Origin of the sequence: Maridesulfovibrio zosterae DSM 11974, from assembly GCF_000425265.1 — a bacterium.
In the GTDB taxonomy this organism is placed as follows: Bacteria; Desulfobacterota; Desulfovibrionia; order Desulfovibrionales; family Desulfovibrionaceae; genus Maridesulfovibrio; species Maridesulfovibrio zosterae.
Genome location: NZ_AUDC01000001.1, coordinates 1 through 88,357 on the forward strand (window position 1 = coordinate 1; position 88,357 = coordinate 88,357).

Sequence of the window (88,357 nt, forward strand, 5' to 3'; positions counted from 1 at the left end):
AATCAAAACATCATAAAACACAAGATTGGTCTGTTAAATCTGGCTGAAGAGCTTGGTAATGTTTCGAGAGCTTGCAAGTTGATGGGCTTTTCTCGTGACACTTTTTATCGGTATCAGTCAGCCAAGGAAGAAGGCGGAGTCGAAGCTCTTTTTGATAAATCACGTCGTAAGCCAAACCTAAAAAATAGAGTTGATCAGGCTATCGAAGACGCAGTCTTTGTTTACGCAAATGACTTTCCTGCTCATGGACAAACAAGAGCCAGTAACGAGCTAAGAAAATTAGGTGTTTTTGTCTCGCCGTCCGGCATTAGATCTATTTGGCTGCGGCACGGTCTTCATAATTTCAAGCTCCGCCTGAAGGCTTTGGAAAAGATTTCAGCAGAGCAAGGAATTGTCCTTACCGAAGCGCAGGTTCAAGCTCTGGAACGGAAAAAGGATGACGACATTGCTTGCGGGGAAATCGAAACAGCCCATCCTGGCTATCTTGGCAGCCAAGATACCTTTTATGTCGGTACGATAAAGGGAGTTGGTCGGATCTACCAACAAACTTTTGTAGACACCTACTCCAAGTGGGCAGCAGCAAAGCTCTACACTACCAAAACACCTATCACTGCCGCTGACATGCTTAATGATAAGGTTGTTCCCTTTTTTGCTGAACAGGATATGGGTATTTTGCGTATTCTCACCGATAGAGGCACAGAGTATTGCGGCAATTTAGAAACACATGATTACCAGTTGTTTCTTGGTGTTTGTGGCATTGAGCACACAAAAACAAAAGTACGCCATCCACAAACAAACGGGATCTGCGAACGTTTCCACAAAACAATTCTTGATGAGTTTTACAAGGTCACGTTCAGACGTAAGATTTACTCTTCACTGGAAGATTTGCAAGAAGACCTCGATATCTGGATAGATGAATACAACACGCAACGTTCTCATCAAGGGAAAATGTGTTGCGGTCGAACACCATTAGCAACTATGATGGAGGCCAAACCACTTTGGGATGAGAAGGTCCAAAGTTTAGACTAAACTGACAATTGCAGCTCCATCAAAAAGGCTGGCTGTCAGATCAAGTATGAACCACTACAACTAAATTTACTTTTTATATAACACCCGGTCATACGAAAAATTGTTTGTCCATAGAATTTATGGTCAAAAATTTGGGGAAACCGTTTCGGGCGTTTATGTTCGGTGGGCATAGTCCTGCAAAAAAAGATGCTGACTTAGCTAATGCCTTCATTGATAGTATTAGAAGAATAAGAAAGTTAGCTTCGGTTGAACCAAAAGTTAGTGTAAATCTGGCAAATCACCCACATAAAAATAAGTTATTTGAAAAAAAAGAGATGGGTAAAGGGAGCGGGGCTATTAATTATTTCATAGATAGTAAGAATTTTTTTGATTTTTTAGATATGCAAGAGGGCATAGGGTTAAAAAAAATTGAAGAGTTACGTGCAAATGCCACCAAAACTGATTAGCAACGTTAAAACCGCAAGCATCAGAAGTTTGGAGGAATAATTGAGCTGCTGATCTACAGAATCTACGGAAAAATCAATCCACTGCATCCCTCCAAAAAACAAGATCCAGCAATACACCAAAATTAAAGGATAACCTAAAACATAAAAATAGCGATCCAGATTACCGAACATGACATACTTTTAATCTTCTCAATTGTAGTAGCCGGTTATCAGGTTCTGTTTTGAGAACATGCTCGCAACTTTTTCAGGGTTGTTGATGGATACAACAATTCATCTATATTATACATAGTTTCTAATCTCGCACCACAGATTCTATTCCTGTTGGGGCATCATGCGTACAAGAAAAGCCATACCCTTTACAGACATGCCGCAAAAATTATTTATCTTCCAGAAATCGAATATAGGCAGAGAAACGGTTTTATTTAGATCTATCTTGCAGAATAAATATATTTATCTTATTAGTTTTCTCATATGCAAGCTGATAATACCCCCATTTTATACGCACAAAGCAAATACACGAAAAGTGCTGTTTCCAGTCCGCAGCTTCGATTGCGAAAAGGAACAGGACAGACACGCTTAAATATCATCCTTCCACATTTTTTATCCAAATGGGCATTCGGCGGTGTGATCTCGGCCCTGCAAGTATCCAAATCCCTGACAGTACATTACGATTCCATCCGCTTTCTGTCTCTGAATCCTATGGCCTCACCTGAAGAAATGTTTGATTTTAAAGATTTTGTAGAGAACCCTTCGGAGAAAATTATCCAGTGGGATACGGTGTATGGATCGGAGCCATTGGAAACCACTCCGGATGATGTGTTTTTTTGCTCTTACTGGATGAGTACCATGGTTTGGGAGGAACATGCACGTCTGATGGAGCTGGACGGGAATTCTAAAACGCCTTTTTATTACTTCATTCAGGACTATGAACCAGGTTTTTATCCTTTTGGCTACCGCTTTGCTATGAGTCAGGCCTCTTATCGTCATCATGAATATATTTGGGCCTTGTTCAATTCCCACAGTCTGGCCCAGTGGTTTGATAGTCAGTCATATCCCTTTGCCCAGCGCCATGTCGTTGTTCCCTCACTGAACCAATATCTGCGGAAGCGGCTGGATACAATTGGCTGGCGGTTGGAGAATAAGAATTCCGAAAAAATACTCATCTTTTTTTATGGCCGTCCGGAACAGCCGAGGAACTGTTTTGGAGCTATTCTGGAAGGGCTCGATATCTTTTTCAATGAACTGACTCCTGATGAGCGTTCACAGTTCTACATCATCAGTGCCGGTCAGGAACATGAGGACATCATCCTTTCGTCCGGTGTGCTCATAAAAAGCATGGGAAAACTTTCCATGGACAAGTATGCGTCCTACCTCGAATTTTCTCATATAGGCATCTCATTCATGGTGTCCCCGCATCCATCCTATCCACCTTTGGAAATGGCTTCTTTCGGTCTTTATACCATCACCAATGACTTCGGTCCCAAGAATATTTCCGCAAGTCATCCTAACATCAAAGCCCTGCCCAGCCCGAGCCCTGCATTACTGGCTGCGGAACTCCACAAGGCCGCCCGCTGGGCATCCAAGCGCAAAAGTGCTGTTCAAAAAGCGGTCCTCCCGAGCTGTCTCAGTCCACTTGCATGGGAAGAGAATGTCCGTACATTGGATATCGCGCCGATCTATCCTGTCAAATAGCATCGGATATGCTAGCAAGAATTGGTAACGTTCATATGTGAATCTTTCTTGACATATTTTAGAGATGTGAATTATATATTTATACTCTAAATAACCAAAGAAGGTGTAGTAAATGCATGTTCCAAAATTTTATGAATTAATGACTCCTGTTCTAAGAGCAATTGAATCCTTAGGAGGCGAAGCTCAACTCGCTCAAGTTGCTGATGAAGTGATTAAAATTTTGTGTCCGTCAGAAAATACACACTGCTGCCTGATGAAACCTAAGGGTGATCATTCAACAACCATTAACTATTTGGTCCACCACGCATGCAAATATCTGTGCTGCTACGGAGTTGTTGAGAAAAAAGATGATCAATTCTTATGTCTTACCGACAAATATGAAACTGGAATGACGGTTGATTACTCTGATATTCTTCAAGAAGCACAAAGCCGATTGGTCAGCAAAGCCCTTGGTTAACCTGCCAAAATAGCGGATTATAAAAGTCTGTATTCCAACCGTTCAGTTTCTGCATCTTACTATATTAAATATTTAACCAGCCATACAATTCCAGCTACGATGGCGGTTAAAAACACTACTATTACAATATTCCCCACAATCTTTTTTCGTCCTTCACTTCGGTCAATGGGAGTGCCGCAGTTGCTGCATACTTTATCCTGTTTTTCGACTTGATGTTCACAGACAATACATTTTTCTTGCATGATTATTATCCTTTACGGGTATGTAATTACTTTGGTCGTGGATTTCAATTGAGCAGATACAACATAATTTTTTAAATATCACCAGTTATTAGTCCTACTATATCAGTATTTCCGGTCGCCAACAACACTGGCTTATCTATTCTGATAAATTTTAAAAGTAAGTTTGATGTCTCTGTAGACCATAGCATCCTGATCCGGGTAATTCTGTGTAAATAAAATAGTTTTCAGTCTGCTTTAAATTAACATATTTTATCTTTTATATTGGTGTGTTGGTTTTGTATTAACTGAATTGGCGAAGGTTATTCGGAGTAAGTTAATTTCCCGTTATTGACATTTTATACTCTTTTATACATAAGCACTCACTATTAGAAATTAAATTTGGGAGTTTTGTATGATTAAATCTATATCATCTGCTATTTCTGCAACAGCGGCATTTTTAGTCGTTGCGTCAATCGGTGGAATTGTATTTCTTGTCGTTTCAATGACCAATAGTTCCGTTATGGAAATTGAGAAGCGTAACATGACACAAATGGGCAATCAGCTTGCTGACAATGCTGATATGTATGCCCTAGATATTAAACACACTTTGCAGGCATTAGCATCTGATTCTGATTTTCAAAAAGCCCTGACTGATGACTCTAATCTTGATGTTGCACAAGATAAAATAAAAAAAATGATTGCTCCATTTCCCAGTTACAATGCTCTGTACTGTTTTGATAGCAAAGGTGTCATCAGGGTCGGTATTAAACAGGATGGAGCCTCATTGATAGGTCTGGATCTGGCAAAACGAAAATATGTGAAAGATATCTTTAAAGGGAAGGAAAGTGTTTTTTCTGATATTATTAAAAGTCGTTCTGGCGGTGAAACCATACTTGCCGTTGCAGTCCCAATAAAAGATGATTCGGGGAAGATTGTCGGGGGAATGGCTGCGGGAATTGACTGGGATATATTTTCTCATGAACTTCTATCTAAAGTTACTATCAATAAATCAGGCTATCCTCTTATTGTCGATGGTCGGGGACGCATAATTGCCCATAAACTTAGTAAGGAATTTATTCTGAAGGATTATTCCAGTCAGAGTTTTGTACGCGAAGCCAGCTCTAAGAAGAATGGTTTTGTTCATTATGAATGGGACGGAGCAGACAAAATGCTCTACTTCCAGCATGTAAAAGAAACCGGTTGGATTATATTCCTTACAGTAAATAAATCTGAGATTGAAAGCACTGCGACACAGTTGCGTAATGTTATTGTCGCTGTTGGTTTTGTTGTTGCCTTAATTTTTATCATTTCTCTTGTTCTAAGTGTCCGCAGTATGATTCTTAAACCGATTCAGAATATAAGACTATTTACCAGCCGGATTGCAGACGGTGATTTTTCAGCTGAGCTTAATGGAAAGTTTAAGTATGAAATAGAAGAATTAGCTGGTGATATCTCACAGACTGTGTCTGTACTTAAAAATAAGCTTGGATTTTCCAATGGAGTTTTGAAAGGGATCACATCTCCATTTGTTGTTGTTGACGTGGATGAGACGATTGTCATGTGCAACAAGGCTCTGGTTGATTTTGTCGGTGAAAAGACTTCGGTAGATTCTTTTATAGGTAAAAAATTAGGCGCACTTGTTTATAATGATCCTAGTAAAAAAACTCTAAGTGCTAAAGCAATGAGTGAAGGAGCACCTATTCTTAATGTCAGAGCTAATCTTGAAGATCGCAATGGAGTAATGAAAACGGGCTTTTTCTCTGCTTCTCCGCTATTTGATCTCGATAACAATCTGATCGGGGCTTTCAGCACGGTGAATGACATAACAGAAGTTTACCAGCAGCAGGAAGAAATTAAAGCTCAGGCTGAAAAAGTTGAAGTAGCTGCGAAACAGGCCAACGGGATTGCGACTCAAGTCTCCTCTGCGGCAGCTGAACTTTTTGCTCAGATAGAGGAATCAACCTCCGGCGCTAATACTCAGCGTAATCTGACATCAGAAGCTGCTGCGGCTATGGAGCAGATGAGTGCCTCTGTAGTTGAGGTTGCCCGCAGTGCTGAACATGCGGCTGAACTTGCCGATGAATCACGTGAACGGGCATTGAGTGGAAAAGATGTTGTTGCCAAAGTTATTTCCATGATGGATCAGGTTCGTGAAAAGACCAGTATTTTGAGTCAGGACATGACCTCACTCGGGAAGCATGCAGATGGAATTGGCTCTATCATGACAGTGATCAGTGATATTGCAGACCAGACCAATCTATTGGCCCTGAATGCTGCAATTGAAGCAGCCCGTGCCGGTGATGCCGGTCGCGGCTTTGCTGTTGTCGCAGATGAAGTTCGTAAATTAGCCGAAAAAACTGTGCATGCTACTAACGAGGTCGGCGGCTATATAAAATCAATTCAAGATGCCACCGGCAAAAGTGTGATAAATACAGAGCAGACAACTGAGGTAGTAGAGCAGGCTTCTGATTTTGCTGCCCAGTCCGGTGAGGCTTTGCAGGAAATTGTGTCTATGGTCAGGGAAACAACAGATCAGGTAAGATCTATTGCAACAGCATCTGAAGAGCAGTCTGCCGTGAGTGCACAGATTGCCCAGTCCGCTGAACAGGTTAACAGTATTGCTGTTGAAACAGCTTCAACTATGGAACAGTCTTCAAATGCTGTTGCCGATTTGTCTAGACTCGCTGATGAATTAGAAGAATTAATGTCATCGATGATACAGAAGTCGTAATTATTAAAGTTCGTTTAAAAAAAGGGTTAACCCGCATAGCGGGTTAACCCTTTTTTTTGCGTTTTATGAGGGTATTTTCATGCACTACCAAAGATTTTAAAGCTTATTTTCATATTTAGGAATAAATTTTGCTTAATTATGCGGCATATGTCATTTGATTAACACGGAGGATATTATGCAGGTAATTATACTCGCCGCGGGGAGGGGACAAAGATTAAGTCCAATTACAGACACAGTTCCTAAACCTTTGGTTGAGGTAAACGGTACTCCGCTTATTATAAATGCACTTGAAATTCTATCTGATCATCCTGTTGAAAGATTCATTATTGTCGAAGGTTATGAATCAAAGCAGCTTCGAGCTTCTCTTGGTGACAATTATAATGGAATAGAGATTATATATGTCACAAATGATGATTGGGATAAGACCAACAATATTCATTCTCTATGGCTGACCCGTGATTTATGGGACAGAGACACCGTTCTTTTAGAATGCGATATCTTTTTCGATGCCGGACTTATTAATTTTTTACTTACGGAGCCTTTTGAAAACTCTGTACTGGTAGACCGGTTTCAGCCTCATATGGATGGTACTACTGTCGAGCTTTCCGCGGATAAAAAAAATATCACCAGGCTTATTCCCGGTAAAGATCAAGATGCTAATTTTAACATCACTGATAAGTATAAAACCGTTAATATTTATACCTTTACCCATGAATTTTTACAAAATATTTTTAGACCAACCATTGATCTTTATGTAAAGATCAATGGGCAAAATGAGTATTATGAACTGGTTCTTGGAGTGATTGTTTTTATGGGGAATAAAGATCTGGTTGCGAAAGTATGCCATCCGCACCGCTGGTTTGAAATAGATGATTTTACCGATTTGCAGCGGGCTGAAGCTTATTTGAATGACGATTACTCATTGCTACAGAAAATCCGTAAGAAATATGGCGGTTACTGGCGTTATGATTTCATTGATTTTGAATATCTATACAATCCATATTTCCCTAATCAAAATTTATACAATGAGCTGCGTCTGAACCTGACAGATCTTTTAGGCAACTATCCTTCTGGGCAGATGGAGATCAATCACAGCCTTGCAAACTGGGCAAGAATTGATGAGTCTATGCTTGCTGTAGCCAACGGCGGATCAGAATTGATTGAATATTTGCGGCGCAGTTTTAAAAAAGTGACTTTACTATTGCCCTCATTTGACGAGTATGCACGCAATATTGACGCCGAACAGATTCACTATATTGAGCCGAATCCACAGACATTAGCACATACACCGAAGAATATCGTAAAAGAAACAAAAGCAAGCGGATCTAATGCTCTGGTTATTATCAACCCAAGTAACCCCGCAGGCACAAAATTTAATGCCTCAGAATTACACTATATATTTGGAGAATTGCGTTCTCTGGATATGATTATTTTAGATGAATCTTTTGCTGATTTCATAAGCACCGGCAGAGACATATCATTTTTAGATGAGCTGTCAGAATATCCTAATCTGATTATTTTAAGGAGTCTCAGTAAAGACTTAGGTGTTCCGGGGATAAGGCTGGGTTATATTGCTACTGCTGATACAAAAAGAATTAATGACGTTAGATCATCTTTGCCCATATGGCATATAAATTCTTTAGCTCAGTACTTTATTGATATTTTACCCAAATATCGGAATGATTATGCTGTTGCCCGTTCCAGGGTAATAGCTGCAAGAGATGAGATGTATGAACTTTTATGTGATATTCCTTCCATCAGAACTATCCCGTCTTTTGCTAATTACTTTTGCTGTGAACTGCCGGTGAATATTTCCTCTGAAGAAATTCAGGAACGTTTATTTATGGATTATAAATTGTTAGTAAAAGATCTTGGCAAAAAACAGGGCTTACCTAAAAACAGATACATAAGAGTCGCCGTGAAAACACCGGAAGAGAATAAATTGCTGGTCAACGCATTGGCAGAAACTTTGACAGCTGTATCAGTTAACTCGCGTGAGTATGGCCTAGAAGAATCACAATATTCATAAAACTATGTTTAATTATAGTGCTTGATTTCTAAACCGTAATTTTTTTAAGTTTATATAAAACCACACCCCTTATCTGAACAGGATTACTAATGACGGCAAAAGATAAAAATAAATGGCAGGAAGTATGGCTACGCAAGGGTGGCGAGAAAAGTTCTTATGATCTTGAGGGATTAATGAAAGCTGACGGTTTTGATACCAATACTGGCGCAATGACAGTAGAGGACTGGTTAAAAGCGTCTGCAGATATTCAGAAACATTTGCAGGTTTCACAGGGATCAAATTTACTTGAAATCGGGTGCGGGGCTGGAGCGATGCTCTGGACTATGCGTGAGTGCGGGGCCAATCTGTATGGAGTAGATTATTCTGACACCCTGATTCAAAAAGCTCGAAAAGCTATTCCTGAACTTTCAGCAGAAGTATGTGAAGCTGCCGACTTGATGTTTTCTGACAATATGTTTGAAGCAGTCTTTTCACATGGTGTTTTCTTTTATTTTGAAAACTATGACTATGCTGAACGGGCAATGAACGAAATTTTGAGGGTTCTGACCGGTAGTGGGAAAATTTTTATTCTTGATGTTCCTGATCTTGAAAAACGTGATGCCTGCGAAACTTTTCGTCGGGATGTTGTTTACGCCGGTGAAGATTATCCTACTGCTGAAGACAGTCCTTACAGACATCTTTATTATTCGAAGTCATGGTTTGAAGAGTTTGGAAAAAGAAATCGCATGAAGACTACGTTTTTTGATCAAAGTCTTCCCAGCTATCCCATGTCCCCATACAGGTTTAACGTTTTACTCGAATACTAAATACATTAGTCACAATTATGAGAGATATTAAGAAAAATATAATCTGGATTGTCATTGATACTTTACGGTCTGATATGCTGGCATCGTGTAAATCAAAAATGGCTGAGCCTAACGAGATAGACAAGGTGCTTGAACAGGGGATTTTGTTTACTGACGTTATGGCTACAGGCGGGGGGACCAGAATTTCTGCTCCATCATACTTTACATCCTTGCGCCCGGGGTTAACCGGAATGGCTCATATGGATATAGATACTTTGCGTAATCTTAATGATGATGCAATTTCAGTTACTGAGCATTTTAAAAAGCATGGATACCGGACTCTTCGCTGGGATGACAGCAGTCTTGATTCCTGCCAGCCTAAATCAGGGTTTGAAATTTTTGAATCAGGATATCCTACATTAGAGCACACCCCGTACAAGGATTACGACAATTCTTTGAGAGATGCTTTCCTTAAACGTTTGCGCATAGATGATCAGCCTTTTTTTGTTAATATTCACCTCGATTACATCCATGACTTCGGCGGATACGCAAGCAAAAACTGGTCAACAGAGCAATATCTTAACATTGTAGCCTTACAAGCCAAAGATTTTCAAAAATTATGGGATAAACTTAATCCAGGTTCAGATGATATTGTGGTCATCTCTTCCGATCATGGCTGTATTCTTGATCGTGACTATATTGAGTATGATAAAAACAAGCCATGGGATTTTTCAAATGCCAGAACTCAAGTTTTTGCATCTTTTATTGCAGACGGATTGACCCCATGTAAACGGCATAATTTGATTCGTAGTATAGATATAGCTCCGACTCTGCTTGATATGGCACTTGGAGAAGATATGCATGCGCAGGGGGTAAGTCTTACTTCTGTACTGCATGGCGGGCCAGAACTGGATTTAATTGGAATTGCCGAACGTAATGTGACGTTGGAAAAACAAAGCCTTACAGATTATACATGCCTCAGAAAAAAAAGTTGGGTGTATTTTATTAAGAACCATAAACCGTTTATGCTTTTCAACAGTGAAGATGGTGATCTGGCAGTTGATCGACTCGGCAAAGGTCTTGATGTTGAGAAAGAACTTCATCAGTATTATGAAGATGTTATAGTTAATGGTCCTCGAACTCCTACAGAATTATACCAACAAAACGGTTTATCCATTTCAGATGTACGAGGTGAGCCGGAGATCAGCATATTACTTCCGGTATTCAGCTGGTCTGATGATATTCGTTTATGTCTGGATTCATTACTTGATCAGATTCTGTTTACCGAATTAGTTTTACTGAATGCAGACTCCAGCGGTAAAGTTGCTGAAAAAATTACAGAACAATATAATGACAGGATGTACCTTCGCCATATTCAGGTCAAAGAGAAATCTTTAAATGAAATGTTGAATATCGGACTTGAAAAAGCGAAGGGGACATATTGTGTAACTGCCACCCCGTTATGCCAATATACTGAAAATTTTTGCTATTCCCTGCGTGACGAGTTTTTGAAAAATTCTGATGTAGTGCTTGCCTACGCAAATTCCAAGCGTTTAATAAGAGACAGTCGTAAAATAGAATATTTAGGAACAGATGAATGTTTCGATGAGATTCTATTTTCTCGGTTGGGGAGCGGATTTGAGCATAATTCAAACTCTGCGGAATTGTCTTTGCCTCATTTCAACGAGATCGGGGCGTGTGCTATGTTTAAAACCCAGACTATGCGCAACTCTCATGGATTTGCAGAGACTCTTGGTAGAACGTGGTATAAACTTAGCGAGAGTGGCAAAGTTAAGCATGTTCGCAAAGGGCTGACAATTTCAAAAGATCCATCAATTTTGAGACCGATTATGCCGGGACTGGAAAAACAATCAAGCATTAAGGTAAGTGTAATAGTTCCTGTTCTGGAATCCAAGGTATTACATAATTTGCCGAAAGTTATGTCTATGTTGTCAGCCCAGTGCGTTGAAAGTATGGAAGTTATTTTATTATATTCGGGAGAGAATACAGGCTTTTTAAACGCTATTGCCAAAGATTTTTCAAATCTTAAAATCAAAATCGTAAAACACTCCGGGCTACTCCATGAACTTTTAAATGCCGGTCTTTATGCATCACGGGGAGAATTTCTTTTCTGGCTGGACACTGCCGATAAACTTTTCCCAAAGTGTATTGGCCATATGATTGATTATATGGAGCAGAACAGGGACGCAAACGTTCTGCGTTGTGGCTTTCTCCTTGTTGAGCAGGGCAAGCCGGAGCAGGTTATCATTCCGTACAAATATAGCAGAGAGATGATGCAGGAAGTTTGTGATTTGCGTGGATTGCTTTATAAACGTAAACTTCATAACGAGATAGGTGTTTTTAAGTCTTCAACAGAAAATGAATTTGGATGGGATCTTTGTATTAGATTATCCTTGGTCAGTTCTTTTCAAATTATTGAAGAGCCGATGATTATAGCGTCAAGAAAACATCAATTTTTCATTAAGCCAGCCGTCAAATCATATAGTAGAATCATTCGCAGCATGATTAGTGCTATGGGTGGTGAACTGGATTTAGTAAGACTTTATGAAGAGGATTTTAGGAGACATTCTGCGGGTAAGGCCCGCTATATACTTGAAGAAGAGATGCTTATGATTTTAAAAGTTTTTAATGAGTCAGGAATAAGTATCAGAGGTCGCCTGAGAGTTCCCAAAATTTATTAATAAGTCAGAAATACATACCGTAGGTAGTCTCAGATAGTCAGATGTTTCTTTAGATCAGTATTTTTTTATTTGAAGTTCTCTTATTAATCAATGGTAATAATTCCATTTTCAAAGGAGTGCAGCCCAATATTATTATAGAATGCGGCAATGATTCTGAATATGTCATTACCCGGAAATTATCTGCTTGCCTGTCTTCTTAAGCGGGCATATAACCATTCTCCTGTTTATCCGGTATCAATTTCAAAATCTTAACTTCCGGTTGCTGATAGACCATGTTCAACACCTTACAACGATATACTGGATGGCTCATCCTTTCGACGCTGCTACTTTTTCTAGCCAGTAAACTTAACGCTTCTCTTGGTATCGCGGTTGCCGCAATGGCCTGGCTGGTAGTTATTATAGAATGGAGCAGACTTTCCGCAGGCTCTCGCAAACAGGCATGTTTTCTTCTTGGTACAGGGATAGCCGCCTTGCTGTTCTCAGCATGGCATGGAACTTTTCTTGGATGGGAAAAGGTCATGACCCAGAATTTGCAGTTACTGCCAATGTTTATAGCCGTATCCTTTTTGGCATTGACCACCCCTGCTGTTCAAGATGACAATCTGCCACGGGGAAAGCGGGCCATAATAACCACCTCAGTGGGAACTACGCTGATCGGTGCTGTCATTAATATTTCTATTCTTTTTGTTTTAGGGGATCGTCTTGAGCGTAACAATACTCTGAGCAAAGCACAGGCTATTCTGCTCGGGCGTTCATTCTGCGCAGCGGCATGGTGGTCACCGTTTTTTATTTCCGCCGGTGTTGCCCTGACTTACGCTCCGGATATGCAGTACAGCCGGACGCTTCTGCCGGGGATCATTCTTTGCGCATTTGCGCTTTGCTTCTCGATTGTAGAGGTTGCTTTTATTCGCAGAATCGAATTCACCGGTTATCCGGTGCGGGTGGAAAGCATGACCGTGCCTCTTCTACTTGCGACGGCGGTAATCACCGGTCATCATTTTTTTCCCGAAGTGGGCATGATTCTTCTGATCTGCCTTGTGGCCCCTCCAGCAGCTATTCTGCTGATGCGTAGCAGACCTAGACTGCCACATCTCCATGATTTTATCAGCAATAGAATCGTCTCTACGGTCAGCCAGTTCGTACTTTTTCTTACTGCCGGAGTGTTTTCCGTTGGCATTACCTCGCTTATTCATGTTTATCCGGAACTGTTCAATTTCACAGGGGCAACATTCTCCCACGGTCTTTTTGCTGTGGTTTCTGCTCTGTTGATCGGTATGGGGCTTATCGGTGTACACCCACTGGTTGGTATTTCCATCCTCAGCCCGCTGTTGCTGCCCCTGCATCCCGATAATTCACGGCTCGCATTTCTGTTTCTCACAAGCTGGGCTGTTTCGACCGGCAGCAGTCCGCTGTCCGGAGTGGGGCTGGTCCTGACCAGTCGATATAATGTGTCGCCACGGGCTATTTTGGCGAATAACTTCCACTATGTTATTACCATGTGGATTGTCGCAAACGTGGTTAATATACTTTATTTCAAGTAGTATTCAGATATAAATTGCGATTGTTCGGCTAATGCGATTTAAATCAGTTCGCAGTCATCTCATTACCTGCACAGTATAATTTTTAAAATTCATAAGTTACTGAATTATAGAATATTATAAACACGGAGTGCGGGATAGTGTGAAGCGTGGGGAGTGTAAATTAAAAAATGGAAGTTCGTGATAGACAACTTATAAGGAATATGGATTGTTAATTGTAATTATTAACTGCACGGTTGCGATCTCAAGAAAATAAAAAGGGACAGCAGGTATGAATCCTGCTGTCCCTCTATTTATGCTATTTAGCAGATTTCTGGGCAATTACATACCCAAAGCTGGTCCAGCGTCCGTTGTCTATTTCAAGGGTTTTCGGGTCGCCATCAGGGTCCTTTTTACAGAAAGGATCGTGTTTTGCGAATTCCGTCCACCAGGACCATGCATCTGGTGCATAGCCGCTTTCAAGAATGATGAATCCGGCGCGCTCAATGTCTGCTGTTGTGCTATTAATGTTTCTGAAACATTCCTTCCACGGAAAATCCTTTTGAGATACATACGGCTCAAGGTCTTCCGGCAAAGGTATATCATAGCACATTGGTTCGCCAAGCCCAAATACACCTTCAGGTTTGAGTACCCGGTGTATTTCTTTCAGGCAGTCTATATATCCTTCTTCGCCATTCATGCCGCGAACCATTTCGAGTGCGGTTGTAGAATAGACAAAATCAAAGGATTCGGATGCGAAGTTCGTATCCGGTACTCCTATCCGTTGCCCTAGTATCCGGTTCGACACTCCCCACAACTCCGCATTCCTGCGAAGATGTTCCACCATTGGATCTCCCTGCATACGGTCGTCCCAAGGATCTATTGCGTGGATATCTACATCATACTCTTTAGCAAGAAAACAGGTTTGAACACCTCTGTTGCAACCGACATCAAGCAGACGCGAACCGCGTCTAAGCTTCATTTTTTGAGCCATAAAATCGCTCAATCGCAACCCTCCGGGGCCGCTGCATTGCGTATATATATAGTCAAGGTCGGTGTACTTATTTGATTTTGAATAATTTATTTGCGTCATTGGATGACTCCTGCTGTTTGTTGTTCCTGGGTAGGGACTTTTGTCCTTTCAATGGTCAACAGGATGTACTCCGTCTGCCGCGCTACGAATCCATCAGCAGACGGATTACGCTACTATTCTCTTTCTCATGTATCCCTCGTAGTAAAGTTTCTTTCATGTTTTTCATCTATCAGCTGGGCCAATGTTGATAGGAAAATTTTTAGCGCATTTTGTTTTCAGCGTCAATTCCAGCCGCAGGCCTAAAAAAAGACCGGAACGCTTTCCGGTCTTTTCTGTATGAATAAGAATATTCCTGATCAGAATTATTTCTTTACCTTCAGGTAGGATTTCACTCCGCGTACTCCTTCCACAGCTTTTGCATGGGCAATGGACTTATCCAGCTGGGTCTGTGAGCCTACAAGTCCGAGCAGAATCACCTTGCACTGGACGACCTTGACTTCTACGTTGGTGGACCAGATGTCGCCGTCTCCGATGAGATCTTTTTTGACTGAGGCCAGAATCCCCAGATTATCAGTTGTTCCGCAGGTGGGATCTTCCTTTTTAGGTACAAGGTATGTGCTTACGCCCTTTACTCCTTCAACGTTTTGGGCAATGGACACAGCCTTAGTTATCTGGACAGAGTTATCATATTCACCCACAAGGTAGACATGGCTCATGAAAGTGTATGGTTCAATGGACAGCACTGAAACATCGTCGTCATCCAGATAGCGCTTCATGATTGTCGCGGAGATGGTGGCATCGGAGGTCTGCTGGCCCACACTGCGTTCATCCATGGCGCCCTTATAGATGGTGCTGCAGCCGGTAGTGGACATGACAGCCATTAATATGAGGATCAAATAGATGGCGATATGTTTGTTCATGAGCTCCTCCTTGGCCTTTGAGCCTTGGTTATTGTGTGTGGGCCTGATTTACATGGAGTACCAGTCTCATAAATATATGCCGAAATAGACGCTCTGGCAATGCGGGAGTTTTATATCGTTCTTTACATCGCACATTTTATGTAAAAATGATAAATTTTCTGCTTATATCCACTGGTCATTTGCTGCAGTGAGGTCACTGTCAGCTTCTCCGGTATTTATCACCCCGCGCGGCTCAATGATGAGTATCTGGCATTCTTCGGGTGCAAAAGGTTTATGTTCAACTCCTTTCTTAACAACAAACATTTCACCTTCTGCAATGTTTACCTTGCCATCACGGAATTCAATTTCCATTTCTCCTGAAATAACCATAAAAAGTTCATCTGTATCTTTATGGTCGTGCCATACAAAACTGCCTTTTACCTTAGCAAGTTTAAATTGGTAATCGTTCATTTCAGCAATTACTTTTGGGGACCAATGTTCTGTAAACTTAGAAAATTTATTTTTAAAGTTGATTGATTCGTATTTCATTATAGTATCTCCTTTTTTTGTATGTCTTTTGAATGTTGCATTAAAATATTTAAAACTATGAGTCTAACGCCAGTTTTGCACCAAGGGCGATCAGACAGCCGCCGATGATTTTTTCCAGCTTATGTTGGAATCTGGTAAACAATTTCATTGTGCGGGAGTCTGTTAGCACAAATACAATAAATGAAAACCATAATAAATGGGTCAATGAAATAAAAAATCCCACACCCACTTTGGCGCTTAAAGAGGTTGCAGGAGATATTACCTGCGTGAACAATGCGATGAAGAACAGCATGGTTTTCGGGTTGAGCGCATTACATAAAAATCCGTTACTAAATGCATTCCAAAAGTTGATTGAAATAGTTTCGTCATTGCTGTCTGCAGCAGCGGAATTTTCTTTCTGAGGCATGAATGCTGAGATACCCAGCCAGATTAAATAAGCTGCTCCGGCAAATTTAACAGCTTCAAGAATCCATGAGTATTCTGAAACAATGTAGCTGAGTCCAAGCAGGGTATACGTTATGTGTACCACAACGCCACTTGCAATGCCCAGAGCTGTGGCTAATCCCATTTTTCTCCCATATCGAAGTCCATTTCTGAGAATTACTGCAAAATCAGGTCCGGGACTTACGACAGCCAGCACTGTTATCATCCCAACTAAAAACGCATTTGACTCAAATAAATTCATATAAATTATCCTCCGTAGACATCAAGTATGGTATGATATAAAAGAATTTACGGGATAAAAAAAACGAAATTAAATCACATTAACTATGAAAAAAAATCACAGATAGTCATGAATAATCTTCCTCCATTAAAACCGCTCATCAGTTTCCGGGCAGCAGCCAGATATAGCAGCTTTACCAAAGCGGCACACGAGCTGAACCTGACTCATGGAGCAGTCAGCAGGGCTGTGAAACAACTTGAAGAATTCTTTGGATTTGATCTTTTTGAAAGACGCAATCGTAGACTTTTCCTTACTGAGAAAGGAAAACTTCTGGCAGAAGGCGTAGAAGAGGTGCTGGAAAAATTAAAAAATGTAAGCGAGGCAGTACGAATTCCAGAATCAAAGCGCAGACTGTCTGTATCTTGTGAACCATCTCTTGCCATGCGCTGGTTGATGCCGAAACTTGAGGATTTTCGTTTAAAACATCCGCAAATAGATATTCATTTGTCTACTGGAGGCGGCCCGATTGATCTGTCAGCAGAAGGGGTGCATCTTGCTATTCGGCGTTCTGATTTTACATGGCCGTCGTACTACCAGTGTACAACCATCGGTAAAGAGCGGATTGGTCCCGTATGCAGTCCCGGTTACTGGGAACAACATCAGCATACTCCGAAGCTCCTTCTCCATACCCGGACTCGTCCGGAAGCATGGACAGACTGGAAAATATTATCAGCTTCTCCGATTGAGACTGATTCAGAAAAATATTTTGATCATTTTTATTTCAGTCTGCAAGCGGCAATAACAGGATTTGGAATCGCAATAGGCCCTGAACCTTTGGTTTACGATGACATTAAACAGGGATTACTTATCGCACCTTACGGTTTTAAGAAGACTCAAAGTGATTACGTAATCCTTTCTCTGCACGATCCTGAAACAAACGCAGATATGAGAGTATTTGTTGACTGGATTATAGGCAAGCTTGCTCTTCCATCTATTTAATTGTGCAAATGGGGACTAGAAATTGGTCTTTCCAATTGGAATATATTTATGCACTATTGCTTCATAAGTCCCATCCTGCTTGATCTGCTTAAGAGCTTCGCTTATTTTTTCTAGATTTCCAAAATAATTTTTTCTGGAAAAGGCCAGATATGTGTCTGATTTAGAGTATATTATAGGCATACCTGTTTCTGGGCCACTGATAGGTTCTATTTTGTCCAGCAATCCATTATCCTTCAAGGATTTCATTACAGGGTAATAGTCTCCGAAAAAAATATCCAGACGTCCTGCAAGTAATTTTTTTATATTTAAATCAATGTCTTTTACCATTTCAACACATCTGAACTTATCAGATTCAATGGCATTTGTTACTTCTTTACCATAGTAGTAACCGCGGCCGATTCCAACATTAAGCATAGTTGCAGATGAAAAGTCCTTGTTAAGAAAAGTTGATGATCCTACCCGTCTGAATGCAACGACTTTTTCGGTTATAAGAACTACATCAGGATAGACCAGATATTCCGCTCTTTCTCTTGTAAGCCCTGCATTAAATATAGCGTCAGCTGTACCTTTTCTGGCCATACTTAAAGCTCTTTTCCATGGCACAATCTTTAATTTTACTCTAAATCCAGCACGTCTGGCGGCTTCTTTGACTATATCAACAAGAAAACCTTTGAGGATATCGTGCTCAAGGTATGCTTGCGGAGTATTATCAAGTGTTACAATAGTAAGCTCTCTTGCCTGCGTTATACAGGGGGATAGTAAAAGAAATATGGTAAGTACTAGGTATTTAAACATTTTTTCTCCATATAGTGATCCTGCGTAGCTTTGAAAAAAGATATAAATTGCAGATGGTTATTTTCAGATAGCTACCAACCGTTAATATAACCACAATCTGCAATTGATTCAAAGATTATTTAATCTCCTCAAGTTTTTATTATGCGTAGAGGCTTTGATGCAAGCATTGCTACAATTTTCATAAAATATCTGCTAAGAGGAATAGGTATAGGTTTTAACATTTAGCTAATACTAAGATTAAGGTCTGGAGGAAAATATGTTCAAAAAAATGGCTGTGGGCTTTTGGCTAATGATAGCAGTAACTTTTATATTTCCTCATACCGGCATAGCAAAAGATCTTATCCGCTTGATAAACCGCCATTCCTATCTAGATTCTCGGCATATTTATGAAAATAAAATCCTGACCATGGCGCTTGAGAAAACAAGAGATAACTTTGGAGATTTTGCAATTGAAACGACAATCTCTGATGCACAACGGGAACGCCTTTTTAAGGAATTGCTCAAAGGGAAGAAATTGAATCTCTATGTCGCACCAACTCAGGAGAAATGGGAGGAAGAATTAATACCGATACGTATTCCTGTATTGAAAGGAATTTTAGGTTACCGCCTTTTCCTTATCCGAAAACAGGATATAGAAAGATTTTCATCAATCAAATCAGTTGAAGAGTTGAAAAAATTAAGAGTGGGACTTAATAGGCACTGGAGTACGACCAAGGTTATGGAGGGGCTTGACTTTAATGTCGTAAGAGGAGGTGCTTACGCAGGGCTGTTTAAGATGCTTCTGTATGATCGGTTTGACTATTTCCCAAGAGGGGTAAGTGAGATCTTTGCTGAATATGAAAGCAGGAATCTGCTTATGCCTGATCTGGCAATTGAACCGGGTATTGCATTGTACTTACCACAGCCTGTATATTTTTTTGTTTCGCCCATGTATCCACGACTGGCGAAGAGGATTAAAAGTGGACTGGAAATAATGCTTAAAGATGGAAGTTTTGATAAATTATTCTGGGAATATAATTCATCAAATCTTGGCAAAGCTGATCTTAAAAATCGAATGATCATTGCCGTAGATAACCCTTTTCTGTCCCCGGAAACACCATTTGAACGAAAAGAATTATGGTTTAATCCGCTTAAAGCGCATGAAAATTAGCTGAATTATGTATTTTTGACAAAATAAATACTTACATAAATTGCTCCAAAGAAGAGGGTAGGTCAATGTTTGCTTCTACCCTCGGGTAGATAACTATCTTTAATATATTAAAGTTTAAAATTTCATTAGAGCCGGGACTTGCGCATTATCCATAAGCATTCCGGGTTTTAGTAACAACTCTATTCCTACCCATGTGTTTTGCTTCGTAAAGAGCTTTGTCTGCATTTTGTATAACATCGGCAAGATTTTTATTTTCTTCGCGTTCAACAACTCCAATAGATACTGTAAATGAAATGCTGCTATCAGGACCATCAATTTTTAATTGAGAAAGGGCTCTTCTGACTCTTTCGGCAGCCAGCCTTGCCTCTTCTAAATCTGTCTCAGGTAAAACAGCAGCAAACTCTTCACCTCCAATCCTTCCGAAAAGATCTGTCAGGCGGAGTATTTCTCGACATTTAGTAGAAAGAGATCTCAAGACATCATCCCCTACCGCATGTCCATATGTATCGTTTACAGCTTTAAAGTGATCAATATCAAGCATGATAAGCGATAGAGGTCTTTCATAACGTTTAGCATGCTCCATTTCCTCTTCGCCCCTTTCAAGGAAACGGTGAAGATTGTTAGCCCCTGTAAGCGCGTCTGTTGTGGCCAAATAGCTTAATTGGTCTTCCAGTTGTTTTCTTTGGGTAATGTCATCAATAATTATAAGTATTCCAGTGAATTTGTCTGACACATCCAGCATACGGGCAAAAAATACATCAAAATATTTATGTGCACCAAATAAGTCTGTATTTGTCTCTATCCTTTGAGTAGAAGAATTTCCCTGCAAAAAAGATGTTGCTTCTTTTTCTATCCAAGGCAGGTAATTCCTCAATGGTTTGTGAAGTACTCCGACTTTTTTGTCTAAAGTGCTATGTCCCTTTGAGTAGTACATTTCCCCGGATGTTTTACTCAATCCAAGTAACTGGGCCGCAGCAAGGTTTAAATTGTCAAGTAAACCTTTTCTGTCGATCAGAAATGCCGGTCTCGGGGTGCTTTCAAATAGAGTCAGATACTTGTTCTTTTCATTGGAAAGATGACGATTTGTCTCCTCAATTTTAGCAATATGCTCGGAGTCTTTTGTCGTTATCCATTCAGCACTCAAGGATATTTCAAAGCGGTCGAAACTTTTTAAAATAAAACGAATCCAAGGTTCCTTTAACTTTTCAGGACTTTTTTCGATAATCAAATCAATATATGTATCCCGGTAATATTTGAAAAGACCAAGGAACATAGAAATGTTGATACCTCGTGCCCGGTGTCTTCTGGCTTCAAGTCTTCCGAATTCAGTAACAGGATCATTTGTATAGTTTTCATCAGCATGAAGTTGAGGCTCTTGTATGCCATGCATATGAAGGTTCATACACAGAGCATCTGTCAGCCCCGATATGGATAAGCGCCATGCATCTAATAGTGTAGACGTATATTTAGTATAGTTATGACGCTTAGAATATGAAAGAATTTGTTCCATGAGCCATGTTTCATTATCTTTCAATAATTTTGAAAGTTGTTCCATCACCCCTCCCCGTTGCAGATAGAGACTTGACCCCAGTCTCTGACAAATATTTTTAATTTTATATATTTTTATGAATCAAGATTAACATATGGTATATTTTTTTTATAACCCTACGCGTCGTGATTACTCACAATGTAAATTTGTTGCAATAAGTTGTTTTGTATCTTTTGGGTACAGAATTAGATAAATTGGGCTAATTCAACATCAATAGAGCGAAGTTCATTCTCCTTTGTGTCAGGCGCTTTTTTTTAGCAAGGTCTTAGTTCATATAAAACTTTGCTAAAATGTGTTCGGTGGAAGATATCCATAAAATTAATATCCTGATTTCTGAAACGTCCCGCAGGGTTACTACTCTTCCAGATACAAGGCTATCTCACTTAAGCGTTGAGAGATATTCTTTCGTTTTTCATTAGATAGCATATTGATATCTATGGATAGATCAAATCCATGTTCATTGTAGCGGATCATGTTGCCAAAAGCGGAGCAGGAGTTTTCTTCTCCGCAGATTGAAGTGATGGCATAGGGCTGGATGCTTCTACGAATTCCCTTAACTTCTACAGGCTTTCGCTCTTCTACATTAACGATGTCCCTGACTAGATTGTATGTTTCTGAAGATATAAGTATTCCGCCCGGATCAGCCTGACCTTCGAGACGGGCTGCCAGATTAACTTCACCACCGATGATAGTATAATCCATTCGTGATTCAGAACCGAAGTTGCCAACATTGCAATATCCTGTGTTGATGCCCACTCTCATTTTGAATGGCTTATCGTATCCCGTTTCCTGCCATTCTTTTTCTAGTGCAACCATTCTTTTCTGCATTGCTACAGCCATACGTATACAAAGTTTTGCATCTTCTTTCACTCCCTTGGATTCAGGATCTCCAAAGAACATAAGCATAGCGTCACCAATAAATTTATCTATGGTGGCACCGTATTCAAAAGCGATAGCAGACATCTCTGTGAAGTAATGGTTAAGCAGGGCTGTAAGGTCTTCCGGCTGCATATCATCCGTCGTCTGGGTGAAGTTCTTGATGTCTGAGAAAAAGACAGTAAGTTTTTTGCGCTCTGTGGATAAAACTACATCTCTATTACCCGAGAAGATTGAGTCATATACTTGCGGCGACAAATATTTAGCCAGTTTTGTAGACAATCCTTCAAGCATTGTATTTTTTTCATCCAGACATTTTAAAGTCTCTGCCAGTTCTGACTGAGCCTTCCTTCTTTCAGTAATTTCACTGCCGAGTTTTCTATTCCAAAGCACGACAAGCCCTATAATCAAAAGACCGCCGCCGGTAATAGGTAATGCCCATGTCATTACCGTATACATATCCAGACCATGCTCGTATTTTAAGGCCAGCCATTTACCTTTGAATTCATCAGCCTGTTCATCTGACACAACACTCAATACTTTATTCAAAATTTCCAGTAGTTCGGGGGAGTCTTTGCGGACAGCCATAGCCAGAGGCATTATATAATCCGTTGCAGCAGCAACTTTTAAATTGGTTATTCCTTTTTGTTCAATAATATAACTTGTTGTAGCTAAATCATTTATAAGCCAATCCACCTTGCCGAGCGTAAGGGCTGCGACTGCATCAGGAACAGTCGGAAATAGAAGCAACTCCAGCTCAGGATGGTCCGAAGCTAAATATTCATGGGCAGCATAACCTTCGACAACAGCAATTCTGCCGCTGGTAATATCGCTTAATTGACTTATTAAGTGAGCGTCTTTTGGGGAGAAAATGACTATAGGAAATTCAATATATGGCTCGGTAAAAAGAAGATATTTTTCTCTTGAAGGAGTTTTTGTTATTGATGGCAGGATATCAAGACGACCTTCCATGGCATATTGGAGAACCTCATTCCAGCTCAGACCGGCAACCGGGGTCATCTCCACTTTCAGCTTGTCCTGAATAAAGTTAATATACTCCGAAGCAATCCCTTGCATTTTACCTTTCTTATCAATGAATTCAAAAGGGGCGCTTTGCGGATCTATTCCAAGTTTGATTTGCGGATGCGATTTCAGCCATGACCATTGTTCTTTTGTGAGTGAAAAAATTTTCTTCTGAAAACCTGAAGCATCAAGGTATGTAGAAAGAATAGCATTTTTTTCTTTCTTTGTTATAGCATCAAGACCTTTTTGAAGTATGTTTTTTAGTATTGGATTATCCTTATCAACGGCAAACCTAAGCTGACCGGGAAGGTCTGTACGCCAGAGGCTGACAAGCTTCAAATTTGGGAGTGTGTATTTTTTTATAAGATAGGACGCAACTACCTGATTGCCTATATATGCATCCGCTTTTCCTGTTGCCACAGCTTCCAAAGCATCTTGTGTGGTCTTAACTGGCAGCATTTTGATCTCGGGGTGGTCAGTTGGGAGATTTCGTGCAATAGCGTAACCTTTTTCTAAAGCTACCGTCTTTCCTTTCAGATCTTCAGGAGAGAAAATATCGTTATTTTCTGAGGTGGTGAATATGGCGGAGTAATATTCTATATATGGTTTAGTAAAAATAAAATCTTTGCGGCGCTTTGGAGTATCATTCAATCCCGGAGCAGCATCCAATTTGCCTGCTTTAAGGTTCTTCATATGAGCATCCCAGTTTGTATCGAAAACAGGATTTATCTCAATGCCGACCTTACCCGCAGCCATGCGAATGAAATCTGCTGCAATACCTGCATAGGAACCATCATCCTGTTTCATTTCAAATGGAGGCCAGTTTGGAGTTGAAGTCAGAGATATTGAAGCGTGTTTCTGAATGTATTTCTTTTCTTCATCAGTCAGTACAACTTCTGCCCCGGTTACATCTTTTTGGTAAAATCGGTCTTCGGGATTTTTTATCCAGTGTCTGTCAATTGATGAAAGCTTTTCGCGACTGATATTTCGAAAACCTTTATTGATAATATTAAGTAACTTAACTTTTCCTTTCAGTACTCCGGCGTGTACTGTGTTAGCTGTCGTTGAGCCTTTAATACGTGTGACTAATCCTTCGCATCCTAATCTTGTTAAGATCCTTGAAACAATGGTTATTTCGTCGAAAATAACATCGACTTTCCCGGCAATAAGCTCAGTGATTAAAGCTTCATGTCCGTCATATTCATTAATCGAAATATCATTAAATTTATTGCGCAGATAGGCAGCCTGATAGGTTCCGGAGACGACCCCTATCTTTTTGTGAGCCAATTTATCCATTAAATATGGGGGAGAATTAGTTCTTTGATATAATGCACTTTTGATTGAGTATAAGGTGTCTGAAAAATCCATCCAGGAAGAGCGCTCATCATTTTTAAATAAACCAGAGTGGACATCGGCCTTACCAGACTTGACCATATTTAACGTTTCACTCCAAGTACCTGCTACGAAATCAACATCTGTGCCGGTCTGAGCGCCCCACAGTTTCCACATTTCAACTAGAATTCCAGCTGGATCACCTGCAGGTGTAAGTAGAGATATCGGGGCATAGTTGCTGTCAATGGCAACAACTATTCTGTCTTTTGCCTGCACATCCTGAAAGCTAAGAAAAAGCGTTAGGAAACAAACAGGTATTATTACTCTATACTGATAAACGGTAAACATAGCTGCCTCGCATACTTATAAATATAAATTTAATCTTTTTTTTGAATATTTTGAAAGATATTAAGTGAAAGGTATATTATTTATCAATATTGGACTACGCTAAATTACATAACCTATTAGAGGAAAGATTAGTTTTGTATAAGCAAGGCTCGCAACCATAAAATCTACTAAACAAAATATTTGAACGTGTGGATCGACTATATAGAGGCGTCTGAGCTTTGTTGACAGTATTATTTACCGCATTCAGCATGACAATAAAAAATGGTTAACCCAATTTACGGGGTAACCATTTTTGTATTTACAGGGTAGCTTGTTTTTAACTGTTTATAAATAGTATCACCTACTTTTAATTTTAAACATTATTGTTTATGATAACTGCATTATTATAATTTCTTTTATATAAAAATGTAGTAAATATCACATTGATACTTTGATTGGGGAGGTGGAGGTCGGTTCTGATTTGTAACCACCACTAATGTTGGATCTTTCCAGTTAGCTCAATGAGGCACAGGGTAGATTTATGTATCCATAACATCAGGAATTAATTATCGAATATATTGGGGTTACTATTACGATTACTCAAGAAACATATACTCATAAATAGTGGAGATTTTATGAAATTTCTTGACCGCAGGACGATTAAATCAAAATTGATTGCTTCGTTTATTGCTATCGCTATCGCTCTGGTTTTTTTTGGTATTTTTATACTGATAGAAATGGATACATTGGGAAATCTTACGACAACATTGTATGAACACCCCCTCAGAGTTTCTAATGCAGCTCAGTCAGCACATAAAGGGGTTATCCGCATACAGGGATTGATGCAGGATATCATAGTTTCAAAGAATGTGTTTGAGTTTCAGGAGCAAATGGATCGTATCCAGCAGGAAGAGAAGGACGTACTGGATCAGCTTAACATAGTGCAAAACTATATACTCGGGGAGCGGGGAGAAGAGATTGAGGCTGAAGCCCGTCAAACTTTTTTTCAGTGGAAAAAACTAAGGCTTCAAATTTTATCTCTCATTCGTGATGGAAAACGGAAAGAGGGGGTACAGATATTTAAACTGGAGAATGCTGAACTCGTTAATACCATTGAACTCAATATGCGTGATTTAACAGCTTACGCCCGGAAAAAAGCAGATGGCTTCATGAATGAAGCTAATAAAGTTCAAAGAAATATTACTACAAATACAATTATTGTGCTTGGTCTGCTTGTATTGTTCTTTTATTTTGTAAGCTCAACATTAATTAAACATCTTATAGGGCGGATAAGTGACCTCCAATCAATGGTGTCCACCATAACTGAGACCGGAAATTTTAAAGAAATTTCAGTAATAGGTGATAACGAACTGACTAAACTGGCTGTCAGTTTCAATGACCTTATCAGATCACTGTCCCGTCAATTATGGCTTCGAGAGGGGCTGAATAAACTTAATGATGAACTGACTGTTGTTTCGTCGCTTGAGTTATTTGCAGAATCTATTTTAAAATTTCTCGCCACCCGTATGCAAGCTGGTACAGGGGCTTTCTTTCTTTATAATGATAAAGAAAAGAGCAGCTCAATGCTGGCTTCTTATTCCATGGCAGAAAGTAATAAGCTTACCAGAAAATTTGCTGACGGTGACGGGATTGTCGGGCAGGTCGCCAAGGAGCGCAGTCCTAGAATACTGACGGTTGTGACTCCTGATGAAGGGCTGATTGAGTCTGGAACCGTATCTGCCTCTCCCAACATCCTTTTTGCTTATCCATTAATTTTCGCAGACAAACTTCTGGGAGTTGTAGAGCTGACTTCATTTCATGAATTAGGAACTATCGAGCAGGCATTCATGAAGACTGCCAGTCATAATATAGCCACTGCACTCAATGCCATAATTCAGCGTAAAGAGATCGATGCTCTCTATGATGAAACTCGTGTACAGAATATAGAACTTACTAAAGCCGGTGAGATTGCCCGCAAAGCAAAGGAAGAGATCGAATTACGTAACAAAGAACTAAGCATTCGTTCGGAAGAGCTTAAGTTGCAGGCAAATCTTTTGAGTTTGCAGAAAAATGAATTGGAAGTGAAAAAGGTACAGGTCGAGGAATCCGATCGTCTTAAATCAGAATTTCTTTCTAATATGAGTCATGAGCTGCGTACTCCGCTAAACAGTATTCTGGCACTATCTCAACTGATGCAGATCAAGGGAACCGGCAGGGATGAAAAAAAAGAGGCCGAATACCTTAATGTTATTGAGAGGAATGGAAAGCATCTGCTCTCGCTGATTAATGATATCCTGGATCTTTCAAAGATTGAATCCGGACGTATGGAAGTTTACCTTTCCAGTTTTATACCGGCCGAGCTGCTGGAAGAGGTTTCCGCAACTATAAGGCCCATGGCAGAGGATAAATCTTTATCTTTCATAACCAGAGTAGATTGTTATCAGAGCATGCTTTCAGACAGGGATAAGATCAGGCAGATATTGTTGAATCTGTTGTCTAATTCCATAAAATTCACAGATGAAGGAACTATTGAAGTCGAGCTTGGTACTGAGGATGACCATCTGGTACTGCATGTGAAAGATACTGGAATAGGAATAGCCCCGGAAGATCAGGAAGATATTTTTGATGAATTTCGTCAGGTGGACGGATCGACATCCCGCAGACATGAAGGGACAGGACTTGGGCTTGCCATATGTAAAAAACTGGCCATAGCCCTTGAAGGTGATCTGGAAGTTGTTTCTGAACTTGGTCGTGGAAGTTCCTTTATCCTGCGTCTTCCTCTGCGGCTTAGCAATTATAAAGAGAAAAAGAGAACTCCGTTAGAAGTCAGCCATAAAAAAAATGAAAAGTCTATGAATACGGTTCTGGTTGTTGATGACGATCCAAAGTCGCGCGAAATAATCACGGATCATCTTATAAATGCCGGCTACGATGTTATCGAGGCAGATAACGGCAGGCAAGCTTTGGATTTAGCCGCCAGTAATTCTCTAGTGGGTATCACTCTGGATATTTTTATGCCCGGAATGGACGGCTGGGAAACATTGAATCTGCTCAAGAGTAATCCGTCTACAATGGATATTCCGGTTATAGTAGTATCAATAAGTGATGATACTACTACAGGATATGTTCTGGGAGCAACCAGCCACTTAACTAAACCTGTCGACAAACATCAGCTTCTTTTCGAGATAAATAAGCTCAAAAAGCAGGCTCCTATAAAAAAGGTTCTAATTGTTGATGATAATGAGAATGATCGCGCTATAATATCTAATATTCTGGAGGAATCGGGATACTCTACCATAGAAGCGGACAACGGATGGTCAGGAGTAGATAAGGCGGTAAACCTGCTTCCTGACGCCATGACTCTGGATTTACTGATGCCGGAAATGGACGGTTTTCAAGTACTGGAGGAAATAGACCGGCTTCCACAGCTTAATTATCTGCCCGTGATAATAGTTACTGCCAAGGATCTCAGCTCTGAGGAACACAAGAAGCTTTTGGATAGGAGCAGATCTATCGTCCAGAAAGGTGACCTTGATGTCAAAACACTGCTGCAAAAGTTAGAGAACGGGTTGGATAACATCCGGTTGCAAATACCTGAACCGTCCAAACAAAACGAGTGCAAGGCACATGTTCTGGTCATCGAAGATAATGATATTGCAACCATGCAGATAGCGGGGCTTCTACAGGAACTTGGATTACGCATGAGTCATGCCGCAAGTGCTGAAAAGGCAGAGCAATTAGTAGAGCTGACAAAACCTGATCTTATCCTGATTGATTTAATGATCTCAAGTTTCAGTGTTTTTGATTTATTTGAAACTATCAGTTCCAAATCTGAAACTGCAAATACTCCTGTTATAGTTCTCACCGGCAGAGATTTAACCGATAAAGATCTTGATATTCTTAAAAAACAGAACGTCAGGCAGTTTAACCGTAAAGAACCTCTGGACAGGGAATTATTTAAAGAACTTATCCTTACATCAGTTCAGGGTATCATGCAGCCTGATTGCGTGAATTTGCCGGAACATGATTTCTGGGAAGTGGAATTGCCGGACGCTGGATCTAATGACCCGTTCGGGAAAGGAAATACCATTGTTGTGGTGGAGGATAATAAGGACAATATAGTTACCCTGAAGGCTATTCTGGATGATTTTCAAGGAGAGCTTCATGTTGCATACGACGGTGAAAGCGGCTTGAAAAAAATTCGCGAAATCATGCCTGATATTGTGCTCATGGATATTCAGTTGCCGGGCATTAACGGATTGGAAGCTACTGCTGCCATCAAGAGCTCTGATGATCTGAAACACATACCTGTTATCGCTGTTACAGCCAGAGCAATGAAAGGTGATAAAGAAAAGATTATGTCCGCAGGGTGTGACGGACTGCTGACCAAACCTTATGATGTGGAAATCTTGCGTGCAATGCTTTTTAAATGGTTAATGCAAAAGTCTTGAGGTGATGTGCATGAGGAAATCAATCCTTATAATTGATGATCAGAAGGAAAACTTATTTATTCTGGAAGAGCTGCTCAATGAGTTTCTTCCCGATATTCAGGTCATCAGTGCATTGGGGGCTCAAGAAGGCATGCAGAAAATCGGCTTGGATGTAGGAGTCGTAATTTCTGATGTTCAGATGCCGAGTAAAAATGGAATTGAGCTGTGCAGAAGCATCAAGGCCAATCCTGATTATAAGGATATCTCTATTCTGCTGATTACAGCACATCAGTCTACTCCTTCCATGCGCGTACAGGGGCTGAAAGCAGGTGCGCTGGATTTCATATCCCGTCCTATCGATACTGATGAGCTGATTGCCAAAGTAAACGTAGCATTTAAGGTACACCACAAAGAGCAAGGACTGCGTCATGAGCGGGACGAATTGTCCACCAAAGTTGAAGCTACCAGCCAAAGACTTATGGCTGTGGACCGACAATATAAAACTATTTTTGACAGTGCTAATGACGCAATTTTAATCCTTGATACAGACGGTGATATTCTTGAGGCAAATCCTGAGGCGCATCGTATTCTCGGATATAATCCGAAGTCTTTAGTCGGCAGATCTCTTAAAGATATTTTGGACGAACATGACACAGTGCAGATTTTGAGTAGCATTGCCCGCACTCGTGAAGTGAAGGTTTCATCCGAGTTTATTGCCTTTGACAAAATTCATATTCCAATTGAAATTCATTGCAGTCTGGTAGATCTAAGTGAAAACAAAGTCATTCTGGTCATAGCACGTGATATAACTAAACAAAAACAGGCCGAGCAAGTCATTAAAGAAAGCGAGAAGCACTTCCGCCTTCTCTACACTGATGCTCCTATCGCATATCAATCTTTGAATGGTTTCGGTGAATTTCTTGATGTAAACCGGCGTTTCACGGAGACGACCGGCTATACGGTTAAAGATATTCTAGGCAAACCTTTTGCGAGTATTTTACATCCAGCCTGTCGGAATTATTTTACAAACCAGTTCTCCAAGATTAACGCCATAGGCGAACTCAAAGGTTTTGAACTGCGAATGTTGAAAAAGAATCAGGAAGAGATTCTGGTGACTTTCAACGCACGTATTGCTACTTCGCCAGCCGGGAGTTTTCAGCAGGTTCATTGTGTTTTTCATGATATTACCAAGGAACGTGATACTGAAAATGCCATGATTAAAGCCAAAGAAGCGGCGGAAATGGCGAATCGCAGTAAATCTGAATTTCTGGCAAATATGAGCCATGAAATCAGAACTCCTTTGAATGGTATTATGGGAATGATGCAATTACTTCAAAGCAGTAATCTGGAAGATGAACAAATAAAATATGTTAGAATGGCAATTCAGTCTTCCAGAAGACTTACAAGCCTGCTTTCAGATATTCTGGATCTTTCACGGGTGGAAGCCGGCAAACTGAATATAAGTTATGATACACTTGATCTGGTAGAGATTCTGCAACAGCTCAAGGAGATGTATTACCCTGTGGCCAGTCAGAGTGGAGTAGAGCTCATTCTCAACATAAATCCCAATGTCCCGCGTTACGTCATGGGCGATGCTGTCCGTATGCAACAGGTTTTCACTAATATGCTGGGAAATTCCCTGAAATTTACCGATCATGGAAAAATAATCATAGAGGCATATAAGCTTCCTATTTCAAAGGAAAATACGGTGAAGATCCTATTCTCTGTCAGCGATACCGGAATAGGGATACCGGAAGAAAAAGTTCAGGATCTTTTTGTACCCTTTTCGCAGGCCTGCGAAGGCTATACACGCATGCATCAGGGGGCCGGCCTCGGGCTTTCCATTTGCAAGCGTCTTGTCAGCCTGATGGGAGGGGTAATTTCATTGGAAAGTGAGGAAAATAAAGGGACAGTCGTTCATTTCACTGTTCTTTTCGGTAACGCAGATCAAGATTTTGCGCCTCCTGCAACAGAGCCGGATGAGCATACTCTCTCCCTGGAGCCTCTACGCATTCTGCTGGTGGAAGATGAATATGTCAGCCGTCTTGCCGCACAAAAGCAGATGGAGAATTTTGGCTGCCATACTGTTCCTGTTGAGAATGGTCTACAGGCCCTTGAAGCCTTGAAATCAGATAGATTCGATGCATTGTTCATGGACGTTCAGATGCCGGTTATGGATGGTATAGAAGCAACAAAAGCTATTCGTCAGGGGCTGGCTGGAGACGAAAACAGGGATATATATATTGTCGCCATGACGGCCTATGCTATGCAGGGAGACAAGGAACTCTTTTTTAATGTCGGTATGAATGACTATCTGCCAAAGCCTGTGGAGATAAAGACGTTGCAGGAGAGATTGAATCGGATCAGAAAGTCTTTTTCTTAGATAGGTTGGCTCTTGCTGTTTAGATTTGACACTAAGTCATAAATATTAATGACCTTAGGCTGAAATTAGTAAATTAAGAGGGTTAACCTGAATTCAGGTTAACCCTCTTTCTGTTTAGAAACGTTCAAATTCATCCATGTCTGATTCTGCTGCAGGTAATGCCTCCTGAGCAGTCTTCTCTATAAGCATGGTATTGCTGCCGTCGCATTTGAAGTAGGTCATCATCTGTCGCAGGCTTTCAGCCTGTCCTGATAATTCCTCAGATGTTGCTGCTACTTCCTCCGCAGCGGATGCTGAGGACTGTGTAGCTATTTCAACCTGAGATACAGCAATCTCTATCTGTTTAATACCGTCATTCTGTTCTACGCAGGCTGCATTGATTTCATTGATCAGCTCAGAAGTTTTTTCAATTTCAGGGACCAGTTCGTTAAGCATCGTGACCGCATTATCAGCTACTCCTACCGTTTTTGTGGATAGTTCGCTGATTTCTCCTGCTGCCTGTCCACTGCGTTCAGCCAGCTTGCGGACTTCAGCAGCTACAACGGCGAAGCCCTTTCCGTGCTCACCGGCTCTGGCTGCTTCTATCGCCGCATTAAGAGCCAGCAGATTAGTCTGGCGTGCAATTTCTTCGATGATGGTAATCCGTTCGGCTATTTCCTTCATAGCACCTACAGCCTGTCCGACAGCTTCTCCGCTGGTTGTGGCCTTAGAGGCTGCTTCATTTGCGATACTTGCTGTCTCTTTTGAGCTCGTGGCATTTTGCTCAATAGATGAAGTTATTTCACTTATTGATGCTGACAGTTCTTCAATGCTTGAAGCCTGCTCGGTTGCTGCCTGAGATAAACTTTCAGATGTAGAGGCCAGTTGCTGACTGCCGGATGCTATATTTTCGACAGCTGCATTAACACTGAAAACAACATCACGCAGTCTTCCTATCATTGCGCCCATTGCTTTAAGCATCATCCCGGTTTCATCCTTGCCGGATGAAGCCACTTTTTGATCAAGATCACCATCCGCGACTTTTTCGACAGTCGTTACTGCTGTTTGCAAAGGACGTGTTATGGAATTGGTTATAAAAAGTGAAATGATGAATCCTGCCAGCAGAGCAACTCCTCCGGTAAATAGAGCGGTCTCTGAAAACATTGATGCATCAGCAATTATGGTTGCTGTCTGTTTCTCCATTGCGATTTTTGCGACATTGTTTATTTCTTTGATTTTCGGTTCGATATCATGGATTGCATTGCGCATAGCAAGAGTATTCGATGATACTTTTTTATCTTCAGCAACAATAGCCATGAAATTATTTTGATAGATTTTTAAATCGGCTTTAATATCTTCTAAATATTCCGGCAGAATTGTCGATTTTTCAAATGCAGTCAGTAGTGAATTGATTGCATTCAGAGTTGCCTGTGCATACTTATCACTGCCACGCAAAAAGTAATCTTTTTCATTTCGCCTAATCTCAAGTATTAAAGACTTCGCATCGGGGACGAGCACTGAGTCGATTGCTTTTTCAATATCATGTGCTGATGACCTTACAATTTGATACGCGGTATTTTTTTGTTCCACAGTTACAGCATTTATTACTTTTTCTGCTGCTTTTCTGTAAGAAGTAAAAGCTGTAAGCTGAATTTTTTTTACTTCCGGTTTGCACAAACTGCTGTCTAAGACTGTTTTAAAATTATTCATGGATAGAATAAATTTTTGTTTGTATTTTAAATTCTTGGTTAAAATAAAATCTTTTTCATACCTGCGCATTTGCAATAAGCTGATTAGTAGATCATCAACAGAATATTCAATTGTTTTTGTCATAATATTGTGTGCTGTCTTTCTTAAATCTCCCTGCAATCCGGACTTATGAGTCAACCCTATAGTCTGATAATTTTTTACAACGGAATTAAATGTTTTCAGGTAAACGACAGCATCTTTAATAATGGCTTCTGATAAATTTTTGATTTTATGCAGCCCTGCCAGCCCCGCATCATCACCTAATTCGTTCATCATCAGGATTATTTTATCTATATTGTTTTTCACAAGAGGAGGGAACTTCATGTCCTTTTGAATAATGAAATCTTTTTCATTGCGGCGTGCATTTAGCATAGCCACTTCTGCACTGTTTGCATGTTCTGAGATGTGTATTTCTTCGCTGAGAACTTCATTGAAACCTGACTCAGTATTTGTCAAAGCGAAATGGTAAAATGCAAGAGCTGCTGCAAAGAGTGTGATTACTATTAAGATGTTTCCCAAAAATTTTGTTTTAATTTTATAATTATGCAAAAAATTCATATGAACTCCATGTTGTAGTGAAAATAAATTACATGAATAAATACATATTTTCTTAGCTATACATTGGGATTCTTTAAATAGTATATCAATTTTACATTTGTAACAAGATTGTTATCTAATCTATTATATAGAAATATTAACTGAGGGATTTAGAAGTAGCTGTCTGTATAGGCTGATAGCGAATTTATTATCGCAGGTAGGAAAAATATTAAAAGCATGGACAGAAAATTATATTTTATGGAATTATCATGAGAATCAAATAAGACTGAACCCGAAGCAGGTTATGACTGAAATGCCCAATAGTTTAAATTCTCAGACTAGGTTTAGAATTACAGCACAGTGTATCGGTTGTTTTTTTATAGCAGCATCACTTTTGATAGGTGGTGCGTTTGTTTTATATTTTTATAAAGCCAATGAAGTTGAAGGTGAAATAAGAACCCACATAAAGGAACATGTTGATTCTGCCCGTAAACTCATTCTTGCTGAGTTTGGAGAACCTGTCTCAGAGATTCTATATCTGGCAAGTTTAAGTGAAGTAACCGAGGCATTTACTGGTATTATATCTTCTGAAAGCCTTGCCGATCTGCTCAGTCTGTCGAAAATCAAAAAGAAATATGATCAGATACGCCTTGTCGACCGCTACGGGATGGAAGTGGTACGTATAAATTATAATGATGGAGTTCCGGTGGTTGCACCGGATAATAAGCTTCAGTTTGTCGGTATGAGAGAATATTTTCTTAGAGCCAAAGATCTTAAAAAAAATCAGGTATATGTCTCGCCGCTGGACCTAAATATTGAGAATGGCAAAGTTGAAATTCCTGTTAAGCCTATGATCAGAATGGCAACGCCTCTTTTTGATGCTGAAGGCAAGCGAAGAGGCCTTGCTATACTTAACTATTTCGGCAGGTTGCTTTTGTCATCCTTAAAAAATAATGACAGTAATCTGGGAGAAGAATTGTTTTTACTGAATAAAGACGGTTATTATTTATTCAGTCCCAACCCTGAGAAAAATTGGGGATTTATGATCAAGGACAGGGCTGATGATAAATTTCAGACTCGTTTTCCGCATCTATGGACTAGGGTTAAGAATGATGATTCTGGTCAGGTAGTAAATGGCGAAGGGCTGTTCTCCTTTGCTACTGTAAAAATAGGCAGCGAGCTAAATGATTCGTCTGTGCAAATCATAAGTGATGCCGGAAATTGGAAAATAGTTTCATTTGTCCCTGAGGAGTCTATAACTGTCAGTACCCGGAAAGTATTTCAGGATATTCTGGGTTTTGTTGTGGTTTTGATATTTGTGGCGGCAGCAATTTGTATCGCTCTCAGCCGGTTACGTTTTTCCAAGGCAAAGACTGAAACATCTGTTCTGGAAATGACCAAATCATATGAACGTTTTGTTCCCCGTGAATTTCTGCACCTCCTGAAGAAAGAACGCTACCGCGACATCACACTGGAAAGTAATGTGCGTATGATTATGGGGATTTTATTCAGTGATATCAGGTCATACACCCACATCTCCGAATCAAGAGAACCTGAAGAAGTGCTTTCTTTTCTGAATCAGTATTTTCAAGCAATTAATCCCGCAATTTCACAGAACAGAGGCTTTGTTGATTCTTTTCATGGTGATGCCCTTTTGGCTTTGTTTCAGGAAAAGCCGGATCATGCTGTGAAAGCGGCTGTAGATATGCGGGTGCAGCTTGCTAAGTTTAACCAGGATAGGGAAGAAAATGATGAGGAAAGGGTGGATATTGGTGTAGGTATCCATTTCGGAGAGGTAACACTTGGAACCGTGGGCACTACCTATCGAATGCAGGCAACTGTTATCGGTGATGCTGTAAATCTTGCCGCACGCATTGAATCCGTAACTAAAATGTTTAAAATCGGCATTGTCGTTACCGGTGCTGCTCTTGAAAATATGGAGAATCCGGAATCATTTTGCATAAGAGAAATTGATACGGTTAGAGTAAAAGGTAAAGAGCATCCTGTCGTTTTATATGAAGTTTTTGATAATGATTCCCCTGAGGTAAGAAAAGCAAAATCGGAGATGAAAGATCTGATGGAACAGGGGCTTCTTTTGTATAAGAAGGGAGATTTTCAAAAGGCATTGGATGTTTTTAAAATATGTGCTGATGCATGTCCGGAAGATAGTATTCCGCCGATTTATATTAAGAGATGCAGTACATTTCTTCGTGTTCCTCCCGGCGCGGGATGGACTGGCGTAAGTTCAGTATAATTTTTAAAAAGGAGTATGGAAATGGCTTTTATTGACTGGGAGGATAAGTACAAAATAAATGTGGCAGATGTCGATGAACAGCATATGGGGTTGTTTGACCTTCTTAATCGTCTTCACGAATCAGTTATCAATGGAGAGGATAAATCTATGCAGTCAACGATCCTTGACGAATTGATTGACTACACTGTGGAGCATTTTGCTACAGAGGAAAAACTGTTTCTGGAAACGGGTTTTTCAGGATATGAAAATCATAAAAAAGTTCATGATGACCTTACAAGTCAGGCGGTTGATATTCAAAATGAATTTAGGAATGACAATGCAACAATTTCTTTCGAATTGCTGGATTTCTTAAATGACTGGCTGACAACCCATACTTTGGGGCTGGATCAGGAAGCTGGAGATTTTTTGAATAGTAAAGGTGTTTCTTAAGATTTAAAAATATCTGCCAGACTGTATTTGCGATTTATCTTTTCAAACATTTTGCGAGATTAATTTCGCCCTCCTAGATAGTTTTTGCACAATTATACGTATTAATACCCTAAAATATTTGAATAAAAAATAGGTATGCTCTTTGCAAAAATGCTTGATGTTTATAATTAAGCAATGAAGCAGGAGGGTTGTTATGAGTATTAAAGGGAAACTCTTTTTAGTTTTAATTTTTGTATTTTTAGGGTTGTCCAGTATTTTCGGAGTGAACTTTTACGGCGGGATACTTGTAGAGCAGACCAGACAAATTGAATTACTGGCTAATCAGGGCGAGTCTGATTTTCTGCAGGCCAGAAGGCATGAGAAAAATTTTCTTTTGCGCAAGGAAGAATCTTTTGCAAAGAAGACCCTGATATATGCAAAAAGAGCAGAGGAAGTTCTGCATAAAATACCGATGCTGCAACCTGAAATGAATAAACGTTGTAATGATGCCCTTAAGCTTTTAGATGATTATGAAGCTGCGATGTCTGTGGTTATTGATTTGTCCAAGCGGATAGGTCTGACCATGAATGACGGACTTAGATGGCACTTTATTTTAAGCGCACGAAATATGGAAAAGGCTTTTGAAAAAAATGAACAGAGTCTTGATTTTGAATTCCTTCTCCTGCAAATGCGCCGTCATGAAAAGAACTACATTATTCGTGGTGAGGACAAATATTTAAAATTAATTGATGAAAATGCATCTAAGCTGCGCAGTTTTATTCATGATCATGACCAGACAGATAAAAGTGCTGAGCAGATTGACGCTCTTGATGAATATTTAAGTGCGTTTCATCAATATGTGCAGTCAGAAAAAGAAGTAGCTAAACAGACAGATCATCTTATCAAAGTCGCACTGGCTCTTGAACCTGTGTATGGAGGAATCGCAAAGGAGAGCTCTGTAAAATCGCAGCATGATGCCAAGCTTACTGAAAACATTGTTATCGGAATTGAAATTTTTGTCGCTCTGGCAATTCTCGGACTGCTGTTATGGGTAATGTTCTCTGTAACTGACCCGCTTAAGCGTTTGATTATTTTTGCCCACGGTGTTGCGGCAGGAAATCTTGATGAAGAGCCGCAGGGAGATTTTACAGCAGAGCTGGATGATTTGCGAAATGTAATGGTGGGGATGATTTCCAAACTGAAATCTCTTATCGATGAAGCGAAGGAGATGGAGAAGGGAGCTGTTATTCAGGCCGAGGCTGCCGAAGCCGCACGTGATGAAGCTGTGAAACAGCATGAGTATGTTCAAACGCTTCTTGGAAAGATGGGTGAAGCCGCAGTAAAAGCTGACGGCGTGGTCAGTGAATTGGTGAGCGCTTCACAGGAATTACAGTCCAGAACAGAAATTATTGCCAAAGGTGCTGTTGAGCAACAGGAACGAATGGCTGAATCAGCCACTGCCATGGAAGAAATGAACGCCACAGTTGTTGAGGTTGCAGGCAATGCCGGTGACTCATCAATTGCAGCCAGTGATGCCAGAGGTGAAGCTGTGGACGGAATCGTTGTGGTACAGCGTGCTGAGAAATCGATATTAAATGTGGCAGAAAATGTCTCTGTTCTGGAGGCTGACATGGCTAAGCTGGGAACAGATACCGACTCTATCGGTCACGTCATCGGTGTTATCAATGAAATTGCGGACCAGACAAATCTTCTGGCGCTTAACGCTGCAATTGAAGCTGCAAGGGCAGGTGAGGCCGGTAAAGGGTTTGCAGTTGTTGCTGATGAAGTAAGAAAGCTGGCGGAAAAAACAATGCTGGCGACCAAAGAGGTTGAGGACCGTGTGGTCACCATTCAGGAAGCTGCGCTTAGAAATGTCAGCAGTGTTAAGAAAACTTTGACTTTTGTGGATTCTGCTAATCAGGAAGTGGGAAATTCCGTAAAGGTTTTTCAAAAGATTCAGGCTCATTCAGATAATGTTTCAGGACGTATTGATGGAATTGCTGCATCAACACAGCAGCAATCAATCGCATCAGAACAGATCAGCAGAGCTGTTCTTGAGGTTACTCAGCTTGCGTCCGATTCAGCTGATGCTGTAACTGAATCTACAAAGGCTATATCGGGACTGACTGTTCTGGCTGAGAAGTTGTCTGTAATTATCGGTGATTTGCGTGGTGATGAAAAAGGTCTTGCATCACGGATGTAGATAAGCTGTGCATTGGGTTTAAATTATAATTTTGAACCGCTGTAATTTTATTTCATTAAATAAAAATCCCGCACTGGAAGGTGCGGGATTTTTTGTTTGACAAGAGCTGCATATTTGAATTTATAATAGCTGGTTATTTGAGACAACATACCTTGTAGAAGGTCCTTTCCCCTGTTTTGTGAGCATTGCCCGCCGTACAAAATCATGAAGATCATAAATGGCGGTTCGTGTCGGCAGATGGCCGCCGATAATTTCCTGATATTCCTTACGGGTAACGGTCTTTCTGACCTTTATTTCAGGCCATGCCGTTTTTTGCCTATCGTTTAGAGGTGAGCTGTCTTCTGTCGTTCCAGCCTGCTCATTTGCGGCGCTGTTTTCAGGTTCAGAAATGTTTACTTCAGCCGAAGATGCTGCTTCCTCTTTTTTTGAAGGCGGGCTTGATGCAGAATCCTGCAATAGATTATCAGCCTCTACTTCGCTTTCAACCCTGATTTCTTCGGGTTGAATTATTTTACCCTCAGCCATAACGGCTGCTCTTGTTATGCAGTTGACAAGTTCACGTACATTACCTGCCCATTTATAGGATAGCAGTTTGGCGAGAGCTCCTTTGCTTATGCCCATATCTGTACGGCCTGTTAACTGTTCAGCCTGTTTGAGATAATAAACACTTAACAGTGGAATACTTTCAGGGTGGCTGCGCAGTGCCGGAGTAGTTATTGAAACAACTTTCAGGCGGTAGTACAGGTCTTCTCTGAAAATTTTCTGCTCAATGAGCGAAGGTATATCTACATTGGTTGCGGCAATTATCCGTACATTGAAGTTGATTTCTTTATCACTTCCAAGAGGCTTTATTTTTCGTGAAGCAATTGCTCTGAGCAATGACTGCTGTACTTTGGGTGAAGCTGACTGGATTTCATCCAGAAATAATGTTCCTTTATTTGCTTCATTAAAGGCTCCGCTGCGGTCTGTTTTTGCATCGGAAAATGCTCCTTTAACGTGTCCGAATAAAACATCCAGCAGTAGATTTTCATCAAGTGCGCCGCAGTTGATCGAGACAAAAGGCATTTCTTTGCGGTTACTTTGATTGTGAACAGCTTCTGCTACCAGTTGTTTACCGGTTCCTGTTTCTCCGGAAATGAGAACATCCACATCAACTTGAGCAGCTTTTAATATGTCTGATTTCAGATTCGATATGATCGGTCCGCGTCCTATAATTTCCGGTATGAGGCTTAATTCTACATCGGCCAGTGTTTCAAGTTCCTGCTTAATGTCAGCCGGTTCACGCTTGTTTACATTTAATATTGCCTCATCTTTGGCCTGTAATTCAGTCACCTGCTGCTTAACCCTTCTGATTATATTATTTATGGAACGTTGAAGCATATCTACATCGAATCCACAGTACGGAAGATTAATTTCTTCCAGAGTGTCAAGTGAACTGAGTTTATCCATTCTTTTTGCCAGTTTCAGGATAGGAGTTGTCAGAAGTCTTCCGATTAAAAAGATTAGAAGTGATACTATGGCAATTGAAACAACTGTAACTATAAGCATCATGTCAAACTGCTTATAGCCTGCGATAATTGGCAGCTGGCTGCGGTCAATAAATACAACACCACCGTAAATCTTTGGCGGCAGCCCTTCAGCTGTTTTAAATATGACCGGAGCATATGAGAAAAAGAAAGATTTAACGTTTGATCCTCTGGAGTCTTCTTCAGCGATTTTGATCAGGCCGTTTTTATTATTTTTAATTTTTTCTATGGCCTGCCAATATCTTTGGTGATTTTTATTGGGCCTGAATGCGGAGGCATGACCCTGCTTACCTAAAGTTCCTTCATATTTTTCTCTGGCAAGGAAGGTCCGTAGCTGCTTGCTTTTTTCCTGAAGTGAGTCGGACTGAAAAAGTATCCATCCGTCAGTATTTACAAGGTAGCTGAAGCGCAGCTCCTCACTGCGTGGGAAGGCCCATAGCGGAGATTCTTCCGAGTTATACAGGGAGAGAATATTGCGTATATGTGATGCTTCGACCGAAAGATAGACTATTCCCGGAGGATTGCTTCTATCACCTGGATAATATGTATAAAAACGAATGACATGGGTGCGGACATGCAGGTTTGAAGCATTGGGTTGCGGTAGAGGGTAGACCACCTCCATAACTTGCGACGGCAACACTTCTCCTGTTTTTATGGAATTTATTTTATTCAGTTCCAGCAGTGGATTAGGGGATACTGACGCAGATTCCATAATGTTTATTTCGTAAATTTTGTTATCACGCTGAACGAGTACGACCGGTTTTCCTCCCGATGCTGGAAGATACGCAAGTTCAAAATACCTGTTACCACCTGACCGTAAGCGTCTTTTCATCATATCTTTCAGAGCGTTGCTGTGCATGTCACCCTGAGCAAAGAAAAGCAGATCAGACCGGCAGGAATCCATATACTGTTCTATCTCATGTACAATGGCTAAAGTGTGAACCTTAACGCCTCTGGTCAGCGCAATATCCACATACTCATCAGCTATCCTGCAGGATGTATATCCTGTAAATAAAAGGATTGTTAAGACAGAAGGCAGTAAGGTGAGCAGCAGTTTGCCTCTGAGTCCCAGGCTTCCATAAATCCTGCTTACGAAGCTTCGCAGATTTTTATTCTTATATTTTTTATCAGAGAATGGTTCAGGCATGCCTTGCTCCATGAATACAGGTCGTTTTGTTATAGATAGTTCAAAAATTCACTAACTTTTCCGGTATGTCTCTTCGCGTTGTAATGTCAATAACTTTATATTTTATGTTTGCCATATTTTGCTGAAACACATGAATTTTGAATTTTATTTTTGCTCGATATTTTGATTGCGCAAAGTTGATTTTGCGTAATTTAATTCTTTTATTTTAGCATATTATCCTTGGCACATTGGTTGCAAATATCGTGTTGTTAATGCGTATAAAAATAGGAAAATTCACAGTCAGGTCATGAACAGACAGTTTACTGCGTATGGATTTCTTATGAAAATAAAAGAGTAAAATGTGGGACAGCTATGGAACAGATGAAAATCATGCTTGTAGATGATGAAGAAAGTCTACTCAGTACAACGAAAGAACTTTTCGAGAAAATGGGTTTTTACGTCTTTACATCAACTTCAGGAAAAAATGCGCTCGAACAGCTCCGCACTGAGAAAATAGATGTCATAATTCTAGATATTAAGATGCCGGGAACAGACGGGATGGATATCCTGCAGCGTATTAAAAAAGATTACCCGCTTACCGAAGTGATCATTCTGACCGGTCACGGGACCATGAAGTCCGCAATTGAAGGTTTGAAGCGTGGGGCTATGGATTTTTTGGTAAAGCCTGCTAGTATGAAAGATATCCTTAGTAAAGTTGAGGAGGCTATTGAGAAGATTAAACGCCATAAGCAGAAAATAATTTCAGCCCGAATGGCTGATTCAAAGGACGCTGTTTGATGCAGTTCTTTAATAGTAATTATTTTAGTATCTTATAGTTGTGATTCTGTCTCAATCGTGATCGTTAAAACTCCTTTAACCGGTGAAATTTATATTTATGCCTGAAACTGTACGTTATAGACCGCAACGTTTTTCATTGCGCACAAAATTATTTTCTTTGTTGATAGGTCTTGTTGTGGCTAATCTGGCCGTAGCAGGAATGACGTTGTGGTATGTATCTGCAACTCAGAAGATATTTGAGCATATGGAAAAATCGGATATCAGCGCATTGCTTTCAGCACAGGGTCTTGAGAAGGAACTGATGGCGCAGCAGGGGCTTACAACGTATTATTCACTCGACCATAATGAACAGTGGCTTACACGTCTTGAGATGCATAATAAGCAATTTGAAGCTTTGCTGAATAAAGCCAGAGAAACAAATTATCTGACTCAGGGAAGGACTATTTTAAACAGCATTGAATCAGACTACCTGCGCTATATCCATTCCAGAAGTGAAGTTATAGATTTATACAATAAAAATCTGAATAAAGAAGGGGTTGAGCTGCATCGAAAAATTCGTACCAGATTTCAGTCCATCTATGATCTGTGCGAACAATATAAGCAACTTCATCAGGAACGTATCAGTCTTGCTGCTTTTAATTATAATAATCAGGCAAGAGTTCTTACTGTTCTGTCTCTTGTTGCAGTTCCTTTGTCAGCTGTATTGGCAGTCTGGATCGGTTTTATTCTGATTAAACGTATTCTTGATCCTATCCGACGTTTATCCAGACTGGAAGAAAAAGGTATGCCGGATTTTCTTTCCGGCGAAATGGGGGCTCTGTCCGAGCGTATGCAGAATCTTCTTGATGATGTTGAAAATGCTTATGACATGCTTCAGCACAGTCGTGATCAGGTTGCCCAGTCTGAAAAAATGGCCACAGTCGGCAAGCTGGCCGCAGGCATGGCGCATTCTATCCGCAACCCTCTGACATCGGTTAAAATGCGTTTGTTTTCGCTGGAACGGAGTCTTGATCTGGACACCGTTCAAAAAGAGGATTTCGAAGTTATTTCCGAGGAAATCAGGCATCTGGATACCATTATAAGAAATTTTCTCGAATTTTCACGGCCGCCGAAACTCCGGCCTCAGGAGATATCTCTGTCTGAGCTGGTTGACAGTACTTTAAATTTACTCAGTCACCGTCTCGAATCCTGCGGAGTCGTGGTAACTGTCTGCCGTAAAGAAAAACTTCCCATTGTTAATGCCGACCCTGAACAGTTTAAAGAATCGCTGATGAATTTGATTCTTAACTCTTGTGAGTCTATGGTTGATGGTGGAAAAATAACCATTATCGAGGATTCAATGATAATTGCTCCTTACGGTAAAATGGCAACTTTAACCGTAACTGATAACGGTCCGGGTATTCCGGCTACATTCAGAGATGATATTTTTAAGCCGTTTTATTCTACCAAGGAAGAAGGGACAGGTTTGGGATTATCGATTTCCAACCGCATTATGATTGAGCATGGAGGGTGGCTGCACCTTAAAGATTCGGGGCCGCAGGGAACCTCGTTTGTAATGGCTCTACCCCTGAAGGAAGCAAGCACATGGCTGAGATCCTGATTGTAGATGACGATTCGCAATTGCGGCAGAGTTTTGAAAAACTTCTGAAGCAGGAAGGGCATCTGGTGCGTATTGCCTCCTCCGGTGAAGCCGGAGTGGCGGCGGTGAATGAATCCGTGCCTGATCTGGTTATTATGGATATGCGTATGTCCGGTATTACCGGATTGGAAGCTTTCCGTCTGATGCGTGAAACGGCCCCCCGTATGTCCGTGATAATCATGACCGCCTACGGTACAACCGAGACAGCTATCGAAGCCACTAAAATGGGAGCTTACGATTATATTTTAAAACCCTTTGATATTCCTGAAATGCTGACCTTGATTCATCAGGCTCTGGAAACATCCAGAAAATGCAGAGAGTATACTGCAAAACGGGAACAGGTTTCACCTGCAGGCAATCAAATGCTGGGCAGCAGCCGGGTTATGCAGAAGGTTTATAAATCCATAGGACGTGTTGCAGCAACAGATGCGCTGGTACTTATCCGCGGAGAGTCCGGTACGGGGAAAGAGCTGGTGGCTCAGGCTGTTTATAAACACAGTATGCGGAAAGAAAAACCGTTGCTGGTGATCAACTGCGTAGCTATTCCTGATACTCTGCTTGAATCGGAGCTGTTCGGCTATGAAAAGGGTGCATTTACCGGTGCTGACCGGAGCCGGGCCGGACGCATTGAACAGGCTGCCGGAGGAACTGTTTTTCTTGATGAAATAGGAGATATGCCGCTAAATATTCAGGCAAAAATACTCCGGCTGTTACAGGAGAAACAGCTTGAACGGCTGGGTGGTGGTAATTCCATTCCGATTGATGTGCGTATTCTGGCAGCGACTAACCGTGATCTGGAAAAAGCTGTGGCTGACGGAGAATTCAGGGAAGATTTATATTACAGACTTAATGTCGTGACCATCAACCTGCCAAGGCTGAGCGAACGTGAGGATGATGTATTTGAACTGGCAGATCATTTTCTGGATTGCCGAAGTGCCGAAATGGAAATGCATAATCCCGGAATTTCTGAAGACGGCAAAGAGTTTCTGGCAACTCATGACTGGCCCGGTAATGTGCGTGAACTTTCAAATGCCATACAGAAAGCACTGATTTTCAACCGTGGTGCTCCGATTACAAGGAATGAACTTACGCAGGTCATCGGACTCAGTTCTGATCGTCATGCTCCTTCTGATGTCTCAGAGGATGCTTTCAAGGCTGAGATCAGGCAGGTGCTTACAAAGCATGCCGGAGAAAACGGTTTTGAAATGCTCATGGATTATGCCGGCCGCCTTGTTGTGAGCGAAGCTCTGGAGATTACCGGAGGCAACCGGACCCGCGCAGCAAAACTGCTCGGCATGACAAGGCCGACCCTCAATGCCCGCATCGATAAATACGGCCTCAGGACTGAGGTAAAAGTTAACTGAAAATTTCCGCTCTATCCCCTGCTCAAACCGTCGTCCACATCTGTGGGCGGCGGTTTCTTTTTCATGTTGTAAAAAATACGGACAGCATTCTTTTATCTCTACAGCTTCTCTTATTTTGTCTGATAGATAAATATTAAATTAATTAAGTTGTTTATGCGTTTAAATATACGTGTGAATTCTTGGCACAACTATTGCCATTATCATTCTAGAAGTAAACCTGCTGGAGGAATGGATGCATAGCACTGAAGTCAGAATTCTCATCGTGGAGCGCAACCCTCGTATGCGTGATTTTTTGCGGCGTGAATTTTCAAGGCGCAATTTCATCTTAGAGGATGCCGGTAATGTGGGGGAGCTGTTTTCGAAACTGGACTCAGATATTCCAGTTCATCTTGTTGTTCTGTCTGTGAATGCTCCTGAAGGGCTGGATGGAGAGTTGCTGCAGCAGCTTGTTACAAATTATCCGCATATTCCGGTTATCCTGCACAGCTATCTTGAGGAGCTGTCTGATGAGCCGTTTCTCCGCAAAGTTGCCGCAATGGTCGAGAAAAGCGGTAATCCGGAAAATCTCACCCGTATGGTCTCGGTTGTACTGAGCCGCTATTATCCTGATTTAATTTCAGACGAGCCGGAGAAAGATGATGTCTAATAAATATTATCACGGCCTGACCAAGAGTATGATGTTTACGATTATCCTTGTGTCGTTCACTCCGCTGCTTACCATCACTTTTCTGGCCGGTTACCAGTACAGTGTTGCATATAAGAGCCGGGTTGTGGCCCACCTGCGGGAACTGGTCCTCAAACATGATCAGAGCATTGATTACTATCTTAAAGAAAAAACAGCTGAAATTCAGGTGCTGGCCGCTGTTGAAGGCATTGAAAATTTAAAAAATGAAGCCCGTCTGGAGGCTCTGCATAATTCTCTGCTTCGTCACCACAGAGCTGATTTTGTCGATCTCGGGCTGGTGAACAGCAAGGGAATTCAGGTTACTTATGTCGGTCCTTTTAATCTGCGGGGCGCAAACTATGCCGATGCACAGTGGTTCAAGAATGTGCAGGAGCATCAGATATATATCAGTGATGTTTTCCTGGGGCTTCGAGGTGTCCCCCATTTTATCATAGCTGTTCTGATAGAGTCGGAGGGTGAGAAGTGGGTGCTGCGGACCACTCTGGATTTTATTGCTTTCAATACACTGGTGGAAGATATCCGTATCGGTGAAACAGGGCTGGCTTTTATTATCAACCGTAAAGGCGAATTTCAGACCACGCCTCGTAAAAATATTATAAATGAAATCCCTTTTTTGAAAAAACTGGCTGCTGGAAAAAATGAATTTTCCGGTCTGCTGCATCGTCGTGCATCCATCAGCATGAAAATCAATCCTGCGACAGGGCGTGAGACTATTTTCGTGATCAGTCCCATTAAGAGCGGTAACTGGCTGATGATTTATCAGCAGGATGTAAGTGATGCGTTTTCCGATCTTAATCAGGCCAAGAATATTGCGGCTGTGATTCTCCTGTTCGGCGGAGTTGCCATCGTAGTTATGGCTTATCTCATGTCCAGGCGTATGGCCCGTAAAGTAGAGCTGGCTGATATTGAAAAAGGTATAATGAATGAGCAGGTCATTGAGGCCGGCAAGCTTGCTTCTGTAGGGGAACTGGCAGCCGGAATAGCTCACGAGATTAATAATCCGGTAGCGATAATGGTTGAAGAGGCCGGATGGATTCAGGATCTTCTCGCTGAAGGATTATATGTGGAAGATAATGAGCGTGAAGTTCTGCGTGCCCTTAATCAGATCCGCAGTCAGGGAATCCGTTGCAAGGATATCACCCATAAGCTGCTCAGTTTCGCACACAAGATAGATCCCACCATTATACGGGTAAAGCTCAATGATCTTATCTATGAGATGGCTGAATTGTGCGAACAGCGCGCCAAGTACGCCAACGTGAATATTGAAACAAGTTTGGCGGACAATCTACCGGAAATTGCAGCCAGTCCTTCAGAATTACAACAGGTTTTTCTTAATCTTATCAATAATGCCATCGATTCAATGGACCCCAAAGGCGGGGAGCTTGATATTGCAACCCGTTTTGAAAGCGGAGTTGTGGTTGTTTCTATTTCCGATACCGGATGCGGCATTCCGAAATCAAACCTTTCCCGAATCTTTGATCCTTTCTTTACCACCAAACCTGTGGGCAAAGGGACAGGTCTTGGGTTGTCCATAATCTACGGCATCATAAGTAAAATGAAAGGTGAAATAAGTGTGAAATCAGCTCTCGATAAGGGAACTGTATTCACTATTAAACTGCCTGCTGCTGAAGCGGAATGAAGAAAGAATGACAAGTTTTCAAATTAGGAAAATGTACTTTTAACTAATTTTTATATCAGGATAATTTTATAAACAGGAGGTCATATTATGCTGGCTACTATTCTTCTTATTGATGACGAACATGGATTTATCGACACCATGTCAAAGCGGCTCAGTAAGCGCGGGCTTACAGTCTACACGGCCTATAACGGGCAGGAGGGACTTGAATCCCTTGCAAAGTATGGTGCCATCGATGTTGTTGTTCTGGACGTTAAAATGCCCGGTATTAACGGGATTGATGTTCTTAAAATCATCAAGACAGAACATCCGCTTGTAGAGGTCATCATGCTTACCGGTCATGCCACTGTGGAAAGTGCCATTGAAGGCATGAAGAACGGTGCCTACGATTACATGCTTAAACCATGTGAAATGGAAGAACTTCGCGCGAAAATCAAAGAGGCCTACCTGAAGAAACAGTCTCAGGAAACAAAGATCTATGAGGCAAGGGCAAGGCATATTGAACTGCGCAGGGGTGATTAAAAGGATGTTGTCATGAGTAATGATATTATCCGGGGTCTGCTTGTCGATGATGAGAAAGGCTTTACCGAGGTGCTGAAAAAACGGCTGGGAAAACGCGGTTTGGAAATTCTTACTGCTCCCGGTGGAACTGAAGCTATTCAGCTCCTTAGGAAGCATGATTTTGATGTCGCGATTCTGGATCTCAAAATGGAAGATATGGATGGCATTGAGGTGCTCAGGATATTTAAAAAAATGGCCCCGGATATGCCGGTAATCATGCTTACCGGGCATGGGTCCGAAAAAGCCGCCAAAGAGGGCATGACCCAAGGCGCTTTTGATTATCTCCTGAAACCTTGTGATCTTGAAGATTTACTTGAAAAAATTCATCAGGCTGTCAATCGCATCAGCTGATGAATCCTGTGAAATCTTAAAAGATCAGCTGAAAATCAGAAAATACTTTCAGGTGAAAATTCATCTGGAGGACAGAATAACGGCAGTGGATGAAAATGGGTAAGCGACTGAATCAAAGAGATTCTTACGGTTCATTTGCAATTTAAAAATTAAAAATAAGGATAATCTCATGAAATTCGCACGTAATTTTTATGCAGCTTTGAAGGAGGCGGCACAGGCCCATGCAAGATGGGATCTGGAGGTCTCCACCAGTATCATTCAGGACAAACGTAAAGTGTGGATTATTGCCATACTTACCGCACTGGGGCTGATGGTCTCCATCGCATTTGCGGATGATCTTAACCTGCCGGCAATGCTGGGTGGTAAAAAAGCATACACTCCGGCTTTTTATACAACCGGAATTTTTCTGGCTTCCATAGCCATCGGGCTGTGTGCCGGGCTGATTACCGGATGTATCGGGGCAGGTGGCGGTTTTATTATTACCCCTGCATTGATGTCGGCAGGTATCAAGGGTATTCTTGCTGTCGGTACCGATCTTTTCCATATTTTCGCCAAGGCTATCATGGGAACTGCTGTTCACAAGAAACTTGGTAATGTCTCAGTTGGGCTGGCAATTGCCTTTCTGGTCGGTTCAGGGGCAGGTGTTCTAGGCGGCGGGGTTTTAAACCGGCTGATTTATGAGGCCAATCCTGTTGCATCTGACGCATTTATCTCAGTTATCTATGTATTTCTGCTGGGCTTTCTGGGTATATATGCAATGGCTGATTTTCTGCGGTTGCGTAAAGCCGGAGGCGGCGGTAGTGCCCACGGCGGCGGAGCTGAAAGCGGCGGTGGACTTCCTGCCAAGCTACAGGCCGCAAATATTCCACCCATGATTTCATTTGACGAAGATCTTATTCCCGGCGGTAAGAAAATATCCGGTCTGTTTGTTGCCCTCTGCGGTGTCATCGTAGGTTTCATGGCTGCAATTATGGGCGTTGGCGGCGGATTTCTTACCTTCCCTATGTTTGTGTATGTGCTCGGCGTAAGTTCCTTCACAACTGTCGGAACTGATATCCTGCAGATTATTTTCACTGCCGGATTTGCCGCAATAAGCCAGTACGCAATCTACGGATTTATTTTCTATACTCTGGCAATGGGCATGCTGCTCGGTTCTCTGCTGGGCATTCAGGTAGGAGCTCTTGTAACTAAGCTGGTCCCCGGTCTATACATCCGCGGTTTTTATGCACTGGCTATTCTGGCAGGTTTTGTAAACAGGCTTTTTGCCATGCCCGGAAAGCTCAATGACATGAAGTATATATCCATAAATCAGGATCTGGCCTTACTGCTGGCTAATATCGGCAACTGGTTATTCTTCCTGACTATCGGTATCTTTGCCGTGTGGGTAATCGGGACATTCCTGAGCAAAACCAAGGAACTTAGGGAGGGCTAGACCATGTTGATACGCGATAAAAAGCATTTTTATCTGGGGGCGACTCTTGCCGTAGGTTTTCTGGCAGTCCTTTACTATATGTTCACCCCTAATTTTAACGGCACGAATGCATTTCATGCCTCAGACGGCTTGTTCAACTCCATTTCCAAGGGCTCAACATATTACATTCCGCAGGTCATGGAAGGTAGCAAAAAGTTTAATGGTAAGGAGTTTAAAAGCACTATTTTTGAAGATAAGCCGAAGTTTATTCCATATGCTACGACTATCCTTGAAAAGAACGGTTTCAGCGTAACTATGGCTGACTCGGGAATAAGCGTTTCCGGTGATTTGGGAACACTTATGACCCGTGCTACTGAGGATTCGGATGCCATGTTTAAAAATAACGGACAGGTTGTTTCCGATAAATATTCAATGGATGCCAGGCAGGCTCTTTATATCTGGTGGCTGACCATGAAAGAAGTGAAAGTTGCTCTTGATCAGCAGAAAAACTTTCCTCCGGCAACGTTTATTAATAAGAATGTTATTAAACGTGCTGTGGAGGTCGGCTATAACTATTACGGTATTGAAGGGCAGCAGGCTTCTGAACGCTGGGGTATCATTCTCTTTTCACTGGTATTCTATGTAGTTTATACCATGTGGTGGGGCTATGCTATATTCTTTATGTTCGAAGGTTTAGGTCTGGAAATGACATCCAGCAGAAAAAAAGCAATGTAATTTATTTGCTGCAAACTATAAAAAAAATCGGGTTGCGAACATATGAGTTTATTTGACTGGCTTCCTTTCAGGAAAAAAAAGGCCGAAAAAACACAGGAAGATCTGGCTGAAATACGCCGGATGTTCGCAACCCGTTATAAGCATTTCAGCCTGCTTATCCGGGCCAATACCGCCACTCACGAATTGATGGCTGAACTGGAGGAGGCTTTGCGTGGATTTCAGCCTTACGGAATGCATTATGTACGGGCTTTGTGTTCCCGCATTTCAGAATCAGTTTATGAGATGATAGGGCATCTTAATAAACTTGATCATGGTTCATATGAAAAGCTTTATGATCAGTTTTCAGTGATCCATAGTAAAATTTCACCGCACCTTGAATCCATACATCATGCAGGGGAAGGCGAACTTGTTCTGTCTCTGTCTGAGGTCGGACGCGATCAGGCTGATTTGTGCGGTCCCAAAATGGCTACTCTCGGTGAAGCCGGAAATGAGCTCGGGCTTAAAATTCCTGCCGGATTTGTTGTCACTACAGTTTCCTTTCATAAGTTTATGGAAAAAGACGGTCTTGAAGAACAAGTGGACCGGTTGATTCAGACCGCTGACCCTGATGACCGTGAAGCCATGTTTCAGGTTTCATCAAAAATCATGCAGCTCATAATTAATTCAGATCTGCCAGATGATGTAACGGCGGCTATTCTGGAAGCATATGATTCTTTATGTGCTGATCACGGGGAAGTCGTAAATGTTGCGGTCCGTTCAAGTGCTCTGGGTGAAGACAGCGAAGGAGCTGCTTTTGCAGGTCAGTACCGTTCCATTCTGAATATTGACCGCAGCTCTCTTATTCTGGCCTGTAAAGAGGTTATGGCTTCCAAATATTCCCTTCAGGCCATGGCTTACCGTATTAACCGTGGTATCCGTGATGAAGATGTTGCCATGAGTGTCGGGTGCATTATGATGGTTGAAGCTGCATCAGGGGGAGTTGCGTATTCACGCAGTCCTATGAATATAAGAGATGAAAATATTTCAGTTTATTCCGTGTGGGGATTACCTAAGGCGGTTGTTGACGGCGCAGCGGAGGCTGACGAATTTATGGTCAGCCGGACAAAGCCCATGCAGGTGATCGGCCGCCATATAGCGGATAAGGAAGACCGGTATGTATGCGATATAGGAGAAGGGGTGCATTGTGTCCGGCAGGTCAACGGATTCAGAGCGGCGCCGTCCCTGACTGATGATCAGGCTGTAAACGTTGCCAGACAGGCCGTACGTATTGAGGAACATTTCGGATCTGCTCAGGATATTGAATGGGCAATGACAAAAGACGGTGATCTTTATCTTTTACAATGCCGCCCCTTAATGCAGCTTGATGACTCCCCCGAAGTCGTGCTGCAAAACAGCTCGGCATCTATTCCCGTGCTTTCAGGCGGAAGGACCGCCAGTCCGGGAGTAGGTGTCGGACCTGCTTTTCCGGTACGAAAAGATGCTGATACCCTGCATTTTCCGGATGGTGGAGTTTTGATTCTGCGGCAGGCCCTGCCCAGCAGGGCAGCACTTCTCAGTCGGTGCAGCGCAGTTATAACTGAGCAGGGCGGCATTGCCGGACACCTGGCCAACGTTGCCAGAGAGTTCGGTGTTCCGGCTCTTTTCGGTCTGAAGGGGGCGTTGAGCCGTTTTAAAGAAGGCCGGATTATAACGGTGGATGCTGATGGCAGATCAGTTTATGACGGGCTGATTGAAGAGCTGCTTAAAGAAAAACCGAGGCATCGGCTTATGCGTGGCAGTGCTGTACAGGCAAGCCTGCGAAAAGCAGCCCGGCACATTGTGCGGTTGAATCTGACTGATCCTGATTCTCCAAAATTCAGGCCTTCCAACTGTAAAACCATGCACGACATCATGCGCTACTGTCATGAGATGTCTGTCCGTGAAATGTTTGAGTTCGGTACTAAAAAGGAATTTGTCCAGTCTGCTTCACGCCAGCTTATATGCAGTGTCCCCAAGCAATTCTGGGTTCTTAATCTAGGGGACGGCATCACTCCTGAAGGTAGAAAGAGAAATGACAGATGTGTTCTGCTGGAACACATAACTTCCGCGCCCATGCTGGCATTATGGGAAGGTATGCAGGCTGTGCCGTGGGAAGGTCCTCCTGCTGTGCATACGCAGGGGCTGTTGTCTGTAATGTTTGAAGCAACGATAAATCCTGATCTGAACACAACAAGTCCTTCACATTTTTCTCAGAAAAACTATTTCATGATTTCAAAAAGATATTGCTGTCTGCAATCCCGCTTCGGATTTCATTTCTGCGGAGTGGAGGCATTGATTGGCGACCGCGTAAGCGAGAATTATGCAAGTTTGCAGTTCAAAGGCGGAGCCGCAAATCTGGAGCGCAGAATATTGCGGGCAAAATTTGTCGGTGAAATTTTAGATGAATTTGATTTCAGGGTAAGGATCAGGGAAGACAATCTGAATGCCCGCCTCGAAGGGCTGGAGCATGCAAGCATGGAAAGGCGGCTGAAAATTCTAGGCTATCTCATCACCCACACCCGCCAGCTTGATATGATCATGACCAATGAGGCCGAAGTTGAAAAATACAAAAAGAAGTTTGCCGAAGATTTCAAATTGTTTCCGGCTGTGCAGTAGGGGATGGTTCTCCTTTAATTCAGCATTATTTTAATTTTCAAAGTAGTTGAAAAATAGTAAGGGTACTCCAGAATTATTACGAAAAATAATATCACAATTTATGAATCCACCTGCTTCTGGAGTTGTTATGGTTGAACTTGTTCTTGTGCCGCTGTTAGTTAATCTGTTTAGTCAGGCTTTATGGGAATTTTCTGATAAGGGATGGTCTGCCATCAAGGAAAAGCTGGGTGAGGATGAGAAAAACATCCCGCTGCTGACTTTTCTGGAAGCCGTCCGCAATTGCTACATAGAAGCAGGGCGGGCAAATCAGCGTGATGAAAAAGAACTGAAGGCGTTTTTTGATGCGGCCCTTAAGAGATACCTGCATAGGTATTCAAGCCCGGAACTGGCCCAAAAGAGCATAACTTTCCATCCCTATCTTCCTTTATTCGAGCCTGTTGCGGCTATTGCTGATTATCTTGACGATGAAATGCAGCAAAAAGAGATCATGAGCGAGGAAAGGAAGTCCATTTTATTGCAGTTCAATAAAGACGTAGCCGGACTGAGCCGTATAGAAGAGCTGAAAGATATTCTTAAAGAGTTCGAGTATAATCAGAGCCAATACGAAAAAATAAATTATCTACAGGATTTATTGCAGTTCCGCTATATCCGCATGAATGAGAATGATCCTCCGTTATATAAGACTTTCGTCCCTCCGTATGGACTGATGCGTGATCATAGGTACTGGGGCGACAGTGATACCGATACCGATACCGAAGAATATAATTTTAGGCGCATGGACGATTTGTGCGATAGATATTTCGCTGACAGGGTGAGTAATATTAAAACAAGACAGATTTTGTTTATCGGCGCTGATTTCGGCATAGGTAAATCAAGTTATCTTTTAATGAAAGCAGCTGCCATGGCAAATGAGTATTTGAAGACATGGACCAGCCATTATCCTGTTTTCTACAATTTGAAATATTGTGACGGCACCACTGAACGTTTGAGGGATGAGATAAACGGGCTGCTTCCAGAAGGTAACCAGCCGGTATGTCTTCTTTTAGATGCTCTTGATGAAAGCGGACCCATGACAGATGAACATGTCAAAGCTGTAATCAGTGTTGCTGAATCCTTATTAAGTGAACTACCTGAAAACTCCAGATGCATTATTACCAGCCGCCTTATTCTGGGGGCGCAGGGAGCTGTTGCCTGCCATATTCAGAATATTTTACAGTATGATGTAAGCCGGAATAAATTCCCCGCAAAATATGTACAGATACAGGGTTTTGTAAAAAGAGAGCAGCTTGATGACTGGCTGGCAAAGCAGCGGGAATGCAATCCTGAGGCATGGAAAGATTCCATAACTTATGAAAGCCTGACAAAAGTAGGTTTAAGTGAAAAAGAGCTGGAAAAACCTCTTTACCTGTGGATCGTAGGGCAATTACTTTGTGACGGCAGAATTGATCTGGAAAAAGAGATGTTCATGGGCCGCACCGGTCTGTACATGCATTTTATGAATTTTGTATCCCATCGCTGCAAAGTGCCGGATGAAAATCAGTGTGATCTGGATGAAAAACGTCATAAGGCCCGCCACCTTTTGCGCAATCTGGCCCGGATGCGTAATTTATTACCAACTGATAAAGGGCTCACCAATGAACAGGTCCAGCAGTCTTTTGGGGAAAAATCTACAGAATGGAAATTTTATGATGAGCTGGGGCAAACCAAGTTTCTGACTTTATCCTATTTCGGTCATAAAAACAGTTCTTTTGAATTCAGTCATTTGTCGTTCAAGGAATATCTTCTGGCCGAAGACCTGCTGGCCAATCTTCTTTATGCCTCTGCTTCAAATTCCGGTGCAGAGGAAAAGCATTGTCTAATTGCCGGTGAAATATCAAAGGAAACCCGTGAATTTCTGGCTGAATTATGCAAAGGATTTGCAAAAACATATGAATCGGAAGAAGCGAAGGAGCTGTTTGCGCCGTTTTTTGCTGCTTGTGATCATTTCTACAATAAATTTAATAGACTAAGATCAGAAAGAAGTTTTCTTGATGATGCGTTGAAAACCTTGGCAAAATGGGTGGCTGATGAAAGTGTCATGATACTGGAGCAGCATAATCACCAGAAGAGTGATAAAAAGAATCTGGGCCGTGATATTAAAGTCATCTCCCGACCTGTTACAGATAAAGATATATATTCTGAACGCTGGCTGGCATTGCTTATGGGAAAAAATATGCAAAAAGGCATGGATGATAATGCTGATTTTCTTGAACAGCATCAGAATGAAATTAAGAATTCAATGGTCTCCATGATCGAATGCCTGATGTCTGTTTTGTCAGACTGGAAAGGAGAGCTTTTAGATTATGCTTCCCTTGGGAAAGTGAATGGTGTTGGTAAAATTTTATATGGCGCCAAGCTCCGCTCCGCCACTCTCTGCTTCGCCACCCTCATTGGAGCCGACCTCCGTGGAGCCGACCTTAGTGAAGCCGACCTCCGTGAAGCCAAGCTCTTTAAAGCCGACCTCCGTGAAGCCAAGCTCCTTAAAGCCAACCTCCGTGAAGCCAAGCTCTTTAAAGCCGACCTCCGTGAATCCAAGCTTTTTGGAGCTAATCTAGGTGGAGCTAATCTAGGTTTAGCCGACCTCTCCTCCGCTGACCTCCGCTTCGCCGATCTCCGCTCCGCCAATCTCGGTAAAGCCGACTTTCGTGGAGCCAATCTTAAGGATGCAAAGATTACTGATGCCGATTTCAGAAATGCAAAGTTATATAAATCAGACCTTGAAAGAGCGGATCTGAGTGAAGAAGATGTTGCTGGTGCAGTTATAATGGATGATCCTGATTAAGCTGGATCACTAATTTCTTCCGCCCCCCCCCCCGATACAAAACCCCGTCTGCAGGACTCTGTCTTGCAGACGGGGGTTTTAAGAATGTCGTGTGCTTTTTTATATGCCGTACAGTTTAAGCTTATGATTCAAGCGGGCTGAATGTTCTTACTGATCCGATTTCTTCCCAGTTGTAGTAGGTGTTGATACATTCTTTGTCTTTTTCCTGAGTAATACGGATGAATTCTTCACCTATGAACAATACTGCCGATTCGTAAACAGCTCCTTCATTTACCTGAAGTCTGATATTTTTACGTAGTTTACGGGATAATGTTCCCTGTACCGGCATTGATGCGTACTCAAAAATTTTTTCCAGCGTTGCTTTCTGCATTTTTCTCAAACTCCTTTTTAGTTTTGGTAGTTGATTTTTGTAATTTACAATAGTTTTAACTGATTTTTATTTCAAGATGATTGTCAAATAAAGTTGTTAGATACATTTATGTGTTATTTAAATGTCATTTATTGTCAAAAAATGTTAAATTGCATGTGCCGTGTTTTCTTTGGCAGGTTGATGTCTCGGGTTCAAATATTTTCTGAATCGCAGTACAAAAAAAAAGGATTTACACTCCGGCGAGTGTAAATCCTTTTCAATAGTCGTTCTGATTTTCAGGTCAGCCGCAAATCTCAGTCCGGCTTAGGGGAAGAGCAGGGCTGATTATTACTCTCCGCTGTGGACCATTTCGTCAACGAGGCCTTTCAGTTCCTGCGACTGCTGAGCTAATTCCTCTACAGCAATGGCTGACTGGCTCATGCTGGTCGATGTCTCACTGGAGATGCGGTTTATTTCGTCTACTGCACGGTTGATTTCTTCGCTGGTAGCAGACTGCTGTTCTGATGCAGCTGCAATGGCCTGAACCTGATCCGTTGTGGCATTAACCAGTGCTACGATTGCATCAAGTGCTTCGCCAGAAAGTGCAGCCAGTTTGCTGGATTCTTCGATTGTCACTACAGCTTTATCCATACTGTTCATGCTGTCGCGTGAGCCGTTTTGAATGTTGCTGATGGCTTCACCAACTTCATTTGTGGCTGTCATGGTTTTTTCTGCGAGTTTACGTACTTCATCAGCTACTACAGCAAATCCACGACCGGCATCTCCGGCTCTTGCAGCTTCAATGGCAGCATTCAAAGCCAGAAGGTTGGTCTGGTCGGCAATGTCAGAAATAACATTCATGATACTGCCGATATCTTCTGTCTGCTTGCCTAAGGAAGACATGTGAACTTTGAGATCGTTAATCTGATTCTCTACGTTCTGGATAGAATTTACAGCATTGCCGACCACGTCTGAACCTTCCTGTGCTTTTTCACGGGCTTTGTCAGATTCTGTGGCTGCGTTGCTTGCGTTGGAGGCTACCTCCAGCACGGTTGCGTTCATTTCTTCCATTGCTGTTGCGGTCTCGCTGACTCGTTCAGTTTGAATCAAGGCTCCATTGCTGGCCTGTTCTACCTGTGCGGAAAGCTCTTCGGAGGATGTAGTCATTCTCTCCACCACGCTCTCCAGACGCTTGGCTGCGTCCATGATCAGCTGTCTGCCGGACTCGGCTTTTTCCTGGGCAGCTTCGGCGTCGTTCATAGCTTTTCTGGCGCGTTCCGATTCATGGTCGGCTTCTTTACTTTTCTGCTCAGCCTCTGCGATTTTCAGTTTCAGATTGCTCACCATTTTGGACATGGCTGTTGCCAGCTGGCCTGCTTCGTCTTTCTGGTCAATATCCAGAGTCTGGTCCAGATCGCCTTCAGCAACTTTGGTGGCGAAAACAACACCTTTGGTCATGGGGCCGGTGATGGCTCTGGTGAGCCATATGGCCAGGCTTATTCCGACAAGGACAGCAATGATCAGACCTGCGGATAAAATAATTGTGGCCATATCAAGATTGCCAGCACTTTCATTAGCAATCAGCTGGGTCTGCTCTATTCCCGAATCAGCTGTTATCTCAGCAGATGCCAGTACCTGATCGGCGGCTTCTTCACGGCTGCGGTCCAGTTTCTGGAGTTGCAGCATGTTTTCGTAGAAGGATTTCATAGCCTTTTGATAGTCGTCAGCTTCTTTTTTTATTTGTTCAAGGGTCTGTATATCTTTTTCCTGTTTGGTCACAGACCTTAACACTGACAGCTCGTTATCAATTTTCGAGAAATCCTTGAGACTGTTCTCCAGTATTTTAAGTTTGCGGACAGCTTGTGCTTTAAAGTTTTTTATCTGGATATTATTTCCAATGTCTATGACATCATTGATGTTTGTAATCTTTTCAAGCCTTTCCTTTATCTCAGCAGTAGGTGCCTGTAGCTCAATCTGCTTGACTACCTTTTCATTCTGATCCGTGAGGTACTGATATGCATTTTCCATGAACAGACGGCCCGATTCTTCCATCACCATACGGTTCTTTTGCAACTCATCATGAACTTTACGGGTTTGGGTTGCCAGAGTGGTGTACTGGTCCACTGCGGATATTGCTTTTTTTACATTTTTGCCAAGTTTAACAAGTTGTGGATATTTGTCCGCCAGAGCTTTGGCATCTTTAAGGTGGTCATTACGAAGTTCGTTCAGTAATTTTTTGCTTTCTGTCCAGTATGCTTCGTTCGTAGTAAGGGAGAATCCTCGCATTGCATGCATCGTAAGCAGTGATGCTTTTTGCACGTCAATTGCTTCTGCAACTTCAGGTATGTACATTTGGGCAAGCTTATCACTTCCTTTACTTACTGAGTTCATATTGAGAATAGCCATAAGTCCAAGAGCTGTCATTATGATCAAAATGGCAGCAAAACCGAGGCCGAGCTTCTTTCCCAGTTTAACATCTTTCAAGTTCATTCTTTTCCTCCCTAGATATACTGAACATTACAAACCGTTCAATTTATATTTCAACTATACCTAAAATAGTAATTATAATAAATAGATATTGTTTTTAGCAAAAGATAAAAGTATAATGTTTGTCAATTATTATATATTATAATATCTTAAATGATGCAGTGTATTCCCTTTTTTGTATGGGCTATTATTAATAGACAGTTATACTTTTTGTTTACTTTAAGATAGTTATTCTGAGTCTTTGTAGATCTATAGCATAAAATATAGTTTATTTCAGTTAAATTTTATCCCGCAGTATATTTAAAAGTTGAAATTATATGTTCAGCAAAGCAGTTTACATGATCAGGAAGCGGCGGAGTGCGGGTATTTAATACTATACTTGATTTGGGGAGCATCGGCAGGCCGTGCTCGCTTCCAAGAATCGCCAGATCAGAAGGAAGGTTACGTCTTATAACAGGTGCTATGGCCAGTCCTGCACGGGCTGCATCGAGAATCCCTGATAACCCTCTGCTCACATAAACAATTCTATATGAAATTCCGGCTTGTTCCAGTGCATGTACTGCCCATTCCTGAAAAATACATTCGTCTTCCACTGCCAGTGGAAGCACACTGTCCTTACGTACTTTAAAATCAGGGCTGGCAGTCCAGACAAGATGATCATGGTGGATTATACGGCCTTGTTTATTTATTTCGGTACACAAGCCCAGATCAAGATCACCGGCATCAAGACCTTTTTGTACAATATCACTGCCCGCACAATGCATTTCAATCAGGACATCAGGAAAAGCGGCCGCGAATCCTGCAAGCAGTCTGGGAAGAATCCCGGTTGTGTAATGTTCCGGTGATCCGAAGCGGATTATTCCTTCAAGCTGTGCACTCGAAAGTGAGGCCACTGCTTCATCGTGCTTCTGCACAATGCCGCGGGCATGACTGAGCAGCAGCTTTCCATCTATTGTGAGTCTGGCCGTTTTACCGATTCTTTCAAAAAGCGGCCTTCCGATTTCTTCTTCAAGTCTTTTGATCTGCATGCTGACAGCCGACTGGGAGCGGTTGATCAGTCTGCCTGTTTTCGTAAAGCTCTGGGTGTCGGCTACGGCAATAAATGTTCTGAGATAATCTGTTTGCAGGTTCATATTGATAACACATTTTGATTAAATTGATAAAAACAATTCATATGTCTGATTGACTGTGTATGGATATTTATGGTGTCAACAAATGAATCATTCGCATAAACAAAATATTTGGAGATAATTTATGAAAATACTTACCTTGCTTGGAAGTGCAAAGAAAAAAGGAAATACAGCAACTGTTCTTGAAGCATTTGAAGATGAAATCAAAGCCGAAGGGCATGTTGTAGAGCGGGTCAATGTTGCCTATAAAAACGTTAAAGGCTGTCTTGGCTGTAATAAGTGTTCCGTTACGGCTGAGGAAATCGGCTGTATTCAGAAAGACGATGCAATCGATATTCTGGAAAAGATGATAGAAGCTGATCTTGTAGTGTTCGCTTCCCCCGTCTATTTCTGGGGTGTTTCTGCTCAGATAAAGGCAGTGATTGACCGCACTTATTCGCTTATTACACAGTATGGTACTCCAAATCACACCTCACTGGTTAAAGATACTCCCATTGCTCTGCTGGTGACCGGTGCTGATAATTATGAAGAGAATGCAGAAGTATTTTCATCCTTTGATAAGTTTGTCGCTTCCATGCTTGCTGAAAAAGCAGGTGAACTGTACATTGGAGAATGCCGCAGTCCTGCTGACATGACGGCTGAAACAATAAGTAAAGGCGCAGAATTTGCTGACATGATTCTTGATCATATCAAGGGATAATTATTGATGTGAATGCCTTAGTTTGAATTGTCGTTATTTGCCTTATTCTTTGAATGTTTATTTCCGATCGTGCATAAACTTCATCTTATGGGCGAGTTTCTAACGTGATTTAATTGTGAAAGTTTAAAACGATTTATATTATAATAAATTAAGGCCGGAATCCGAATGTTTGTGCATAGATGATTCCGGCTTTTTATTTGCAGACCTATTCTTGTTCGTATGATATAATCTATTACCTTACTGTATCTCCGCATAGGGCTCAGCGCAGTCTTTGACACACCTTTTTTAGACAACCTACTTGTGTCGATTCATGATAAGTATTACTTTAATAGAGAGGTCAGTTAAAAAAGAGCGGGGTGCTCCATGCCTGAATACGAACATATCCAGACTCAAATCAGATCCATTGCCCATGTTGTTTCCTGTGAATTGGAAAGGGTAGAGGATTTTCTGTATTTTCTGGATTCGCAGACCACCAAGCTTTTTACAGAAACTAAGCATGACCGTGATGAAATAGCGCGCTGGCTTAATGAAAACGATTTTGCTGTCGGTGATGACGGATTTTATTTAAGCCTTTCTCAGCTTACAGAGTTCAGAAAAGGAAAACTTTCCGGTGACGCAATCAGCTATTCATGGCCTCCGGAAAAAATTAATGACGAAACAGCCAGATTTCATTTGTTCTGCCTTAGCAATCTGGGCGATCTGCTTGCACCTATGTTTGAAAGAATTCCCAGTGCTGTCTGGATGTATTATCAGGATGTTACAAATACAGCTCTGCAATTTCCTTATATTGATCAGATCGAAGCTATAACCCCCGATTTTGACTGGTCAACCTACCATACTTATGCCTCGGTCTGTCCTGAAGCTAACCCAGATAGAGAAGTACGCTGGTCTGCTCCGCATGTGGATTATGCCGGTGGCGGTTTAATTGTTGCCGCATCTATTCCTGTGTACATCGAGCATGATTTTGTCGGACTGTGGAGCATTGATGTAAGGGTTGAAGGTCTGGTGCGCCATGATATTCTGGTGGCAAACCGCAAAAGTCAGCTGACTTGTATTGTTGAAAAAAGCGGATCACTTATTGCCGATAATCGCGGTGTATCCATTACAGAAATGGATAAGGGTGAAATCTCTATTGTTGGATTTAAGGATGCTCATGAAGTTTTTCAGAACATAAATCTGGAGAGTCTTTTTGAGTCAAAGAGCGGATACAGAAATTTTAATACTGACAATGAATCCTATCAGGTTCACTGGCATAAAATTGATTCTATGGATTGGATCTGTATAACTGTTATATCCGTACGTGAATTGATAACTACCGCCAAAGATATTTTTAAAAATGCATTTGCAAGCCTCGTAACAGGTAATTCTCACTCGTTTATAGAAACTGATAATTTTCCGGCCGAACTGCTGGAACTGGCACGTTCATATAATGAAATGGTTCATAGTCTTGATAAAATGCATAAAAGTATTTTGAAAAAAAATATTGAACTGACTAAACAGAAAAAGAAGGCTCAATCTGCAAATAAGGCAAAATCAGCTTTTCTGGCAAACATGAGTCATGAGCTCAGAACTCCGTTAAATGGAATTGTCAGTATGCTATATCTTCTAAAAGATACTGAACTTGAAGAAGAACAGAAAGATTTTGTTAAGCTGACTATTCAGTCAGCTAACAGGCTAACTGATCTGCTTGGCGACATTCTTGATTTGACTAAGATTGAGTCCGGTAACGTCAAATTGGAGGAAAAGTCATTTGAACCGGCTAAGATTCTTGAAACAATTGAGTTGCTGTTCGGCCCCACCTGCAAGCAGCGCGGTCTTCAATTCAAACTATATGTGGATAGCGCCGTTCCGCAAACTCTTCTTGGAGATTCTTTACGTTTAAGTCAGGTTTTAAATAATATTGTCGGTAATGCAGTAAAGTTTACTGAGCACGGAGAGATTAACGTTACCGCTACTTTATTGCCTGAGAAGTCTCCTGAAATATATCGAATTCTTTTCTCGGTCTCGGATACCGGAATCGGTATGCAGGATGAGAATATTGACAGCTTTTTTGAAATGTTCACTAAGGCGGACCAGGGTTACCAACGGTTATATCATGGGGCCGGACTGGGCTTGTCAATTGTCAGTAAGCTCGTGGCACTAATGGGCGGAACTCTTTCTGTTACAAGTGAACATGGAGTTGGATCATCTTTTTACGTGTCCATTCCATTCAAAAAAGATAAAAATGAGAAGGTCGTTACTGGCGATTGCAGTGAACTTGATAGTCCTGAATCAGGTATGTCTTCAATACTTGTGGTTGAAGATGAGGCCATAAATATGCTCGCCATGAAGGGCATATTAAAAAAATCAGGTTTTAAGGCTGGTGCCGCAGGTAACGGTGTTGAAGCATTAGAGGAATTAAAGAGAGAAAAATATGATCTGGTTTTAATGGACATCCGCATGCCGCTGATGGACGGGGTGCAGGCTACCATAGCCATACGAAGCGGGCAGGCCGGTGATGAAAATACTGGAATTCCGATTGTGGCTTTAACTGCCTATGCCAGTTCAGACAGCAGGAACGAGTTTCTGGAAGCCGGTATGGATGATTATCTTTCCAAGCCTGTAGATGTGGATAAGCTTATAAAAATAATTTTGAAGCTGCTGAAAAACAATTCACAGCGCAGTCTGGTCTGTGATCATGCATGACATGTGACCAATTTTTAATGTTTTTTCAGGAGTTGATACCTGTCACTTTGTGACAGGTATCAACTTATTTAATTTTGCATCGCTGACTTTATTTTTTAGGTAGTCTTCCGCCTGCCTTCAGGCATGCTTTCATTGAATGAAATTCCGTAAAATGTTTTGTTCTGGCATAGTGCTTTGATGAGTAGTCATGGCATATGCCTGATTTTGACATCTTTACTATATGGGCTGATCTTTTCTTTTCCGCTATTTTTTTAGATCTCTTTTCTGATTTTGCCGCTGCGACATGTTTGGCTTGTACATGTTTGATATTTGCGTGTTTGGATTTATGTTCAATTTTTTTCTGAGTTACTTTATCGATGTGTCTTTTAGAGGATGAATCTGGTTTCGCGTAGGCTGCGTTGCAGAGCATTAATGTGGCAATAAAGGTTAATGCTAAACTTAGTCTTTTAAAGTGTTTTGAATAATTCATTTTTTTAAGTCCCAATTGTTTTTTGTGATTTGCTGAGTACTCATGTAAAAATTATGAAAAGGTACTTGTAAATCATGTTGTTATTTATTAAGCAGCTTTATCTAATCCTTTATTGAAATTTTTTCAAATGTTCCTTTTGCCGGAAGACTGCCGCTCATATCATTTCCGATACTTATAGATTTGAATTCTGATACGGATTCAGGGCTGCATGCAGTGCTGTGGTATTTACCGTCAATAGTCAGCTCAATACTGTCTTTATTCCATGACATAGTTATTTTATGCGGTTGGTTTTTTGCCCAGTCCTTAATTTCCTGCCCTGCTACACATGAAGGATTACCGTTTTCCCAGCGGATCAATTGCAGGAAATCCTGAGGTGTTTTTTCCAGAAACATGGACCCCATATTCCATGCACTGCCGTAGAATGCCAGCAGCACTCTCTGTTTACTGTCGCCTGCTGACCAGTCCGGTATGAAAGTAAATGCTGCTTCTCCTGAAGACGTTTTCTGAGATCCTGTTTTCGGGACGACAGCGGTAAAAAACTGCTCTCTACCTGATTTGAATCCTTTTTCGGCACCGTTTCTGTCTCTTCTTCCTTTCAGATCAAGATCATACCAATAGCCCGGATTTGCATCGCCTTTGTTATGGTGAGTCATTGCAGCATCTGCTGAAATACCAGTCTCAAAAATCATGAGGTCATCGTATTCGGCCGGAGCGGAGAATTTGTTCTGATGATCTGCGCCGAGATGCAGAGTTTTAAAGTCGGATTGAAACGGACTTGGCAGGTCTGCCTGTGCATATACTTTGCCGTCCAGAAAAATAGTTGTTTTCTGCCTGTTCCAGCTGAGGGTGAGGCTGTGCCAGCGGTCAGCTAAATCTACAGGCGGTCCCTGTACTATTCCGCTGAAACCGTTTTTAAAGAAAATTGCCCGTAAACTATTTTCCGGTGACAGTTCCAGAAAAACAGATCCTTTGTCCCATTTAGGGCCTTTTGCCATGAGCAGAATCCGTTTTTTTCTTTCTTTTTTCCACTCAGGGTGGATACGGAAGGAAATTGCTCCTTCACCGATAATTTTATTTTTGGCAATTCTGTATCTCAGTTTGCTGTCAGCTCCGGTTTTGAATGAATTGCCGTCAGCATATTTTTTAATATTACTGTTTTCAATAATCAGTCCGTCATCAAGACCTTTGACAAGGCTTTCAGCTGAAGAACTTTCTTTGTTATCATCTTTGCCGCTGCGCAGGTAATCCTGCATTCTTCCTGCATCATATTTGGTTGCCCTTATGGACTGGAAATGAACCAGAATAGGATTTACTTTTATCCCTTCCTTAAAATCCCTATGCTGCTTGATCAGTCTGCTTTCAGAAAGCATGGCCGGAATAGATCCACCGGGATCGGAGAAAAATTCGTGAGCCTGCACCAGCCATATATTATCGTATTTCTCAGTTTCCTTGCGCAGATTAACATGACTGAATGCTTGAATTATTTGGGGGTCACCGACATCAGGGAAATAGTAGGTGAATGGTTCATAAATCCACGGCGCACTCATAACCAGAGCCTCACCGGGCTTTATGTTATCTTTGATGAACTGGGCAACCTCACGCCATTGTTCCTTGTCGTAGGTTGTGTAGTAGAGCCATAGTCCGTGAGTTGTTGTCCCTAGAAAAAGGAAAATCACTGCTGACTTCAAAAATACAGGTTCAAGTCTGCTCATGATCAGTCCGAGAAAAAGACAGAATCCCGGCAGGAACTGTATTGCATAACGTTCTACGTATATGGGTGAAAGTATCAGTGAAACAATAAACGGTGCAGCCACAGCACATAGAAACCACAGGGATAGAAAAAGTCCTGTTTTTGTTCCTGCCGGTCTGCTTGAGGGGGCAATGAGTTTTTTCCTGAGCTGCGGAATGGCCGCTGCAATGAGAAAAATCAGCAGAGCGAGCGTAGCAGCAGCTAGGGGAGCCTCACCGCCGGAAAGCTGGATCAGGGTTCGCCACGCGGTTATATGGTCGGGGACCGGAACCCATGAACCGGGACCTTCTCCGCCAAGTTTTGCCAGCACCTGTCTGACCAGAAAGAAAAGCCACGGACTGAATATTACCAGAGCTGCAATGTTTACACTTATCCAGTTGACCAGCCTTTTTAAACGCTGTCCTGAATTGGTGAACCAGTCGTTTATAAAGTAGAGCTGATGAAACATGATGATGAAAACCGTGAAAGTGTGGATGTAGAGCATCAGAGCCACACTTGCGGCGTAGTAGAGAAAATTTTTATTGTCCGGTTTTTCAATGTAGAGCAGCAGGCTGTGGCAGGAAAGGAGAATCGCAGTCAGAAGCATTGTGTAGCTGCGGGCTTCCTGTGAAAAGTTGATGCCCATATATGAAACAGCCATGAAAAATGCGCCGAGCAGGGCTCCGGTGCTGTTCATAAGTTTTTCACCGACTTTGAATGTCAGGTAGACCGCAATGACCCCGAAAATTGCTGAGGGCAGGCGCAGCGCCGCTTCAGAAATACCGAAGGCCGAGGTCCATAGATGCATGATAAAAAGATAAAGGGGAGGATGCACGTCACGGGCGCAGTACTCGATAATTCCGGCAAATGATTTTGTGGCATAGGTCACGGTCTGACCTTCATCTATCCACAGGCTTTCATCTCCTATACCATATATTCTCAAGATCAGGGCCAGCAGCATGATGAGAGGCAGAGCATAGTTTGTTTTTGTGTTTTGCATATTCATGACAGCTCCTTTTATTCAGCGAGACCCTTTTCAATTTGAACCATCTTTTCAGCTACATCTTCAGGTTCCATGTCTGTGGCAAGTGCTTTGTGCAGCAAATCAAGAATCTTACTTACCGTATTGTACCAGCCTGTCGGCGATTCATCTATTTTTATAGTCGCAGGTCCATTTTCGCTTCCACCTTCCTTTTTGGTATAAAGACCGCAGGCCGGAGCCGGACTCATACCCGGAAGATCTTTGCCGTACATGGCTGCGGATTTTCTGGCAGGCAGAATATATTTGGTCTTAAGACGGAAAAAATCCGCCCGTTCTGAGGTAAGGTGATGGAGCAGTGTAAGGGCCTGTTCAGGATGTCTGGTGCGTTTATTAATGACGAACCCGCGTGACCAGACATGGTTCTTGCGGCGGTCTGTCGATTCCAGCATCGGCAGAAAACCTACAGTTACATGTTCAGGATGTACCGGAAAACCTACATCTTTGCTGAGACTTAAAAGATACCAGACATAGTTGCCGTTAATTGACATTCCTGCTTTTCCAGATCTGAATTCTCCCTCAGCCACAACATGGCTGAACTTTTCGTAATCCGGCTGATTCTCTTTCACCAGAGCGTAAAAAGCTTTGTAAGCCGTTACGTGTGCCTCAAGATTGTTTTCTGTTTTCTGCCCATCCAGCACAATCTGGAGCAGGGTATAATAGAATTTATAGAGGTTCAGACCTTTAGATGGAAATATGAGCCCCTGAACACCGTGTTTTTCTTTTATGTATCGTGAGGTGCTGACAAGTTCTTCAATTGTTTTGGGCAGTCCTGATTCCGGCAGCATTTTTTTGCAGCCGTACAGGTATTGTAAACCGAGGAGGGCGGGCAGGCCGTAAAGTTCTTTTTCATATCTATAGCCGGTCACGAGCGGGGCCAGAAAATCTTTTTTCTCTCTTTCAGGCAGCTCTTCAAACCATGATTCTATGGGCAGCAGCAGTCCTTCCTGTGCAAAAGAAGCAACCCAGCTTCCCGGCATTTCAATTATGTCCGGCTGCTCGGCTTTGGGGTCACGCATGATTTTAAGCGCCTGCTCATGGAGTACCCACTCATCATATTCCGGTATGACTTCAACTTTAATTTCAGGATGGATGGACATAAAATCGGTGATTGATCCTATGTCCGCACTTTCAGTTTCAAAGACCCGGTTAATGTCTCCGTAAACGGTAAGGTTTACCGGATTTTCAGGGGTAGGCGATTTGGCGCAACCTGAAATTATGGTGAAAACAGCAGCAATGATCAGATATTTATACATTCTCATGGCAGTCCTCCTTAAATCCGGTTTTATTTCAATTTACCGATGAAACCTTCGGGCATTTTCCGGTACATGGCGGCTTCAAGTATGAGTCCGTTGGTTTCCAGTGTTAAAGCTTTGTTGATACCTGCTGTATCGTATATCCCGGCTTGAAAACCTTTTCCTTTTTCATGCCGGGGGTAGAGTTTGTTGATCAGAGTGCGGGTGTAGGCAGTGTTGTAAAGTGCATCCCAGCAGAATGCTGTAGCAGTTGAGGCCCAGAACAGGTTCAGCGGTTTTTCAGCGTAAGGGCTTACGCACTGCCATACTCCTGCGCCGTCAGCGGTTATGATTGCGCTTTCGGCAAACCATGGACTGCGGTCAATCCTTCCGGAATCCGTACTGGTCAGGATTCCTTCAGATTTATATCTGGCAGCCTGAACTTCGTATATTGACCGGATAAGCCTGTCCTGCTCATTGCCGGATTTACCGAATTCCATAAGTATGAGTGCGAAGATTTTGGATGAAATGGCCGGACCTGATTTATTGAACGGAACTTTGATCCCGTATAAAGTTTTAAAGGCCAGACTGTTGCGGTAATCCCGTGATTTCCACGTATCCAGACCCCAGAGTCTGAAAACCTCAGCAGCATAGGACGGCAGGCCGAATCCTGTTTCGACTTTGGGATATTCTTTTCCTGCATATACGGAAATAGAATAGATGCTTCCATCTTTTGTGAGTCTTTCGGTACGCATTTTCTGGAAAATTTTATCCACTGTACTTTTAAACTGAGGGTGCAGGATGGCGGTTTTTTTAAGCCACAGGAGCAGCCTTGCCACATCAGGAGCCTCCCAGCCTATTCCTGTTGAAGTCGGTTTCTGGTCTTCACCCACCATTCTTGCCGAGTTTGCAAAGTATAATTTATTAGGCAGTTCATTTTGATAGAGGTCCATGGAAGATAGTGTCTGCAGCATAAGTCCGGTCCGCTGCATGAATTCATTGTCAGTGATGATTTCAAGGCGGTGTGCTCCATTCAGGGCAGCAAGCGATGTTCCTATTTCCCATACAGTTGTGACAGGATAAAGATCCAGACCGTTGTATAATCCGGTAGACGGCTGATAGTTGCGCTGGAAATAGCTCCATGCCAGACGCGCTGCATCTTTATATTGCTCACTTATGACAGGGGTCGTCGATGATTGAGTTGACGCGGCATATGAGGCCGCAGCCGCAGCTGTGCTATGGTCTGAAGGCACGGCCTGTTTACGCATGGGAGTTGGTATTCCTGCCGGAGCAGTTCGTGGATCGGAAATATTCTGTTCCTGTATTGGGGGAGTCGCTGAATTTGTTTTTCCCCACATCCCTTCAGAATAGGGGATAACCGTAACCTGTCCCTGAGTAGATCCGTCCATATCATTCCAGATCTGGTCGGCTGTTTTCTCACGGCGCAGTCCGGGAGAAGGGCGGTCAAAATTTTTCAGGCCGAAAAGATCCCACGCAGTTGCCAGTCTTCCTGCTTCCGGCGGCAGGTTTACAGCCGGAGCTGCAAATCCGGGCGATTGTCCTGCACCGATTGCGGCAGGCCCGGCTGAACCAAGCCTTGCCATTTCAAGCTGCTGATCAAGGGTTGAACGTACACTGTTCCATGACATACCGGCTCTGGCAAAGCGGGCAGTTGCCATCCCCCATGATTCGTAGGCTCTGGCATTACCTGCATTGGCGGCAGCTCTGCTGGCCATGACAAAAACAACGCCGCTTACCTCAGGAGATATTCCTCTTAAATTTCTGGCCAGATCATCAAGAAGCATGGCAGAAGGTTCATATTTACCGCTTTTATATAAGGTCACTGCCTCGGCAAAAACAGGGCTTGAAACCAGTTGTCCCAATCCGTCAAAGGCCGCAAAAGCACTGTGTGCAGTGAAGAGAACTGCAAGCAGTGTAAATAAGGTGTTGCGGAGGATTTTCATTTTACAAATCCTCCCGTTTCAGTCCCGGCAGGCAGCGTGGATAGTCGCTCATGGGCTGCTCCTTACGGATATAGAAATCAATGTAGCTCGGTTCTTTGGTGACTCTGACAAGTGGGCCGTCCAGTCTGTGAAGCAGCGATTCCAGAACAATGGCGTTGGTTTCAAGAACCATGACTTTATTGATGCGCCAGTTATGTTCATAACGGCCTTCAAACCAGCCCCGTCCTTCCTCAAAAAAGCAACAGGCCGCCGCAGCCATGATAAAGCGGGTGTAGTCTGTATCCCATATGGACCACATTCCGAAAATTGCTCTGGTTGAAAAGATAGCCAGATCATAATGCATTTCGCCGCCACGGGATATGGTCGGCCAGAGTTTACCTTCAGCGGTGATAGTACCGATTACAGCATAAGGAGGTTTATCAACTCCGTTCTCACTGCGCGCGGTCATGATACCTTCTCTGCGGTAACGTTCTTCCTGAATCTCGTATATGCCGCGGGCAAGCCCGGACCTGTCCAGAGCATCATCACCGGTATGGTGTTCTTCGGGAATTCCTGTATCCGAGTATCCGAACTCCATACCTTCCAGAAGAAAGGGCGTTGAGGTCAGATAGACCGGAACTCCGGTGGAGATGGAATCTCTAGGATCATATGGAACCTTTCGTCCGTAGATTTCAATGTAGCGCAGGGGAGAGGGAACCGATGATTTTATATCAATCCCCCACATTTCATATCCTCGCGCAGCATATGATTCCCATCCGAGTCTGCCTTCGTAGATGAATTCTGTTTTGCCGTTAACGTAGCGTCCGCTGCGCAGGGTGTCGTCGCCTGAAATAGCCAGACAGAAATTCCAGCGCAGTACAGCCCGGTCAATACCTTCTGCAAAAAGAGGATATTTGGTTTTGAGCACTTTCAGCCAGATGAGCAGTCGCCCTATATCCATGGATGAAAATCCGGCTTTCCCCGGTTTCATATCAAATCCGACCATGCGTCCGGTGTGTGAGTTGTAGATCAGGTTCGGCAGTTCTCCTGCATACAGCTCCATAGCGTTGAGCCATTCAACAAGTTTTCCAACCCGCTGGCAGAATCTGCGTTCATCCAGAACGTCCAGTTCATGGGCTGAAATAAGGGCCGAAATATAGCCCGCAATTTCGCCTATTGAAGTGTAGGGGTAGTTTTCAGCTGCATTCACAAGTCCCGTTGCAGGATTGTAGTTTTTTTCAAAATACGTCCATGCGACTTCTGCAAAGAGCTGCCCACGGTCAGAGAGTCTGTGACACTCGGTCAGGACAATGTCTCCATCGTCATCTGAAAAGTCGAAGCCGCATTTGAAATATTCATAAACAGCGCCGCACCCTGACATGGCTGGAAGCAGGAATAATATGAGTATGAGTATGGCGGCCTTGCGGTTAAGCATGGGTTCTCCGTTAGGGATCATATTTGTGTATGGTTATGTAGGGCTGATATTTCCATGGCGGCAATGCTTTGCCCGGCAGTGAATTTGTCTTGAAAAATTTATCCCAGTAACTTTCCTTTTCGCTGTATTTCAGCAGTTTGCCCTGCGCTTTGTAGAGCAGGATTTCCATGATGACCCCGTTTCCGTTAAGGGTGATCGCCTTGTTGATCTTTCCTGTCTTTTCATAGCGCCCGACGTAAAAACCTTTGTCCGGTTCAAACATGGTTGAGGCTACTTCCGCCAGCAGGTCAGTATAGTCGGATTTGAAAAGTACCCAGAGTCCCAGAGCTGCTTTTGTATTCAGGCAGGCTAACTGAGGCATGGCTTTACCTTCATGACTCATGGTCGCCCACGGAATTCCGTGACCGAGGATAGTGTCATAAACAAAGTAGGGGGCCTGATCCACAGCATCTTCTGTTTTTGCGGTCAGGATGCCTGTGTTCAGGAAACGTGATTCCTGTGCCTTGTATACTGCCCATGCGAATTTTGCCTGCATGGGGTCGGTATGTCTGGTGACTGAGGTATTGCGGTTTTCCGGCAGGTCCCAGTTATGCTCAATGCCGTCCAGTACAAAATTTTCAGTTACCACGAAGTTCGGGGCATGTTGATTTTCCGGTTCACGGGCATCGAACGGGACCGGCACTCCGTAAATAGTGATGGTGGAATAAGGGTCGATTTTTGATGCGGCATCAGTATTTGCACCCCACAGGGCGAAACCGCGCGCAGCATATTCTTCATAACCGAGTCTTCCCTCGGCGTAGTGAATCAGGTTATTCTCATCACGCTGATAGTAACTGGCCCCGAACATTGTTCCGTTGCGGTCCATCAGTTTGGTCCAGTTCCAGCGCATGACAGCCTTGTCGATCTGCTGTGAGTATTCTGGATGTCTCTCCTTGATAATGCGCAGCCAGATGAGCAGCCTCCCGAGATCAAGAGCCGACCAGCCAAGTGCTCCGGGCTGGTTGGCCCAGTCCACCATAGCGCCGTTGTCTGCGCTGTAAAACTGGTTTGGCAGATCGCCCCGGAACAGTTCCATTACATTCAGCCATGAAATAATTTTGCGGATACGCGAATCAAATTCTTTATCATCAATTAATCCCAGCTCGTTGGCGGAAAGAATAGCTGCCATATGGGCTGATAAATCCCACATGGTAAAAGGTGCGTAGTTCGGCTGTGCTCCGGCAAGTCCTGTATCGGGATTGACGTTGTTTTTAAAATAGCTCCATGCCGTTTGTGCCCACTGCTGCTCACGCTCGGTAAGCGGTCCCTGCCTTGCAATCTGACGACCGGCAGGTTTGATTTCCGCCGTACATGATGCAGGAAAGCTGAGTGCAGACCCGAAGCAGAGCAACGTGAAAAGTATGCTCAGCATAAATATTGCCTTCCGCTTCTGGCTGATCATGGTTGAGGCTCCGTTTTTTCCATGTTCAGCATGGGCTGAAATTCATTCTGGAATCTTGCCGGAGGAAGTCCTTTTTCCTCAAATGATTCATTTTCAAGGGTCAGTTCCCAGTATCCTTTGGTGACAGAGGGCTGAAACAGGGGACCGGAGAGCATGAAAGCCAGAGATTCAAGAATGACGGCGTTATCATTTAATGAAATCGCCTTGTTGATTGTTCCGCTGCTTTCATAAAATCCGGCGTACCAGCCTCCATAGCTGTCATACATGGTGACCACTGAGTCCATAAGCATATCAGTATAATCCTGATCAAACATAGCCCAGAGCAGGAAGCTTGCTCCAGTTGATACACAGGCTTGTTCTATTTGAGGGCGGCCGGATTTATCAATGGTTGCAAACGGTTCTCCAAGGGCCAGAACAGAATCGATAACAAAATAAGGCGGTCGGTCCAGATTATGATCAGCCCGGGCGGTGAGTATTCCGTCAACTGTATATCTGGACTTCTGAACTTCATAAATTGAGGCTGCAAACTGTTCTGATTTCAAGTCTTGCGGCCATCTATCAAAATCAGCAGCAGGACCGGGTTTTTTCCAGTTGAATTCTATGCCGTCAAGCAAGGGGAAAGTTGTGCTGACAGCACCTATCTGAAAAGGTTCGCCAAATGGACGCGGGCTGTTTCTTTCCTGTACGGGGCGATTGTCAAAAGGCAGCAGAATCTTATTGATGGTCATCAGTGAGTAGCTATCGGCCTTGAGAGATGCAGCAATATTGAAACCCCAGAGAGCGAATCCTTTTGCCGCATATTGCAAGTGTCCGAGCCGTCCCTGTCTGTACGCCCTGAGTTTTCCCTCCCGATAATATGAGCCGTATAGCAGTCCGTCCGCATCAATCAGGTTACGGAAATTCCAGCGCAGCACGGCACGGTCAATGGCAGCGGCGTGAGTCGGGTAGATATTACGTACAATACGCATCCAGATAAGCAGTCGGCCCAGTTCAAGTGCTGAATGACCGTCTTCCCCCGGTTGTCCTGCGCCATTTATGCTTTGTCCGGTACGTGCGTTGTAAAATGTGTTGGGAACTCCCAGAGAATTGAGCTGCATGGTATTCAGCCATGTTACGATCTTTGTCATGCGGGCATGAAATTCAACCTCTTCAAGAAGACCGATCCAGTTTGCAGAGGTCAGTGCCGCAAGATAGGAAGCTACATTGTCCATGGTCAGTGTGTCGCTGCCTACTGCGCCCTGCGGCAGTCCTGTTTCAGGAAATACGGTTCTGGTGAAGTATGTCCATGCCTGCTTAGCAATATTTAGCTGGTCTTCACTCAGTTGCGCCGGTTTATTGCTGCCCCATAGAGAATATTCTCCGGTAATATGTCTGGGGGAGACAGCTGTAGATGCCTCCTTAAAATTGAAAGCATCCGCATCTGTTTTATGCACAGGCACTTTGCAGCCGCAACAAAGCAGCAGTATACATATAAGTGCTGCCTGCAGGAGCCGTATAAAAGCTGTTCTGTATTCCATTAACTGATCACCATTCCATATATTTCGGACCCCACGGGGGGCGTGTTTTGCTTGGTTTTGATTTACTGCGTTTTGCTTTGCGTCCGGTCATAAAATTCCATATTGCTTCAAGGTCAAAATTGTATCCCAGAAAAATACTTCCATCCATTATGTCTCCGTCCTTGGCGCTGTTTCCCCACGGAAAGCCGTTGGGGGCATAGCTTGAGTATGCCAGAATAAACCCACCGGGAGACCAGTCATAATATCCGAAACCGTATGTAAAATCAGGATCTCCCGCTGTTGTCTGGGACGAATCCGGGTAAAGGTTGCCCTGTGCCCAGATGCTTATGTTATTCCAGATGGGGACGGAGAATCCCAGCCCGAACCATTGCTTCCACCAGCGTCCCTGCTGGTACTCAGGAGTAATGTTGTATGAGGCCCAGCCTAGTACTCTGGCCTCATCATCCGGATGAAGGAGCCTGACCACCTTTTCCGGTACTTCGAAGCGGTAGGTGGTGGTAATAGTTCCCTGATTAAGATCTGTAAATTCTTCACCGACTTTAGGAGAAAGCCTGTTGCCTCCGTAATTTGAGTATTCAAGGGACAGTGTGTCCGGTGCAAAGTTTGCCACTCCGAAACTATAGCTGAAATCCGGTTCATAACCCTGCTGATAGGTAGGGTCTGCATATTCATAAAATGTCACTCTGCCGTAGTAGGGTGACAGCCCGTTGAACCCGATGGTCTGGGTAAAGGACTGTTTTACTATTTCCTTTGGTGATTTCCCGTTTTTGTTGGCCTGCTGGATACTGTTCACCGCAGTTGTATAGCCTATGTTGATGGACATCTCCCTTGCCAGCACTTCACCGAAGGACTGCTTTCCGTTGAATTTCTCAGTATTAATTTTAAAAGAGCGTTCAATCATGTCCAGAAAACTCCAGCCCTTGTCAGTCTGATTGAATTTTTTCAATCCCGGGGACGGAATTTCTTTCATATACAGGTCGTCAGCGTGGCAGATGCTGCTTGAAATGAGCACTGTTAAAAACATGCATATCCAGACCCTGCCCGCAAGCATGACTGCCTACTTTCCGTCCTTGCCCATAATACGCAGGAACGGACCGAATTTTTTATAGTAAAGAGCTTCGAGGATAATTCCGTTGGTATTGCAGGTCGTAACTGCATTGATCCTCTGGTCATTCTCGTAAATTCCGGCATAAAAACCGTTGTCCGGTGTTGCCAGTTTATTTATTTTTTCCACTAACTGTTTGGAATATCCGGTTTCATAAAGTGTGTACCAGCCCAGTGCCGCCTTGGTGGACAGGGTTCGCCACTCAGCTGACTCCAGTCCTTCGGAAGTTATGCAGGCCCACTTTTTATTTTCGCCGTAGACAGTGTTGTAGACAAAGAAAGGATCTTCATTGAGAGCTGTTTCAGTCACCGCAGTGAAGATTCCTGTATTTTTGAAGCGGTTTTCCTGTGCAAGGTAGATGCGGTATGCAAATTCACGGGAATAGTGGTCAAAACCGAATTCTATCCCATCCAGAATATACGGTTCGCTGAGAGCGTAGGTGTGGGCGCCGAATATGGCAGAGGACCGCACATCAACCGGGACTTCCACATCTTCGATTTCAACAAATCCTGTATGATCAAGATAGCTGTACGCTGCGCTGATATCAAAACCGAGCAGGGCAAAAGATTTAGATACATATTCCTCGTAACCGAGACGACCTTCCTGATTGAGCTGTTCCACGGAATTCTTGTAGGTTACTCCGAAAAGCTGACCGTCTATGAACATGCGTTTGTAATTCCAGCGGGAAACTATTTCCCGTATTTTGGGAGTGTAGCGGCTGTATTCATAGAGAATGACATTGAAAGGGACAAAGAGCCGCCCGATATCAATGGCACTCCATCCTGTACCTGTATCGGAGGGCTTGTTCTGGTAGTCTGTCATGGAAAGTGACTTGGTATCGTATGCTTTGTTCGGCAGCTCTCCATTGTAGAGCGGTATTTTTGCCAGTGAATCAAGAGCCTTTTCCATGCGGGAATGAAATTCTTCTTCAGATATTATTTCCAGCTTGTACGCAGAAATAAGTCCCAGCAGATAGGATGCGGTATCCCACAGAGTTGTGAAGTGGAAGCCGGAAACAGAGTCGGCCAGACCGGTATCTTGATTCCAGTTTGTTTCGAAATACTTCCACGCTGTGCGGGCAGTTTTCATTTCCGGTTCAGTCAGATCACGCAAAGGAGGATTCGGGATATCCGGAGTAAATTCTACTAAAGCAACTTCACTGCCTGATTTGTCCATGGCCGTAAGAGTTCGAGTATCCTGAAGATGGCTTAGGTCGGTCAGGAAAAATATGATGAATCCTGTTGTGATAAGCCCCAGAATGACGGCTATCTGGCTGCGCATTTCAAGTATCTGCTGTTTGAAGCCCATATCTTTCTCCGCATAAAAATTATTCTTCTGCAATCAGGGTATCCACAGGGGGGCATCCCCTTATCCTGATCTATAATAGTCTGTCTGCTTCGGTTTTCCAGGTTGCGGCCCGCACAATTACCATTAGTGAGGACATGTTCAGCATGGACCAGAAGGTCGCTATTATGAATCCGAGCAGGTCGTATTCATAACCGAGAGCAATACGGCCCAGATACCAGATGATCCCTGCAACATTGAGCACTATGACAAAAATCTGCGGGCGAACCAGATCCAGCCTGGCTCTGCTTTCACCTGTTTTCGGTGTTACCTTGAATTTGATGGTTTCTCCCTTGAGCACTGTCCAGATGGCTTTGATATTTAATGGGAAAAAAGCCACATAATACTGGACATTACGCAGGGTATTAACTCCCCATGTGCCGAGCATGAAAGTAATCTGACATATAATCTGAAAAGAAAGGATATGGATAAAGAAATCCAGATCAAATCCTTTAACCGGAACAATTCCGGTGAAATAGAAAATTGCCGGAGTAATTAGAAAAATGAGCATCCAGAAGGCTGCGAAATATGAAAAAGTGGAGGCGAAATACATGAGCCGCTGACCTATGGACAGGCCGGGCAGGGTTGCGGGATTGTCCTGACGGAGCAGGTCAAGGGTTCCGCCGGCGTATTTGAAATTCTGGGTCAGATATGATTCCAGATCCTGAGGGGAAAGCATTTTAGAAAGTATTTCAGGGTGGTGTACTGATCTCCAGTTTCTGCTTTGATCTGCATGCAGAAGCATGGATGTATAGATGTCTTCGGATACATGGTATTTGTAGGGAGTGACTTCTGTATCGGTCATAAACCCGCGTGCTGCGCCGAACCTGATTGCTTCAGCAAGTTCAGGATCGTCAGCATCCTTACTGGCAAGGTCTGCATGTTTTTCAACTTCATCAATGTAGCGGAGCAGTGCGGCTCTTTGTACAGCTTCCCTCCTGTGCAAAGAGCCGGCACCGCAACAGAATGCTGCATTATAATTCATGCGGCGTCTTAGAATGCAGTCATAAAACATTCTGGGATCACTGCCGAAAATATCTTTTCCCACAAAGACTCTGCCGATAATTTTTTCAAAAAAAGCTCCGATTGAACCTGATATTTTACCGAATCTTTTACTGAGCCATTCCTCTAGACTGACTCCCTGAGGGATGTCATAAAACCATTGAGGAGTCTGCACCCATGCCACTTCGGGGTCTTTGAAGTAGCCAAGTGTTCTTTCCAGAAATTGTGGAAAAGGGCGGGTGTCGGCATCAAGAATTACGATGATATCACCGGAGGTCAGTTCCATGGCATTACGCAGGTTTCCGGCCTTGAATCCACGGTTGTCATCTCTGGTGATATAGTTGACACCTTCTTCAAGAGCTACTGCATGCATTTCCTCCCGTTTACCGTCATCAAGAACGTGGATTTTTATGTCGACGGCATAAGGGTAGGTAACTGCTTTGGAATCACGGATACTGTAGCGGACCAGTTCAGGATCTTCGGTGTAGGTTGGCAGAAAGATATCAATGCTGATCGGTCTGTCCTGCGGTGGACGGTCTTTCTCAGACAGTATTTCACTTACTGTTTCGGGCGGAGTTTTAGGCGCTTCATCCTTATTGGCCCACAGATTTACAATAAATAAGGTTGTACTCAGAAAGGCCATGGTCTCGGCAAGAGCCAGAGGGATGGAGAACCAGAGGGCTTCGGTGTTGAGAGAGTATACCCAGCGCCAGTGAAAGTACCAGACTCCCATCGCCAGATTGATGGTGGCCAGATATTGATACAGAAACTGCCGGCCGTTTGAGAATGGAACTGGCTGGTACGGTTTTCTGTCTTCGTATTGTGAAAAGTAAAAGTCCTTCATAGCACTTACCCTGCGCTGTTAAAAACTGCTAATACTCGGCAAGGGCGTCTTTTTCACAAGGAAATATTGCCAGAACCCTGTCCAGCCTGGTTAACTTGAGAAGTTCTTCAACCTGTTCATTTACCTCGCAAAGTTTGATGTCTCCTTTTACACCCACCTGACGGAGTGCTGAAATTATTGCCCCCAGTCCTGAGCTGTCGACAAAGTCAATGTTTTCAAGGTTGAGCAGTAAACGCAGGTTTCCTTCTTCAATCAGTCTGAGCAGGGCTGTTTTGAAATCAAGAGCTGTGCTGGCATCAAGACGGTGAGTTTCAGGTTTTACCACGCAGATATCGTTTTTTACTTGAATGTCTACTTTAAGCATTAGCTGTTTCTCCTCGCTGTTAAATAGTTGGCTGAAAATATCAGGCTTTGCGGTGAATCATACGTATCCGCATTACATCTATGAACATACGGATTGAGTCCCGCAGGGGATCTATTTTTGAGCCTTCGACATGTTCCCATTTTACCGGTATTTCCTTGATGCAATAGCCAAGCTTGCGGGCAAGAAAAAGTTGCTCCACATCAAAGCTGAAGCCGTAGAGCTTTTGCATGTCTGCAATCTTTTTACCCGCCTCACTGCTGAAAGCCTTGAATCCGCATTGGGTATCTTTAATTCCCCGAATGGCGAAGAGCCCGACTACCGAGTTGAATGTGAAACTCATCAGTTCCCGGTAAAATGGTTTTTTTTCCACTTCAGAATCGTCCATCCTGCGTGAACCGATGACTACCTCACAGCCTTTTTCCAGCTCAGGAAGGAATTTATTTACTTCTTCAATAGGAGTTGAGAGATCTGCGTCAGAAAAAAGAATGTATTTACCGTGTGCCCGCAGCATGCCCCTGGCAACGGAAAATCCCTTACCTACATTTTTAACATTTTCCATGATGGAACTGACATTTTGATCTTTCATTTCATTGCCGTATATATCTACGGTTTTAATCACTTCGGTTGTCCAGTCCCGGCTGCCGTCATCCACCACTATAATTTCACTTTTGTAAGGCTGGGCATTTAGAAATTCCTTCACTGTATACAGGGTGTCGGCTATTCTCTCCTGCTCATTGTAGGCAGGTATGACTACCGAAAGGTAGATATCATTTTGAGCGTTATTCATTAACAGACCTCACTTTTTGGCGGTAAGCCCAACTCCTGCTGAAATCACGAGGATTCCAGCCCATCGGGTTGGTGATATGGTATCTCCGAACATCCATAATGATCCCAGTGCAACCAGTACATAACCGGAACTCAGGAGCGGGTAGGCATAGCTGAGATCAAGCCTGCTGAGCACTGCTACCCAGATCATCATGGCAAGTCCGTATGCAATAAGTCCGGTAAAAACCCAGGGCTGAAAAATAATCTGAAAGAAGGTCATGATATCTGGATCTGTCAGCGGTCCCAGAGCAGTCATTCCTTTTTTCATGAAAAGTTGTCCGAGCACTCCCAGAATTACAGAGCAGGCTACAAGGAAATATGATTTCATGGTTATACTCCTCAGCTCCTTGATATCAGGACAATACCGAACATTATTACTGCAATGCCCGCATAGCGGTGTATGGGTATTTCCTCTTTAAAGAAAAGTTTTGATGCGACGGTTACCAGCACATAACCCAGACTCATCATGGGGTAGGCAAGGCTAAGTTCCATGCGGGATAAAACTATGAGCCAGAGAAAAGCTCCCAGTCCTAGAGTTGTGATGCCAAGAAATATATGGATGTTGGCTGCGGCTGCAATTACGCCTTTCCCATCCGCCATTTCAGATTTGATTCTGACCGCTCCGAGTTTCTGGAAAATCTGTCCCAGAGTGGTCATGGTCACTGATAAGACTACAAGCAGATATTCCATTATATCTCCTCCGTCCGGCTGTCTGAAATGTCCTTTTCCATAATCAGAACATTGGCATTTATTCCGGTTTCATAAACGACAGAGTCCATTACATGCTTTATGAGATACAGGCCGTAGCCGCCTTCATGAGCTTTTTCCAGATCAGGCTTGGATACATTCTTAAAATCAAATCCCGGACCATTATCCTCAACTTCAATGATCAGTTTTTTTCCGTCAGAGACCAGTGTCAGGACCACACTGCTTTCTTTTGAATTTTCAGCATGGCGTATGGCGTTGCTCACTGCTTCGGATACAGCAAGGTCAACGTGCCGGCTGGTTTTCTCATCCAGAGTCAGTTTTTCACAGCATTCTTTGACCATGGCTGCGCTGATGGAAAGATTTTTCAGGTCCGGCCTGAATTTTTTGTTTATGAATAGCTGGTTTGTCATTAAATATCCCCGTTTTCATCCGCTTTTGAATAAAGAATATGCATGGAGATTTCCGGAGGGCAGTTGAATCTGGCTTGAACTCCGGAACACCCCGTTCCCCGTGAAGTATATCCAGACATATTTTTGTATTGCCAGCTTCCGGAGGTCATTGCTCTTGGACAGTTTGCATGAGTGATTACAGGAAAACCTCCGGGAAGACATATCTGACCGCCGTGGGTATGTCCGCATATATAAAGATCTGTATTGTATTCTGCCGCTTCGGCATAAAGCTCAGGAGAATGGCTGAGCAGGATTGTGTATGTGTTGTCAGGTCGTGAACTGAAAGCCCTGTCAAGATCGTGAGAACCGTAAAAGTGCGGATCATCCACTCCGGCTATAAATATCTCGGATTCACCATGCCTGATGATAGAATTTTCATTGAGCAGGACTTTAATGCCGCTTTCTTCTAGAGAATGGACCTGTTCCAGAAAGTCATGATTTCCCAGAATCGCATAAGTTCCGTGCTGACAGTGAATGTGTTTTATAAGGCGGTTCATTCCAATAGAAGACGGGGTATAGCTGTGATGAGTCAGTAACCGGTAGTCACCGGTGAGAACGCAGAGGTCGTATTCAAGATCGTCCAGCACAGTGAAAAGGGCCTCGCCGCCATCAATAAATCCGTCAACGTGGATGTCGGTCAGTTGAAGTATCTTAAATCCTTCAAGATCAGGAGCGAGGTCTGAAATTTCAATGGCGTTTTCCTCCACTCTGAAGTCAAGGCTGTTGCGTCTGCCTCTGCTACGCATGCCTGAAATTCGCAGCATGATATCTACAAAGGTTATGAAAGCTTCGATATTTTCAAGATGGATTTTACCGAATCCTTTGCCGTAAAGTTCAGCTGAGTGTTCAACCTGCAATTTAAGCCGCTGTGCGGCTGCCTGTTCTCCCATCCGCAGAGACATGCGGGTGTAGAATTCCTGTGCAAGGGAAGTCATATTCATGATTCTTCTCCGGCAAATTCAAGGCAGCAGATTGTGACATCATCCTGTAGTGGAAGGTTTTCTCCGAATTTCAGCATTTCTTCATAAATATGATCAAGCACTGCTTTCGAGTATCTGGAGGCATTTTCAGTAATAATGGATATAAGGCGCTGCTCGCCGAACATTTCGTGCGATGGAGATTCGTATTCCGATAGTCCGTCAGTATAAACAAAAAGCCTGTCGCCTGCGTTGAAAGGAATTTCATCCTCCTCAAAAGGAATACCGATGTTGATACCGATAACGCTTCCACCTCTTTCAAGCTGTTCAATTGTTCCGTCACGGCGTTGCAGTATGGGGGGCAGGTGTCCGGCACTGCTGTATCTCAATGTCTCGCGGGATTTGTTAACGATCCCGTAAAACATGGTGAAATGCTTATTGAGCCGTTCAATGGGGAAATCAGAATCAAGCTGTTTTAAAAGGTCACCGGGAGAGGTTATGTTCTGTTGCTGTACCAGATGGGCGCTGCCTGAAAGGAGTCTGGATACGGATATTGCTGCAAGTGCCGCTGAAACACCGTGCCCGCTGATATCCATCAGATAAAATCCGGTATTATCTTCATCCAGCTTGATAAGATCAAACATATCGCCACCTACATCGCCACTGGGTTTGAAAAGCCAGTTCAGCGAGAGGTTGTTTATGTTTGAATCTATTTCCGGCAGAAAGCTTTGCTGAATAAAGGCCGCAGAATTCAGGTCTTCTTTAATTATACGTGCCTTCAGTTTGTTGTCTGTTATCAGTTCATACTGATCAAGTCCTGCATTGATGACTTTTAAAAGAGTGTCCCGCTCGGTCGGTTTAGTCAGGAATCTGAATACATATCCCTGATTAAGAGCAGTTACAGCTGCATGAATATCAGCGTGCCCGGTGAGAATAATACCTACGCTGTCTTCATTTAACTTACCTATTTCCGAGAGCAGAGTGAGTCCGTCCATATCCGGCATTTTAAGGTCTGACACAACAACAGGATATGGGCCGTTATCCCTGAACATTTGCAGGGCTTTTTCAGGGTGATCGGCTGTATCTATTTTGAACTCTTTGCGCAGAAGATTGCGGAATGAGGTAAGGATATTCACATCGTCATCCACGAAAAGGACTCTAGGCTTCATAAGTTCCTCAATAGATTGAGTTGATTTTTCAAATTTCAATATTTATACTAGTATAAATTATACCGTAACGTCTATTAAAGAAATAATTAATTGTATTATAGCATTTTTCTGACACTATTCAGATTATAAATGTGATCCTGATTTGCTCTCCAGCACCTTGATATGGTCGCTGGATTTTTTGTCCTTGAATATATTGATTATGCGCATAATAGATGCTTCTCCAACCTCCTGACCTTTAGTCGATATAAGTGTCCCTGTCGGTCCATATAAATTCTGGTCAAGTATCATGCCCGGTTTCAGATCTTTCACAGGTACTTTGCGGGAAGAATAATCAGCCTCCAGTATAACAGCCTGTTGCAGCGATTTCAGTACATTCTGCTCATACCACCCCTGTCGGGTGCTCAGTACATCAAGTGCATCACCGGATGTTTTTCCGCTTCGCAGTATTTCTTCGAAATCAAGGCAGGCTTTTAAAATTTTTGCTTCAAGTGGCAGATCCGGATTTTCACCGGCAGGTTCATTCTGTCTGCTGATAATTTCAACGACCTGATCCATGCGCGGAATGTTTGAAAGCAGTTTTGCGCCAATTCTTGGATGATCCATAAATTCAACCCGTTCCTGTTCGCTCAGTTTTTCGCCTGAATGAATCTTGTTAAGGGTTGTCTCGCTGAGTGAAATGCAGCCCAGCTGTGAGAGCATGGCAGCAAGTTCAAGGTGAAGAGTATTTCGCATTTTCAAAAGTTCCGCAGTCTTTACCGCCAGATGTTTAATACGCTCACTGCGGCTGAAGGATTGCGGACTTGCTACTGAGAGAATATCGGTAAGAACTTTTATACATCCGCGCAGTGTTCCGCGCAGCAGTTCTTTTTCCGAGGTGATCAGCTGATACTGATTAACAGCTGCTTCCAGAATGCGATGCATATCTGCATTTGGTATTGGTTTGGTCAGAAAGCGGAAAACATGCCCACGGTTAACGGCCAGCGAAGCTGATTCCACGTCGGCGTGTCCGGTGAGCATTATTCTTACAGATTCCGGTACCGCTTTCTGGACTCGGTGCAGAAATTCAATCCCGTCCATGGAGGGCATTTTCAGGTCTGAAATAATAACTGCGTATGGAGCGTTGGTTGTTATCATTTCAAGGGCTTTTACGGCTCCCTGTGCTGTATCAACATCATAATCTTTACGCAGCAGAAGTTTCATAGATTTCAGGATATTAATTTCGTCATCAACAAATAGAATTCTAGGTTTCTTCATAATTACCCTTTAGTGATAAATGAGCTATGGCTACCACAGCTGTTTACTCAAGCGGCAGTTTTATGGTGAAAGTTGTTCCTGTTTCCGGTGAAGAGTCCACATCAATACTGCCGTTATGTTTGCTGACTATTATGTCATGCACAATTGCGAGTCCCTGTCCTGTTCCTTCTCCTACTTTCTTGGTTGTAAAAAAAGGTTCGAAAATCTTGTCTTTTATTTCCGGGGTCATTCCTGAGCCGTTGTCGGAAAGCCTGATGATGACAAAATTATTATCAAGTGATGTTGCAATTGTTATTTTACCTTTTTCCCCGCTGCCTTCGAATTTCTTCCTGATGGCGTGGGCTGCATTGACAGTCATATTCAGTAATACCTGATTTATGCTGCCATGAAAGCATTTTATGTGCGGAATATCACCCGGCTTCAACTCCATTTCGGCAACATATTTCCATTCATTGCGGCAGACTGTTGTAGTCGTAGTGATTGATTTATTAAGGTCAGTGAGTTGTTTGTCCTCATGACCGGGGTGGGAAAAGTTCTTCATGGCCCGGACAATGTCAGCTACTTTGGTAACTCCTTCGCTGGCAACATTACAGGCGCCGGGAATTTCTTTAATCAGAAATTCAAGGTCCTGTTCTTCTGCAACTTCGTCTCTGCTGTTCATCATTTTTTCAAATTCATTTAATTTCCGGCAGGCCTGCAGGATTTTTTCATCTATTTCATGAACTTTGAGCAGGTCATCAAAGGCTTCTTTTATGAATAGAAGAGAGTCTCCGACATACTGGATCGGAGTATTTATCTCGTGCGCCACACCAGATGCCAGTCTGCCTATGGATTCGAGTTTCTGCGCCATAGCCAGTTTTCTTTCCAGATTTTTACGTTCAGCAATATCGAAAAGAATTACGGCCAGATGCGGGCGATATTTTAATGTGATAGGCAGTACATGACGTGTGACAGGAATGAGAGTGCCTTCAGTTCCTATCACAACACTTTCTTTTGTGGGTTCACCTTCGTATGATCGGGGGCAGACTGTATCAATGTATTTTCCTTGAGAGGCAAATACGTCATCACAGTTATATCCAATTATTTCAGATTTTTTAAATCCGAACATGGATTCAGCAACTTCATTGAGTTCTGTTATGGTTCTGTTTTCCAGATCGATAATAAGGAAGGCCGCATATATTCCATCAAGCAGGGAACGCAGCAATTCGCTGCTCTGGCGGATAAGCCGCTCAGCTTCTTTTCTTTCAGCTATTTCCCGAATCAACTCTTCCGTCTTTTGAGTCAGATCCTTTGTCCGCGTATCAACCAGCTGTTCAAGATGCTCATTAAGCTCATGCAGTTCATGTTCCTGACGTTTTCTTTCAGAAATATCCCGTACAATTGCGGTAAACATGGTTGCATCAGCCGTTATTATTTCATTGATTGAAAGCTCGATGGGGAATCGTGTTCCATCTTTGCGCATTGCCTCTATCTCCCGTCCTATCCCGATTATTTTGGGAATGCGGGTAGTCAGATAACGCTTAATAAAACTGTCGTGATGGGGGCGCAGTTCAGGGGGGACGAATTGACGAACATTCTTTCCCACAAGTTCTTTGTGTTCGTAGCCGAAAATTTTTTCTGCTGCCGGATTTACGGTAATGATATCACCTTTTGAATCGGCTGTTACTATCGCATCAATCACCCCGTTGAACAGGGCTGAAAGCTTTGCTTCCCGATCTTCAAGAGATTTCTGGGCCAGTCGCTTTTCAGTAATATCCGTTTTTATGGCAATAAAGTTGGAAATCTTTCCATCGGAATCTCGCACCGGAGTTATTTTTTGTTCTTCGTAATAAATTTCACCGGTTTTGCGTTTGTTGACCATTTCTCCAATCCAGAGGGAACCGGAAAGGATTGTGTCCCACATTTCTGCGTAAAATTCTTTGGAGTGGTGGCCTGACTTCAGTATTTTTAATGTGTCTCCGTATATTTCATCGAATTCATATCCGGTCATGCTGGTAAAAGCTTTGTTGGCCCAGTGAATTTTGCCTCGCTTATCCAGAATTACAATTGCATCTGCTGCAGCGGCAAGTGCTGAACCCTGAATCCGGTAGTCGGCCAGTTCTTTTTCTTTAGATGAATCCCGTGCAGTGATAACGGTACTTTGATTTCCGTCTAATGTGTTAAGATACTGAATCTTTATGAAGAAGGGGATGTTGTCGGGACCGAATGTGTAGTCTCCCTGTTGTGAAGTCTCCAGCCTTAACGCAACTGAAAGCGGGTGAGCTTCTGCCGGAAGTTTCTGTCCTCGCTTGTTGAGAGGGAAGAAGTCAGTCACTGTTTTGCCCATGATGAATATCCGTTTCTGACCTATAAGTCTGGCAAAACTGTCATTGCACCATTTTACCTTTCCTTCGCTGTCAGTCCAGAGAATAGCCTCATCAATAGAACTCAGTACCGCCTCCAGCCTGCCGATGGATGAACGCAGCTCATTTATGATTTCAGTCTTTTTTTCCATGGCACTTCAGCCTTAAGTCAGTATTTTTATCTGGGCTGCAAATGCCTTTTGGCCGTTGATCTCACCGCTTAAAATAAAATGCTCTGCCATTAGAATTCTTCCATCCTGTGCAAGTATTTCAAGATCAAGATGCTGCCCCAGCAAGGTAGCATTATCTGTTGCCAGATACGCTGAGAAGCCGAGCTGATGTGCATCGCGCAAGGCGGAAGGGATAATTTTTGTCAGCGAATTTCCAACCAATTCTGTTTCTGTCCATCCAAATTCAGCTGTGAAAGCTTTATTGATGCACACAATTGCTCCAGTAAAATCCGCTGAAATAACAGGTTGATCTTCCACTTTTATCAGCTCTTGAAAATTCATGCGTACTCCTGCTTTGGTATGTGCCGGTATAGATTATATGAAATTTAACTATGTCACATGCAGGTTAAAAAAGGCAAGAGCGGAGATAAAAAACAGGCGGATATCAGGTGATACCGATTAGTGGGGGAGGAGTCGGAAAGGGGCTGAAGAGACTTATTTTTATCTACTCAGCATGATTCTACTTCAATATGTATAGTGTGTAAGTGATTATACTTATAAATATTATTTTTGTTATAAATTGACTTGAATTTTTAATTTGGTGTATATGAGCTGTGCGCTTATTTTCAAAAGAATATATTTACAACAAGCTAACTTTTTAAGACTTTAAAGATAGGAGAGATGGGGAGATATGAAGTTTAATTGTAAGTTAAGGATAATAGTAACTGCTATTACGATGGTGACAGTATTTATATTATCCGGCACAGCCTTTGCCGAATGGACTATAAATGTTCCGGGTGCGCTCGGTACAAATATTGTGGACAGTGTTGCGACTTCGAAAGGGATGGTTGCAGTAGGGCAGGATGGTAAGCTTTATTCTATGAGCACATCCTCAATGAGTGGCACTCCCAATTGGGAGCTGCTCATCTCGCCCGTAACGGATGATTTTGCCGGAGTTGCTTATGACGGTAGCAAATATTGGGCTGTTTCGGTTACAGGAAAAATCATAACATCTACTCAGGGAAGTGTTTGGAAAGCTGTTTCTGTCCCTACTAAGTTGCAATCTGTTATTGCTGAGAATGTTGTAGGAATTGCTGCTGCCGACGGAAAGGCTTTTATTGTCACATCTGCTGGCGGGCTGCTCAGTACAGACGGTACTGATTGGAAAGATTATAGTTCTGAGCTGAAAAAGGCCTCTCTTGCATCCGGGAATAACATTAAGGGTCTAAAAATATTTTCCAACGCTGATAGTAAGTGGCTGGCCATTTTCGGCCATGGCGGTTTGTGTCAGTTTGATCTGGACGGTGAAACTCTGACTACTGAAACCACATTTTCAAAATTAAATGATATTAATGATCTTGTAATCAATGCACATAATGATTGGATTATTGTAGGTGGTGCCGGAGGTTCCGGAAAAATATTTGCCGGTACAGATTTTGCCAAAAAAGATTCTCTGACTGCTATCAGCGTGAAAGATTCCTCCGGTGAAGATTATAACCCTGCTGACATCCTTTCTGTTTATTATGATTCCACTGAAAAGGCAGGATTTGCCTGCGGTCAGGCCGGATTGCTGCTTCAGATCAAAAATGATGGAAGTTCATATTCAGCAACATACGTACCGCAAACCACTACAACTGAAAATCTTAATACTGTAGCAAGCGCTGATGCTA

General features: G+C 42.7%; 63 protein-coding genes. 30 read left to right on the forward strand and 33 right to left on the reverse strand.

The annotated features are described in order from the left end of the window. The 4 genes from H589_RS0100005 to H589_RS0100020 all read left to right on the forward strand — a co-directional run. Nucleotides 1-1,029: IS481 family transposase (locus H589_RS0100005; RefSeq protein ID WP_027720132.1), on the forward strand; the 1,029-nt coding region annotated here is incomplete at its 5' end. Nucleotides 1,030-1,133: 104 nt separating this feature from the next. Next, nucleotides 1,134-1,475: an MBL fold metallo-hydrolase gene (locus H589_RS18770; protein ID WP_169433091.1), complete on the forward strand. Its 342-nt coding sequence runs from the start codon at nt 1,134-1,136 to the stop codon at nt 1,473-1,475. Between the two features lie 549 nt (nt 1,476-2,024). After that, complete coding sequence (locus H589_RS0100015; protein ID WP_169433092.1) at nt 2,025-3,167, forward strand: rhamnosyltransferase WsaF family glycosyltransferase; 1,143 nt, start codon at nt 2,025-2,027, stop codon at nt 3,165-3,167. A gap of 112 nt (nt 3,168-3,279) precedes the next feature. Further along, nucleotides 3,280-3,624 carry a winged helix-turn-helix domain-containing protein gene (locus H589_RS0100020; RefSeq protein WP_027720134.1) on the forward strand — a complete coding sequence of 115 codons (345 nt, stop codon included), beginning with the start codon at nt 3,280-3,282 and terminating at the stop codon, nt 3,622-3,624. Nucleotides 3,625-3,683: 59 nt separating this feature from the next. Here H589_RS0100020 and H589_RS0100025 read toward each other — a convergent pair whose 3' ends face one another. Further along, nucleotides 3,684-3,866, reverse strand: coding sequence for a zinc ribbon domain-containing protein (locus H589_RS0100025; RefSeq protein WP_027720135.1), 183 nt, complete (start codon nt 3,864-3,866; stop codon nt 3,684-3,686). A gap of 391 nt (nt 3,867-4,257) precedes the next feature. On the opposite strand from H589_RS0100025, the gene H589_RS0100030 reads away from it, so the two are divergent. The 5 genes from H589_RS0100030 (at nt 4,258) to H589_RS0100055 (ending at nt 13,633) form a co-directional block, all read left to right on the forward strand. Next, a complete protein-coding gene (locus H589_RS0100030) occupies nt 4,258-6,576 on the forward strand; it encodes a methyl-accepting chemotaxis protein (RefSeq protein WP_027720136.1) in 2,319 nt (772 codons plus the stop codon). A 175-nt stretch (nt 6,577-6,751) separates the two neighbouring features. Next, the gene (locus H589_RS18775) at nt 6,752-8,605 is read left to right on the forward strand and encodes an aminotransferase class I/II-fold pyridoxal phosphate-dependent enzyme (RefSeq protein ID WP_051249539.1); all 1,854 of its coding nucleotides are present in this window, start codon (nt 6,752-6,754) and stop codon (nt 8,603-8,605) included. 89 nt (nt 8,606-8,694) lie between these two features. After that, nucleotides 8,695-9,411, forward strand: a complete 717-nt coding sequence (locus H589_RS0100040) for a class I SAM-dependent methyltransferase (protein ID WP_027720137.1) — start codon at nt 8,695-8,697, stop codon at nt 9,409-9,411. 17 nt (nt 9,412-9,428) lie between these two features. Then, nucleotides 9,429-12,092 (forward strand): sulfatase-like hydrolase/transferase, encoded by a 2,664-nt coding sequence (locus H589_RS0100045; protein ID WP_027720138.1) that lies wholly within the window; start codon nt 9,429-9,431, stop codon nt 12,090-12,092. 272 nt (nt 12,093-12,364) lie between these two features. Then, nucleotides 12,365-13,633 carry a hypothetical protein gene (locus H589_RS0100055; RefSeq protein WP_027720139.1) on the forward strand — a complete coding sequence of 423 codons (1,269 nt, stop codon included), beginning with the start codon at nt 12,365-12,367 and terminating at the stop codon, nt 13,631-13,633. 295 nt (nt 13,634-13,928) lie between these two features. Here the strand turns inward: H589_RS0100055 and H589_RS0100060 are convergent, their stop codons facing one another. From H589_RS0100060 to H589_RS0100075, 4 genes are all read right to left on the reverse strand, one after another. After that, on the reverse strand, nt 13,929-14,702 hold the full coding sequence (locus H589_RS0100060; RefSeq protein WP_027720140.1) for an SAM-dependent methyltransferase: 774 nt from the start codon (nt 14,700-14,702) through the stop codon (nt 13,929-13,931). 302 nt (nt 14,703-15,004) lie between these two features. Next, a complete protein-coding gene (locus H589_RS0100065; RefSeq protein WP_027720141.1) occupies nt 15,005-15,562 on the reverse strand; it encodes a BON domain-containing protein in 558 nt (185 codons plus the stop codon). Nucleotides 15,563-15,724: 162 nt separating this feature from the next. Continuing rightward, nucleotides 15,725-16,090: a cupin domain-containing protein gene (locus tag H589_RS0100070; protein ID WP_027720142.1), complete on the reverse strand. Its 366-nt coding sequence runs from the start codon at nt 16,088-16,090 to the stop codon at nt 15,725-15,727. Nucleotides 16,091-16,145: 55 nt separating this feature from the next. Next, the gene (locus H589_RS0100075) at nt 16,146-16,775 is read right to left on the reverse strand and encodes a LysE family translocator (protein WP_051249540.1); all 630 of its coding nucleotides are present in this window, start codon (nt 16,773-16,775) and stop codon (nt 16,146-16,148) included. A 108-nt stretch (nt 16,776-16,883) separates the two neighbouring features. Between H589_RS0100075 and H589_RS18780 the strand changes: the two genes are divergently transcribed. Beyond that, nucleotides 16,884-17,753 (forward strand): LysR substrate-binding domain-containing protein, encoded by an 870-nt coding sequence (locus H589_RS18780; RefSeq protein ID WP_051249541.1) that lies wholly within the window; start codon nt 16,884-16,886, stop codon nt 17,751-17,753. Between the two features lie 15 nt (nt 17,754-17,768). Here H589_RS18780 and H589_RS0100085 read toward each other — a convergent pair whose 3' ends face one another. Further along, nucleotides 17,769-18,548: a substrate-binding periplasmic protein gene (locus H589_RS0100085; protein ID WP_027720144.1), complete on the reverse strand. Its 780-nt coding sequence runs from the start codon at nt 18,546-18,548 to the stop codon at nt 17,769-17,771. Nucleotides 18,549-18,804: 256 nt separating this feature from the next. Here H589_RS0100085 and H589_RS18785 point away from each other — a divergent pair, with 256 nt between their 5' ends. Next, complete coding sequence (locus tag H589_RS18785; RefSeq protein WP_051249542.1) at nt 18,805-19,698, forward strand: type 2 periplasmic-binding domain-containing protein; 894 nt, start codon at nt 18,805-18,807, stop codon at nt 19,696-19,698. 145 nt (nt 19,699-19,843) lie between these two features. Here the strand turns inward: H589_RS18785 and H589_RS0100095 are convergent, their stop codons facing one another. Continuing rightward, the gene (locus H589_RS0100095) at nt 19,844-21,253 is read right to left on the reverse strand and encodes a sensor domain-containing diguanylate cyclase (RefSeq protein ID WP_035074478.1); all 1,410 of its coding nucleotides are present in this window, start codon (nt 21,251-21,253) and stop codon (nt 19,844-19,846) included. Nucleotides 21,254-21,601: 348 nt separating this feature from the next. Continuing rightward, nucleotides 21,602-24,826, reverse strand: a complete 3,225-nt coding sequence (locus tag H589_RS20175; protein ID WP_084146792.1) for a transporter substrate-binding domain-containing protein — start codon at nt 24,824-24,826, stop codon at nt 21,602-21,604. Nucleotides 24,827-25,440: 614 nt separating this feature from the next. Between H589_RS20175 and H589_RS0100105 the strand changes: the two genes are divergently transcribed. Further along, nucleotides 25,441-29,256: a response regulator gene (locus tag H589_RS0100105; protein WP_027720146.1), complete on the forward strand. Its 3,816-nt coding sequence runs from the start codon at nt 25,441-25,443 to the stop codon at nt 29,254-29,256. 10 nt (nt 29,257-29,266) lie between these two features. After that, a complete protein-coding gene (locus H589_RS20180) occupies nt 29,267-31,618 on the forward strand; it encodes a response regulator (RefSeq protein WP_027720147.1) in 2,352 nt (783 codons plus the stop codon). 114 nt (nt 31,619-31,732) lie between these two features. On the opposite strand, the gene H589_RS20185 is transcribed toward H589_RS20180, so the two are convergent. Further along, nucleotides 31,733-33,904, reverse strand: coding sequence for a methyl-accepting chemotaxis protein (locus H589_RS20185; RefSeq protein ID WP_051249544.1), 2,172 nt, complete (start codon nt 33,902-33,904; stop codon nt 31,733-31,735). Between the two features lie 292 nt (nt 33,905-34,196). On the opposite strand from H589_RS20185, the gene H589_RS20190 reads away from it, so the two are divergent. The 3 genes from H589_RS20190 (at nt 34,197) to H589_RS0100130 (ending at nt 38,748) form a co-directional block, all read left to right on the forward strand. Beyond that, entirely contained in the window at nt 34,197-36,137 is a 1,941-nt protein-coding gene (locus H589_RS20190; protein ID WP_169433093.1) for an adenylate/guanylate cyclase domain-containing protein, read from the forward strand. A gap of 21 nt (nt 36,138-36,158) precedes the next feature. Beyond that, a complete protein-coding gene (locus tag H589_RS0100125; RefSeq protein WP_027720148.1) occupies nt 36,159-36,566 on the forward strand; it encodes a bacteriohemerythrin in 408 nt (135 codons plus the stop codon). Between the two features lie 193 nt (nt 36,567-36,759). Beyond that, complete coding sequence (locus tag H589_RS0100130; RefSeq protein ID WP_027720149.1) at nt 36,760-38,748, forward strand: methyl-accepting chemotaxis protein; 1,989 nt, start codon at nt 36,760-36,762, stop codon at nt 38,746-38,748. A gap of 120 nt (nt 38,749-38,868) precedes the next feature. Here H589_RS0100130 and H589_RS18810 read toward each other — a convergent pair whose 3' ends face one another. Then, nucleotides 38,869-41,421: a sigma 54-interacting transcriptional regulator gene (locus H589_RS18810; RefSeq protein WP_051249547.1), complete on the reverse strand. Its 2,553-nt coding sequence runs from the start codon at nt 41,419-41,421 to the stop codon at nt 38,869-38,871. Between the two features lie 351 nt (nt 41,422-41,772). On the opposite strand from H589_RS18810, the gene H589_RS0100140 reads away from it, so the two are divergent. From H589_RS0100140 to H589_RS20195, 11 genes are all read left to right on the forward strand, one after another. Continuing rightward, complete coding sequence (locus tag H589_RS0100140) at nt 41,773-42,198, forward strand: response regulator (protein ID WP_027720150.1); 426 nt, start codon at nt 41,773-41,775, stop codon at nt 42,196-42,198. 97 nt (nt 42,199-42,295) lie between these two features. Beyond that, nucleotides 42,296-43,798: a sensor histidine kinase gene (locus tag H589_RS0100145; RefSeq protein WP_027720151.1), complete on the forward strand. Its 1,503-nt coding sequence runs from the start codon at nt 42,296-42,298 to the stop codon at nt 43,796-43,798. Then, entirely contained in the window at nt 43,783-45,201 is a 1,419-nt protein-coding gene (locus tag H589_RS0100150; protein WP_027720152.1) for a sigma-54-dependent transcriptional regulator, read from the forward strand. Before H589_RS0100145 ends, H589_RS0100150 begins: the two co-directional genes overlap by 16 nt. Before the next feature lie 232 nt (nt 45,202-45,433). Further along, nucleotides 45,434-45,847, forward strand: a complete 414-nt coding sequence (locus H589_RS18815; protein ID WP_051249548.1) for a response regulator — start codon at nt 45,434-45,436, stop codon at nt 45,845-45,847. Beyond that, nucleotides 45,840-47,525, forward strand: a complete 1,686-nt coding sequence (locus tag H589_RS0100160) for a sensor histidine kinase (RefSeq protein WP_245576995.1) — start codon at nt 45,840-45,842, stop codon at nt 47,523-47,525. Before H589_RS18815 ends, H589_RS0100160 begins: the two co-directional genes overlap by 8 nt. Nucleotides 47,526-47,612: 87 nt before the next feature. After that, nucleotides 47,613-48,044, forward strand: coding sequence for a response regulator (locus H589_RS0100165; protein ID WP_027720154.1), 432 nt, complete (start codon nt 47,613-47,615; stop codon nt 48,042-48,044). A 12-nt stretch (nt 48,045-48,056) separates the two neighbouring features. Next, nucleotides 48,057-48,434: a response regulator gene (locus tag H589_RS0100170; protein ID WP_027720155.1), complete on the forward strand. Its 378-nt coding sequence runs from the start codon at nt 48,057-48,059 to the stop codon at nt 48,432-48,434. Nucleotides 48,435-48,603: 169 nt separating this feature from the next. Beyond that, on the forward strand, nt 48,604-49,866 hold the full coding sequence (locus tag H589_RS0100175) for a sulfite exporter TauE/SafE family protein (RefSeq protein WP_027720156.1): 1,263 nt from the start codon (nt 48,604-48,606) through the stop codon (nt 49,864-49,866). A gap of 3 nt (nt 49,867-49,869) precedes the next feature. After that, a complete protein-coding gene (locus tag H589_RS0100180; RefSeq protein WP_027720157.1) occupies nt 49,870-50,580 on the forward strand; it encodes a hypothetical protein in 711 nt (236 codons plus the stop codon). Between the two features lie 42 nt (nt 50,581-50,622). Continuing rightward, nucleotides 50,623-53,214: a PEP/pyruvate-binding domain-containing protein gene (locus tag H589_RS0100185; protein WP_027720158.1), complete on the forward strand. Its 2,592-nt coding sequence runs from the start codon at nt 50,623-50,625 to the stop codon at nt 53,212-53,214. 127 nt (nt 53,215-53,341) lie between these two features. Further along, nucleotides 53,342-56,035: a pentapeptide repeat-containing protein gene (locus H589_RS20195; RefSeq protein ID WP_051249549.1), complete on the forward strand. Its 2,694-nt coding sequence runs from the start codon at nt 53,342-53,344 to the stop codon at nt 56,033-56,035. 121 nt (nt 56,036-56,156) lie between these two features. On the opposite strand, the gene H589_RS0100195 is transcribed toward H589_RS20195, so the two are convergent. From H589_RS0100195 to H589_RS0100205, 3 genes are all read right to left on the reverse strand, one after another. Beyond that, complete coding sequence (locus H589_RS0100195; protein ID WP_027720159.1) at nt 56,157-56,405, reverse strand: hypothetical protein; 249 nt, start codon at nt 56,403-56,405, stop codon at nt 56,157-56,159. A gap of 327 nt (nt 56,406-56,732) precedes the next feature. Continuing rightward, nucleotides 56,733-58,874, reverse strand: coding sequence for a methyl-accepting chemotaxis protein (locus tag H589_RS0100200; protein ID WP_051249550.1), 2,142 nt, complete (start codon nt 58,872-58,874; stop codon nt 56,733-56,735). 281 nt (nt 58,875-59,155) lie between these two features. Then, on the reverse strand, nt 59,156-60,004 hold the full coding sequence (locus H589_RS0100205) for a LysR family transcriptional regulator (protein ID WP_027720161.1): 849 nt from the start codon (nt 60,002-60,004) through the stop codon (nt 59,156-59,158). A gap of 121 nt (nt 60,005-60,125) precedes the next feature. On the opposite strand from H589_RS0100205, the gene H589_RS0100210 reads away from it, so the two are divergent. Together H589_RS0100210 and H589_RS20200 are read left to right on the forward strand one after the other, a co-directional pair. Continuing rightward, entirely contained in the window at nt 60,126-60,701 is a 576-nt protein-coding gene (locus tag H589_RS0100210) for a flavodoxin family protein (RefSeq protein ID WP_027720162.1), read from the forward strand. A 363-nt stretch (nt 60,702-61,064) separates the two neighbouring features. Continuing rightward, nucleotides 61,065-63,386, forward strand: coding sequence for a hybrid sensor histidine kinase/response regulator (locus H589_RS20200; protein WP_051249551.1), 2,322 nt, complete (start codon nt 61,065-61,067; stop codon nt 63,384-63,386). Nucleotides 63,387-63,474: 88 nt separating this feature from the next. Here H589_RS20200 and H589_RS18830 read toward each other — a convergent pair whose 3' ends face one another. The 20 genes from H589_RS18830 to H589_RS0100315 all read right to left on the reverse strand — a co-directional run bounded on the left by H589_RS18830 (nt 63,475) and on the right by H589_RS0100315 (nt 87,029). Continuing rightward, nucleotides 63,475-63,855, reverse strand: a complete 381-nt coding sequence (locus H589_RS18830; protein WP_156891573.1) for a hypothetical protein — start codon at nt 63,853-63,855, stop codon at nt 63,475-63,477. Nucleotides 63,856-63,956: 101 nt separating this feature from the next. Further along, on the reverse strand, nt 63,957-66,590 hold the full coding sequence (locus H589_RS0100225; protein WP_027720163.1) for a glycosyltransferase family 39 protein: 2,634 nt from the start codon (nt 66,588-66,590) through the stop codon (nt 63,957-63,959). An 11-nt stretch (nt 66,591-66,601) separates the two neighbouring features. After that, nucleotides 66,602-67,885 (reverse strand): ABC transporter substrate-binding protein, encoded by a 1,284-nt coding sequence (locus tag H589_RS0100230; protein ID WP_027720164.1) that lies wholly within the window; start codon nt 67,883-67,885, stop codon nt 66,602-66,604. A 23-nt stretch (nt 67,886-67,908) separates the two neighbouring features. Continuing rightward, a complete protein-coding gene (locus H589_RS0100235; protein ID WP_027720165.1) occupies nt 67,909-69,822 on the reverse strand; it encodes a DUF3131 domain-containing protein in 1,914 nt (637 codons plus the stop codon). 1 nt (nt 69,823) lies between these two features. Next, complete coding sequence (locus H589_RS0100240; RefSeq protein ID WP_027720166.1) at nt 69,824-71,236, reverse strand: DUF3131 domain-containing protein; 1,413 nt, start codon at nt 71,234-71,236, stop codon at nt 69,824-69,826. A gap of 10 nt (nt 71,237-71,246) precedes the next feature. After that, nucleotides 71,247-72,677 carry a DUF3131 domain-containing protein gene (locus tag H589_RS18835; RefSeq protein ID WP_051249552.1) on the reverse strand — a complete coding sequence of 477 codons (1,431 nt, stop codon included), beginning with the start codon at nt 72,675-72,677 and terminating at the stop codon, nt 71,247-71,249. Next, the gene (locus H589_RS0100250) at nt 72,674-74,194 is read right to left on the reverse strand and encodes a DUF3131 domain-containing protein (RefSeq protein ID WP_027720167.1); all 1,521 of its coding nucleotides are present in this window, start codon (nt 74,192-74,194) and stop codon (nt 72,674-72,676) included. Before H589_RS0100250 ends, H589_RS18835 begins: the two co-directional genes overlap by 4 nt. A gap of 7 nt (nt 74,195-74,201) precedes the next feature. Continuing rightward, nucleotides 74,202-75,218 (reverse strand): hypothetical protein, encoded by a 1,017-nt coding sequence (locus H589_RS0100255; protein ID WP_027720168.1) that lies wholly within the window; start codon nt 75,216-75,218, stop codon nt 74,202-74,204. Nucleotides 75,219-75,251: 33 nt separating this feature from the next. Beyond that, nucleotides 75,252-76,607, reverse strand: a complete 1,356-nt coding sequence (locus H589_RS0100260) for a DUF3131 domain-containing protein (protein WP_027720169.1) — start codon at nt 76,605-76,607, stop codon at nt 75,252-75,254. A 70-nt stretch (nt 76,608-76,677) separates the two neighbouring features. Beyond that, nucleotides 76,678-78,489 (reverse strand): glycosyltransferase, encoded by a 1,812-nt coding sequence (locus H589_RS0100265; RefSeq protein ID WP_027720170.1) that lies wholly within the window; start codon nt 78,487-78,489, stop codon nt 76,678-76,680. A 28-nt stretch (nt 78,490-78,517) separates the two neighbouring features. Then, nucleotides 78,518-78,853 carry an STAS domain-containing protein gene (locus H589_RS0100270; protein WP_027720171.1) on the reverse strand — a complete coding sequence of 112 codons (336 nt, stop codon included), beginning with the start codon at nt 78,851-78,853 and terminating at the stop codon, nt 78,518-78,520. A 40-nt stretch (nt 78,854-78,893) separates the two neighbouring features. Continuing rightward, the gene (locus tag H589_RS0100275) at nt 78,894-79,640 is read right to left on the reverse strand and encodes a dolichyl-phosphate beta-glucosyltransferase (protein ID WP_035074493.1); all 747 of its coding nucleotides are present in this window, start codon (nt 79,638-79,640) and stop codon (nt 78,894-78,896) included. A gap of 9 nt (nt 79,641-79,649) precedes the next feature. After that, complete coding sequence (locus tag H589_RS0100280; RefSeq protein ID WP_051249553.1) at nt 79,650-80,006, reverse strand: DMT family transporter; 357 nt, start codon at nt 80,004-80,006, stop codon at nt 79,650-79,652. Between the two features lie 11 nt (nt 80,007-80,017). Continuing rightward, nucleotides 80,018-80,368, reverse strand: a complete 351-nt coding sequence (locus H589_RS0100285; RefSeq protein ID WP_035074494.1) for an EamA family transporter — start codon at nt 80,366-80,368, stop codon at nt 80,018-80,020. Further along, nucleotides 80,368-80,796 carry an ATP-binding protein gene (locus H589_RS18840; protein WP_051249554.1) on the reverse strand — a complete coding sequence of 143 codons (429 nt, stop codon included), beginning with the start codon at nt 80,794-80,796 and terminating at the stop codon, nt 80,368-80,370. Before H589_RS18840 ends, H589_RS0100285 begins: the two co-directional genes overlap by 1 nt. Beyond that, a complete protein-coding gene (locus tag H589_RS0100295; protein WP_051249555.1) occupies nt 80,796-81,776 on the reverse strand; it encodes a metallophosphoesterase in 981 nt (326 codons plus the stop codon). Before H589_RS0100295 ends, H589_RS18840 begins: the two co-directional genes overlap by 1 nt. Then, entirely contained in the window at nt 81,773-82,921 is a 1,149-nt protein-coding gene (locus tag H589_RS0100300) for a SpoIIE family protein phosphatase (RefSeq protein ID WP_027720176.1), read from the reverse strand. The genes H589_RS0100295 and H589_RS0100300 overlap by 4 nt, the downstream gene beginning before the upstream one ends. 123 nt (nt 82,922-83,044) lie before the next feature. Further along, nucleotides 83,045-84,175 (reverse strand): HD domain-containing phosphohydrolase, encoded by a 1,131-nt coding sequence (locus tag H589_RS18845; RefSeq protein ID WP_035074497.1) that lies wholly within the window; start codon nt 84,173-84,175, stop codon nt 83,045-83,047. A gap of 43 nt (nt 84,176-84,218) precedes the next feature. After that, on the reverse strand, nt 84,219-86,669 hold the full coding sequence (locus tag H589_RS20205; RefSeq protein ID WP_051249556.1) for a PAS domain S-box protein: 2,451 nt from the start codon (nt 86,667-86,669) through the stop codon (nt 84,219-84,221). A gap of 12 nt (nt 86,670-86,681) precedes the next feature. Then, a complete protein-coding gene (locus H589_RS0100315; protein ID WP_027720177.1) occupies nt 86,682-87,029 on the reverse strand; it encodes a PAS domain S-box protein in 348 nt (115 codons plus the stop codon). 349 nt (nt 87,030-87,378) lie between these two features. Here H589_RS0100315 and H589_RS18855 point away from each other — a divergent pair. After that, a partial coding sequence (locus H589_RS18855; protein ID WP_156891579.1) for a hypothetical protein occupies nt 87,379-88,357 on the forward strand: 979 nt, incomplete at its 3' end.

Bases quoted from the DNA above. Each gene is read 5' to 3' on its own strand.
- H589_RS0100020 (WP_027720134.1), top strand. From the start codon at position 3,280: ATGCATGTTCCAAAATTTTATGAATTAATGACTCCTGTTCTAAGAGCA.
- H589_RS0100025 (WP_027720135.1), bottom strand. From the start codon at position 3,866: ATGCAAGAAAAATGTATTGTCTGTGAACATCAAGTCGAAAAACAGGAT.
- H589_RS0100030 (WP_027720136.1), top strand. From the start codon at position 4,258: ATGATTAAATCTATATCATCTGCTATTTCTGCAACAGCGGCATTTTTA.
- H589_RS18775 (WP_051249539.1), top strand. From the start codon at position 6,752: ATGCAGGTAATTATACTCGCCGCGGGGAGGGGACAAAGATTAAGTCCA.
- H589_RS0100040 (WP_027720137.1), top strand. From the start codon at position 8,695: ATGACGGCAAAAGATAAAAATAAATGGCAGGAAGTATGGCTACGCAAG.
- H589_RS0100045 (WP_027720138.1), top strand. From the start codon at position 9,429: ATGAGAGATATTAAGAAAAATATAATCTGGATTGTCATTGATACTTTA.
- H589_RS0100055 (WP_027720139.1), top strand. From the start codon at position 12,365: ATGTTCAACACCTTACAACGATATACTGGATGGCTCATCCTTTCGACG.
- H589_RS0100060 (WP_027720140.1), bottom strand. From the start codon at position 14,702: ATGACGCAAATAAATTATTCAAAATCAAATAAGTACACCGACCTTGAC.
- H589_RS0100065 (WP_027720141.1), bottom strand. From the start codon at position 15,562: ATGAACAAACATATCGCCATCTATTTGATCCTCATATTAATGGCTGTC.
- H589_RS0100070 (WP_027720142.1), bottom strand. From the start codon at position 16,090: ATGAAATACGAATCAATCAACTTTAAAAATAAATTTTCTAAGTTTACA.
- H589_RS0100075 (WP_051249540.1), bottom strand. From the start codon at position 16,775: ATGAATTTATTTGAGTCAAATGCGTTTTTAGTTGGGATGATAACAGTG.
- H589_RS18780 (WP_051249541.1), top strand. From the start codon at position 16,884: ATGAATAATCTTCCTCCATTAAAACCGCTCATCAGTTTCCGGGCAGCA.
- H589_RS0100085 (WP_027720144.1), bottom strand. From the start codon at position 18,548: ATGTTTAAATACCTAGTACTTACCATATTTCTTTTACTATCCCCCTGT.
- H589_RS18785 (WP_051249542.1), top strand. From the start codon at position 18,805: ATGTTCAAAAAAATGGCTGTGGGCTTTTGGCTAATGATAGCAGTAACT.
- H589_RS0100095 (WP_035074478.1), bottom strand. From the start codon at position 21,253: ATGGAACAACTTTCAAAATTATTGAAAGATAATGAAACATGGCTCATG.
- H589_RS20175 (WP_084146792.1), bottom strand. From the start codon at position 24,826: ATGTTTACCGTTTATCAGTATAGAGTAATAATACCTGTTTGTTTCCTA.
- H589_RS0100105 (WP_027720146.1), top strand. From the start codon at position 25,441: ATGAAATTTCTTGACCGCAGGACGATTAAATCAAAATTGATTGCTTCG.
- H589_RS20180 (WP_027720147.1), top strand. From the start codon at position 29,267: ATGAGGAAATCAATCCTTATAATTGATGATCAGAAGGAAAACTTATTT.
- H589_RS20185 (WP_051249544.1), bottom strand. From the start codon at position 33,904: ATGAATTTTTTGCATAATTATAAAATTAAAACAAAATTTTTGGGAAAC.
- H589_RS20190 (WP_169433093.1), top strand. From the start codon at position 34,197: ATGCCCAATAGTTTAAATTCTCAGACTAGGTTTAGAATTACAGCACAG.
- H589_RS0100125 (WP_027720148.1), top strand. From the start codon at position 36,159: ATGGCTTTTATTGACTGGGAGGATAAGTACAAAATAAATGTGGCAGAT.
- H589_RS0100130 (WP_027720149.1), top strand. From the start codon at position 36,760: ATGAGTATTAAAGGGAAACTCTTTTTAGTTTTAATTTTTGTATTTTTA.
- H589_RS18810 (WP_051249547.1), bottom strand. From the start codon at position 41,421: ATGCCTGAACCATTCTCTGATAAAAAATATAAGAATAAAAATCTGCGA.
- H589_RS0100140 (WP_027720150.1), top strand. From the start codon at position 41,773: ATGGAACAGATGAAAATCATGCTTGTAGATGATGAAGAAAGTCTACTC.
- H589_RS0100145 (WP_027720151.1), top strand. From the start codon at position 42,296: ATGCCTGAAACTGTACGTTATAGACCGCAACGTTTTTCATTGCGCACA.
- H589_RS0100150 (WP_027720152.1), top strand. From the start codon at position 43,783: ATGGCTGAGATCCTGATTGTAGATGACGATTCGCAATTGCGGCAGAGT.
- H589_RS18815 (WP_051249548.1), top strand. From the start codon at position 45,434: ATGCATAGCACTGAAGTCAGAATTCTCATCGTGGAGCGCAACCCTCGT.
- H589_RS0100160 (WP_245576995.1), top strand. From the start codon at position 45,840: ATGTCTAATAAATATTATCACGGCCTGACCAAGAGTATGATGTTTACG.
- H589_RS0100165 (WP_027720154.1), top strand. From the start codon at position 47,613: ATGCTGGCTACTATTCTTCTTATTGATGACGAACATGGATTTATCGAC.
- H589_RS0100170 (WP_027720155.1), top strand. From the start codon at position 48,057: ATGAGTAATGATATTATCCGGGGTCTGCTTGTCGATGATGAGAAAGGC.
- H589_RS0100175 (WP_027720156.1), top strand. From the start codon at position 48,604: ATGAAATTCGCACGTAATTTTTATGCAGCTTTGAAGGAGGCGGCACAG.
- H589_RS0100180 (WP_027720157.1), top strand. From the start codon at position 49,870: ATGTTGATACGCGATAAAAAGCATTTTTATCTGGGGGCGACTCTTGCC.
- H589_RS0100185 (WP_027720158.1), top strand. From the start codon at position 50,623: ATGAGTTTATTTGACTGGCTTCCTTTCAGGAAAAAAAAGGCCGAAAAA.
- H589_RS20195 (WP_051249549.1), top strand. From the start codon at position 53,342: ATGGTTGAACTTGTTCTTGTGCCGCTGTTAGTTAATCTGTTTAGTCAG.
- H589_RS0100195 (WP_027720159.1), bottom strand. From the start codon at position 56,405: ATGCAGAAAGCAACGCTGGAAAAAATTTTTGAGTACGCATCAATGCCG.
- H589_RS0100200 (WP_051249550.1), bottom strand. From the start codon at position 58,874: ATGAACTTGAAAGATGTTAAACTGGGAAAGAAGCTCGGCCTCGGTTTT.
- H589_RS0100205 (WP_027720161.1), bottom strand. From the start codon at position 60,004: ATGAACCTGCAAACAGATTATCTCAGAACATTTATTGCCGTAGCCGAC.
- H589_RS0100210 (WP_027720162.1), top strand. From the start codon at position 60,126: ATGAAAATACTTACCTTGCTTGGAAGTGCAAAGAAAAAAGGAAATACA.
- H589_RS20200 (WP_051249551.1), top strand. From the start codon at position 61,065: ATGCCTGAATACGAACATATCCAGACTCAAATCAGATCCATTGCCCAT.
- H589_RS18830 (WP_156891573.1), bottom strand. From the start codon at position 63,855: ATGAATTATTCAAAACACTTTAAAAGACTAAGTTTAGCATTAACCTTT.
- H589_RS0100225 (WP_027720163.1), bottom strand. From the start codon at position 66,590: ATGAATATGCAAAACACAAAAACAAACTATGCTCTGCCTCTCATCATG.
- H589_RS0100230 (WP_027720164.1), bottom strand. From the start codon at position 67,885: ATGAGAATGTATAAATATCTGATCATTGCTGCTGTTTTCACCATAATT.
- H589_RS0100235 (WP_027720165.1), bottom strand. From the start codon at position 69,822: ATGAAAATCCTCCGCAACACCTTATTTACACTGCTTGCAGTTCTCTTC.
- H589_RS0100240 (WP_027720166.1), bottom strand. From the start codon at position 71,236: ATGCTTAACCGCAAGGCCGCCATACTCATACTCATATTATTCCTGCTT.
- H589_RS18835 (WP_051249552.1), bottom strand. From the start codon at position 72,677: ATGATCAGCCAGAAGCGGAAGGCAATATTTATGCTGAGCATACTTTTC.
- H589_RS0100250 (WP_027720167.1), bottom strand. From the start codon at position 74,194: ATGGAATACAGAACAGCTTTTATACGGCTCCTGCAGGCAGCACTTATA.
- H589_RS0100255 (WP_027720168.1), bottom strand. From the start codon at position 75,218: ATGTTTTTAACAGTGCTCATTTCAAGCAGCATCTGCCACGCTGACGAC.
- H589_RS0100260 (WP_027720169.1), bottom strand. From the start codon at position 76,607: ATGGGCTTCAAACAGCAGATACTTGAAATGCGCAGCCAGATAGCCGTC.
- H589_RS0100265 (WP_027720170.1), bottom strand. From the start codon at position 78,489: ATGAAGGACTTTTACTTTTCACAATACGAAGACAGAAAACCGTACCAG.
- H589_RS0100270 (WP_027720171.1), bottom strand. From the start codon at position 78,853: ATGCTTAAAGTAGACATTCAAGTAAAAAACGATATCTGCGTGGTAAAA.
- H589_RS0100275 (WP_035074493.1), bottom strand. From the start codon at position 79,640: ATGAATAACGCTCAAAATGATATCTACCTTTCGGTAGTCATACCTGCC.
- H589_RS0100280 (WP_051249553.1), bottom strand. From the start codon at position 80,006: ATGAAATCATATTTCCTTGTAGCCTGCTCTGTAATTCTGGGAGTGCTC.
- H589_RS0100285 (WP_035074494.1), bottom strand. From the start codon at position 80,368: ATGGAATATCTGCTTGTAGTCTTATCAGTGACCATGACCACTCTGGGA.
- H589_RS18840 (WP_051249554.1), bottom strand. From the start codon at position 80,796: ATGACAAACCAGCTATTCATAAACAAAAAATTCAGGCCGGACCTGAAA.
- H589_RS0100295 (WP_051249555.1), bottom strand. From the start codon at position 81,776: ATGAATATGACTTCCCTTGCACAGGAATTCTACACCCGCATGTCTCTG.
- H589_RS0100300 (WP_027720176.1), bottom strand. From the start codon at position 82,921: ATGAAGCCTAGAGTCCTTTTCGTGGATGACGATGTGAATATCCTTACC.
- H589_RS18845 (WP_035074497.1), bottom strand. From the start codon at position 84,175: ATGAAGAAACCTAGAATTCTATTTGTTGATGACGAAATTAATATCCTG.
- H589_RS20205 (WP_051249556.1), bottom strand. From the start codon at position 86,669: ATGGAAAAAAAGACTGAAATCATAAATGAGCTGCGTTCATCCATCGGC.
- H589_RS0100315 (WP_027720177.1), bottom strand. From the start codon at position 87,029: ATGAATTTTCAAGAGCTGATAAAAGTGGAAGATCAACCTGTTATTTCA.